This is a genomic window from Corynebacterium glyciniphilum AJ 3170 (assembly GCF_000626675.1).
Lineage (GTDB): Bacteria > Actinomycetota > Actinomycetes > Mycobacteriales > Mycobacteriaceae > Corynebacterium > Corynebacterium glyciniphilum.
The window spans coordinates 2,513,858-2,628,600 of sequence record NZ_CP006842.1; the positions used below are offsets into that span (position 1 = coordinate 2,513,858).

Annotated in this window: 104 protein-coding genes, 4 tRNA genes and 5 pseudogenes (2 of these 113 running past the window's edge); 48 read left to right on the plus strand and 65 right to left on the minus strand. The window is 62.7% G+C overall.

What is annotated here, in order from left to right:
• The 13 genes from CGLY_RS11675 to CGLY_RS11735 form a co-directional block, all read right to left on the minus strand.
• Window positions 1-688, minus strand: partial view of a shikimate dehydrogenase gene (locus CGLY_RS11675; protein ID WP_038549610.1) — the 5' portion only. Its footprint begins 176 nt before the window's first position; the window shows 688 of its 864 coding nt (coding positions 1-688); the start codon lies at window positions 686-688; its stop codon lies beyond the left edge, outside the window.
• Between the two features lie 51 nt (window positions 689-739).
• Window positions 740-2,650 carry a sugar phosphate isomerase/epimerase and 4-hydroxyphenylpyruvate domain-containing protein gene (locus CGLY_RS11680; RefSeq protein ID WP_038549613.1) on the minus strand — a complete coding sequence of 637 codons (1,911 nt, stop codon included), beginning with the start codon at window positions 2,648-2,650 and terminating at the stop codon, window positions 740-742.
• Entirely contained in the window at window positions 2,647-4,131 is a 1,485-nt protein-coding gene (locus CGLY_RS11685) for an MFS transporter (RefSeq protein WP_227590260.1), read from the minus strand. The genes CGLY_RS11680 and CGLY_RS11685 overlap by 4 nt, the downstream gene beginning before the upstream one ends.
• 96 nt (window positions 4,132-4,227) lie before the next feature.
• Entirely contained in the window at window positions 4,228-5,565 is a 1,338-nt protein-coding gene (locus CGLY_RS11690) for an MFS transporter (protein WP_052540125.1), read from the minus strand.
• A 3-nt stretch (window positions 5,566-5,568) separates the two neighbouring features.
• A complete protein-coding gene (locus CGLY_RS11695) occupies window positions 5,569-6,753 on the minus strand; it encodes a 4-hydroxybenzoate 3-monooxygenase (protein ID WP_038549615.1) in 1,185 nt (394 codons plus the stop codon).
• Complete coding sequence (gene pcaC, locus CGLY_RS11700) at window positions 6,750-7,151, minus strand: 4-carboxymuconolactone decarboxylase (protein ID WP_038549619.1); 402 nt, start codon at window positions 7,149-7,151, stop codon at window positions 6,750-6,752. The genes CGLY_RS11695 and pcaC overlap by 4 nt, the downstream gene beginning before the upstream one ends.
• Window positions 7,144-8,469 carry a lyase family protein gene (locus tag CGLY_RS11705; RefSeq protein ID WP_227590261.1) on the minus strand — a complete coding sequence of 442 codons (1,326 nt, stop codon included), beginning with the start codon at window positions 8,467-8,469 and terminating at the stop codon, window positions 7,144-7,146. Before CGLY_RS11705 ends, pcaC begins: the two co-directional genes overlap by 8 nt.
• A gap of 1 nt (window position 8,470) precedes the next feature.
• Window positions 8,471-9,148 (minus strand): protocatechuate 3,4-dioxygenase subunit alpha, encoded by a 678-nt coding sequence (gene pcaG / locus CGLY_RS11710; RefSeq protein WP_038549622.1) that lies wholly within the window; start codon window positions 9,146-9,148, stop codon window positions 8,471-8,473.
• A gap of 34 nt (window positions 9,149-9,182) precedes the next feature.
• Complete coding sequence (pcaH, locus tag CGLY_RS11715; protein WP_038549626.1) at window positions 9,183-9,875, minus strand: protocatechuate 3,4-dioxygenase subunit beta; 693 nt, start codon at window positions 9,873-9,875, stop codon at window positions 9,183-9,185.
• 301 nt (window positions 9,876-10,176) lie between these two features.
• Entirely contained in the window at window positions 10,177-10,842 is a 666-nt protein-coding gene (locus CGLY_RS11720) for an ATP-dependent Clp protease proteolytic subunit (protein ID WP_052540903.1), read from the minus strand.
• Between the two features lie 21 nt (window positions 10,843-10,863).
• A complete protein-coding gene (locus tag CGLY_RS11725; RefSeq protein ID WP_038549629.1) occupies window positions 10,864-11,466 on the minus strand; it encodes an ATP-dependent Clp protease proteolytic subunit in 603 nt (200 codons plus the stop codon).
• Between the two features lie 343 nt (window positions 11,467-11,809).
• Complete coding sequence (gene tig, locus CGLY_RS11730; RefSeq protein ID WP_038549631.1) at window positions 11,810-13,210, minus strand: trigger factor; 1,401 nt, start codon at window positions 13,208-13,210, stop codon at window positions 11,810-11,812.
• A 299-nt stretch (window positions 13,211-13,509) separates the two neighbouring features.
• A tRNA-Pro gene (locus CGLY_RS11735) sits at window positions 13,510-13,583 on the minus strand.
• A gap of 222 nt (window positions 13,584-13,805) precedes the next feature.
• Between CGLY_RS11735 and CGLY_RS11740 the strand changes: the two genes are divergently transcribed.
• Window positions 13,806-13,880 (plus strand) — tRNA-Gly (locus tag CGLY_RS11740).
• Between the two features lie 154 nt (window positions 13,881-14,034).
• On the opposite strand, the gene CGLY_RS11745 is transcribed toward CGLY_RS11740, so the two are convergent.
• On the minus strand, window positions 14,035-15,795 hold the full coding sequence (locus tag CGLY_RS11745) for a pyruvate dehydrogenase (protein ID WP_038549635.1): 1,761 nt from the start codon (window positions 15,793-15,795) through the stop codon (window positions 14,035-14,037).
• A gap of 267 nt (window positions 15,796-16,062) precedes the next feature.
• On the opposite strand from CGLY_RS11745, the gene CGLY_RS11750 reads away from it, so the two are divergent.
• Window positions 16,063-16,281 carry a helix-turn-helix transcriptional regulator gene (locus CGLY_RS11750; protein ID WP_038549638.1) on the plus strand — a complete coding sequence of 73 codons (219 nt, stop codon included), beginning with the start codon at window positions 16,063-16,065 and terminating at the stop codon, window positions 16,279-16,281.
• A 6-nt stretch (window positions 16,282-16,287) separates the two neighbouring features.
• On the opposite strand, the gene CGLY_RS11755 is transcribed toward CGLY_RS11750, so the two are convergent.
• The 4 genes from CGLY_RS11755 to CGLY_RS11770 form a co-directional block, all read right to left on the minus strand.
• On the minus strand, window positions 16,288-16,764 hold the full coding sequence (locus CGLY_RS11755) for a ribose-5-phosphate isomerase (protein WP_038549641.1): 477 nt from the start codon (window positions 16,762-16,764) through the stop codon (window positions 16,288-16,290).
• 167 nt (window positions 16,765-16,931) lie between these two features.
• Window positions 16,932-17,174, minus strand: a complete 243-nt coding sequence (locus CGLY_RS11760) for a hypothetical protein (RefSeq protein ID WP_052540127.1) — start codon at window positions 17,172-17,174, stop codon at window positions 16,932-16,934.
• A gap of 8 nt (window positions 17,175-17,182) precedes the next feature.
• Complete coding sequence (locus tag CGLY_RS11765; protein ID WP_038549644.1) at window positions 17,183-17,389, minus strand: hypothetical protein; 207 nt, start codon at window positions 17,387-17,389, stop codon at window positions 17,183-17,185.
• A 197-nt stretch (window positions 17,390-17,586) separates the two neighbouring features.
• Window positions 17,587-18,222 (minus strand): mycothiol-dependent nitroreductase Rv2466c family protein, encoded by a 636-nt coding sequence (locus CGLY_RS11770; RefSeq protein ID WP_038549647.1) that lies wholly within the window; start codon window positions 18,220-18,222, stop codon window positions 17,587-17,589.
• Window positions 18,223-18,363: 141 nt separating this feature from the next.
• On the opposite strand from CGLY_RS11770, the gene pepN reads away from it, so the two are divergent.
• Entirely contained in the window at window positions 18,364-21,033 is a 2,670-nt protein-coding gene (gene pepN, locus CGLY_RS11775; RefSeq protein ID WP_038549652.1) for an aminopeptidase N, read from the plus strand.
• Window positions 21,033-21,422 (plus strand): globin, encoded by a 390-nt coding sequence (locus tag CGLY_RS11780; protein WP_038549655.1) that lies wholly within the window; start codon window positions 21,033-21,035, stop codon window positions 21,420-21,422. Before pepN ends, CGLY_RS11780 begins: the two co-directional genes overlap by 1 nt.
• Here the strand turns inward: CGLY_RS11780 and CGLY_RS11785 are convergent.
• The 5 genes from CGLY_RS11785 to CGLY_RS11805 form a co-directional block, all read right to left on the minus strand.
• A complete protein-coding gene (locus CGLY_RS11785; protein WP_052540128.1) occupies window positions 21,419-22,144 on the minus strand; it encodes a hypothetical protein in 726 nt (241 codons plus the stop codon). The two genes, CGLY_RS11780 and CGLY_RS11785, sit on opposite strands and share 4 nt — an antisense overlap.
• A 56-nt stretch (window positions 22,145-22,200) precedes the next feature.
• Complete coding sequence (locus CGLY_RS11790; protein ID WP_052540130.1) at window positions 22,201-22,704, minus strand: acyl-CoA thioesterase; 504 nt, start codon at window positions 22,702-22,704, stop codon at window positions 22,201-22,203.
• Window positions 22,705-22,805: 101 nt separating this feature from the next.
• A complete protein-coding gene (ettA, locus tag CGLY_RS11795) occupies window positions 22,806-24,476 on the minus strand; it encodes an energy-dependent translational throttle protein EttA (protein ID WP_038549659.1) in 1,671 nt (556 codons plus the stop codon).
• 218 nt (window positions 24,477-24,694) lie between these two features.
• On the minus strand, window positions 24,695-25,285 hold the full coding sequence (locus CGLY_RS17170; protein ID WP_081803905.1) for a single-stranded DNA-binding protein: 591 nt from the start codon (window positions 25,283-25,285) through the stop codon (window positions 24,695-24,697).
• 281 nt (window positions 25,286-25,566) lie between these two features.
• Entirely contained in the window at window positions 25,567-26,547 is a 981-nt protein-coding gene (locus CGLY_RS11805; RefSeq protein ID WP_144313679.1) for a LacI family DNA-binding transcriptional regulator, read from the minus strand.
• A 176-nt stretch (window positions 26,548-26,723) separates the two neighbouring features.
• Between CGLY_RS11805 and CGLY_RS11810 the strand changes: the two genes are divergently transcribed.
• Both CGLY_RS11810 and CGLY_RS11815 read left to right on the plus strand, forming a co-directional pair.
• Window positions 26,724-28,097 (plus strand): class-II fumarase/aspartase family protein, encoded by a 1,374-nt coding sequence (locus CGLY_RS11810; RefSeq protein WP_052540132.1) that lies wholly within the window; start codon window positions 26,724-26,726, stop codon window positions 28,095-28,097.
• A gap of 71 nt (window positions 28,098-28,168) precedes the next feature.
• Window positions 28,169-29,647 (plus strand): SLC13 family permease, encoded by a 1,479-nt coding sequence (locus tag CGLY_RS11815; protein ID WP_227590262.1) that lies wholly within the window; start codon window positions 28,169-28,171, stop codon window positions 29,645-29,647.
• Here the strand turns inward: CGLY_RS11815 and CGLY_RS11820 are convergent.
• The gene (locus tag CGLY_RS11820) at window positions 29,644-31,833 is read right to left on the minus strand and encodes a cytochrome c oxidase assembly protein (RefSeq protein WP_038549664.1); all 2,190 of its coding nucleotides are present in this window, start codon (window positions 31,831-31,833) and stop codon (window positions 29,644-29,646) included. The genes CGLY_RS11815 and CGLY_RS11820 overlap by 4 nt on opposite strands.
• Before the next feature lie 80 nt (window positions 31,834-31,913).
• Between CGLY_RS11820 and CGLY_RS11825 the strand changes: the two genes are divergently transcribed.
• Window positions 31,914-31,990: transfer RNA gene (locus CGLY_RS11825), tRNA-Arg, on the plus strand.
• 97 nt (window positions 31,991-32,087) lie between these two features.
• Here CGLY_RS11825 and CGLY_RS11830 read toward each other — a convergent pair.
• On the minus strand, window positions 32,088-33,488 hold the full coding sequence (locus CGLY_RS11830) for a site-specific integrase (protein WP_038549666.1): 1,401 nt from the start codon (window positions 33,486-33,488) through the stop codon (window positions 32,088-32,090).
• Between the two features lie 408 nt (window positions 33,489-33,896).
• On the opposite strand from CGLY_RS11830, the gene CGLY_RS18105 reads away from it, so the two are divergent.
• The 5 genes from CGLY_RS18105 to CGLY_RS11855 all read left to right on the plus strand — a co-directional run bounded on the left by CGLY_RS18105 (window position 33,897) and on the right by CGLY_RS11855 (window position 36,634).
• On the plus strand, window positions 33,897-34,037 hold the full coding sequence (locus CGLY_RS18105; protein WP_407080795.1) for a helix-turn-helix transcriptional regulator: 141 nt from the start codon (window positions 33,897-33,899) through the stop codon (window positions 34,035-34,037).
• A 410-nt stretch (window positions 34,038-34,447) separates the two neighbouring features.
• Window positions 34,448-35,155: a hypothetical protein gene (locus CGLY_RS11840; protein WP_144313680.1), complete on the plus strand. Its 708-nt coding sequence runs from the start codon at window positions 34,448-34,450 to the stop codon at window positions 35,153-35,155.
• A gap of 53 nt (window positions 35,156-35,208) precedes the next feature.
• Window positions 35,209-35,577: a hypothetical protein gene (locus tag CGLY_RS11845; RefSeq protein WP_144313681.1), complete on the plus strand. Its 369-nt coding sequence runs from the start codon at window positions 35,209-35,211 to the stop codon at window positions 35,575-35,577.
• 51 nt (window positions 35,578-35,628) lie between these two features.
• A complete protein-coding gene (locus CGLY_RS11850; protein WP_144313682.1) occupies window positions 35,629-36,171 on the plus strand; it encodes a hypothetical protein in 543 nt (180 codons plus the stop codon).
• Window positions 36,172-36,265: 94 nt separating this feature from the next.
• Window positions 36,266-36,634, plus strand: coding sequence for a hypothetical protein (locus tag CGLY_RS11855; protein WP_144313683.1), 369 nt, complete (start codon window positions 36,266-36,268; stop codon window positions 36,632-36,634).
• A 9-nt stretch (window positions 36,635-36,643) separates the two neighbouring features.
• Here the strand turns inward: CGLY_RS11855 and CGLY_RS11860 are convergent, their stop codons facing one another.
• The 3 genes from CGLY_RS11860 to CGLY_RS11870 form a co-directional block, all read right to left on the minus strand.
• On the minus strand, window positions 36,644-37,378 hold the full coding sequence (locus CGLY_RS11860; protein WP_038549677.1) for a TraM recognition domain-containing protein: 735 nt from the start codon (window positions 37,376-37,378) through the stop codon (window positions 36,644-36,646).
• On the minus strand, window positions 37,375-37,680 hold the full coding sequence (locus CGLY_RS11865) for a hypothetical protein (RefSeq protein WP_038549679.1): 306 nt from the start codon (window positions 37,678-37,680) through the stop codon (window positions 37,375-37,377). The genes CGLY_RS11860 and CGLY_RS11865 overlap by 4 nt, the downstream gene beginning before the upstream one ends.
• A gap of 92 nt (window positions 37,681-37,772) precedes the next feature.
• The gene (locus CGLY_RS11870; protein WP_081803908.1) at window positions 37,773-38,771 is read right to left on the minus strand and encodes an IS481 family transposase; all 999 of its coding nucleotides are present in this window, start codon (window positions 38,769-38,771) and stop codon (window positions 37,773-37,775) included.
• Window positions 38,772-38,996: 225 nt separating this feature from the next.
• Here CGLY_RS11870 and CGLY_RS11875 point away from each other — a divergent pair, with 225 nt between their 5' ends.
• The 3 genes from CGLY_RS11875 (at window position 38,997) to CGLY_RS11885 (ending at window position 42,492) form a co-directional block, all read left to right on the plus strand.
• Window positions 38,997-39,431, plus strand: coding sequence for a hypothetical protein (locus CGLY_RS11875; RefSeq protein ID WP_038549681.1), 435 nt, complete (start codon window positions 38,997-38,999; stop codon window positions 39,429-39,431).
• Between the two features lie 614 nt (window positions 39,432-40,045).
• Window positions 40,046-40,465 carry a plasmid mobilization relaxosome protein MobC gene (mobC, locus tag CGLY_RS17570; protein ID WP_158407391.1) on the plus strand — a complete coding sequence of 140 codons (420 nt, stop codon included), beginning with the start codon at window positions 40,046-40,048 and terminating at the stop codon, window positions 40,463-40,465.
• Window positions 40,462-42,492 carry a relaxase family protein gene (locus tag CGLY_RS11885; protein WP_144313684.1) on the plus strand — a complete coding sequence of 677 codons (2,031 nt, stop codon included), beginning with the start codon at window positions 40,462-40,464 and terminating at the stop codon, window positions 42,490-42,492. Before mobC ends, CGLY_RS11885 begins: the two co-directional genes overlap by 4 nt.
• Window positions 42,493-42,676: 184 nt before the next feature.
• On the opposite strand, the gene CGLY_RS11890 is transcribed toward CGLY_RS11885, so the two are convergent.
• Genes CGLY_RS11890 through CGLY_RS16810 form a run of 3 tightly spaced genes read right to left on the minus strand, consistent with a single transcriptional unit; the run spans window position 42,677 to window position 44,825 of the window.
• Complete coding sequence (locus CGLY_RS11890) at window positions 42,677-43,426, minus strand: hypothetical protein (RefSeq protein WP_038549687.1); 750 nt, start codon at window positions 43,424-43,426, stop codon at window positions 42,677-42,679.
• 59 nt (window positions 43,427-43,485) lie between these two features.
• Window positions 43,486-43,773 (minus strand): hypothetical protein, encoded by a 288-nt coding sequence (locus tag CGLY_RS11895; protein ID WP_038549697.1) that lies wholly within the window; start codon window positions 43,771-43,773, stop codon window positions 43,486-43,488.
• 26 nt (window positions 43,774-43,799) lie between these two features.
• Complete coding sequence (locus CGLY_RS16810; RefSeq protein WP_052540133.1) at window positions 43,800-44,825, minus strand: hypothetical protein; 1,026 nt, start codon at window positions 44,823-44,825, stop codon at window positions 43,800-43,802.
• A gap of 333 nt (window positions 44,826-45,158) precedes the next feature.
• Here CGLY_RS16810 and CGLY_RS11905 point away from each other — a divergent pair, with 333 nt between their 5' ends.
• Entirely contained in the window at window positions 45,159-45,368 is a 210-nt protein-coding gene (locus CGLY_RS11905; protein ID WP_038549700.1) for a hypothetical protein, read from the plus strand.
• A 19-nt stretch (window positions 45,369-45,387) separates the two neighbouring features.
• On the opposite strand, the gene CGLY_RS11910 is transcribed toward CGLY_RS11905, so the two are convergent.
• Complete coding sequence (locus CGLY_RS11910) at window positions 45,388-45,936, minus strand: antirestriction protein ArdA (protein ID WP_052540134.1); 549 nt, start codon at window positions 45,934-45,936, stop codon at window positions 45,388-45,390.
• Window positions 45,937-46,442: 506 nt separating this feature from the next.
• Between CGLY_RS11910 and CGLY_RS17180 the strand changes: the two are divergent.
• Window positions 46,443-47,679, plus strand: a pseudogene (locus CGLY_RS17180) (IS110 family RNA-guided transposase).
• Window positions 47,680-47,881: 202 nt separating this feature from the next.
• Here the strand turns inward: CGLY_RS17180 and CGLY_RS11925 are convergent.
• The 3 genes and pseudogenes from CGLY_RS11925 to CGLY_RS17185 form a co-directional block, all read right to left on the minus strand.
• Entirely contained in the window at window positions 47,882-48,748 is an 867-nt protein-coding gene (locus CGLY_RS11925) for a TauD/TfdA family dioxygenase (protein WP_052540135.1), read from the minus strand.
• A 165-nt stretch (window positions 48,749-48,913) separates the two neighbouring features.
• Window positions 48,914-49,696 (minus strand): TSUP family transporter, encoded by a 783-nt coding sequence (locus tag CGLY_RS11930; RefSeq protein WP_038549704.1) that lies wholly within the window; start codon window positions 49,694-49,696, stop codon window positions 48,914-48,916.
• Window positions 49,697-49,982: 286 nt separating this feature from the next.
• Window positions 49,983-50,729: pseudogene (locus CGLY_RS17185) on the minus strand (IS6 family transposase); the annotation flags it as partial.
• A 178-nt stretch (window positions 50,730-50,907) separates the two neighbouring features.
• On the opposite strand from CGLY_RS17185, the gene CGLY_RS11940 reads away from it, so the two are divergent.
• From CGLY_RS11940 to CGLY_RS11975, 8 genes are all read left to right on the plus strand, one after another.
• Window positions 50,908-51,105: a CsbD family protein gene (locus CGLY_RS11940; protein WP_038549706.1), complete on the plus strand. Its 198-nt coding sequence runs from the start codon at window positions 50,908-50,910 to the stop codon at window positions 51,103-51,105.
• A gap of 18 nt (window positions 51,106-51,123) precedes the next feature.
• Window positions 51,124-51,387: a lipopolysaccharide assembly protein LapA domain-containing protein gene (locus tag CGLY_RS11945; protein WP_038549708.1), complete on the plus strand. Its 264-nt coding sequence runs from the start codon at window positions 51,124-51,126 to the stop codon at window positions 51,385-51,387.
• Window positions 51,388-51,423: 36 nt separating this feature from the next.
• Entirely contained in the window at window positions 51,424-51,723 is a 300-nt protein-coding gene (locus tag CGLY_RS11950; protein ID WP_075813009.1) for a GlsB/YeaQ/YmgE family stress response membrane protein, read from the plus strand.
• Window positions 51,724-51,801: 78 nt separating this feature from the next.
• Complete coding sequence (locus tag CGLY_RS11955) at window positions 51,802-52,293, plus strand: Asp23/Gls24 family envelope stress response protein (protein WP_038549710.1); 492 nt, start codon at window positions 51,802-51,804, stop codon at window positions 52,291-52,293.
• Between the two features lie 92 nt (window positions 52,294-52,385).
• Entirely contained in the window at window positions 52,386-52,574 is a 189-nt protein-coding gene (locus tag CGLY_RS11960; RefSeq protein WP_052540913.1) for a hypothetical protein, read from the plus strand.
• 6 nt (window positions 52,575-52,580) lie between these two features.
• Window positions 52,581-53,693: an Asp23/Gls24 family envelope stress response protein gene (locus CGLY_RS11965; protein WP_038549715.1), complete on the plus strand. Its 1,113-nt coding sequence runs from the start codon at window positions 52,581-52,583 to the stop codon at window positions 53,691-53,693.
• Window positions 53,690-54,337 carry an Asp23/Gls24 family envelope stress response protein gene (locus CGLY_RS11970; RefSeq protein ID WP_227590263.1) on the plus strand — a complete coding sequence of 216 codons (648 nt, stop codon included), beginning with the start codon at window positions 53,690-53,692 and terminating at the stop codon, window positions 54,335-54,337. Before CGLY_RS11965 ends, CGLY_RS11970 begins: the two co-directional genes overlap by 4 nt.
• Window positions 54,334-54,897 (plus strand): hypothetical protein, encoded by a 564-nt coding sequence (locus tag CGLY_RS11975; RefSeq protein WP_038549717.1) that lies wholly within the window; start codon window positions 54,334-54,336, stop codon window positions 54,895-54,897. Before CGLY_RS11970 ends, CGLY_RS11975 begins: the two co-directional genes overlap by 4 nt.
• 351 nt (window positions 54,898-55,248) lie before the next feature.
• Here the strand turns inward: CGLY_RS11975 and CGLY_RS17190 are convergent.
• A pseudogene (locus tag CGLY_RS17190) lies at window positions 55,249-56,347 on the minus strand (transposase).
• 51 nt (window positions 56,348-56,398) lie between these two features.
• Between CGLY_RS17190 and CGLY_RS17575 the strand changes: the two are divergent.
• Window positions 56,399-56,590 (plus strand): annotated as a pseudogene (locus CGLY_RS17575) (IS3 family transposase); the annotation flags it as partial.
• Window positions 56,591-56,791: 201 nt separating this feature from the next.
• Here CGLY_RS17575 and CGLY_RS11990 read toward each other — a convergent pair.
• Both CGLY_RS11990 and CGLY_RS11995 read right to left on the minus strand, forming a co-directional pair.
• The gene (locus CGLY_RS11990; RefSeq protein WP_052540140.1) at window positions 56,792-58,426 is read right to left on the minus strand and encodes an AMP-binding protein; all 1,635 of its coding nucleotides are present in this window, start codon (window positions 58,424-58,426) and stop codon (window positions 56,792-56,794) included.
• A gap of 426 nt (window positions 58,427-58,852) precedes the next feature.
• Entirely contained in the window at window positions 58,853-59,722 is an 870-nt protein-coding gene (locus CGLY_RS11995) for a GDSL-type esterase/lipase family protein (protein WP_038549721.1), read from the minus strand.
• 445 nt (window positions 59,723-60,167) lie between these two features.
• Here CGLY_RS11995 and CGLY_RS12005 point away from each other — a divergent pair.
• Window positions 60,168-61,366, plus strand: a protein-coding gene (locus CGLY_RS12005) for an IS3 family transposase (protein ID WP_144313685.1) whose coding sequence is annotated in 2 segments (ribosomal slippage) — window positions 60,168-60,450 and window positions 60,450-61,366 — 1,200 coding nt in all. Because the reading frame shifts where the segments join, the coding sequence is not laid out codon by codon here.
• Between the two features lie 204 nt (window positions 61,367-61,570).
• Here the strand turns inward: CGLY_RS12005 and CGLY_RS12010 are convergent.
• Together CGLY_RS12010 and arsB are read right to left on the minus strand one after the other, a co-directional pair.
• Entirely contained in the window at window positions 61,571-61,981 is a 411-nt protein-coding gene (locus CGLY_RS12010) for an arsenate-mycothiol transferase ArsC (protein ID WP_038549727.1), read from the minus strand.
• Window positions 61,978-63,111 (minus strand): ACR3 family arsenite efflux transporter, encoded by a 1,134-nt coding sequence (gene arsB, locus CGLY_RS12015; protein WP_038549730.1) that lies wholly within the window; start codon window positions 63,109-63,111, stop codon window positions 61,978-61,980. Before arsB ends, CGLY_RS12010 begins: the two co-directional genes overlap by 4 nt.
• A gap of 85 nt (window positions 63,112-63,196) precedes the next feature.
• Between arsB and CGLY_RS12020 the strand changes: the two genes are divergently transcribed.
• The 6 genes and pseudogenes from CGLY_RS12020 (at window position 63,197) to chrA (ending at window position 67,791) form a co-directional block, all read left to right on the plus strand.
• Complete coding sequence (locus CGLY_RS12020) at window positions 63,197-63,553, plus strand: ArsR/SmtB family transcription factor (protein WP_038549732.1); 357 nt, start codon at window positions 63,197-63,199, stop codon at window positions 63,551-63,553.
• A 55-nt stretch (window positions 63,554-63,608) separates the two neighbouring features.
• Window positions 63,609-64,681, plus strand: a pseudogene (locus CGLY_RS12025) (FAD-dependent oxidoreductase).
• A 78-nt stretch (window positions 64,682-64,759) separates the two neighbouring features.
• Window positions 64,760-65,170 carry an ArsR/SmtB family transcription factor gene (locus tag CGLY_RS12030; RefSeq protein WP_052540916.1) on the plus strand — a complete coding sequence of 137 codons (411 nt, stop codon included), beginning with the start codon at window positions 64,760-64,762 and terminating at the stop codon, window positions 65,168-65,170.
• A gap of 10 nt (window positions 65,171-65,180) precedes the next feature.
• Window positions 65,181-66,059, plus strand: a complete 879-nt coding sequence (locus tag CGLY_RS12035) for a permease (protein WP_038549734.1) — start codon at window positions 65,181-65,183, stop codon at window positions 66,057-66,059.
• A 69-nt stretch (window positions 66,060-66,128) separates the two neighbouring features.
• Complete coding sequence (locus CGLY_RS17580; RefSeq protein WP_158407393.1) at window positions 66,129-66,299, plus strand: hypothetical protein; 171 nt, start codon at window positions 66,129-66,131, stop codon at window positions 66,297-66,299.
• 268 nt (window positions 66,300-66,567) lie between these two features.
• The gene (gene chrA, locus CGLY_RS12045) at window positions 66,568-67,791 is read left to right on the plus strand and encodes a chromate efflux transporter (protein ID WP_227590265.1); all 1,224 of its coding nucleotides are present in this window, start codon (window positions 66,568-66,570) and stop codon (window positions 67,789-67,791) included.
• Between the two features lie 22 nt (window positions 67,792-67,813).
• Here chrA and CGLY_RS12050 read toward each other — a convergent pair whose 3' ends face one another.
• A complete protein-coding gene (locus tag CGLY_RS12050) occupies window positions 67,814-69,328 on the minus strand; it encodes a SulP family inorganic anion transporter (RefSeq protein ID WP_038549738.1) in 1,515 nt (504 codons plus the stop codon).
• Between the two features lie 203 nt (window positions 69,329-69,531).
• On the opposite strand from CGLY_RS12050, the gene CGLY_RS12055 reads away from it, so the two are divergent.
• On the plus strand, window positions 69,532-69,918 hold the full coding sequence (locus CGLY_RS12055) for a MerR family transcriptional regulator (RefSeq protein ID WP_038549740.1): 387 nt from the start codon (window positions 69,532-69,534) through the stop codon (window positions 69,916-69,918).
• 425 nt (window positions 69,919-70,343) lie between these two features.
• On the opposite strand, the gene CGLY_RS12060 is transcribed toward CGLY_RS12055, so the two are convergent.
• Window positions 70,344-71,027, minus strand: a complete 684-nt coding sequence (locus tag CGLY_RS12060) for a potassium channel family protein (protein WP_038549742.1) — start codon at window positions 71,025-71,027, stop codon at window positions 70,344-70,346.
• Window positions 71,020-72,375, minus strand: a complete 1,356-nt coding sequence (locus CGLY_RS12065; protein WP_038552879.1) for a TrkH family potassium uptake protein — start codon at window positions 72,373-72,375, stop codon at window positions 71,020-71,022. Before CGLY_RS12065 ends, CGLY_RS12060 begins: the two co-directional genes overlap by 8 nt.
• A gap of 311 nt (window positions 72,376-72,686) precedes the next feature.
• Here CGLY_RS12065 and CGLY_RS12070 point away from each other — a divergent pair, with 311 nt between their 5' ends.
• Entirely contained in the window at window positions 72,687-73,091 is a 405-nt protein-coding gene (locus tag CGLY_RS12070; protein WP_038549744.1) for a hypothetical protein, read from the plus strand.
• A 1,195-nt stretch (window positions 73,092-74,286) separates the two neighbouring features.
• Here the strand turns inward: CGLY_RS12070 and CGLY_RS18110 are convergent.
• The 5 genes from CGLY_RS18110 to CGLY_RS16830 all read right to left on the minus strand — a co-directional run bounded on the left by CGLY_RS18110 (window position 74,287) and on the right by CGLY_RS16830 (window position 79,180).
• On the minus strand, window positions 74,287-74,865 hold the full coding sequence (locus CGLY_RS18110; protein WP_407080796.1) for a GNAT family N-acetyltransferase: 579 nt from the start codon (window positions 74,863-74,865) through the stop codon (window positions 74,287-74,289).
• Between the two features lie 13 nt (window positions 74,866-74,878).
• Window positions 74,879-75,895 carry a tryptophan--tRNA ligase gene (gene trpS, locus CGLY_RS12085; protein ID WP_038549747.1) on the minus strand — a complete coding sequence of 339 codons (1,017 nt, stop codon included), beginning with the start codon at window positions 75,893-75,895 and terminating at the stop codon, window positions 74,879-74,881.
• Window positions 75,896-76,048: 153 nt separating this feature from the next.
• Window positions 76,049-77,268 (minus strand): IS3 family transposase gene (locus CGLY_RS12090; RefSeq protein WP_144313686.1). Its coding sequence is split into 2 segments (ribosomal slippage): window positions 76,049-76,989 and window positions 76,989-77,268, totalling 1,221 coding nucleotides; the frame shifts between segments, so codons are not numbered across the junction.
• Between the two features lie 125 nt (window positions 77,269-77,393).
• Window positions 77,394-78,200, minus strand: a complete 807-nt coding sequence (locus CGLY_RS12100; protein ID WP_038549752.1) for a hypothetical protein — start codon at window positions 78,198-78,200, stop codon at window positions 77,394-77,396.
• 50 nt (window positions 78,201-78,250) lie between these two features.
• Window positions 78,251-79,180, minus strand: a complete 930-nt coding sequence (locus CGLY_RS16830; RefSeq protein WP_052540146.1) for a hypothetical protein — start codon at window positions 79,178-79,180, stop codon at window positions 78,251-78,253.
• 352 nt (window positions 79,181-79,532) lie between these two features.
• On the opposite strand from CGLY_RS16830, the gene CGLY_RS12110 reads away from it, so the two are divergent.
• Window positions 79,533-79,814 (plus strand): helix-turn-helix domain-containing protein, encoded by a 282-nt coding sequence (locus CGLY_RS12110; protein ID WP_227590266.1) that lies wholly within the window; start codon window positions 79,533-79,535, stop codon window positions 79,812-79,814.
• A gap of 300 nt (window positions 79,815-80,114) precedes the next feature.
• Here the strand turns inward: CGLY_RS12110 and CGLY_RS12115 are convergent, their stop codons facing one another.
• The 5 genes from CGLY_RS12115 to CGLY_RS12145 form a co-directional block, all read right to left on the minus strand.
• The gene (locus CGLY_RS12115) at window positions 80,115-80,663 is read right to left on the minus strand and encodes an antirestriction protein ArdA (protein ID WP_038549756.1); all 549 of its coding nucleotides are present in this window, start codon (window positions 80,661-80,663) and stop codon (window positions 80,115-80,117) included.
• A 329-nt stretch (window positions 80,664-80,992) separates the two neighbouring features.
• Complete coding sequence (locus CGLY_RS12120) at window positions 80,993-84,181, minus strand: type I restriction endonuclease subunit R (protein ID WP_038549758.1); 3,189 nt, start codon at window positions 84,179-84,181, stop codon at window positions 80,993-80,995.
• Window positions 84,178-85,323 carry a restriction endonuclease subunit S gene (locus tag CGLY_RS17195; protein ID WP_158407394.1) on the minus strand — a complete coding sequence of 382 codons (1,146 nt, stop codon included), beginning with the start codon at window positions 85,321-85,323 and terminating at the stop codon, window positions 84,178-84,180. The genes CGLY_RS12120 and CGLY_RS17195 overlap by 4 nt, the downstream gene beginning before the upstream one ends.
• On the minus strand, window positions 85,320-87,053 hold the full coding sequence (locus CGLY_RS12140; protein ID WP_038549767.1) for a type I restriction-modification system subunit M: 1,734 nt from the start codon (window positions 87,051-87,053) through the stop codon (window positions 85,320-85,322). The genes CGLY_RS17195 and CGLY_RS12140 overlap by 4 nt, the downstream gene beginning before the upstream one ends.
• A 655-nt stretch (window positions 87,054-87,708) precedes the next feature.
• Window positions 87,709-88,557 (minus strand): helix-turn-helix transcriptional regulator, encoded by an 849-nt coding sequence (locus CGLY_RS12145; RefSeq protein ID WP_038549769.1) that lies wholly within the window; start codon window positions 88,555-88,557, stop codon window positions 87,709-87,711.
• Window positions 88,558-88,659: 102 nt separating this feature from the next.
• Between CGLY_RS12145 and CGLY_RS12150 the strand changes: the two genes are divergently transcribed.
• The gene (locus tag CGLY_RS12150) at window positions 88,660-89,427 is read left to right on the plus strand and encodes an SDR family oxidoreductase (protein WP_038549772.1); all 768 of its coding nucleotides are present in this window, start codon (window positions 88,660-88,662) and stop codon (window positions 89,425-89,427) included.
• Between the two features lie 233 nt (window positions 89,428-89,660).
• Here CGLY_RS12150 and CGLY_RS12155 read toward each other — a convergent pair whose 3' ends face one another.
• The 3 genes from CGLY_RS12155 to CGLY_RS12165 form a co-directional block, all read right to left on the minus strand.
• A complete protein-coding gene (locus CGLY_RS12155; protein ID WP_052540147.1) occupies window positions 89,661-90,713 on the minus strand; it encodes an acyltransferase family protein in 1,053 nt (350 codons plus the stop codon).
• 73 nt (window positions 90,714-90,786) lie between these two features.
• Window positions 90,787-91,923: an acyltransferase family protein gene (locus CGLY_RS12160; protein ID WP_081803910.1), complete on the minus strand. Its 1,137-nt coding sequence runs from the start codon at window positions 91,921-91,923 to the stop codon at window positions 90,787-90,789.
• A 122-nt stretch (window positions 91,924-92,045) separates the two neighbouring features.
• Window positions 92,046-93,707: an SLC13 family permease gene (locus CGLY_RS12165; protein ID WP_038549775.1), complete on the minus strand. Its 1,662-nt coding sequence runs from the start codon at window positions 93,705-93,707 to the stop codon at window positions 92,046-92,048.
• Window positions 93,708-94,029: 322 nt separating this feature from the next.
• On the opposite strand from CGLY_RS12165, the gene cmrA reads away from it, so the two are divergent.
• The 3 genes from cmrA (at window position 94,030) to CGLY_RS12180 (ending at window position 95,677) form a co-directional block, all read left to right on the plus strand.
• Window positions 94,030-94,863: a mycolate reductase gene (cmrA, locus tag CGLY_RS12170; protein ID WP_038549777.1), complete on the plus strand. Its 834-nt coding sequence runs from the start codon at window positions 94,030-94,032 to the stop codon at window positions 94,861-94,863.
• Window positions 94,864-94,929: 66 nt separating this feature from the next.
• The gene (orn, locus tag CGLY_RS12175) at window positions 94,930-95,505 is read left to right on the plus strand and encodes an oligoribonuclease (protein WP_052540919.1); all 576 of its coding nucleotides are present in this window, start codon (window positions 94,930-94,932) and stop codon (window positions 95,503-95,505) included.
• Between the two features lie 96 nt (window positions 95,506-95,601).
• Window positions 95,602-95,677 (plus strand) — tRNA-His (locus tag CGLY_RS12180).
• Window positions 95,678-95,740: 63 nt separating this feature from the next.
• On the opposite strand, the gene CGLY_RS12185 is transcribed toward CGLY_RS12180, so the two are convergent.
• From CGLY_RS12185 to CGLY_RS12210, 6 genes are all read right to left on the minus strand, one after another.
• Window positions 95,741-96,136 (minus strand): VOC family protein, encoded by a 396-nt coding sequence (locus tag CGLY_RS12185; RefSeq protein WP_038552890.1) that lies wholly within the window; start codon window positions 96,134-96,136, stop codon window positions 95,741-95,743.
• A 60-nt stretch (window positions 96,137-96,196) separates the two neighbouring features.
• Window positions 96,197-97,411: a saccharopine dehydrogenase family protein gene (locus tag CGLY_RS12190; protein ID WP_038549782.1), complete on the minus strand. Its 1,215-nt coding sequence runs from the start codon at window positions 97,409-97,411 to the stop codon at window positions 96,197-96,199.
• A gap of 182 nt (window positions 97,412-97,593) precedes the next feature.
• Entirely contained in the window at window positions 97,594-98,823 is a 1,230-nt protein-coding gene (locus CGLY_RS12195; protein ID WP_227590267.1) for an NADH:flavin oxidoreductase/NADH oxidase family protein, read from the minus strand.
• A 137-nt stretch (window positions 98,824-98,960) separates the two neighbouring features.
• Window positions 98,961-99,278: a CHY zinc finger protein gene (locus CGLY_RS12200; RefSeq protein ID WP_038549784.1), complete on the minus strand. Its 318-nt coding sequence runs from the start codon at window positions 99,276-99,278 to the stop codon at window positions 98,961-98,963.
• Window positions 99,275-101,935, minus strand: coding sequence for a cation-translocating P-type ATPase (locus CGLY_RS12205; protein WP_052540149.1), 2,661 nt, complete (start codon window positions 101,933-101,935; stop codon window positions 99,275-99,277). The genes CGLY_RS12200 and CGLY_RS12205 overlap by 4 nt, the downstream gene beginning before the upstream one ends.
• Before the next feature lie 96 nt (window positions 101,936-102,031).
• Window positions 102,032-103,297 (minus strand): dicarboxylate/amino acid:cation symporter, encoded by a 1,266-nt coding sequence (locus CGLY_RS12210; protein WP_038549786.1) that lies wholly within the window; start codon window positions 103,295-103,297, stop codon window positions 102,032-102,034.
• Between the two features lie 69 nt (window positions 103,298-103,366).
• Here CGLY_RS12210 and CGLY_RS12215 point away from each other — a divergent pair, with 69 nt between their 5' ends.
• The 4 genes from CGLY_RS12215 (at window position 103,367) to CGLY_RS12230 (ending at window position 107,757) form a co-directional block, all read left to right on the plus strand.
• Entirely contained in the window at window positions 103,367-103,912 is a 546-nt protein-coding gene (locus CGLY_RS12215; RefSeq protein WP_038549788.1) for a hypothetical protein, read from the plus strand.
• A complete protein-coding gene (locus tag CGLY_RS16835; protein WP_052540150.1) occupies window positions 103,909-104,418 on the plus strand; it encodes a hypothetical protein in 510 nt (169 codons plus the stop codon). Before CGLY_RS12215 ends, CGLY_RS16835 begins: the two co-directional genes overlap by 4 nt.
• A gap of 58 nt (window positions 104,419-104,476) precedes the next feature.
• Entirely contained in the window at window positions 104,477-106,606 is a 2,130-nt protein-coding gene (locus CGLY_RS12225; protein WP_038549790.1) for a RecQ family ATP-dependent DNA helicase, read from the plus strand.
• Between the two features lie 83 nt (window positions 106,607-106,689).
• Complete coding sequence (locus tag CGLY_RS12230) at window positions 106,690-107,757, plus strand: lipoate--protein ligase family protein (RefSeq protein WP_038549792.1); 1,068 nt, start codon at window positions 106,690-106,692, stop codon at window positions 107,755-107,757.
• A gap of 142 nt (window positions 107,758-107,899) precedes the next feature.
• On the opposite strand, the gene CGLY_RS17810 is transcribed toward CGLY_RS12230, so the two are convergent.
• A complete protein-coding gene (locus CGLY_RS17810) occupies window positions 107,900-108,799 on the minus strand; it encodes a cytochrome b/b6 domain-containing protein (RefSeq protein ID WP_038549794.1) in 900 nt (299 codons plus the stop codon).
• On the opposite strand from CGLY_RS17810, the gene CGLY_RS17815 reads away from it, so the two are divergent.
• The gene (locus CGLY_RS17815) at window positions 108,798-109,577 is read left to right on the plus strand and encodes a hypothetical protein (RefSeq protein WP_052540152.1); all 780 of its coding nucleotides are present in this window, start codon (window positions 108,798-108,800) and stop codon (window positions 109,575-109,577) included. The genes CGLY_RS17810 and CGLY_RS17815 overlap by 2 nt on opposite strands.
• A 4-nt stretch (window positions 109,578-109,581) precedes the next feature.
• Here the strand turns inward: CGLY_RS17815 and CGLY_RS12245 are convergent, their stop codons facing one another.
• Window positions 109,582-109,794, minus strand: a complete 213-nt coding sequence (locus CGLY_RS12245; protein ID WP_038549796.1) for a hypothetical protein — start codon at window positions 109,792-109,794, stop codon at window positions 109,582-109,584.
• A 296-nt stretch (window positions 109,795-110,090) separates the two neighbouring features.
• On the opposite strand from CGLY_RS12245, the gene CGLY_RS12250 reads away from it, so the two are divergent.
• The gene (locus CGLY_RS12250; protein ID WP_052540153.1) at window positions 110,091-110,885 is read left to right on the plus strand and encodes a VOC family protein; all 795 of its coding nucleotides are present in this window, start codon (window positions 110,091-110,093) and stop codon (window positions 110,883-110,885) included.
• Here the strand turns inward: CGLY_RS12250 and CGLY_RS12255 are convergent, their stop codons facing one another.
• Window positions 110,886-111,695, minus strand: coding sequence for a MurR/RpiR family transcriptional regulator (locus tag CGLY_RS12255; protein WP_038549798.1), 810 nt, complete (start codon window positions 111,693-111,695; stop codon window positions 110,886-110,888).
• Between the two features lie 154 nt (window positions 111,696-111,849).
• Here CGLY_RS12255 and CGLY_RS12260 point away from each other — a divergent pair, with 154 nt between their 5' ends.
• Window positions 111,850-113,586 (plus strand): ABC transporter ATP-binding protein, encoded by a 1,737-nt coding sequence (locus CGLY_RS12260; RefSeq protein WP_052540154.1) that lies wholly within the window; start codon window positions 111,850-111,852, stop codon window positions 113,584-113,586.
• A protein-coding gene (locus CGLY_RS12265; protein WP_038549800.1) for an ABC transporter ATP-binding protein crosses the window boundary here: on the plus strand, window positions 113,583-114,743 show its 5' portion. 585 nt of this gene lie beyond the right edge of the window; the window shows 1,161 of its 1,746 coding nt (coding positions 1-1,161); the start codon lies at window positions 113,583-113,585; its stop codon lies beyond the right edge, outside the window. The genes CGLY_RS12260 and CGLY_RS12265 overlap by 4 nt, the downstream gene beginning before the upstream one ends.

Sequence of the window (114,743 nt, forward strand, 5' to 3'; positions counted from 1 at the left end):
CACTGACCCAGTGGACCGGTGTCAGACAGGAGGTGTCGAACGAGGTTCCTGGGTGGCTCAACATGCCCAGCGGCGTCGCATTGACGACACCGTCGGCCGCAGCGATGGCATCCTCCACACCGTCTGGTCCTGATCCAGTGGCCACGGAGGTACCGGTAGCCGTGTTGAGGTTCTCGGCGAGTTCTGCGGCACGTCCGGCGTCGACGTCACGGATCTGCAACTCCTCGACACCCGCCTCTGCCAGGGCAAAGGCGATGGCATTACCCACTCCTCCGGCACCGACCTGGACCACGGAACGCTTGGAGACGTCCGGCAGCTGCTCCGCCAGGCCGCGGGCGTAACCGGTCACGTCGGTGTTGTAGCCGAACGTCCTGCCGTCACGGATGGCCACGGTGTTGACCGAACCCAGGCGGGTGGCGACCGGGTCGACCTCGTCCAGCATCGCCACAACCTCACGCTTGAAGGGGTGGGTGATGTTCAGACCATCGAAACCCATGTCCAGGGCACTCGACAGCATCTCGCTCAGGGTCCGGTCCTTCAGCCTCTCGGTGAGGACGTCAAGGCGGCGATACACGGTGGGGTGCCCCTGGGCCAACCCCTCAGCCTCGTGCAGCGGCGGGGTGCGGGACAGTGACAGGTCTGTGCCGATCAGTCCCAGCAGAAAACTACGGGCGGGTGTGGCGTTCATCTCGATACCTTCTCTCAGTGGCTATCTCGGTGGTTGTCTCGGTGTGACGGGTCAGCTGGGGATTCCGCGGGCAGCGTCGCGCAGTACCCGGTACTGGGCGGCAAGGCGCACCGGGGTGTTGTCCACGCCGTGGCCGGCATAATCTCCGCGCCGTTCAACGAGTTCGAAGAACATCGTCCCCAGGGTGCCGGTGTAGAACCGCAGGTACTCGCCGTGCTCGTCGCGGTCGTAGAGCACATTGCACTCGCGGAGTTCCGCGACGGTCTCGTCGTCGAGGTTGAACCGGGAGACCAGGTCGTCGTAGTAGTTCTCCGGGACGGGCAGCATCTCCAGACCCCGCCGGCGGGCCCGGCGCGCCAGTTCGATGATGCCGGTGACCTCCAGGGTCACGTGCTCAGGATAGGACGCGGCGAGGAAGTCCCCCTGCTCACTGCCCTCGGGTGCCACGTTGAGAGTCAGCGAGAAGTCGCCGTCCGGTGCCGACATCACCCGGGAGTGCACATACCCCGCCGGGCTCGGTACCGCATCGGGAGCATGAGCCTGCAGACCCAGCACCGAGGTGAAGTACAGGGCGGCCTCGTCGTGGCGGTGCCATCGCTGCGCCAGTCCCACGTGATCCACGCCGGTGATCCTGGAGTGGGCATCCGTGACCGCGTCAATGGTCCGGACGTCCTCGCCGATCAAGCCGAACTCCTCTGCCCAGACCGGGACTCCGTCCTCAGTGGCTTCGCAGAAGTAGATGCCGGTGCCGTCGGGGGTGTACACGCCGTGGAGTTCCGCTTCGTCATCCTGGCGTTGCCGCACGAGTGGCTCCGCAGAAAGCTTCTCTGCCCGAGCTGCCGACCGTTCCGCGCCCTTGACGTCCACGCCGAAACTGTCGATGGCGGTATCGCTGCCGGTGGGACCGAGGTCCCGGACCACGATACGGGCATCTCCCTGCACCCACACCTGGAAGTCCTCCTTGGTGCGGTGGTAGCCGCCCAGGACGAACCCGAGCTGGTGGAGCAGCTTGGTGATCTCACCCAACCGCCCGGTGTGCAGTTCAACGAAACTGTAGGAACTCGGGGTCGTCGCCTCCGGGAGCGCTGCCAGCCCCACCGGATACGAGCCGGGGTCGGTACCGGACCCAGCACCGGTACCGGTATCAAGGGCCCGGTAGGCCTGGTCTTCCAGCCACCGCAGCGAGCGCAGCCCGTCCACGGCGGTGCGGGAGACGTCGGCCTGCCGGAACGAGTCGTTGAAGATCTCCAGTGACACCGGACCGTCGTACCCTGCGACGGCGAGCAACCGCAGGAACTCCACCAGATCGAAGTCACCCTCGCCAGGGAAGACGCGGTGGTGGCGCGACCAGGACAGCAGATCCATGTCCCGGCGCGGAGCATCGGCGAGCTGGACGAAGAAGATCTTCTCCGCGGGAATGTCGACGATCCCCGACGGGTCGTCGGCGCGGGACAGGATGTGGAAGCTGTCCAGGCAGGTGCCCACATTGGGATGATCGGCCAGCTCCACGATGCGGTAGGCGTGCCGGTAGGTGTTGACGTACTTTCCCCACGCCAGTGCCTCATACGCCAGCCGGATGCCGTAGCCTGCGGCGAGCTCGCCGGCACGGCGCAGCTGGGAGGCGCACACCTCGTCGTCGTCGATCGTGGCGGTGCCGACGTTCGTGCAGATCAGGATCATGTCGACGTTGAGCCGTTGCATGATCCGGAACTTGGACTCCAGGCGGCGCAGGTTGTCGAGGAACTGCTCCTCGCCCACCCCGTCCAGGTCGCGGAAAGGCTGGTAGAGGTCGAAACTCAACCCCAGCTGCTCCCCTCTGGCCCGGATCTGTTCCGGGGAGTGCGGGGAAACGACAAGATCCTGCTCGAAGATCTCGACCCCGTCATACCCTGCGTCGGAGGCGGCGCGGAGTTTCTCGGCGAGTGTGCCGGACAGACACACTGTTGCTACGGATGTTCTCATTGGTTCTGCTTCACTTTCTGTACGAACGTGTCGCCGGCGTCGATCTCGTCAAGGGTCATGAACGCAGTCTCCCGGGCGGTGGCGATGGCGATCGACACCAGCACGGCGACCACGGAAGAGAAGACCGCGACACCGAGGTAGTTGTCCCCTTCACTCCCCGCCACGAGTGAGGCGAGAATCGGCGCGAAACCGCCGGACAGGGCGAACCCGATCTGCGTTCCCAGGGCGATGCCGGTGACCCGCACGGACGTCGGGAACATCTCCGCGTAGAGTGCCGGCCATGTCGCGTTCGACATGGAGTAGAACAACCCGAACATGACGGCACCGAGGACGAAGATCAGCGGCCAGTTCCCGGCGTTGACCGCCATCAGGTATGGGTACATCACCACGGCAGCGCCCAGGGCACCGGTAATGAACACCTTCTTGCGCCCGAAGCGGTCGGCGGCTGACCCCGCCAGTGGGATCGAGACCAGGGCACAGATATTGCCTGTCACCGTCACCCACAGCATGGTGGACCGGTCCAGCCCGACGATCGAGGTCGCGAAGGACAGGGACCAGACGGTGAAGACGATGTTGACGGTGTTGATCATGGCGGCGAAGGCCACCCGGATCACCGCGGCGCGATGGTACTTCAGCACCAGCTGCAGCGGGTTGTGGCGGGCCGCTGCTGCACGTGCGGCGACACGCTCCATCGTCTTCGGGTCAAGGCTCTCGTTTTCGGCCTCTTTCTCGGTCTCCTTGGCATCCTCGACCTCCGCAGCGGTCTCCTGGAACGCCGGTGGCTCCTCAAGGCGGCGGCGGATCACCCAGGCGATCAACACGACAAAGGCGGAGAGCCAGAACGGGACACGCCAACCCCAACTCATCAGCGCTTCCTCGGGAAGGAACGCAGTGAAGGGGATGAACACAGCGGTCGCCAGCAGGGTACCGAACTGCGTACCGTGCAGAGTCCAGGCGGTGGTCCACGACCGGTGCTGCTCATCGGCGTGTTCCAGCGACACTGCAATGGCACTGCCCTGCTCACCGGAGGCTGAGATGCCCTGCACGATACGACACAGGGCGAGGAGCAACGGGGCCAGCAGTCCGACCTGACCGTAGGTCGGCAGACACCCCACGACGAACGTCGATGCGCCGATCATGAACAGGGACAGCATCAGGACGAACTTGCGGCCGAACCGGTCGGCCAGCGGGCCCATGATCAGTGCACCGAGTGGACGCACGACGTAAGCGATACCGACCGTCGCCATGGAGGCGAGCACGGCCACTCCCGGGGACGTGTCCTCGGGGAAGAACAGGACGTTGATGACCAACGCCGCCGCCGTGCCGTAGACGGCGAAGTCGTAGTACTCCAGAGCTGACCCGACCCAGCTGGACAAGGCCGCCCGCTTCGGGGTCTTCTTCGGCGCATCGTCATGGCTGGTCTCCGGCAGGACTGTCGTGCGTGGCGTCGTGCCTTCAGGGATGGATGGTGACGTACTCACGGGAATCTCCTCGTGCTCGGTCCCAGGGCAGTCGTTCTGTCGGGGGACGGTGGTGCGCCCGGTCACGGTTGTGGCGACGGACGGTCAAACAAGTGATCAGGAATGTGCTTTCTCTCCTTCCACCGCTGCGATCGTGGACGGACGAAGCGTCCGGGAGAAGGAGAAGATCGCGAAGCCCAGCACCCCGACGACCGCGAAGGCGAAGAAGCCCCACGGGTAGGCGATTCCGGCGGTGACCATGATGCCACCGAGCAGGGGCCCCGAGATCGCGCCGAGACGTCCGATCCCCGCGGAGAAGCCCATGGCTGTGGCCCGCGCGGACGACGGGTGGTTCTCACCCACGAAGGCGTAGATCAGCACCTGGGAGCTGAAGACGAAGACACCGGTGAGGAAGACGATGACGTAGAGCCCCACCAAGGGGAGTCGGATCGCCAGCAGCGCAAGGAACACAGCCGAGGCGAGGAACCAGATCAGTGCGGTCTTACGCGGCGACTGGATGTCTGCCACCCGGCCCGCGATGAACAAGCCGACCACAGCGCCTACGTTGAGGACCATGAGGAAGGCCAGGGAGTTACCCAGATCGTAGTCCGCCTCCCGCATGATCTGCGGTAGCCAGGTGTTCAGCCCGTAGACCAGCAGCAGGCCCATGAATGACGTGCCCCAGATGGCGATGGTGTTGATCCGGAAGGTGGGCTGCAGCAAGGCGCGGATCCCCTCGGTGTTCTCGCCCTCCTTCTGTTCCTGCAGCGTGTCCATCTCGGTGTCGACCTGCAGGCCGTACATCCGCTCGATCTCCTCGGCCTCCTCTATGCGTCCCTTGATCCTCAGGTAGGCCGGTGACTCCGGCAGCATGAAGAACAGGGCTGGGGCGAGAATCAGTCCCGGAATCGCACCCGCGATGAACATCGCATGCCAGCCCGCGGCGTCGATGAGGAACATGCCCAGCAGGGCGGTGAGCACCGCACCGACGTGGTAGCCGGTCATCAGGGTGGTGGACGCCGAGCCGGCCTTCCGTCCGGAGCGGAATTCGGTGACCAGGGAGATCGCCGTCGGCAGAGCACCGCCGAGGCCCGCCCCGGCAAGGAACCGCCAGAGCGAGAACCAGGCGACGTTCGTGGTGAACGCCAGGAAGAGGGTGAACACCGAGAACAGGAACACCGCGGTGATCAACACGCGTCGGCGTCCCAGCTTGTCGGTGAGGAATCCGATGACCAGGGCGCCGATGGTCATGCCGACCAGGCCGATTGTCGTGATCTGGGTGGCCTGCGCACCGGTGAGGTCCCAGGCCGGGTCATCCAGCATCGAAGGGATCGTCGTGCCGAGGACAACCAGGTCGAATCCGTCGAGCAGGACGGCGATCCAGCACAGGACGGTGACGTACGCGGTGGACCGGGTGGCCGTGGCGGCTGCCGGTCGGGCGGAGGTAGTGGACATGACTCAGACCTCGAATTCCGGGAGATCGCGGCCGACGTACTGTTCGGCCAGGTAACGGCGTCCCGCCTCAGAGGACAGGACGGAGGACAATTCCGCGAGACGACGACGTGACTCGAAGGTCGTCGCATCGGGAGCCTGGTGCAGCATGGACGACATCCACCAGGAGAAATGCTGTGCCCGCCAGACACGCGGCAGGACGATGTCGGAGTAGTCGCTGAGCAGTTCGGGGCGTCCCCGCAATGCCCGGACGAGTGCCGGGGCGAGCACGGCGACGTCGGCTATCGCGAGGTTCATGCCCTTCGCTCCCGTCGGCGGGACCGTGTGGGCGGCGTCGCCGGCGAGGAAGAGCCTGCCCCGCTGCATGGGTTCGGTCACCGCCGAACGGAACCGCAGCACCGCCTTGTCGAAGATCTCTCCTTCCGAGATGCGCAGGTCCGGTGAATCGGCGCGGGTGTGCAGTGCCTCCCAGATCCGGTCGTCTGACCAGTCATCCACGGTGTCGGACGGTTCGCACTGCAGGTAGTAGCGCTGCACGGAGTCCGACCGGGTGGAGATCAGCGCGAAGCCCTCGGGGTGGGTGGCGTAGATCAGTTCTTTCTGGGTTTTCGGCGCATTGACCAGCACACCGAACCACGCGTACGGGTACTCGTGACGGTGACGTCCCGCACCCGTCGGATCGACCGTACTGCGGTGGGGCGAGCGAGATCCGTCCGCGGCGACGACGTAATCGGCCCGGAGGCGGCAGGAACGGCCGGCAGCATCGGTGTAGTCGATGACCGGAGCATCCTCCGTACCGCCCACGGCGTCGACGGTGGTCTCGAACAGGAGGGCGCCGCCGTCGGCCTGGCGCCGGGCGATCAGGTCGATGAGGTACTCGTGCTGCGGGTACACCGCCACGGTGTGCCCGGTGAGCTCGGTCAGCGGGATGCGGGTGCGCTCCCCCTGCACCGAAATCTCGATACCCTCGTCGATGTCGGCCTCGCGCTCCATGCGTTCGCCCACGCCTGTCCGGCGCATCAGGTCCAGTGTGCCCTGTTCCAGAATGCCGGCGCGCACGGTGGTCTCAACCTCGTGCCGTGACCGCGACTCCAGGACGACCGACTCCACACCATGCTGGTGCAGCAGGTGCGACAGGGTGAGTCCCGCCGGTCCCGCGCCGATGATGGCCACCGGGGTCTGCTCGGTCATGACAGGTCCTGGACTGCGGCATTCAACAGCGAGAAGCCGTGATTTGAGTTCGGGACGCCGGCATAGACGGCGGTGTGCAGCAGCACCTCACCGATAGTGTCTGCGTCGACACCGGCACGCAGGGCGGCGCGGATGTGCATGTCGAGTTCGCCGTCATTGCCCACCCCGGTGAGGACCGCGATGGTCAGCAGGCGGCGCTGGGTGTGGTCAAGGCCGGGACGTTCCCAGACATCCCCCCAGGCGGTGCGGGTGATGAAGTCCTGGAACTTCTCGGTGACCGGAGTCTTCTTCGCTATGGACCGATCGACGTGCTCGTCACCGAGGACGGCACGCCGGTTGCGCATGCCACGCTCGTGCGCGGCATCGCGACCGGCGGAATAGGCGTCAGGGTCACTCATGAGGGGTTCCTTTCAGGTCGTTCAGCACGGCGTCGACGATGTCGGCCGCGTGCCCGGTGTGGTCGGCGGGGTCGGTACTGAAGCCATGGTCGCGGTGCGCCTGCTCCATCAGTTCGCCGAGGGTGCCGTCAGCGACCGCACGGTCGATATCCCCACGGGGGACATAACGTCCCAACGCCTCCGCGAGGACCGCACCGTCGGTGAGTGCCAGGTTGCGACGCATCGCGTCGGTATCGACGGTGATGCCGTCGATACTGGCGCGGGTACGGTTCACCGCCCCGGCCGTGGCGGCCGCGAGATCACGGACCGTCTGCCATTCGGCGTGCCAGGCACCGGTCGCCCGCTGCATCCGCTGGTCCATGCAGTCCAGCACGGTGGCGGCAAGCGCAGGGGTCCGTCGGGCGTAGCCGTCGGCGGCGATGGCCGCCGCCGGATTCGCCTTGTGCGGCATCGCCGAAGAGCCGCCCGGCGTCGATTCCCGCAGCTCCCCCACCTCGGTGGCGGAGAACACGATCACGTCGCCGGCGATCTTGCGGACCGAGCCTGCCAGAGCAGCCAGGGCCGTCGCGACCTGGACCAGCGGGAGCCGGTCGGTGTGCCACACCACCGGGGAGTCCGCCAGCCCCAGGCGTCGGGCCAGGGCGGCATGCACCGACAGACCCGACGGCGCGGTGGCCGCCAGATTCCCTGCGGCGCCGCCGTACTGCACCGGCAGGTCGGCGAGGACATCGCGAAGACGGGTGGACGCCGCGGCGACCTGTCGCACCCATCCCGCGGCGATGACGCCGAACGTCGTCGGCACCGCCTGCTGCCCCAGTGTGCGGCCGATGACCGGTGTCGCCCGGTACGTCCGGGCCAGACCAGCAAGGTCCGTGATCAGGTCACCCGTCGTGGCGAGAATCGCGTCGCCGGCGTCGCGCAGACACAGCACCAGGGCGGTATCAATGATGTCCTGGCTCGTGGCGCCCCGGTGCACGGCGGACACGCCGAGACCTGAGTCCGTCGCCGCCGCTTTGAGCCGCCGGGCCAGCGGGATAGCGGGGTTGCCGCCGGCGACGGACGCCTCAGCGAGCGCCACCAGGTCCGCGCTGTCGAAGGTAATCTCCGCAATCAGCTGGGCGGTCGCTGAGGCCGTGGTGGTGTCCACGAGGCCCGCGTCGCCCACCGCCAATGCCAGGTTCTCCTCCACATCGACCATGCGTGCGATGAAGGCGGCGTCCGACAGGCCGGTGGCCGCCGTCGTGCCACCGGAGGCGATATCACCGTAGAGGGTGCGCGCCAGTCCCCCGTCCGGGGGCCTTTCCGAATTGTTCACCACGTCAGCCCCGGAAGAAGGGAGTCTCGGCGGACGCGTCATCATGCTGCAGGACGATGTCCATGCGGTAGGAGTTCTCTCCGTCCTCGGTCAGCACGAGACGGCCACGGCGATCCTCGGGCACCACCGCGAGCACCGGATCATCACCCAGCTCGTCGCCCGGGAAGTAGGCACGGGTGTAGAGCCGTTCGAGGATGCCGCGAGCGAAGACCCCGACCTTTAGATGCGGTGCCTCCACATCGACGTCCGCCTCCCCGGTAGACGCCGGTGTGGCGCCGGGACGCCGGGTACGGAAGGTGACCTCCCCGCTATCGTCGACCATGCCGCGCCCGATACCGGCGCCGAGCAGGGGATTCCACCCTTTCAACGAGCCCTCGTCAGACCGCTCGTCGAGAGGTGAGGGGTAGATACCGTTGCCGTCGGCCTGCCAGAGCTCGATCATGGCGTCCTTGACACGGTGTCCTGCACCATCGGTGACCGAGAACGTCACCTCGATGACATCGCCGGCAGCGAAGGACATGGAGTCCTCGTCGATGAGATTCTCCGCACCGGGGGTCGTCAGGCCGATATGAACGTACGGGCCGACGGTCTGGGACGGCATGATGCCCTGCGGCGCTTCATCCTGGTCCTTGATATCGGACACCGGGTAGCGGAACGGGCCTTTGGGGTCACTGTCGATCATCTGTCTTCTCCTGTCAGGGATTGTGGGCTGGTTGTCACTCGAAGTGGGTGGCGTCGCGTCCGCGCAGCACGATGTCGAACTTGTAGCCCAGGGCGAAGTTCTCCCGGGTCTCGTCGTAGTCGAAGACAGAGATCATGCGCTCGCGGGATCCCTCGGGCACCGAGTTGTAGATCGGATCCTGGAAGAACATCGGATCCCCGGGGAAGTACATCTGGGTGACCAGGCGCTCGGCGAACTGGCGTCCGAAGAGGGAGAAGTGGATGTGAGCGGGACGCCAGGCGTTGGTGTGGTTGCCCCACGGGTAGGCACCCGGCATGACGGTGTAGAAGCTGTAGACGCCGTTCTTGTCGGTCAACGTACGGGCCACACCGTTGAAGTGCGGGTCCAGGGGTGCCGGCCAGGAGTCGTTCTTGTGGCGGTAACGTCCGGCCGAGTTGGCCTGCCACGCTTCGATGAGGGTGTCGGGAACCGGCTTTCCGTCGGCGCCGAGGACCCGACCGTGGACGAAGATGCGCTGGCCGATGGCTTCGCCGCCGTTGGCCTTGGTCATGTCATTGTCCTCGTCACCGATCGCGCCTTCGCCGAAGACGGGGCCGCTGGTTTCTCCGAGACGCTCGGGTACCATCAGCAGATCGTTGTTCGGGTTACGGAGCACTGTCGTCCTGTACTCCGGGAAGTGCAACGGAGCGAAGCTTCCGTCGACGGTGACGTTACTGATGGGAACCATGGGCGTGACCCCTTCTGCGGGATTGCGGGAACGTGATGTGGATCTCACCGTAATAGCCTGTGCGCTATGCGCAAAGCCGTTCACACAGCGAACTACTTTTCCCTGCCGACATGTCTCTGCGCTGCAGTTTCTACGCGCCAACCTCCATATCGGGGGCCACCTAGGGGGGTAACTAAGGGTTATCAAGAACACGTATCAACAGCAGCACTGTCTTTATCCTCCAGATACGACGGAGCCGCACGGGGAACGGATGATGTCCGTTCTCTCGTGCGGCTCAGCGGTAGTCGGGAACCTGCTCCAGCTACTGGGACGAGAGCTTGCGGTACTCGAAGACCTGGTCGATGATGCCGTACTCCTTGGCGCCTTCGGCCGTGAGGAACTTGTCACGGTCGGTGTCTTTTCGAACCTGTTCCTCGGTCTGACCGGTGTGACGAGCCAGCGTCGTCTCCATCAGACGCCGCATACGCTCGATCTCGTCGGCCTGAATCTGGAGATCCGAGACCTGGCCCTGGGTCCCCTGCGTGGCAGGCTGGTGGATGAGCACGCGGGAATTCGGCAGCGCTGCTCGCTTGCCCTTCGTGCCGGCCGCCAACAGCACGGCCGCTGCGGAAGCAGCCTGGCCGAGGCAGACGGTGACAATGTCGGGACGAACGTACTGCATCGTGTCGTAAATGGCCATCAGGGCCGTGAAGGAGCCGCCCGGCGAGTTGATGTACATCGTAATGTCCCGGTCGGGGTCAAGCCCCTCGAGCACCAGCAGCTGGGCCATGATGTCATTCGCCGAGGCGTCGTCTACCTGGGTACCCAGGAAGATGATGCGCTCCTCGAAGAGCTTGTTGTACGGGTTGGATTCCTTGGCACCCCAGGAGGAATGCTCAACGAACGACGGCAGGATGTACCGCGAGGTGGGCATCTGGGCGCCCGAAACCTGGCCGGTGAGTTCGCTGGCGTGGGTGAAACCGTTCATGTTGTTGCTTTCCATCTCTACTTACTGCTCCTTCGCCGAGCTGATCACGCGGTCGACGAACCCGTACTCGAGCGCCTGCTGGGCGGTGAACCAGCGATCACGGTCGGAGTCCTTCTGGATCTGGTCCAGCGACTGACCGGTGTGCTCGGCAATCAACTCAGCCATCTCACGCTTGGTTTGTGCGAACTGCTCCGCCTGAATAGCGATGTCGGCGGCAGTACCACCGACGCCCGCCGACGGCTGGTGCATCATAATGCGCGCGTGGGGCAGGGCGAAACGCTTGCCCTTCGCGCCTGCCGACAGCAGGAACTGCCCCATCGAGGCAGCCAGGCCCATGCCGTAGGTGGCGACGTCGCAAGGCGCGAACTGCATCGTGTCGAAAATCGCCATGCCGGCGGTGACCGAACCACCCGGCGAGTTGATGTACAGCGAAATGTCCCTCTCGGGATCCTCCGCACTGAGCAGCAGGATCTGTGCGCAGAGCTTGTTCGCGATCTCATCATCGACCTGGGTCCCCAGGAAGATGATGCGCTCGCGCAACAGACGCTCGAACACCGAGTCGTTGAGGTTCATCCCCGCGGTAGAGGCCATCTGCGCCGGGCGCAGCGCCTGACCGGCAGACATGTCGTTAGTGCTCACTTATGCTCCTCGCTCACGTTCACGTGTTGGACTGTGCACCAGACTAGTCAACCCAGTGCGCCCATGCCCCTCCCTGGGGCCATGTTCGCTGTCAGCGCACGGTCGCCCGGAGACCTGAGCGCTTTCTCCGCTACCGATTACGCCGGCACATCCGCGGGCACACGGATGATCAGGCATTTTTCCTACTCATCCGGGGCGGCGGCGTAATCGGTGACCTGTCATGTACTTCGACGCGTCTGGGGCCTGTACAAAACCGAAAACGCCGCCGCGGCCCCTGGATGGTTTCCGGGGGCCGCGGCGGCGACCAGTCGGTCTGATCAGACGCGACCTAGTTGTCGGCCTTCTCCTCGTCGGAGGACTCGACGGTCTCGACAGCATCAGCGTCGGCGTCGGTCTCGGTGAGGTCGGCTTCCTCACCGAAGAAGTCCTTCGGGTCGATGGAGGTGCCCTTGTCGTCGGCTACCGTGACCTTGCAGATGTTGATGGCCAGAGCCTTGCCGCGGCGGACATCGGCGAACAGGTTCGCGATCTGGCCGGACTGCTGCAGCTGCATGACGAACTGGTTCGGGTCCATGCCGTAGCGCTGGGCGGTGAACAGGATGTGGTCGGTGAGCTCCTGCTGGGAGACCTCCGGCTTCTCGATGTCGGCCAGTGCGTCAAGGAACAGCTGGGTACGCACGGAGTCCTCGGCGCCCTCGCGGGCATCCTCCTCGAACTTCTCGCGGGTGATGTCCTGGGCCGCGAGCATCTGCTCGAACACAGCCTCATCGCCGCCAAACTGGCTGACCAGTTGCTGGATCTGGCCGTCGACCTGCTCCTTCACGACGGACTCCGGCAGTGCCACCTCGGTCTTTTCGAGGGCGGCAGCCAGAACCTTGTCGCGGATGTCAGCGGCCTGCTGGCCCTTGAGCTGCTCTTCGACCTGGGACTTCAGGGAATCCTTCAGCTCATCCAGGGTATCGAACTCGGAGGCCAGCTGAGCGAAGTCGTCGTCCAGCTCGGGCAACTCCCGCTCCTTGACCGACTTGACGGTCACGGTGGCCTGTGCCTCGCTGTCGGCGTGCTCACCGGCAACCAGCGTGGTGGAGAACTCCTTGGATTCACCCTCCGACAGGCCGGTGAGAGCCTCGTCCAGCCCCTCGACGAGAGAAGCAGTGCCAACCTCGTAGGAGAGCCCTTCGGAGGAAGCCTCGTCAACGGTCTCACCGTCAACGGTGGCTGTCAGGTCGATGGAGACGAAGTCGCCGTCCTGGACGGCGCGCTCGACCGGCTTCAGGGTGCCGAAGCGGGCACGCAGGTTGGTCAGTTCGGACTCGACGGACTCTTCGTCCGCCTCGAGTGCGTCCACCTCGACGGAGAGGTCGGAGAAGTCCGGGACGTCGATTTCGGGGCGGACGTCCACCTCAGCGGTGAAGGTGACGTGGTCGTTGTCCTCGAGCTCGGCGATGTCGATCTCGGGCTGCCCGAGAGCCTTGACGTCGTTCTCCTCGACGGCCTGGCTGTAGCGGCTCGGCAGCATCTCGTTGAGAACTTCATTGAGGATCGATCCGCGACCCAGGCGGGCCTCGAGGATCTTCGCCGGAACCTTGCCCTTGCGGAAGCCGGGCAGGCTGACCTGCTGGGCGAGGGACTTGTAGGCATTATCGAACTCAGGCTTCAGTTCCTCGAAGGGAACCTCGACGGTGAGCTTGGCGCGGGTGGCGCTCAGCTGTTCAACGGAGCTCTTCACGGATGCACACTCCTGTGTGTTCTTGGTCTGTGTACTTGCGGCCGGTGGAGCCACGGGATCGTCCGTCCGCGTCACCTCCGGGTCTCACTACCCCACCTACTGCGGGCTCACCGGACGGTGAATCACAGGGCGGGCGAGGACGGCCGGAGGCTGCCACCGGTAATGGTCGCTGTCGATTTTATCGTGCTGCCGACGACGGTAGACACGGGGGTCGACTCTCCGGCGACTTTATCTGTCTCGTCCCCGGGGCTACTGCCTTGGCCGAGCACCCTGCCTGACCGACATCCGGTCGATACCCGTCGGGATAGCGGGATTTGAACCCACGACCCCTCGCTCCCAAAGCGAGTGCGCTACCAAACTGCGCCATATCCCGGTCGCAGAGCTACTGTCTCCAGAAGTTCTGCTGGCGACGATGTTACGGGGTGCTGCAAATCCACGGCAACAGCGGGTCCCCGTAACGAGCTATCGCATTCTCCCGGCGGTGCCATGGCCCCCGGTTCTTCACCACAACGTCCGTCTTCCACCGTCGGCAAGTGGCCCTGCCTGCCGGTTTTCATGCGTCCGGATCGTGGTGTATCGTCGTCCTCGCACCAACGGGAGTGTCGTATAGTGGCTAATACCTCAGCCTTCCAAGCTGAAGACGCGGGTTCGATTCCCGTCACTCCCTCCATATGAAAGCCCCGACCATCATGGTCGGGGCTTTCTGGCGCTGGCTCCTCCCCGTCAGCTCACGGGAGCGTACGGGATGCTGTGGCAGCGCGGCATCCGCACGCCGGATGGGGTATATCCCATCCATTGTGCGGCGGGCCTGGGTCTACCGCGTCCTACAGTCCCTTGAACCCGGACGGACGTGGAACATTGCGGAGGTTCGACTTCGCCATCGTGAACATCTTGCCGACACCGCCTTCCAGGACAGTCCGGGTGGCGGCACGCGCGAACCCGGCGACCTGTTCCAGCGAGATCTCCGGCGGAATAGACAGGGCATTCGGATCCGTCACCACGTCGATCACAGCCGGCCCGTCATAGGCGAGCGCTTCCTTGAGCGTCGACTCAACGTCCTTGGGGTCCTCGATGCGGAAGGCCTTGATTCCGCAGGCTTCGGCGATGTCGGCATAATTGACCTTCGCGTGGTCGGTACCGAAGTCGGGCATCCCTGCAACGAGCATCTCGAGCTTGACCATGCCCAGCGTCGAGTTGTTGTAGACGACAGCCTTGACGGGGACCTCATGCAGCTTCATCGTGAGAAGTTCGCCCATCAGCATGCCGAGCCCGCCGTCGCCGCACATGGCGATGACCTGACGACGCCCCTCCACGGCTTCGGCCGCCCCGATAGCCTGCGGTAACGCATTGGCCATCGTCCCGTGACGGAACGACGCCAGCAGGGTGCGGTCCGCCGTCGGGGTGATGTAGCGTGCGTGCCACACATTGCACATGCCCGTGTCTGCAGTGAATACAGCGTCATCATCTGCCAAGTCATCGAGCACGTAGGACACATATTCAGGGTGAATCGGCGTGTGACGCTCGATGTTCTTCGTGTAGGCGTCGATGACGTGCCGCAGGTTCTTCTCCTGCACCTTCAGCATCGACTCCAGGAACGAAGCGTCTGCCTTCTCCTCGATCAACGGGAGCAGATCGGTGATCGTCGCGGCAACGTCCCCGGTCACCGGGTAGCTCACCGTCGTACGTCGTCCGATGTTGCCGCCCTTGATGTCGACTTGTGCGGTAGCGGTATCGCGCGGCAGGAATTCGGTGTACGGGAAGTCCGTGCCGAGCAAAATCAGCAGATCTGCTTCATCAAACGCCTCGGAGCAAGCACCATAGCCGAGCAGGCCCGACATACCGACGTCATAGGGGTTGTCGTAGTGCAGGAACTCCTTGCCCCCGTAGGCGTGCCCGACCGGCGCCTTGATCTTCTCTGCCAGTGCGAAGACCTCGTCCCTAGCGTCGCGGCATCCCGCGCCACCGAAGATCGTGACTTTCCTCGACCCGTTGATCGCGTCGGCCAGCGCATCGAGTTCACTCTGCGCGGGATGCATGACCGGACGTTCCGACGCGATGGCGGAATTGAGCTGCGGGGATTCCACTGCTTCGTCGCTGGCAATATCGCCGGGAACGACGAGAACCGACACACCGTTACCCGCCATCGTGGACTGGATCGCGTGGTGCAGGATGGTCGCACCTTGGGCAGCTGAGTTCACCATCTCGCAGTACCCCGAGCATTCGGCAAAGAGGGATTCCGGATGGGTCTCCTGGAAGTAGTGGGAGCCGATGAACTGGGACGGAATATGGCTGGCGATGGCGAGCACCTTCGCGCCGTTGCGGTGGGAGTCATACAAACCCTGGACAAGGTGAGTATTTCCGGGCCCGCAGGATCCTGCACAGACGGCAAGGTTCCCGGTCACCTGTGACTCTGCACCGGCGGCGAACGCCGCTGCTTCCTCGTTGCGCACGTGGAACCACTCGATACTGCTGCGTTTCACTGCATCGACCACGGGGTTCAGACTGTCACCGACAAGGCCGAAGATCCTTCGCACGCCTTGTGCTTCCAGGGCTGCGACGAGCTGTTCTGCATAGTTTCGCGCCATGTAGCTACTCCTGAGTAAGGGGTTTTCTCTGTAAGTACTCCTCCGACACTATTCCGATGTCGAGGTCCCTGCACGGAGAGCTTCATCACCTCGCCACCGGTACCTTCACAGCCACTGTGAAGATAAATATAGTTTTGAGTTTTTCTTACCCCCGTTGTGCCCGCTCACTGTCGCCACCAACCATCCGAGCTGCATGTTTATAACCGCCGCCAGCCTCACCAGGCTGAAAATCACTCACAGAGCAGAAGAAACGTAGCGTAAGTTCTCATGAAGCCCACCATCATCGACGCGGACAGCGGCCGCGAACTGTGGACTGCGACGGAATGCGCGACGTACGCTGGCACGTCACGCGGAACCTTCACCAGCTATGCAGGACGGAACCGGGCCCCTAAACCGGTCACGAAACACCACGGCTTGACCCTGTGGGACACCCAGGAGGTCAAGGACTGGAACGCTTCCCGGAACCGCAGGGATCCGGGAGACTGAGAAAACCTACTTCGCGTCGGGAATCTCCGGCGTCTGACCGGTCTGCTCGTAGGTGTCGAGAATCTCGATACGACGCTGGTGACGGTCGACGCCCGACCACGGTTCCGCGATGAAAGCGTCGACAATATCGAGGATCTCCGACTCGGAGTGCATCCGGCCGCCAATGCCGATCAGTTGAGCGTTGTTGTGCTCACGGGCGAGCTTGGCGGTCTCCACAGACCACGCCAGCGCACAGCGGGCACCGACAACCTTGTTCGCCGCAATCTGCTCACCGTTCCCCGATCCGCCGAGGACGATGCCGAGGGACCCCTCGTCGTCGACGGTCTTGCGGGCAGCTTCGATACAGAAGGCTGGGTAGTCGTCCTCAGGATCAAAGGTGTGGGCACCACAGTCGACGACGGTGTGCCCCTTCTCCTTGAGGTGGTTCGCGATGACATTCTTCATCTCGAATCCGGCATGGTCAGCACCGAGGTAGATACGCATGTCCCTGAGTTTATCGGACAGACCGTATCTACAGTGGCCGGAGGTGAAGATTTGGGGCTGAAAAACGCTAGCCGCGCTCACTCTGCTTTCGTACCTACACAGCGGGACGGGCCCACGTATCGATCACGTGAGCCCGCGGGTTGTTCCGACTGCGCAGGTACGCCAGGCTAACCTGCGTTGGCGATTGAGCCGAGGGCCTCGCCGAGATCACCAGGAATCATGTCGACCAGGTCCTCCCCGCCAAGCGAACCAATGACCGAGCCGACGATGCTGCCACCTGCGTCAGCGGCAGAACCGTCGCCCGCAAGAGACCCTTCGGTACTCAGCATGTCGAAATCTCCGCCCAGAACACCGGCGAGAATCTCCTTCAACTCCCCCAGCAGCGGCAACAGCTCTATGATGGCGCCCATTTTACCGCTTACCCTTCAGCCCCGTCGTTCGACAACGATCCGGTGACCGACTCGATCGACCCGGTCAGGTCCCAATCACTGCTGCCCTCGAAGATCCCTTCCAGGGAGCCTTCGGTGCTGAGCACAGTCAGGTCGCCCTTGAGCAGACCGACGAAGATGTTAAGCAGGTCGCCGAGAATATCCGCGATGCCGGTGATTCCTTCAAGTGAACCCATGGTCTACATACCCCTTGTACGTGTGTGGTGATAAGGAAGAGGAGAGAGATTCGACACCATGTGACGCCGGAGCGTTCACTGACCTGCCGATACGACAGATAGTATCCTCAGGGAACGCTGATCGGGCGGGAACAGTGAACTTGATCCACCCCCGGGGGTATCGGGATATGAGACCGTCACGAAGCAGGTCAGCGCCACTATTCCGCGCTGGGATCCTCGGTTCGACTCTTCTTGAGCTCGAAGAAGTGCTCGTAGCTGCCTAGCGTGACCGCGGCATCGAAGATCTTCCCGGCCTCCTCGCCGCGAGGGACCCGCGTCAACACCGGGCCAAAGAATGCCCGGCCGTCCAGTTCGACCACTGGAGTGCCCACATCGTCGCCGACCTTGGCGATCGCCGTCGACTGGTAGCTACGCAGCGTCGGTTCCCATGCCTCCGGATCATCGCCACGCGAATGCGCTGCAGCGGCGTAGTCAGTGGAGAGCCCGACCTCCTCCAGAACCTCCGTAATGAGGTCATCGTAAGCCCCTTCGCCTTCTCGTCCACCCTCCCCGTGGTCGTGAATCCGCGTGCCCAACGCAGTGTAAAATGCGTCGACCTTCTCAGGCTCCTTCGTGTAGACCGCGGCTGCTACGAGAGCTGGTCCCCAGGCCGCCTCCATCTTCGTGGCGTACTCGGCGGGAATGTCCTTACCCTCATTCAGCACCGCCAGGCTCATCGGTGCGAAGGTCACGTCGATGTCGCGGACGGCTTCGACCTCCTTGATCCAGCGGCTCGTGACCCAGGCGAACGGGCACGTCGCGTCGAAGTACAGGGTGACCGGAGTGGTGCTCATGGTGATGCTCCTTCTGGCGTATGTCTCATTGATTTTCAGTGGCTCGACCCCCGAGGGTACGCGCACCTGAGTCCTGCGTGAGCCGCCCCTGACCGACCCATATCCGGACAGGACGCTCCATGCCGACTATCGTGGTCACCTATGAGTTCAACCAATCTGACCCGATCCGAGGCTGCCGCGCGGTCGGACCTGGTCACGGATGTCCACTATGCTGTCGACCTCGACCTCACCGAGGGCGGCAGCCTGGACCACAAGACGTTCTCGTCAGTGACCACCGTGACCTTCACTGCCACACAGGCAGGGTCCACATTCATAGACCTGCGCGCCGAGGAAATCTCCACGGTCGAACTGGATGGCGAGGACATCCTGCCGCTGGCTCTGCCCGGTGACGGCGAAGGTCGTTACGACGAGTCCCGGGGTCTGCAGCTCGACGATCTGACCCCGGGACGTCACGAACTGACGATCGTGGCGGAGTCCTTCTACTCCACCACGGGCGAGGGTCTTCACCGGTTCCAGGATCCGGCAGATAACCAGGTGTACATGTACACCCAGTTCGAAGCCGCCGATGCCAAGCGTGTCTTCGCCTGCTTCGATCAGCCCGACATCAAGGCGACCTACGAGGTTACCGTCCACACCCCCACCACCTGGACCGTCGTCACCAACAACACCGTGTCCACCACGACCACCGGTGGGGACAAGACCGGGGAGACGACGCACCGCGCCGTCGTCGACTACCAGTTGTCCACATACCTCATCGCGTTCTGTGTCGGCCCGTGGTACCACGTCACCGACTCGTGGACCGGGTCATTGACCCCCACCGACGAGGTCAAGGGTGTCACCGACACACGTCTGGTGCCGGAAGGGGAGATCACCGTTCCGCTGGGTCTGTACGTCCGTCAGTCCCTGGCTGAGTACCTCGACGCCGACGTGCTCTTCGACGTCACGAAGTCCGGTTTCGACTACTACGCAAAGAACTTCGGCGTGGCTTACCCGTTCCACAAGTACGACCAGATCTTCTGCCCCGAGTACAACATGGGCGCAATGGAGAACGCCGGGTGCGTGACGATCCGCGACGAGTACGTCTTCCGTTCCGCGGCCAGCCACTACGAGTACGAGCGTCGCGCGGACACGATTCTGCATGAACTGGCCCACATGTGGTTCGGCGACCTGGTGACCATGCGCTGGTGGGACGATCTCTGGCTCAACGAGTCCTTCGCCACCTGGTCCTCCGCCATGGCCCAGACCCACGCCACCGAGTACGACACCGCCTGGGTCACCTTCGCCAACAAGGAGAAGTCCTGGGCCTACGCACAGGACCAGCTGCCCAGCACCCACCCGGTGTTCTCCGGGGCCAATGACCTGGTGGAGGTCGACGCCAACTTCGACGGGATCACCTACGCCAAGGGGGCCTCGCTGCTCAAGCAGCTCGCCGCCTACGTCGGCCTGGAACCGTTCTTCGCCGGCATCCGCGCGCACTTCGTCAACCACGCCTGGGGCAACGCCACCTTCGACGACCTGCTCGGTGCCCTGGAAAAGGCGTCAGGCCGCGACCTGTCCGACTGGGCCGACCAGTGGCTCAAGACCACCGGTATCAACACCCTCAGCGCCGAGACACAGGTGAAGGACGGTGCCTACACGTCCTTCGCCGTCGCCCAGTCTGGTGCCGCGCCCGGCGCGGGCGAGACACGCACCCACCGACTCGCCGTCGGCCTGTACGACATCGAGGACCATTCGGTCGTCCTGCGCCGTCGCGTCGAAACAGACGTCGAGGGACCGTCCACCGACGTCCCCGACCTTGTCGGGGAAAAGAAGGCCGACCTCGTTCTCGTCAATGACGACGACCTCGCCTACGGGTTCATCGCCCTCGACGATGACTCACTCTCCACCGCCGTCAACAACATCGCCGGCATCACCGACCCGATGGCCCGTTCACTGATCTGGTCGGCGGCATGGCAGATGACCCGCAACGCTCAGATGCGTGCCCGCGACTTCGTGGCCCTGGTGGTCCGCGGCGCCTGGGCCGAGACGCAGCTCGGCGTGTTGGAACAGATCCTTGCCCAGGCCATCGGCGCCGTCGAAAACTATTCGGCACCGTCCTGGCGTACCGAAGGACGAGCCCTGCTGCTCGACGGCCTCCGCGCCGGTGCGGAGCGCACTGAGGGGCAGGCACGGTTGGCCTTCGTCCGCGCCTATGCCAACGCCGCACAGGATGCGCATTCCAGCGCATGGGTGCGTGGTCTGCTGGGCATCGGCGATGCGACCGCCGAGAACCTCCTACCCGGCTTCACCGTGGACCAGGACCTGCGCTGGCGACTGCTCACTGCGCTGGTCGGCGCGGTCGACGTGCTCACCGACGAGGAGGCCGACGCCCTGATCACCGCCGAGGAGCAGGCTGACCGGTCGTCCTCTGGACGTATGAACGCCGTCAAGGCCCGCACCGCCCGTCCCGATATCGAAGTAAAACGCTCCGCCTGGAACACCATCACGCTGGAGGGCAAGGAGCTCGGCAACCTGGAGCTGCGTTATATGATCGCCGGCCTGACCCACGTCGGTCAGGACGAGCTGCTGTCCCCGTTCGGCCCGGAGTACGTCCAGCGTGCCGTGGACATGTGGGAGGAACTCTCCTCCGAAATGGCACTGCGCACCCTCGACGGACTGTTCCCGTCCTGGGCCGGCTACGAGGACGTCGCCGACGACCTGCGTGCCACCGCCGCTGACGAATCCACCCCCGCCGGACTGCGCCGCGTGCTGTCCGAAGGCCTGTCGCGCGCCGACCGCGCCGCGACAGCCAGGAAGTTCGACGCACGCTGATGACACAACCGCAGAGCTTCTACGATGCTGTCGGCGGCGAGGATATCTTCCGCCACATCGTCCACGAGTTCTACCGCCAGATCCCGGATGACGACATCCTCGGCCCCATGTATCCCGCCGACGATCTCGACGGCGCCGAGGACCGGCTCCGCTGGTTCCTGGTGCAGTACTGGGGTGGCCCGCAGACCTTCACTGAACAGCGCGGACACCCGCGCCTGCGGATGCGTCACATGCACTTCCCCATCGACCCCGCCGCCCGCGACCGGTGGCTCGTGCTGATGGGCAATGCACTGGAGACCGTCAGTGACGACGACCTCCCCGAGGCTCCGCGCCAGGCGATGTGGGACCACATGATCCGCGTCGCAGACATGCTGGTCAACAAGTTCTAGTTCGGTGAGGGGATTCGCGCCAGGCCACCGGGACGGGGGACGTAGGCCGTACCGAACAGTGCATCAACCCGGATCCACGACCCCGTGGCGCTGACCCGGATCAGGTCGTGGGCACGCAGATCCTGCCGCTTCGGCTCCACCACGAGCCCGAGCGCACCGAGAGCGGCAACCACCCGCCCGGTGAGCTCAACGGTGCCGGCCTCAACCGGCCCGGTCAACTGCAGCAGCGGCTGATCCAGCAGGGAGGGCGGTAGCCCGGCAGGACCGGAGTGCTCATCGGCCTCCCGCTGCATCTCGGCGAACAACGTCCGCACGTCACCGGCGGGGACAGTGTCGACCAGCGTGTAGCCACTCGCCGGTGGAGCGGTCCCGGTCCACAGCAACGAGACCACTCCCCCGAGACTCACCCTCTCCGTCCCCGAGGCGTCGACAGCGCCTACGAGCAGTCGGGGCAGCGGTTCTGCCAGAACCACCGCGTCATCGACCGACGGCACCGCGTGGATGCGTTCGGCAACGATGCATCCCAACGGTGTAGAGAAGATGATGTCTGCCATGTCATCCCCGACACGGACGACGCGGGCCATGGCGCCGGTGTCCATACGCAGTACACGGGTTGCCACGGCCGCGGTCCGGCGCAGAGCGGACGCCTGGGCTTCCGCAGGGCGCGTCAGCGTCAGTGACAGTTCGTCAGCGGGGCCGGACCCCTGCAGGTTGAGCATCATGACTCCCAGGGTATCGGTCGCCCGCAGGGCTGCACAGAGTGCCCGGACGGTAGCTGCTAGCGCTTCCGTCCACCGATGACGGTGCTGCCCCCGGACACACCGTCGACCGCGGCCTCTTCATCGTCGAGGGGGATGAGGAACTTGTTGATGACTTCAAGGTCGCTCTCCGACCAGTCCCGTGTCTTCCCCGAGATCGGATCGACACCGACGTTGACCGTGTCCACGACAGCGACGAGGCGATGCTGACCGTTCCTGATGTACTGCCGCATCTTGAAAGACTTCACCCCCACCTGGAAGATGAACGACTCCACGACCACGGCGACCTCACTGGACGACACCGACTTCTGGTAGTCGACCGACGCCCACCGGACGACGAACGCCGGAACTGACATGTCGATCTCGGTGACCACGTCCCGGACGAAATCAATCCGGGCATCCTGGGAGAACTCCAGGTACGCCGCATTGTTGACGTGCTGGAACTGGTCGAAGTCCGACCAGCGGAGGTTCACCCGTGTGCTGTGGTAGCGGGTACCGGTGGCCTCGTGGTCAACAAAAGGCATCGAAGTCTCTCCTTACACAGGCCAAGGACCCCAGCGTGTGACGCTGAGGCCCTGCCTGGACGGCTACGCCGCAGTAGTCCTGTTTTGTCTCGTAGAGGATTCTATCGGGAAAGCCGACGATGTGTTACCCGGGTGGGACGGGCAGCATCCGCACCGAGTCGTTCCACCTTGTTCTTCTCGTAGTCCTCGAAGTTCCCCTCGAACCAGAACCACTGGCCCTCAGCCACGTTGCCCTCCCAGGCGAGGATGTGGGTACAGGTACGGTCCAGGAACCAACGGTCGTGCGAGATGACCACGGCGCACCCCGGGAACTTCTGCAGGGCGTTCTCCAGCGAGCTGAGGGTCTCGACATCGAGGTCGTTGGTCGGCTCGTCCAACAGGATCAGGTTACCGCCGAGTTTCAGCGTCAACGCAAGGTTCAGACGGTTGCGCTCACCACCGGAGAGGACCTTCGCGGGCTTCTGCTGGTCGCCGCCCTTGAATCCGAAGGCGGACAGGTACGCACGCGAGGGCATCTCGTTCTGCCCGACGATGATGTAGTCCAGCCCGTCCGAGACGATCTGCCAGACTGTCTTCTCCGGATCGATGTTCTCACGGTTCTGGTCGACGTAGCTGAGCTGCACCGTCTTACCGACGACAACCTCGCCGGCGTCCGGCTCCTCGAGACCGACGATGGTCTTGAACAGTGTGGACTTACCGACACCGTTCGGGCCGATCACGCCGACGATGCCGTTACGCGGCAGGGTGAATGAGAGGTCCTTGATCAGCGTGCGTCCATCGAACCCCTTGGTGAGGTTCTTGACGTCGACAACCTGGTTGCCCAGACGCGGCGGCGTCGGGATCTGGATCTCCTCGAAGTCGAGCTTCTTGTACTGCTCGGCTTCGGCAGCCATCTCCTCGTAGCGCTGGAGGCGCGCCTTGTTCTTGGCCTGACGTGCCTTGGCGCCAGAACGAACCCAGGCGAGTTCCTCCTTGAGCCGCTTCTGCAGCTTCTGGTCCTTCTTGCCGGCGACCTCGAGACGCTCGGCCTTGGTCTCCAGGTACTTGGAGTAGTTGCCCTCGTAGGCGAAGAGCTTGCCGCGGTCGACCTCGCAGATCCATTCGGCAACGTGGTCGAGGAAGTAGCGGTCGTGAGTGACTGCCAGGACAGCACCCTTGTAGTTGGCGAGGTGATTCTCCAGCCACAACACGCTCTCCGCGTCCAGGTGGTTGGTCGGCTCATCGAGCAGCAGGAGGTCCGGCTCACTGAGCAGCAGCTTCGCCATGGCGACACGACGGCGCTCGCCACCGGAGAGATGGGTCACCATCTCCTCCGGCGGCGGGCAGCGCAGGGCGTCCATCGCCTGCTCGATCTTGGAGTCGAGCTCCCAGGCGTCGGCAGCGTCGATCTTCTCCTGGAGTTCGGTCATCTCCTCCATGAGCTCATCGGTGTAGTTCGTGGCCATCTCCTCGGCGATGGCTTCATAACGGGTCTTGATCTCGAAGATCTCTCCGAGCCCCTCTTCCACGTTCCCGCGAACCGTCTTCTCCTCGTTCAGCGGCGGCTCCTGCAGCAGAATGCCGACGGTCGCTCCGGGGTCAAGGAAAGCGTCACCGTTGGAGGGCTGGTCGATGCCAGCCATGATCTTCAGGAGCGAGGACTTGCCGGCACCGTTCGGCCCGACGACACCGATCTTCGCACCCGGGTAGAAGCTCATGGTGACGTTGTCCAGGACAACCTTCTCACCATGCGCCTTGCGTACGTTCCTCATCGTGTAGATGAACTCGGCCAATGTGTTCCCTCCGGTTGGCGCGGCTGCGTGCACCTCTGCATCCAGCCCTGTCGTATACGGTTGACGAGCCTACCCCACGACACGCACTGGGCCGCACTTCCCCGAGACTGGGCATCCTTCACATCCGACCGGGCGGTTTGCGCGTCAAGCGGCGCTGAGTTGGTGCAACTCAACCCTCCAGACGCGCAAACCGCCGTATCTGCACCGGTGCCGCAGAGTCAGAACGGCACCGTAGTCTCACCGTTGGCCGCGAGCTCCCGGTCGGGCTCGTCGGAGGCCTCAGAAGGCTCCGACGGCTCAGGTTCTTCAGACCTCGCGACCGCGGAGTACCCACCGTAGGATGCGGTCTCCCCGTGCCCCGGGGCGTACACGTCCCGTTCACTGTCTCTGGTGTCACTAGCCTTGCGGTCCTTGTCTTTGTCCCGGTCTTTGTCCCGCAGCGACCACGTGGAGGTCGAGTGGCTCAAGTCCAGGCCGACGTTCGTGGCGGTCAAACGCCAGATGGTCTCAAAGAGGTTCTGGCCGTCCTTGCTCTTGCGGGCGTTGTCGGGCATGTAGGTGTAGGACGTCATACGCCCAACGATGACCAGCGGCGCGCCCTTGACCACGCTATGCATCACGTGGTCGCCCAGCTTGCCCCAACACTGGACGTCGATGAACAGCGTGCCGGCATCCTTCCACTGCCCGTTGTCGTTCCAGCTCGGTGTCGATGCCATCCGGAAAGTGACGAGTTTCGGCGTCGTCGAGTGGCGCTGGGGATGTGTCGCGGCGAACCCTGTCATTGTCACGGACATCTGTTGTGTGGCCATCTGTGGCACACTCCTCCCCCCGGATCGTCCCCGGGATCCACGGCGCCCGCCGTCGTTCAGCCGTCGGGCGACACCCGGTGGCCGGCGGAGCGGTCCCCCACCTCAGTGCCCCGGTTGGATCCATCTTCACGTCGGACGCATCCCTCGGTCAACGCCCGCTCACCACCTGTGAACAACCTCGTGGGAACTCGACGGGAGTTATCCACAGGCCCGGCGCGTCACAAACCAGTTCAGCGCCCAGTTAACGTAGGCGACCATCTCCTGACGCAGTGAGGAGCGACTCACGTCAGGCTCTTCACGGAGCCCCTCTCCAGGATGCGCCCCTCGACGACCAGGTCCACTGGTTCCTGCTGTCGTGAGGCTTCTTTCAACCGGGAAAGCACACGTTGCGCCGTCACCTCGCCGATGGTCCCGAGATCGGGGGCATAGGTTGTGATTCCCTGCCGCCAGAAGCCGAACCAGGGGGGATCGCCTACCGAGACGACCGATATGTCATCGGGCACGCTGACTCCAGCGGCACCACAGTAGGTCACGAACCCCTCCATGATCGCACTGCTCGCGACAACGACCCCCGTTACCCGGTCATTGATGACACTGGGAGCGGTGTCGTGCCCCCATTTCGCCGAAAAATCTCCCGAGAAGACGCGCCCCTCTGCTCCCGGAACTTCGTCAACTGCGCGCTGAAAACCCAACGTCCGATCAGCTGCGGTAGACCATTTCGCCGGACCCACCATCAGTGCTATCTCCCGGTGGCCAGCATCCAACAATAGTCTCGTGAGCTGGTGTAACCCCACTACTTCATCCGATACGACAGAGTCACGGTATCGGTGCCCTGTACGTCGATTCATCTCGATGACCGGGACACCCTGCTCTTCAGGAAGATTTTCCCCGACCGGGATGCTCACCACAGCATCCACACGTTGATCATGAAATGCCGCGAAACATCGCTTCTCCACCGAAGGGTCATCACGGCTGACACCAACAAGAAGCTGATATCCGGCTTCCTCCAAGCCCGCCTGGAGCATCGCCGAGCCTTCAGCGTAGAACTGATTACGAAGATCCGGCACGATGAACCCCACCGTCCCGGTCCTGCTTGAGCGAAGTGCCCGGGCGACAGCATTCGGCCTATAACCGAGTTCGTCGACCGCACTGAGGACCCTCTTCCTAGTCCCAGGATCGACGTATCCACTCTCGTTGAGCGTCCGCGAGACCGTACTTACGCCTACTCCCGCGCGTTGAGCCACATCGCGGATCTTTACCACCGCACCGCTCTCCTCATCGACAACGACTGTGCCACCCGTCCAAGCATTTGACTGTACCGCAAACAAACCGGGGGTTGACTGATGCGATTCTGATGTCCATACTATGGAAACGATTTCATATGACGCAGGTCACCTTCCGCTGATCGGTATGGAATCGATTTCATAGGAAGGCCACTATGCCCCAGGACACCTTTACCCTCCTCAGTCACCTCTACACAGACAGCTCCCAACAGGAAGTGTTCTCCGAAGAAGCCACCATCGACAGCTGGCTACGCGTCGAGGCCGCACTTGCCCAGGGGCAAGCTTCAGTCGGCGTCCTCTCGCAGAACGACGCCGACGCGATCACAGCGGCAGCCACACTCGACAACGTTGATCCGCACCGCCTCTGGGCAAGCGCGAAGAACGTCGGCTATCCGATCCTCGGGATAGTCAGGGAAATCTCCCGTGTTCTTCCCTCCGGACCGGACGGACGTGTCCACTACGGTGCCACCACCCAGGACATCATGGATACCGGCCTCGTGCTACAACTCGTAGCCTCCCTCGATCTCCTCCGGAACCAGGTGGAGGATTGTGGAAATGCCATCGCCTCGGTCGTCTCAAAACACAGAAAGACCATCATGCCGGCGAGAACCCACGCCCAGCATGCCGTGCCTACCACCCTGGGTGCGTCACTCGCCACTGTTCTCGACGAGTTCACCCGTCATCTGCAGCGGCTGGCAGAGACGCGGACGAGGCTCGCCACCGTGTCACTTTCAGGAGCTGGTGGCACGAGTGCTGCGTACGGCACGAAGGCAACCCAGGTTCGCGAAGCAGTCGCACGATCCCTTAATCTCTCTCATTCTGTTGTTCCGTGGCACACCTCTCGAGACCGTCTCGCAGAGTTCGGGCATCTCTACGCTGAAATCTCGGCCACGTGCGCCCGCTTGGCCCGCAATATCGTGGATCTCTCCCGGACCGAGATTGGCGAGGTCTACGAGAAGTTCGACAGTCACCGCGGCGCCTCCTCCACCATGCCGCAGAAAGTTAACCCAATTTCGTCGGAAGCGATCATCGGCCTCTCTCAGACGGTCTCCGGGCTCGCGTCAACCATGAGCAGAATTCAGGAGGCAGGCCACGAGCGTGCCGCCGGTGAATGGCAACTGGAATGGGAGGTACTCCCCCGCATCGCCGTCCTAACTGGCAGTGCAGTTGTCGAAACGACCGACCTCGCCACCGGGTTACGGGTCGACCCGGAAAGAATGAAGGCCAATCTCGCCCTTGACCACGGCCTGATCATGGCCGAAGCACACATGATCTCACTCGCCGAACCTCTGGGACGAGAACGCGCACACGACCTCGTCTACGAAGCGTCACAGCGTGCGCGCCGCGACAATGAGACACTCACCACAGCCCTCCTTGCGGAGGCACGTGCAGCAGATCTCGATGATTCCGTAACTTCCGTCATCACCGGCGCGGAGGGCTACCTCGGAGAGGCTGCGACGATTGCTGCAAAAGCCATCGAGCACTGGACCACGGTCCGCCAATCTCCTGGCGTCGGGAGTGACCGATGATTCCCGCCAGTGCACCAGAGACAGCGTCAGCGACCACATCCGCGGTACCCTTGACGTCGCGAGAAACCAAAGTGGACAGGATCAGAAGGCTGCTGGGGACATGGCTGGCCCTTCCACTCCTAGTGGTAGTGCTCTTGGTCCCGACCAACTTATCGACGGAGCAGCAGAGCCTACTCGCGGTACTCGCCCTGGTCATCCTGCTATGGCTCACCGAAGCCCTTCCTATTCCAGTGACCGCACTCCTGGGAGTTTCGCTCTTGGTGGTCCTCGGAGTCGCTCCGGCAGCCGAGGTCTTCGGAGCGTTCGGTTCGACGACAGTATTTCTCGTGATCGGGGCATTCCTGATTGCTCGGGCGATGACCGTTCACGGCCTTGATCGCAGGTTCGCGCTGAGCGTCCTGTCGTTACCCGGAGTGGGGTACAGCACCTACCGGACCGCGCTCGCCTTCGGTGCAGTCGCGCTCGTGATCTCCGGGTTTATCTCCAGCTCCGCAACCGCCGCGATGTTACTACCGATCGGTATCGGAATTGCGAACACAGTCGGCAAAATCATCCAGGAAGCACATCCGGAAAAGACCATCAGTGAACTACGTTTCTCCTGCTTGGTCATGCTCAGCATCGCTTACGGGGCCTCCGTCGGAGGGCTTCTCACCCCGGTGAGCGGCCCTGCCAACCTCATTGGACGAGGCTTGATCGAGCAGCAGACCGGAACCACCATCAACTTCGTCGACTGGATGCTCATCTCTGTGCCCTACATAGTCGTTATGGGGGCAATCATGGCAGTGGTTCTCTGTCTCATGAATCGGCCCGAGGTACGCCATATCCCCGGAGGACAGGAGCTCTTTCGCGAGCAGCGTAGAAGTCTTGGGCGTATGAGTTTCGCCGAAGGAGTAGTCATAACCATCTTCGGCACAGTCGTCCTCCTCTGGATCGCGCCAAGTTTGGTCGATTTTCTGCCCTCACCACCGGAATGGGTCACTCAACTCAGCGACCATCTGAATGAAGGCGCACTCCCTGTGATCGGCGCGGCGCTCCTGTTCTGTATACCCGCCCGTCGAGGGGGACGGGAACCGGTCCTCTCCTGGCCAGACGCAGTGAAGATCGACTGGGGAACGGTACTGCTTGTAGGAGCAGGTCTCACCCTCGGATCGATGATGACCGAGACCGAGCTAGCCACGACGCTGGGAACCGGGCTGGCAAACGCAACCGGCGTGAGCACCACGTTTGCGCTCACGACACTTGCTGTCGTGTTCGGCCTCATTGTCTCGGAGACGGTCAGCAACACGGCGAGTGTGGGGATCCTCCTCCCCATCATCATTCCAATCGCAGCAGCAGCAAACATTGACCCGATGGTGCCTGCGATGGCTGGCATTATCGCAGCATCCTCCGGCGCCATGCTACCGATATCTACTCCACCGAACGCGATCGTCTACGGTTCCGGCATGGTTCCGATCAGCAGAATGGTGCGAACTGGTGTGATCTGCGACCTGATAAGTATCGTCCTGATTATCGGCGTTGCCATGACCATCATGTCAATGGTGTTCAGCTAGACATCGCTCTCACCCCGGTGCCCGCGCTTCGCATCCCGCTTCGTTTTCTCCGAGTGCACGTAACCCTGCACCTCGTCCCCGCGGTACTCGGTGCGGTAGTAGGCCTCGGCGGCGGCGTCCCGTCCCTCCCCGAGACCTGAGAGCATGGCGTTGTAGGCATCCAGGTCAGCTTCATTGTCCCGGTCAGCCTTACGGTCATAGCGGGCAGCCTCTTTTCTATCCTGCCGGAGCCACTGCACCGCATGAGCAGTACTGACCACCAACAACGGCAGTTCGCTAAGGCCCCACGCGATCGCGCCACCGGTGTGCTGCTGCTCCATCAGGTCCACGTCGAACGGCAGCTGCAGCGACAGGTAGTACGACTCCGCCAGCGGCTGCGCCATCTGCATCATCGCGATACCGAACCAGGCATGGAACGCCATCGAGGCCAGTGTCATCAGCAGTTTCATGAACGGACTGAGTTGGCGCGGTGCGGCATCCACACCGATGACCACCCAGTAGAAGAGGTAGCCGGAGATCAGGAAGTGGACCATCATGAACAGGTGGCCGGCATGCTCGGATGCAAGGTCGCTGTACAGGTCGGACAGGTACAGCGCGTAGAACCCGACGACGAACTGGAAGGATGCGACGATCGGGTTGGTGAGGAACCGTGACACCGGGTTGTTGATGAAGACCACCAGCCACTCGCGGGGCCCCTGCAGGCCATCCCGCCCAGCCGGGCGCAGGGCGCGCAGGAGCAGCGTCATCGGACCGCCCAACACCCAGAACACCGGGATGAGCATGGTCAGCGCCATGTGCTGCAGCATGTGCGGGGCAAACATTGCCATCGAGTACATACCGAGCCCCGAACAGGTGACAAAGATCAGCAACAGATTCCCCAGTGTCCACCACACCAAGCGGCTGGTCTTCCACTCCACGTTACGGCGGCGCAGGGTGATCCACGCCCACATGTACACCCCCTGGAGCAGCAACGCGATCGTGCCGAAGACCAGGTCGAACCGCCAGTTGATCAGCACCGCGGCGAGGCTGAAGGGCTCGGAAACGTCGAATCCCATGATCAGCTCGGCCGGGGTGATGTCCGCGAACACCTCCGCGGGCGGCGGGATGCGGGTCAGGGACAGGGCCACGCCCACCGTCGCCGCCATGACGAAGATCTCCACCAGGGCCAGCCGGACGAAGGGGCGTCGCCACCACGCCACGGTTGCACCGGTAACGGGGGCACCGAGCTTGGGGATCGTCGTCCGGCGGTGGGCGAAACCGATGGCCGCGAGAATAAGGGTCAAAACGGCCTTGGCGACGATCACACGGCCGTAGTCCGTGGTGAACCACTCGGCGAACGACAGTCGGATCCCCGCATTGATCAGACCGGACAGTGCAATCCCCACGATGGAGAAGAGCGCCACCACGCTGTACCGGCGGGTGATCTCCACCAGGAAGGGGCCACGGCGGGCCGCATGGGCGACCAACGCCATGAGGCCACCGATCCAGACCGCCGACAAGATGATGTGCCACAGCAGTGAGTTCACCCCGTAGTCGTGGTTTCCACCGGAGGCGGAATGCCCCTCCAACGCGACAGGGATCAAGGATGCGACTGCGATGACGAAGAACACCGGTTGCCAGATCCACCGTCGGGTCAGCAGGGACAGGACGGTGGCCGCCGCGGCGATTCCTGCAATCCACACCATCGCCTTCGCGGTCGAGACCTGGGCGATGGCGACGCCCCACATCGACGGCTGCAACGTGTCCTGCAGCGGCTGACTCGAGGCATCGGAGAGGTAGAGCGGCACCAGCAGCAGTGCGCACACGGCCCACCCCGCCATCGCCCACGTGCCGGTGCGGGACGCACGGAAACCGTCGAGGTCGAGGTAGCCGTCTTTGCGCGGTTGCGCACCGAAAGCACTCATCAGGAACGAACCGACGCCGAGGCAGGCCAGCACCGTGCCGGTCCCCCGGACCAGTGGCACGCCCCAGGACGTCACGGGGCCGGGATCCGGGATGCCGAGAGCAGCGAGCGACTGCCCGAGAAACGCATCGCCGATCACGGCGGCGACGAGGCCGGCCATCACCGCCGCGATGGCGTAAAGGGCGACCGGTGAACCGAGCCTCCCGGTCGATCGGGCGGAGGACTGGAAGTTCTCGTCTGGAGAGTCGGTGGCTGATTCGGTGGCTACGGCCGCGTCGGACATGCCCTGAACGTTACTAGCTGGAACCCCTCTACCCCGATTCCACGTCCCGGTGCCCGTGTGCATTACGATGACTACCGCAAGCCTCCGTAGCTCAGTGGATGAGAGCAACCGGTTTCTACCCGGTCGGTCGCGGGTTCGAATCCTGCCGGGGGCACCAAGAAAGGCCATTACCAGGCGTTGCACTGCCGGAGTGAACCTTCACCACTCTCAAATACAGTCGTCTTGTACTTGAACTTGTATTTGGCGTTCGGGAATCACTTGACTGCGCGGGGCTGGGGGCGCTCGATGCGGGCACTTGCGGCCATAGCCGTCAGTTGCGTGTAATCGGTGTAGTGCTTCGCCGCGACTGCCGCGCCGTGGCCGAGTTGCGCGGTGCGAGTCTCGACATCCATCCCCGCAAGGATCATCATCGTCTCCCGGGTGCGCCGCCACAGATGCAACCCGTGTTCCTCCAACTTGCGGATGCCGGTGGCTGTCGCGGCTCGGTCATAGAGATCGCGGAGAACCTTGGCAGAGTTGGACGCGTCCCAGATTCGAGACGGGTCAGCCGGTGCCCCAATCACATAGTCGTTCGGGGCGGGATCGCGCTCACTGCGGAGATCCGCGAGGTAGTCCTCGACACGGTAGTCGCTCACGAGGACGTCACGCGGGATCATCTGCCCAGCCACGCGCTTCGTGTGGGCCAGATGCACCACCGTGCCGTCCTCAGTGTCGGCGATGTCCGCCCACCGGACGTGCTGCAATTCAGTTTTACGGGCACCCGTGCCAGCGGCGAAGATGGTGAGGGTGATGGCGTTGCGTATCTTGGCGATACGGTCGGCAGCCCGGTACGGGCCACGCTTCGGCTCCGTGACCCCCTTCTTGGGGTCGAGGGCCAGGAACCAGGCCAGCGCCGTTTCGTACTCGTCGCGAGTCAGAGCCTCCTGGGTCTTGCCCCGGTCGATGCGCTTGTACCCGGCGATCTTGAGCTGTCGAGTGAAGGTCTTCGAGTCCATCGGATTCGGGTACCCACGCAATTCGAGAGGTCCGTAGACATGGTTCATCAGCGCGTTCTTGGTCTGGCGGGCACGCTCCGAACCGTGGAGCCGAGCAACCTCTTCGAGGCAGTCCTTCAGAGTGACACGAGCTCCGATTTCCGGCGAGACATCGGTGATGTCGCGGATGTTGAGGCCATTGAGACTGTTCGGGTGTCCCGGACAGGCCCTGTCATTGCAGATGCCGAGGGCGAGGTTCAGGACGTCCGAGTAGGTGCGCACCGTGCTGGGTGCATAGTCCTCGGCTTCAACCTTCGGGATCGAGACCGACTCGATGAAATCAGCGACCGGGTCGTCAGGCTTCCAGCGTCCCGTGACCTTACCGGGGCGTGTGGCCTGCCGCTTCGCCGCCGTGATCGCTTCACGAGCGTCGGCGATACGCCGCTCTGCCTCTTTGGCGGCGTTGAAGTGCGCCTCCGACTTCGTGCGGCCCGTCTTGACGATTCGAACGGCCTCTCCTTGGTCCTTGGGCAGCTTCTCGTCGTCGTCAGCCAGTGGAATCTTTGCCTTACAGGCAACCTGCCAGGTGCCGGACGCGGTGCGAGTCTCTCCCACCCGGTAGGCGGTGTGTTCTCCGACGGGGATCGGTGCTCGGGATGCGGTCTTCTTGATCTCTGCCATACCTAAATACTAGTTGGTATCAGGTTTGAATACCGCCGAACAGCAGGATTGAGCTGCCGCAGGGCTTGACGGGCTTCAATGAGCTGCTATAGTGACATGTAGATGGCCTCCCGTTACGGTGCGAGTCCCGTTTGTCGGCAACCCCGTTGTCGGCGATGATCCCGCATCGGCAGCCACCATCGCATAGGGAAATGCGCTGGGTGGCGAAAGCGAATCCCGGGGGATACACCGGCGGTACAGATTACCGTGCGGACGAAGGTTACGCGCCATGATGAACATCCCTTCCCAGGGAGATTTATCGTGCGCAATTCACGTTTCTCTGTGCGGGCACCCCGCACTACCATCATATCTTCCGATGGACTCGAGCGACTGTCGCTGAGACCCAGCGAGGCAGCACGCGTGATCGGGGTGACGCCCAAAACCCTGAGCAACTGGCGCGGACGAGGTAAAGGCCCCTCCTACGTCAGAGTCGGTCAACGCGGGATTTTCTACCGCATTGAAGACCTCGACGCATGGCTGTCATCTCAGGTCGTCGGCGGTGCGGCATGAGTCGCCGTCGCTGGCCGTTCACGGCCCAGATCGACCAGCCTGCACCGGAAGCGGAGGAGCACCCCGGGTGGACTCGTCGGCTTGTCAACGACAACCCTCGCGGTACCGAACGTGCTGAGTTCGTGGTCCTCGACGGGAGGGTCCTCAGGAGCACCAAAACGGCCTCACAGGCCCCGAAATCTGGGACGCTAGGAAATAGCGTCCCAACAACAGGCGACGTTTCCGCAGGTCAGGATACGGGGTCGAGTTCCACCTGGGGAACCCCAGAATGCGATCTTGACCCCGACCCCGCGGAGACGGGCGCGTCAGCGTTTGTCGGGGGTGGGTCGGGTGCTTCCGGTGTCGATGCTGTCGAGTTCTCCGAACTGCCCTCGGTCGCGGCGATGGTGTCGGGTCGTCGGGTCCCAATGGTGGGGTTCGACACGGAGTTCGCCACCGTCGACGGTGAGCGCGTCATCGCCAGCTACCAGTTCTGTGTGGTCGACCCCGACAACCCGGACCTCATGGTGCAGGTTGTGATACTGCCACTGTCAGGTCGACGGATCAGGATGAGCACTGCTCTCCACCAGGTGTGGCTGTCGGCGCGGCTGTGGGAGCATCCGACGGTGAAGGCCAAAGGTATCGGTCCTGATGGCGTGCCGGTCCCAACCGTCAGTGGTCCGAGCGCGACCGGGAACCAGACCCTCCTGGACGTGATCTACTCTCACGGCGGCGCGCCTTTCGTGCTGATCAGTCACTGCGGCAGCGCTGACATGACGACGTTCTGGGACGGTCGTGGTGAGCAGGACATCTTGACGCGCCTGACCAGCGCTGCAGACGGCCTGGTGACTTTACAGCCCGTGCGGGTCCCCCGCTACGACGTCAAGCGTCGACAGTGCACCCCTTTCACCCTCTCAGTCATCGACACCATGGCGCCGGCTCCCGCAGGTCAGAAGCCCCTGGCAGTGTTGGGTATGAACTGCGGTGTGCCGAAGTTGGCGGTGCCCCGTAGCCGCTTGAAGTGTTCTTCCTGCGGTGGGCGTCCGACGCACCTGGTGGTGAGCCGTTGGTCTGAAAACACTGCATGTGCACCACACGTCGACAATGTCGAGATGTCCTTGTTGCGGGCTGGGCTGTAGGTCGAGGAAATCATGAAGTTCAATCCGGAATACTACAACAATTGGAGGATCTGATGTACGAACCAAGGAAGACTCAACTGGATTTTTCTAGAGTCCCTCTGGGCTCCGAGGAATCGGACCTGGACGAGCGCGTGGAACTGGGAGCTGTCGAGGTGCAGTTCGACGAGCTGATGCAGCTCTACCGTGCCAACGGTGTGAGTCGAAATGACTATCTGGTGGCCCTGGCACAGGTGTACGCGTACCTCATGCCGGTTTTCGATGACGATGAGGCGTTGTCCCGCGATGCGATGAGGCAGATCGAGAACGGCCGCCAAGGGGTTCCGTCGCCCCCAGGCTTTGAGCTCGTGCTCCTCAACTTTGCGACCCCCCGCTACATGGTCGCACGGTTGGTCCTGTCCCGGGCCGAGTATCCGGATCAGTAGTGGTCAAAGCTCAAGCCAGTTCAGGTTAATTAGTGAAGGGATGTTATGACGATGGATAACGAGAAGCGGGTCGATGACGAGAAGGTCGCCGAGATGCAGCGTCTGCTGCGTGAAGGCGGAGAAGATGCTGTGACCCGGCGTTATGCTGCCGCTTCAGTTGCTTCCGATGAGTTCCGTGAGGCTCAGTGTCGTCGTGAGATTGTGCGTAAGAATATGGCCGAACGTCGTCAGATGGCGATGGAGGAAGAAGAGAAGCGTCAGGCCCGTTTGGCCGAAGAGCGTGCCAGTGCCGACAAGAAGGCTCACCACAACGCAGTGAACAGTGCTGAGGTCCAGGACAAGGGTGCCGAGGCCGAACAGGCCACGGTGAACAAGGCTGAGAAGGCCGGTAAGTCCGCAGATGGTTCTGACGTGACCAACACGGGTACCTCTGCGGAGACTGCTCAACTCGACAACCAGCGGCAGGCTGACCGTCCTGTCAAGGAGGTGGATCAGACACAGCGGTCGCAGTTCGACCGGCTCAAGGAGGAGTCGGAGCGCGAGGCGCAGCGTAAGCCGTTGTCTCAAGAACAATCGTCGAGCCTGCCTCACTGACCCCTGCGGCCTCCTTGCCATGGATAAGGCTCCGTACTTCTTTCGGTGGCGGGGCCTTTGTCGTGTTTGGATTGTCTGCAGTATTATCGAGGGCATGACAGATTCACCAGGTGCGGACAGAGGCAGCTTTAGGGACGACGCTCGATGGGCGAGGTCGGACGGATCCGGGTGGATACCCCTGGGTCGCTTCGGGGAGATCAACCCGGTTAGCGACAACGAGGGTGATGCAGGCAGGTTCTTCTTCTATGCGAAGACGCCTAATGGGGAGTACGCACGGGCGAAGGGGCCGGAGGTCACTGGCGGGGATGAATGCTGGCAATATGAAGTCGACCAGCCTTTCCATCTCAAAGACACATCTGGGAACTGTATTGAGGTGATCATCAGCCGACTGATTGGTGGACGGTACTCGGTTCAGTACAGGGACAGTGTCTGGCCCACCGATGAGGGCAGTGGAGCTTGGTAGCTTCCACCACTAGGCGGTGATGAAGTTCATGCTTGCGATGTAGGTCAACCGGACCATGACACCGGACTGCTTCATCGGCTCACCGACAGCAGTACCGCGCAACAGACGACCGTGGTCGATGTCGGTCGGCAGGAGCTCCTGTGGCCGGGTGCGGCGTGCCTTCTCGTAGCTCTGCGACTTGTTGCTCCGGTGGTCGATGGTGATGCGGGGTTCATCATGTTCACCGTCCCACCAGGCGGCGTCTTCGACCATCTGCTTCTCGGGCGCACCGCGCAGCAGAAGCACGGAGGGGAAGACCTCGCGCAGCTCAGTCATGCCGTCCGTGCCGTAGCGACGTGCGAGCTGGCTAGTGGACTGCACAGCAACCAGCAGGTTGACACCCACGGCACGTGCCTCGGTGACCACAGTGGGCAGCTTGGCCCAGGGCAGCGTGTTACACAGCTCATCGACCACCAGCAGCACGCGGGGGAGCTTGACGTCCTCGGTCTGGTTGGCACGCCAGCGCTTCGAGATGAAGTCGACGACACCGACAGCGGCACCGGCGGCCACGCCGGTGGCCGGTGCGACCATGAACAGGGACGCATGGGTGTGTTCGAGCAGCGCCGCGATGAAGGGACGTGAGCCGTTGCCGAACACCGTTGACTTCATCCAGGGCGACAGTGCGGACTCCATGGTGATGCCGATGGAGTCGCGCATCTTCTCATCACGCTCGATCGCCGCCTGCAGCTTGCTGGCCAGGGTCATCTCCTGGTTGTCCTCGAGCGTGACAACAGCACCCTTCCAGCTCGGCCGGAACTCGACGCTGGCGTCCGTGTTGTCGGGGTCGAACTCCTGGGAGAGACGAGACTCACGGCGTCACGGACCCACTGGATGCCTTCGCTACGGATGGATGCAGCCATGATCAGTGCGGCCAGTGGACCGGTGGACACACTCTCCCAGAACGAGTCACAGCCGGAGGTGGAGCCACCACCTGCACCGGCGGCACCTGCCTCCATGAGGATCGTCGCCATTTCCAGGGCGTCGTCTGCGGTGTTGACCAGGCTCACCGGGTCAACGTAGACCTTCTCGGCACCCTCGGGAACCTGATTATCGGGGATCTCACCGGAGAGGTCGATGATGTAGGTGCGACCAGCGCCGCCTAGTTGTGATATCCAGGCAGGTTGTTGTCGATCCTGCTGATGGGTGGGGCTCCGATTGCGGAGTGATGCCTGTGATGATTATAGAAGCGCAGCCAGCCGGGGAGGGCTTCTCGCCGTGCGGTCTCTGAGGGATAGAGCTTCGCGTAGGCCCAGCCGTCGGCGAGAGTGCGGTGGAACCGCTCGATCTTTCCCTTGGTCTGTGGGCGGTAGGGGCGGGTCTTCTTCGCCGTGATTCCAAGTTCTGTGCAGGCATCCCGCCAGGCGTGCGACTTGTAGGCCGAGCCGTTGTCCGACAGGACACGCTCGACGCTGACGCCACGGTCGGCGAACCAGGGTACAGCACGGCGCAGGACGCCGATCGCGGTCTGCGCTTTCTCGTCGGCATGGATTTCGGCGTAGGCGACGCGCGAGTGGTCATCGATGACGGTGTGGACGAACGCGGTGCCCAGCCGTGGCTCGTAACGGTGGTTCCTGCTCTTCATGCGGGTGGCGGTGGCCTCCCGGTTGCGCTCACCCTGAACACGACTGACGAACCGCCAGCCGCCGCCATCGGGGATGTTGCCGAACTTCGTGACATCGACGTGGATCAGCGACCCAGGGTGGTCGTACTCGTAGCGGCGGATCGGCTCGCACGTGACCCGGTCAATCGCGGAGAGCCGGTTGAGGCGGCAGCGCACCAACACGGCGTGGACGGTCGAGGCGGGAAGCCCGAGCTCACCGGCAATCTGCACCGGTCCCAGTCGGCATCGCCACCTTGCCTTCACGATTCGTTTGACCTGCGGAAGTGGTGTCTTCGTTGGTATCGACCGTGGGCGGCTGGATCGATCGGCCATCCCTCCCGTGCCTTCGGCGCGGAACCTTGCCGCCCATTTGCGGGCGGTGACGGGCAAGACCATGAACATCTTCGCCGCGGCCGACGGCGGCCAGCCATCCTCGACGATCAAACGCGCCAGTCGACGTCGAGCGCGCGGGGTCAGGGCAGCGTTAGCGTGGGACACGAGGGCCCCCTGGTTCGTGAAGCGGTTGAACTCGACAGCTCCACTTCACAACCGGAGGCCCTCACCTCTTAGCTCTTCACGACCGTGTCGCCGAAACAACGTCCCTGGACATCACAAACTGTGCCTTCGAGTGGTTTCACACCACCGGGACCGTACACATGGATATAAGCTGGACACCAATCAATGAAGAACGACACGACAGGGAGACAGACGATGACAATGCAAATGAGTGAGATCGAGATCGAGAAGGAACTCGCTGAGATCGACAAGCGCAGGGAAGAACTCACACGCGCTGTTGAGGAAGCGATGAAGCGGGAGATCGCTACGTTCTACGGCGCGGTGGTCAACGAAGTGCTTGCGCAGAACGCGGGCGACACCACAACAGTCACGGAGGTCGTCGAGGTCGCTAAACAACGGTACGAGGACGCGAAGCGACAACGTGAGGAAGAGGAAGCAGAGGCAGAACGCAAGCGTGCTGCGAAGGCCGAGAAGTCGCGTCTGACGCGTCAGCGCAACAAGGAGAAGAAGGAGCAGGAGAAGGCCGCTGCAGAGGCGGAACGCTCGGGCCACGACAGTGGAACGCAAGTGCCACAGCAGGGGAACGCTAGTGGGTACGGTAGCGGAACGCAGACCCACGACAGTGGCTACCAGAACCGATAACACTCTATTCTCTGACCCCCTCGATGATTGAAAGTTGATCATCCTGGGGGTTTTTCTATGCCTGTCTCTGGTGGGTGCACTTCCCACCAGAGGGTGCACAGCAGACGAGCGATGACCGTCAGGTCATTGTTCGTCGGAGGTGCCTGGGAGAAGCCTCGGACAGGGCGTACCCGGTCGGCTCCGGGACCGGGTACGGATCAGGCTTCTGTCGTCTCAGAGAGGCTGCCTGATGCTAGCGGTAGCGACGGAACGCGCAGCCTCGATGGCTCGTAACGACCCCGAGACATGGCTATGGATCGGGGTCGTTACGGCATTGCTTTTCCGGGTTCCTAGGGGGCGGAGACAGCCACAACGAGCGCTAGCGAGGGGTGGTTGTCGTGAGCCCCGTAGACGGCTGCCGAAGAACGAGCGCTAGCGAGAGATGAGGGTACCTAGTTCGTATGCGCACGGAGTGTGCATACAACTAGGCAGCTGGCCCTTCTGTTACCGAATCTGATACGATAAAGACACAGCATCCGATGCGAAGCGAGGAGACGGTGTCGGATCAGAGGAGGTGGCGGACGATGACTGAAGCGAAGCGGAAGTCACGGGTCCCAGCGGGTAAGGAAACGGACGTGCGAAGCACAACGGTTCCGTCCCGCTGGGACCCGTCGGAACTGGCCCAGTTGGACCGCGTAGCGGGCCGACTGGGCCTGGGCCGATCGGCCGTATTGCGATCGGCAGTTGACGCGCTCGACGCGGCAACTGACGGTCGCCGCAGCAGCCGTGACGAAGGAACGGTTGCTGCCGACGACGGGTACGTTCCGACACCGGAGGAACTCATTGCGAACTCTCCCGTCGCTCCCATCGAGCGTGAGCGAGTGGAGAAGATCAGTGATCTGGAAGATCAACTTCGACGCATCGGCGTGAACCTGAACCAGCTGACACGCAACTCCAACTCGAAGGCAAACGTCGATGCCGAAGCTCTTGACGAAGTACGTGACGAGTTCGCCAATCTCCGCAACATGATCAGCTTCTGGGTGCACGTAGCGTGAGTGTCCTTGTTGGCTCGCACGTGAAGCGCGGCAACATCCGGGGCTGGGTGAAGTACTGCGCACGCCTGGATCTCGATGATGAGGCACGGGCAGAGGCTGTACCGGTCGTTGTCTCCAACATCGGTGAAGGCATGGACATCGCCGACAACATGGAGACACTTCTTCGTGGGACCACACGCACCAACGGCGGAGAGTCGTTGGTGCTGAGCTTCCCCGCACACGAGATGGACGTCAACAACCCCGAGCACCAACAACAGGTTGGTGATCTCGCCTACGAGGCGGCCCATCGTTTCGCGCCGAACTGTCCTATTGCTGCGTTTGTACACACCGACAGTGACGGCGGGAAACTGCACGCACACATCTTCATTGGCAACCACGACAAGCAAACGCATCTGTCGAATCAGCGCAACATGAAGATCACGCATCTGCGTAAGATCAACGATCGTCTGATGATCGAGAACGGTCTCGAGGTCTGCACACCCGGCAAGCGGACACGCTCTAAGACCTGGGCTGATATTCGTGTCGAGCGTGAGCAAGCGGCGCAACGCGACGCGTCGAACGCCGAGCTTCTCGCGGCTAATCCGAACGCGAAGCTTGAGAAGGCTCCTGTACGTTCCGTGAACACCCCAGAAGACATCAAGTCGAGGGCGGATGTTTTCGAGTACTTGTCCGGGGTTATTGCGACGGAGACATCTATTCAGACCACTGCCCGTGAAGAGGGCCGGTCCTCCACCCCAGTCATACCAGAGTCACTCAAGAAGCGGCTACGGCTGTACGGGGTCTCTATGGACATCAAGCCGGACAACGGTCACGGACACACGATCACCTACGCGGCAGTGGACAGCAACGGTAAGCCGATCAAGGTCGATCCCCCGGCGGGATCCAAGCGCAAGTCTCAGATCCGTGTCGTGGCGAAAGACTCGAAGATGGGTACGGACTTCACCTACGACGGTCTTGTCCAACAGATCGAGAAGGAGCATCGTGAGTTCCGTCTCGACATCCACAAACTCGGTGACTCGGAACAGGACTTCCTCGAGACGCACTACGGCGTGGAGACGGCGGATGATCTGAACGAGGATCAGCTCGAAGAGTTCAAGCGTCAGTTCGATCGGGGTATGTACTACGCACCAGCTACCTCTGCCCCCGTGGGTACGCAACACCATAAGGCCGTGCCTGCTGCCAAACCGGTGCAGGCACCTGCGGTCGATGTGGACCTGGAACCGGTTGTGGACGATGACGAGGGCCTCATCATCGAAGAGGATGACGACAACCTGATCATCGACGATGATCGGGAACCGACTCCACAGCCCGTCCGGGCTGAGGAGAAGGACGAGAAGAAGGTCAGCACACCGGAGGTCAGCAAGGAAACTGTGGAGACGCAGGAGGCTGCACAGCAGCCGAATGAGTCGCTCAAGGAGCAGCAGCGACGCCACCGTGATGACGACGAGGGCACCACCCAGGAGCGTCAGAAGGAGCAGGACAAGCAACCGGAGCAGGTCGCACAGGCTGCAACACAGCCAGAAATGTCGGACTGGATGAAGGAGCGCGTTGCTCAGGGTCAGCGGCACGAGCAGAACTTCGAGAAGCCGGTGGAGCCTGCGGTCCAGTGGAAGGATCTGCACAACGGTCCTCTCAAGGGCAAGGGATACCCGCCGCGTGGACACCGTTTCGTGGAGACGAAGACGGGCTTCATCAAGACGGAGAAGCTCACTGAGGTAGAGCAGGCACAGGAGTTGGTCGAGGCCCAGGACACGTACGCCGAGGTCAGATGGTCAGGGAATCAAGGTGCTGCACGCTTCACCAAGCAACGTCTTGAGAAGGCGTACACGAAGAGTGAGTTGATGATCGGCGAAAAGGCGAAGACGATGACCCGCGAGCAGCGGGCGCTGGCGATCCTGGATAGCAACGACGGGCGATTCGGTGGAGGCGGGCACCCGAAGGGCGGCGGTCGCTCGATGATCGACCGGACGAGCAAGAACACCGGACGCAGCACCAGCCGGTCCACGTCCAGGGACATCACCGACTGACACCTCGGCACCGAAGGTCCAGGCACACGCAAAAACCCCGTCAGGAGCAATCCTGGCGGGGTTTCGTGGTGCTGTGGGTGTCGGTGTCAGTCTTCGAGCTTGAGTGACCAGTACGCCTGGTCCGGTTCCATAGAACGGGGCAGGTACGACACACTGACACCGGTGAGGTCATCGGGGACAGACTTCACCTTCTCCTTGCCGCTGGCGTCCGGCACGAAGCAACTTGTTCGAGTCTGAATTCGCTTCTGTTCCTCCCGCTCGGCAGCAGTTGGCATGCCCCCCCCCCCCGCATTTCGAGATACTCCTCTTCGGTACGAGGGAGGATCTCCGGGTGGTCCTCACCTGGATTTACCCGTACAGCGCCGGACTCGAGCATATCGAAGTCGTTGACGTAACCGTTCCACTGGGGCTGCGTCGTTGGCTCTGAAGGGATGGAGTCGAGAGCATAAAGCTCATCATCAGTACCCTTATTCGGGTCGTCTATGATTCGAGCAGTGATGTCGTAGCAGAGGTAGACAGCATCAAGCTGGGCTTTTGAGTCAGGATGATCCTCCGGGGCATCCGGGTCAGGTTCAGTCATGGTCTCGACCTTGCGCAGGTTATCGATCGTGATCCCGTACTTGAAGGCGTTCTTGCCGAACTCTGTGCGCCCGTCGTCGTACTCATACTTCTCGCCACCCGTGAACTCGACCTCGTCACCGGCATAGTGCAACGGAGCATCGAGTTCCTTGACCCGGTCTTCGGGCTTCGAGCCACCGTGACCGCCGTTGTCCTTGCTGTCTTCGCCACTCTCAGCACGGGCGTCGTCGCCGGTCAGAGCACCGACACCACCGTCACCGGTGGAGTCGTCGGAGCCACAGGCAACAACTGCGGTGGTCGCACACAGTGCAATGGCGGTAGCCGCGACGGTGCGGCGGATGGTTCGGGTCTTCATGATTTCTCTCCTTGGTGGTGAATGTCGGACGTTTAAAATGCAGGGAAACCAGGGGCTGCCTATCCCACATAGCAGCCGTACGAAAACATTGCGATTGCGGCCAGGGTGATCAACATGCCGACGTTCTTGTCTCGACGCAGCTTGTAGACCTGCGGGAGCGTCTTGACGGTGATGGGCACTGCCTTGGTACTGACGAATCCATCACGTACCTCGACATGGGTGAACCCAGCGTCCCATCGGTTGTACTCAGCGACAGCCTGGTGGTACTTGCGACTTTTCTTATTCCATTCGGCGATACCAAGGAGGAACAGGAATGTGCCTCCGAGAATCCATTCTGACGGGGACATAAATGTCCTCCCTTCCTTCTATGTGGCTAACCCCACTGCACGCCGCCAGGCAGCGTCGAGGGGTCGGATGCGGGCGGATAGATCTGCACACTGGCGTTGTTGCCACCTGTGCAGATGACGTTCGGCCCCATCGCAGAGCACGTCATGTCGTAGGTCTCACCGGTCGCCTCAGAGGTTGCCGTGACCACGGCATCGAGGTTGCCGGTGGCGATGTACTGGTCGATCCAGGCGTTGTAGACAGCACGGGCGAACTGGTCCGAGGTGGTCTGGGTCTGCCCACTGTTGGTCGTCCCGGCACCGAAGTTCGGGTAGTCCGCCTTGGAACGTCCAGAGGTCGCGGGACCGGTACCACCAGAGGTGTCGCCAGTAGCGGCTCCTGTGGCACCGGGAAGTGGCTTCCAGTCGATGTCGACCGACTTGGCAACCAGGTCGGCAGGAGCATTTGCGTCCGCCGGTGCCGGAGGTGCTGCAACCGGGTAGGTCCAGGACTGCCCTGTCTTGCGGACCGCTCCGTTGTCGATGGTCCACAGGTCCATCGTCATCTCGGTGTCCATGGACTGCCTCAGCGAGAACAGGATGCCGTCGTCGTCTTTGCTGGCGGCGAGCTCGTAGCGTCGCCCTCCTGCACCTGGCAGACCGTCGGCGAACTTCCCGGTCGTGACACCGTCTACAGGAACTTCGGTGCCGCTGGTGTCGTAGACCGACACGTCATACAGCGACTCTTGCCCTTCTGCCGGTGTCTTCAGCAGCAACTCCGGATCGCCGTCTGAGGTGATGTCCACCAGGACGTACTGCGAGCCTGCAGGGGCCGCGTCAAGGACATCGGCGTAGGCGTCAGACAGCTCACCGGAGTCACCGTCCTGCGTGTCACCGGGCGAACCCGCCCCGGTGGGCTGTGGCTGCGCTTCATCCTGGGTGGCTGTTGCCGATGCGGTCGATGCCAGTGCGTCGGGTTCATCGTCGGAACCACCGGAACCGCACGCGGTAACCGTGGTCAGAACCAACGTCAGAGAACCGACAACCGACATACGAGCAAGGTTGTTTCGGAGCATGGGAGTTCCTCTTGGAATATGGATGCCGAAGGCTTTGAGTATGCTGCCGTGAAACTAACAGCTCGACAGCATAATAGCTGGTCAGTTCCGTAAAACTACCCCCAAATTTCACCCCGTATGGTAGGTTAACCTGTGCATATGGGACGGCTCTTTTCACTGTGAGGTTAAAGCCCACGAGGCAGTGGCGTATATCACACAGGAAACCGGGGGAATTGTTCTCGCCAGGGGTCAGCGTAGAACAGGTCAGACGGCGGTAGATGGTCAGTGGGGAGTGTTCCCCGTTGCCGTGCATGAACGGCCTTCAGGACCAGTGTTCAGGGGTAGAATCACCCCATGAGCTACCTGAACCCAGAAGAGAATCCATCACCCTTCTTCGTCAATGACGAGCACAACGGCAATGTGTCGATCATCAGCAGCACGGGGGACGTGATCACGAAGATTTTCCCGGCCTCCGGTCTGCCGTATGTGCTGCACTATCTCAACGGCGGGACGGACCCGAAGGCGGTCAGCGAGTTCGAGAACGTCTCTCTGGCAGAGGGATAGTGCCTCGCTGCCAGTTCATCTAGTGGTTGGCGAAGACCCACACGTTGTAGTCGGGAGTGTCGATCACGGTGTAGCCCTGGGCCAGGTCAGCGGCGTAGCGCTCAAGGTCGAAGTACTGTGCCACGTCGTCTGGCACACCGATGAACATTCCGGTATCGCACACGATCCCATCGGCGTAATCGGTGAAGTTGGCGTACTCACCGGCAAAGAAGCCGAAGAACTCGTCACGGCCAGGAGCCTCGACAGGGGTGCTGATCCACTGGTCCTCGATCCAGGCGAGGTAGGCGCCACGCCACTGCGGAGTGATCGCCTCGATGACTTCTGCCCAGGCTGTTGCTGTCAGCGGGTCCATTTCCGGGCTACCGGGGATGGTGGGTATGTTCTCGTGGTCCATCACCCACAGTTCCTCGTGGTCGGTGGGGACACCGTGGATGTCCTGGGGCAGAACGTTGGCGGCGTCGATGGCGTCGTACCAGTGGCCGACAAGCTCACCGTCGTTGTAGCAGGAGAGGCAGCCGACCCAAGCGCGGGGCGTGATGGTGTCGGTAGCAGGGTTGAACGTCTTCATGGGGTGGACCTCCCGGGGTCACTAGACAATCATTCAATTGTCTTCCCGGGATCGGCACCGACGATCCTTGATGAAAGGGGGCGGGGAAACAGTGTGCTCTTTGAAGGACAGGTGGTAGGACGCACACACCGCGATAGCCGAGGGGATGCCCCGGACAGCCGATGGTGATGACCGTTCAGTCTGCGAAGCGCCAGCAGGTTACAGCCAGACCGTACCCTGCTAACAGCAACTGCATCCCCGTTACCTTGATGGTGTCCCCCGTAAGCTCGGGGGCAGGTCACTGGCCTTGGTATGGCTGATTCGCCCTGTTGTTCTACACAATGATCCGGGGGGTGTTGCCGCCGAGGTACCAGGACGCACGCTGACGGCTAATAGGGACGCGGCTCACCGGCTTTCGGGTGCGGTGAAGTCTCTTCGTAACGTGGGTGCCCGCACCGAGTGTCCGACCACCACCAGTGATCTTCCACCACAACCACATACCAACCTCCCCCGAGGAGGGGATGACCATGGAAGACACCACCATCTACGGCGTCTACCTCGGACTCGACGTCGGCAAAACCGCCCACCACGGCTGCGCCCTGACCAGCAGCGGCACCAAGATCTACGACAAAGCTCTACCCCAGGACGAAACCAGCCTGCGCACCGTCTTCGACGAGCTCACTGCCCATGGCAGTGTGCTGTTGATCGTGGACCAGCCCAATACCATCGGTGCCCTGCCGATCGCCGTAGCGAGGGCCTGCGACTGCGCGGTTGCCTACCTGCCCGGCCTGGCGATGCGTAAGGCAGCTGATCTGTACCCCGGACAAGCCAAGACCGATCCGCGGGATGCGTTCATCATCGCTTGCCACCGCCCGTACGATGCCGCATACCCTGCGTGCGGTGGACCGCAATGCTGAGGTATTTTCCGCGCTGAAGATGCTGTCCGGACTCGATGACGACATCGCCCGGGACGCCACCCGCACGATCAACCGGCTGCGCAGCATCCTGGTGCAGATCTACCCGTCGTTGGAGCGGGTCTTCGCCGGTGAGATCATCCAGCGAACATTCGTCCTGGACCTGCTGATCCACTACGCCGGGCCCACGAAACTGAAGAAAATGGGCAGGAAGCGGGTGCTAACCTGGGCCCGAAACCACGCCAAGAAAGACCCCGAGGCCCTGGTCGACGCCATCTTCCAAGCCCTGAACGCCCAGACCGTCACCGTGCCCGGCACCGCCGCAGCAGAAGTGGCGATCGAAGATGCTGGCGACCAACATCAAGGCGCTGAAAACCCAGCGTGACAGCATCGCCGGGCAGCTCGAGGAGATGCTTGATGACTTCCCTCTTTCCTGGAGCCAGTTGCAGTCTTGATGTCGATGCCCTGGGTCGGCATCAAGACCGCCGCCAACATCCTGCTGTCTGTCGGCGACTGTTCCGACTTCCCCGATGCCGCCCACCTGGACCCCTCAGCCGGCATCGCCCCGGTGACCAGACGGTCCGGCACATCAATCCGTGGGGAGTTTTCCGCCCGATCCGGCAACAAACGGTTGAAGAATGCCCTGTTCAGATCCGCCTGGATCGCATCGAACTGCCACGACGCTTCCCGGTCGTACTACGCCAAGAAACGGGCCGAGGGTAAGCGTCACAACGCGGCCGTGATGTGTCTGGCCCGCCGGCGGTGCAACGTCATCTTCGCGATGCTCACCCGCGGGGAGTTCTTCCGGGAGTTGCCACCACGGGCCACCGCGGAGGCCACTGCAGCCTAGATCGCTGAACTGAGCCCCTGCTGTCCGTCCCACAGGCGTCGCAGGCCCGGAAGCAACCGGGCCCAACACCTACGCCACCATGTTCGAAATCAAGCTACAGCTGGTGATCACGAAGGACCGAAGAGCCTACGGTCCAGGGGTTGACAAAGTACATAGGGACACCCCCCTCAGCGCGTGTTCACAACCTCACGGGAAACTACATCTAGAGACTGTCGATCAGTTCGCTGCAGCGGGGAAATACCGTCTCGTTGTCCCAGCGTGCCCACGCCGGGGCTCCCGAAATGCCGAAGCTGCGTTTGAGCCACCGGTCGGCACCGTCATAGCGAGGGTTGAAAGGTGTCCGACCATGAGCGGCACAGTGGTTGTCGACCACGACGACGTCGCCGGGGGTGAGTTCGATGTCCTCGGATACCGACTCAAGCGCTGTGATGAGGTTTTCAGCTGCCCGCTGAGCGTCGTCGTCGATGCCCTTCGTGGTGTGGGAGTTGAATCGCAGGTACCACCGATCGGCGGTGCGTCGCAGTACCTGGTGCGGATGGGTGTTTCTTGCAACCCCGTCGCCGCGGGTGAAGGAACTCGGAAACCCGCTAATGAACTTCGGTTGCTGCAGGATCTCCAGGTCCTCTGGGGTGAGCAGGTCGACAGCGTGGGATGCTTCGGCGACACGGGTCCGTGCCTGACGGTCGTGGTCGACCCGCAGTCCAATCAGGATGAGGTAGTCGGGGCGAAACGGGTGGTGGACGTTCTCGGTGTGAAACTCGAACTTCACCGAGCCCGTGTTCTCAGCACGAGATTCCTCGCCCTGCACCGGTCGTATGTTGTGGAAAAGACGACCGTCTTGTTCATCGGCGTACCCGCAGGGCTGACCGAGGGCAGAAACGATGGTTTCCAAGGTCTGATCGGTTACCGGGGTCTCCGGAAAATCCTGTGGTCCGGTGGGAGTCGCTGGCAGCTCGTCGTCGATTGGTGCTCCCGTGAGGAAGGTGAAGGCTGGGCCGTGCCCAGCTTCCCGGCGGGCTCGGAAATCCGAGACTGTCTTGAACAACGTGTCGGTCTGTGTGGTGGTCATGCTGTGTCCTTACCTGTGGTGTGGGGTGGGGTCTTCGCAGAGCATGATTGACAGATCAGGCGGTGGAAATCTGTCTGAAATGATGCTGCACCAGCAGGCTAACGTAGTAGGCGCTACAGCGACACCGTTAGAATTCGTTGTAAGCAGAAGTTCACTAAGTGTTGATCATCCGCCGGTGCCGAGGAACTGGTCGTAGGCCAGCTTCGCCGACATCGCCACGACCACCACGAGAATGACGATGCGCACGAACCCGGAACCCCGACCGATCACCATGCGTGCACCGATCTGCGCGCCTATGACGTTGGTGACGGCCAACCCCAGGCCCAACAGCCACAACACTTCACCCTGTATCGCGAAGGTGACGAGAGCGCCGAGATTGGTGAAAACGTTGATCACCTTTGCCCAGGCGGCACTGGTGATGAAGTCGCCACCCAGAAGGCCGGTGAAGCTCAGGATGAGGAACAGCCCCGTGCCAGGACCGAAGGTCCCGTCGTAGACACTGATCGCGGCAACGAGGGCGATCAGGCCCAGTAGCGTTCTCGAGCTGGCACGGTTCGTCGCTGATGATGCTCCCCCCTGACCGAAGGAAGGGCGGAATAGGATAATCAGGCCGACAGCAATCAGAAGCACGATGATGACCGGACGCATGATCTGCTTGTCGACAGACGAGGCGATCAGAGCACCGACAGCAGAACCCACGAGCGCCAGAGGCGCATAACGCAGCGCCCTGGTTGCAGACGGCACTTTCCTGACCAGGATCGCAGCGGAGCTTGCTGTGCCGAAGATTGCTGCGACCTTGTTGATCCCGAGAGCCTGCGCATTGGACATACCCGGATTGAGGATCATTACCAGGGGGATCAGAATCAATCCGCCGCCGCCGACGACTGCGTCGACCCAGCCAGCAGCGAGGGACCCAATGAGCAGGATAGAGATGACTGTGGCAGACAATACGCAAGATTCCTGACTGTGAGAAGGATTGACCAGCGAGTACAGAACCTGAACCGCTTCCGTAGGTAAGGGTAGAGGGGAACCGGTGGATCTGCTCAGCGAATCGGGTCACTACGAAACCAAATCTTGCCTAGCCCACTCTCATCACGCCGCTCGACACCAGTTGGCCGATCCGCGGCGGCGAGGCTGTCAACAGGGCCGCGACGGTGCTGTTGCAAAGTGGGGCGCGCGGTGCCCGGAAGCTAATCGATGCTGGGAGTCCCAACCCCGTTGCCAGCCCATCGCAGGCGCCGGCGAAGGCCTTGGCCACGCTCACCGCATCCGCGTTCAGGCACCCGACGGCGAACACCCTGCCCTGACCTTTGCGCAGCGCGTGCATCGCCTCCATGCCCCGTAGCGTCCGGTAGGCCGACACCTTCTTCTTAAACCCTCCGCCCTTCGGCCCCAGGATCCGCTTGAGTCGGCCGTGATCTCCCTCAATCACAGTCGGCCGTGATCTCCCTCAATCACATTGTCAAGGTACTTCACCTACCAGTGTTCCACTGTCTCCGACAGTTTCTTCTTGTCGATCAACTCTGTGATCGCCGCCGTGTAGGTGGGTGCCTTGTCGGTGCAGATCACCCGGGGACCACTACCAGGGCCGCGGTGACTAGCACTGCGCAGTGCTTTACGCCGGAACCGCGTTGCTGCTGCCGTGTTACGGCGGGTGAACATGTGAAAGTCCATAGTCCGACCATCCTTGGCCACGACCCGGTAGAGATAGCACCACCTGCCACCGACCCTGATCTAGGTTTCATCCACCCGCCAGGAGTCGGCGAAGACGGGCGAGGTTTGGCGGTACCACCGGATCCGTTTGTCCAGCTCGGGACCGTACTTCTGAACCGACCGGTAGATGGTGGTGTGATCCGCCAGAACACCACGCTCACTCAGCATCTTTTCCAGGTCACGGTAGGACGCTCCGTCGCGGCTTCTACCATCGCACAGCCCACAGGATCACGTCTTTCGGGTAGTGGCGACCGGAGAAGATGCCCATGAGCACTGATCCTCACGTGCGATCTCCCAGCTTTGCAATAGCACCATCCTAGGTAGTACCGCCTCTGCTCTGCCTTGGGTAACAGATTGATAACAATCATCCAGCCTCACGGCATCGGACGTTCCCGCTCCATATACTCAGTGAGGTATCCATGCTTCCAACATGAAAGGTCAACACCATGGGTCTCGATGACAAGATTAAGAACGCTGCCGAAGATGCCACCGGAAAGGCCAAGGAGGCCGCCGGCGATGTGACCGACAACGACAAGCTCAAGGGTGAAGGCAAGGTCGACCAGGCCAAGTCCAGCGTCAAGGACGCCGCCGAGAACGCCAAGGACAAGATTTCCGAGGGCATCAACAAGATCACCGGAAACTAACCAACACGGAGGGCTTCGATGTCGAAGACTAGTAGCGCCACCCAGGCCACGACACGGCAACGCTCGTCTGTCGGACTTGTAGTCACTACAGTAATCGTCGTCATCGTGTCCATCGCCCTGATCATCCTCATCGGGCAAAACACCGATCAGGTCGACATCGGCTTCCTCGGCTGGGAGTTCGCCTTTCCCTTGTCCGTAGGACTCGTCGTAGCCACGATCGGTGGAGCTATCTTCGCTTTCGCACTATCCGGTCTCATCGCCATCCGGCGCAAGAAGCACTAGCACGGCAAAATAGACATCACGAAGAAAGGGTGTCACGTGGATTCGAACACTGTAATCCTCGCTGCCGAGTCCGCCCCACCACTGGGGTTCATCGGCTGGATCATCGTCGGCGGCCTCGCCGGCTGGATCGGTTCAAAGATCATGAAGACCGATGCCTCGATGGGCATCATCCTCAACATCGTCGTTGGCGTGATCGGCGGCTTCCTTGGAGGCTGGCTGCTCACGCTGTTCGGCGTGGATGTTGCCGGTGGCGGCATCATCTTCAGCTTCATCACCTGCCTCATCGGCGCGGTAATCCTACTGTGGATCGTCGGGCTCGTAACCCGACGGAAATAGTAGCGTTGCCAGGAGAAGGACTCTTCTCCTAGCCATCGCAAGGACGTTGTCAACAACCAGATAAGTGAGGGAAACGCTATGTCAAACAACGACTCCACATCCAACGCCAATGCCGCGAACACTCCGGCTGTCCGGGACGACAATGCTGCCGACTCTGAGCTGTTCACCGACCAGGGGCGGACATCGGTGGCTGACGTTGTTGTGTCGAAGATCGCTGGCATGGCCGCCCGCGAGGTCTCCGGTGTCCATGACCTTGGTGGCGGTGCTTCCCGGGCCATCGGCGCTCTGCGCGAGCGCATTCCCGGCGGCCGGGTGAACGTTCAGCAGGGCATCTCGGTAGAGGTCGGTGAGCGTCAGGCTGCTGTCGATATTTCCATCGTCGCCGAGTACGGCGTGGCGATCCACGAGCTGGCCGAGGCCATCCGCCGCAATATCATCCTATCCGTCGAGGAGATGACCGGCCTAGAGGTCACAGAGGTCAACGTCGTTGTGCACGACGTCCATCTTCCCGAGGACGACGATGACGACGATGATAACGATGAACCCCAGCAGTCTGCCCGCGTCCAGTAGCTCTCCTGCCAGGTCTTCCCTAATACCCCCGCAGCGTGCGGACAACGGTACAGACGACGAGCCCGACCGATAGTTTTGATAGTGAGGTCATGATGAAGTACGCGACAATCATTGGCGTGCTGCTGGGATTCCTCCTGGCAGTCGGTGCCCTCTGGGGTGGTGTGGTCGGTTTCCTCGTTGTGCTGGTGCTCTGCGGGGTCGGCGGCGCCGTCGGCGCCCACATCGAGGGGGTCATCGACCTCCGTCGTGCGTTCAACAGCAGCGGTCGGGGACGGGGCTGATTCCCCGTGTCCCCGTCCCCGTCCGACACCACCGCGGCCGCTGAAAGTACCGCACTCCTCGCCGGCAGCGGCACTGCCGAAGATCTTCCCCGCAGCGAGTCCTACCGACTGCAGCGGGAACACACCTCCATTGACCTGAAGGTCCTGGAGAAAATCGCCACCCGGGCCGCGCTCTCCGTGCCCGGTGTCATTCGCCATTCCTCCGGTATCGGCCAGTTCACTGGCCGTCGGTTGCCCCGGGTGACCGTACAGGTGGACCCCGGCGGTAGTGCAGCTGTAGCAGACGTCCAGATCGCCACGTCGTGGCCAGCCCCCACCGTTGCCGTCGCCCAGGTCACCAGGGAAGCCGTCGGAGAGTGGATCGAGCACTCGACCGGCGTACCGGTACTGGCAGTCAACGTCGATGTCGCAGCCGTCGTCCCGGGGTCCGACGAGACAGTCACCGTCACCGATCTGGCTGCAGCCCCCCGGACGCCGGAGTACACACGCGTCTCTGCGGCACCCCTGCAGACGTCCTCCCCGACCGTTAGCCGTCAGATCTCCGAGGTCTCCGTACCTGCTGCCCCCGAACCGCATACGCCGATCCGCCCCCAGGCCGCGACGTCGGTCCAGCTCGCGCCGATCACCGCAGGTCGGCCGGTACCCGCACGGCACGTCTCTGCTCCCATACCCCGGCCGGTGCAGCATCCGGCGATGCCGGTAGCAATCCGTGCAACGACGGTCCGGCTCCTGCCACCGCCCGAGGTGAAGCACCCGGAGACTCCGCCGGCCACACCGGTCATGCACCCGCGTCCACCACACACCGCGGATCAGCCGCGCCTTCTGGAGCCGGTTATCGCCGATCACGTGACGGTCACAGTTCCACCCCTACCGCGGGGGCTCCGTATCCTCTACGACGTGCCTACGCCCCGCGGTCCGCTACTACGCGACATCCCGACCCCGCGCGGACTGCCGACCCGGACCGTCCCCACCCCCCAGGGAGTCGGTGTGACTATTTTCCCGACCGTCCGGCGCCATCGCCGGATTCCGGTAACCGTCGACACCTCCCGTCGCTGGCGTTCCACCGACACCGGCGATGACAGGAAGCACAGCGGCGATCATGACAGGAGTCCGCGATGACAACAGCACAGCATCCGGAGCGTTACCGCCCCGAACCGTCAGGCAGGTTCGCCGCCGATCTGAGTCTGTCCGACAACACGACGTCCGTGGATCCCGGAGACGAGCCACGGGCTCCTCAGCCGAAAGCCTCTCCCCTGGCACGCGGGTGGACGATTGTCCTGGGCCTGGTACTGCTCGGCGTCACGGCGGTCATCATTCGAGACGTACTCATCCTCAACGACTCCGTGTCGGGGCGCCAGCTGCTCCCACCGGTATTCGCCTGGTTCGCCACGGTCCAGAATGAATCCTGGATGCTGTGGGCCGGTATCGGATGTGCCCTTGTCGCCGCGTTCTTCCTCCTTGTGTCTGTGCGGCCTCGCCGGCGCACCCACATGGCTTTCGGCGACGGATCAGAACTCTATGCACGCCCGGTCGATGTTGCACGTCTCTCGACGGCCACCGCCCGGCGTGTCCCCGGCGTGCTCTCAGCCCACACCGTGGCGACACGGAAGAAGATCTCGGTCAAGGTCGTCACGGCGGTCACGCCGGAATCCACCGAGACGATACGTGCACGCGTGTCCACCCACGTCTCAGAACTCTCCGCACTCCTTGACCCCGCCCCGAATGTCCAGGTGACGGTTACCCCGGGAGGTGAAGGACGATGAACCGCGGAAAAGCCTCATTCGACCGCATCGTGACGTTCCTGCTCTTCCTCGTCTTCGGCGGCATCGCTTTCTGGATGATCGGTCTCCGCCTCGACTTCGCACCCGCGCAACGGATCGGAGACTACGTAAACAGGGACTTCTGGGCGGATCTGAGCGCGCGCGACAACTACGACACCATTCTCGTCATCGCAGCCGTGGTGACCGGTCTCCTCGGCCTCCTGCTCATCGGAATCAACATCGAGCGCAAACGACTCGGCCGCAGCGCATCCCCGACCTCCGCGCCGACCGGCACTATCCGTACATCGCCAGCCGACGTCGCCTCCGCCGTAGCGCAGACATTCGACAGACGTGACGACGTCCGCTCTGCCACCTACCGGGCAAGTGAAGACAGGGGGACCGACATCATCGAGATCCGGTTGCGGATCCCCGCAGAGGTCGATGTCACCGACATCAACACTGCGTGCCGCCGCGCCGCTGCGGACATCACCGCCGCGCTACCCGGGCAGGACGTTCTCCCCCGGTTCCTTCTCCAGGTGGAGCAACCGGCACATCTCGAGTAGGTCAGCCGTCCCGTCGAGACAATCCCCGCTCCCATGCTCCTCTAGACGGAGCGGACGACTTTCGATACCTTCGCTCAACGAGACCGGGTTCGGTTAACGGCTCCTCGAAGACGATCCAGCGCTCGAGGGACTGCCCAGGATTCGGTTGACCGATACCACGATGCACTAACGGCGAGGGGAAGCTCTACCACTGCGCTATCGAGGACGTATCCTCCGGCCGGATCGTGGGCTACTAGATCATCGACCGAATGAAGGATCGACTCGTGGTGATTGCCCGGGACAACGCGATGTGCAGACGCCGCGACGCTGATGGTTGGATCGTGCATTCGGACTGCGGGAGCCAGGGCATATTCAACCGGTCGTCGCAACAGTTGACCGTTGGACCGAGCGTAGCTGATCTGCGAAGGCTTCGGCAGATGTCCGCTATCCCAGGATCCCGTAGGGCCGGTTGTTTATAGCGCTGGCTATCACAGCAATCTCCGTGCTGCTCCACCGCGACAGATCGGCACCTGTCGGGGGGGGTACTGTCGCAGCAGCCAGTCAAGGTGCTCGTTGCTGCCGCGCTGCGACGGGCTTTTCGCGTCCGCGAAGTACACCGGGGTTTTGGTGTCCTTGGTGAAGAGAGAATGGGCTGAGAGCTCTTTGCCCCGGTACCATGTCAAAGACCGGCGCATCCTTCATCGTCAGTGCCCCGTAGCTGGCCAGGGCGGGACCGTTCTTCGATTGTTTACGCTCTAAACCGCCGCGGGACTCGACGTAGAGGGCCTGATAGAGCGCCTCATGGGAAGTCCCCACGGTCGGATCACCAGGGAAGTCCAGCGGTAATCGTTTCGCGATCTGCTGCGAGCTTCAGGCGTTGACCCCCTCACGGTCCCCACAGTGGGGCTTGTTCTTCCCATCCCAGACTCGGCCATCCGGGCCGGCGACCTCACCGTCGGCGGTGAGGATCACACCGCTGAGCTTGTCATGAATGTACTGACGCAACCGTTGATTGGTGACCATCTTCGCGACCCTGGTGTAGCGGGAACGCCGTTCTACATGCCGTTTAGCAGTCAGCCCTTGTAGTCCAGCTGGTGGGTCCTGGTCGAAGCGTTACGCCGCAACTCCTGTGAAACCTTCGAGGGACTGCGGCCCAGTCGCCGGGCTATTTCTCGGACTCCGATGCCTTGTGCTCGCTAGAAGGCGATGTCCTCCTGTTCTGACGAGGAGATGTACCGTCCCGAAACAATCGGGTTCAATTGCAGATTCACTCCACCAGCATGCTTAAACTAACGGTGAACTACAGGCTCGGAGACACCAGCGTCCTCGCCGGCTTCCTCATCGTGGCCCCTGCTCCGATGGCCTGCCAGAATCGCACGCGGTCCTCGCCCCAGGCCGCTGTAGGACGCCCAGGAGAAATGACCTGACCGCGATACTCTCTTGCTCTTTTCTGCCTCGGGCCGATGCCCATCAAACACCTCCATCAGATAAGTGTTGCGACCACCGGTTGAATACGCCATGCCGGGCCGGGTCCAGTGGTGACAACACCGCAATGGAGTCGTTCTTCGCACTGCTGCAGAAGAACGAGCTCAACGTCCGCCGCATGAACAGCCGCGAGGAACCACGACGCGCGATCGTCACCTCGATTGAGACCAAGTACAGCCGCCGTCGTCAAAGGGGCCTGGGCAAGCTCACCCCCTCGAGTTCAATATGATCTACGCAGCCGCAGACACGGCCTGACCAATGCAAACCCCGAGAGTCAATCAAACCGGGAGGGCAGCCCACTTCGCCGTGTCAGCGGTCACAGAGTTGTGCTCGCACCCACGTTGCGGCCATCCGGGCTGTCCGCGGTCGACCACAGCACTACCCCACGCTCGGCGTCACTTGCGCACCATTCAGCATCAGGCAGGGCCACTCAGCCAAACGCCTCCAGCTCCCGCTTGACGACCTTACCGATCGGGTTACGCGGCAACGGCCGGTCCGTCAGCACCACGTCCCGAGGAATCGCCGGAGCCATGAAGTTCTCCCGCACATGGGTGCGGATGTCGTCCTCACTCAGGTCGGCGGACCCGTCAGTGACGACATAGGCCTTAACGCGCTGGAACTTCTCGTCGTCTTCCACCCCGACACAGTAGGACTCCGCGACACCGTCTACCCGGTCAATGATGTCGGACACAGAGGTCGGCCAGATGTTCTCTCCACCGACGATGATCATGTCGTTATTGCGCCCCAGCACCCGCAGGCGGCCGGTCTCCGGATCAATGACGCCCTTGTCACCGAGGCTGAGCAGTCCACGGGTCGCATCCTCGCGATCCCTGGTACCCAGATAGCCCTTCATCGACATGGCGTTGCGGGCGTGCACCACACCCACCTGACCTGCCCCGACCTCTCTCCCACTGTCGGTATCGAGCAGCTCCAGGCGTCCGTTCCACACAGGGTGCCCGGCCGTCAACGGATCCTCCCTGAGATCCGACGGACTGGAATAGGACACGAGCAACCCCTCGGTGGACCCGTAACCGGAACCGAGGATGTACCCGTAGCGCTCCTGCAGGCCACGGACCAGGTCCTCGCTCATGGCGTTACCAGCGTTGAGGATGAACGTGAGTGACGAGGTGTCGTAGCTGCCGGGGTCAGACTCATGGACCGCGAGCTGGTCCTTGAGGAACACAGCGGAACTGATCAGACCGTCACACCGGTACCGGTCGAGCTGGTGCAGCACGTTCTCCGCATTGAAGTTTCGCTGCGTCACAATCGTGCAACCGGCGAACAGCGCAATGCACGACGCACCCCACCCGAGGACGTGAAACATGCTCGCAGTCATCTGCAGGGTGCATCCAGCCTGCAGCCCGCAGGTCTCGACGGGGGGACCGAGAACGCCCAGCGGCACATGCGGTTCACCATGTCCCACCGCTTTCGGGGTGCCGCTTGTCCCTGAGGACATCAGGACAACTCCTCCCTGACGGGGACGGCGTCCGAAAGTCACGTCAGTCGTCGCCGGCGTGGCCCACAAATCACGGAAAGAGGGGAAAGCGATGTCCTTCCGCGCACCGTCTCCGATCCACGAATGGCAGATACTGACCGCTGAACTCTCGTCGGGAACCCTGTCGTCGAACTCTGAGTCCACGAAAAGGAAGCTGATGTCGTGGTCGTCGACGATACTGGCGATCTGCGTCCTGCTGGCCCCCACGTTCAGCAGGAAGACGGTGAAACCCACGTACCCTTTGGCCGCCAGGGGAATGAGGAATCCCCTGCCGTTGCGCGCCATGATTCCCACCTTGCTGTCAGCGCCGACCCCGTTGGCGACAAGCGCCTGTGCGGTGAGTACAGCCTGGTCACGTAGTTCTGCGTAGGTGAGCTCACCGTCATCGTCCACGAGTGCGACCCGGTCGGGAAATCGTGCCGCTGCGACCTCAAGCAGCCCTGACAGGGACGCTCCATAGCGGATGAGACTCCTGGCCGTCGTAATACCGTCCTTGACCTGAAATCCATTGAAAAATCCCGCAGAGACTGCAGCCCGCGCACCTCGGAGAAGCCCCTTGGTGTCGAACATAAACTGCTGTGCCCTATTTCTCACTTTACAAATCACCTTTCCTCGCACCTTTTCGGATGCAGGAAACCCTACTGCGTGGCGCACCCGACTGCAGACCAGAACCGCGAGTCCGGCACATGACGGTCGGTACCCGGTGGCACTGCGGCATCTTCTCTCCACAGGGCAGGGATCAGTGTCGGGACGCTGTGCACATATACTGTATCCCTACGTCGGCGCCTGTTTTCGAAGGCAGCCCACATTCAATCTGCACTATTTACGACAAAGAGTATGTATGGAACCGACGGGGCGCCCGATGTTTTACAGCACTAACCACGCGGCGCAGACCCCATCACCCTTACGATGCAGGCCTCAACCACCTTCATGAAATACGATTCATAGCGAACGGGCCAGAAGAGACCATGTGTCCGTAGCGTCGAGACATCGTCCCTACGCCTCGCGTGCGAGCTGTGAAGCCATGAATTGCGATCCCGCATAGGAGGGATGGAAAATCATGTTGTAGTTCGGGGTCGTGGTATCGATCACACCAGCGACATACCGCTGCCGATCAGGCGCACACGTGTCATGGCCCCGCGCCCCGTCGATCATCTCCACATAGTGCCCACCGATCTGGCGGGCAGCGTCGCGCTGATTAGCCCGGTTCCAGTTCTCCACATCCCGCAACACCGGCACAGGCACACCCGCCGGCAGATTCGGTACGACATTGAGCGCACAGAAGACCATCGAGTCACGGTCAACCGTGGGAAGCGCCCCAGACACGACAATCTTCGCTCCCGGAGCCACCGCCCGGATCTTCGACGCTGCCGCACGCATATCCGACAGGTACGCGTTGCGCACAGCGCCCGGATCAAGAATGTTCACCCCATCGAGCACACCGAAGCCACCGTAGTTGTTCATCCCGGCTGCCAAGACCACACTGCGGGTACCCCGGTGCACATCACCGGCAGCAATCGCCCGGTCGATTCGCCCCAGCATGGACCGTGACGTATTGCCCGCACACGACCAGTCCGCCAACGGCGCACCAGTACGTGCGCCCAGTTGACGCGGCCAGTTGTTCGGAGCCTGCAGACATCCACCGGTCTGCGGGTAACCGTCCGTCATGGCCGGCACCATGCGCAAAGTGTTTCGAAGCTGATCGGGATTCGCCGTGAAAGAGTCACCGAAGGTGACGATGTTGCCACTCGGCGCCGCCGCAGCAGCAGGCGCTACCGCCACTGCCCCACCTGTAACCGCAATAGTTGCTGTGGCAGCGGCAGTGATGGTGACAAGCAAGCTGTGTGCTCGTGCTCGGATACTCATGTTGTTCTCCTCTAGCCCTCTGGGCTCTGTTTGGACCGGTCGCGGGTCAGCGCAAGGTCGCCAGGTGAGACCTGGTCAGGTTTCACCGGTTGTTACTGACGTAGGTTGTCAACCTCTGCCTCCCCATCGGGCACTGAGCGCACGGCGTTACCGGGACCTGCCAGCACTTTCGTGTCCGCGGCAGCACCCAGGCTCACTACCCCACCGGGTGCCCACCCCCGAAAGGAGTTACGTGGACAAATACATCGGCGCATCGATGTACCACCACCTCACGCCACGGCGGGGGTGATCGTGACCTGAGCGTGACCATCGCCGACGTGGCAGCAGATCGCCCCGCCCGTGAGCCGCGCTATCCACGAGGGGGCGATACTCAGGGGCCTGACCCCCCCCTTGTGGTGGACACTTTGAAACCAGCACGCCGCTGGAGAGAAGATAGTGTTCCACAATGCCCCGCAAGACCTACTCCGAGCAGTTCAAACTAGACGCCGTCGAGCTTCACCACAGCTCACCGGAGCTGACGATCACAGCCCTCGCCGCCGAGCTGGGAATCAACCGCAACACCCTGAAAACCTGGATCAGGACCTACACCCCCGACACCCACACAGGCGCCAGCCCCGCGAGTATCCCGGATGCCCAGCAGGCCAAGCGCATCGCCGAGCTGAAGACAACACTGGCCCGCGTGCAACAGGAACGAGACATCCTACGCCGGGCAACACAGTATTTCGCGGGAGAGATGACCTGGTGAGCCGCTTCCAGTTCATTGACGACACCCGCACCGAGTTCCCGGTCAAGCGGCTCTGCCAGGTGTTGGGGATCAACCGTTCCTCGTACTACAAGTACCAGGCCACCCGCCCCCGGCGCACTGCCCGGCTGATCGAGGATGCGCTGCTGGCAGCACGGGTCATCACCGTGTTCACCGCAGCTGGGGGATGCTACGGCGCCCGGCGGGTCACCGTCGAACTCAACGACACCGCCGCCGGTGGTGGTGCCGCTGCCGCCCCGGTGAATCGTAAACGCGTCGCCAGGCTCATGGCCGCTCACCGGCTGGCAGGGCTCACCACCAAACGCTGTGTCACAACCACCGTCGCCGAGAAGTCCCGACGAGTGTTCGCTGATCTGGTCCACCGTGATTTCACCGCAGAAGCCCCCAATCAGCTCTACGTCGGGGATATCACCTACCTGCCGATCGCCGATGGGTCGAACATGTACCTGGCCACGGTGATTGACTGCTTCTCGAGGCAGTTGGTCGGATTCGCCATCGCCGATCACATGCGCACGTCCCCGGTTCAGGAAGCGATCAGTCAGGCTGCCGGGCGCCGGGGTAACTGCGGTGGTCTGGGCGGGGCGGTGTTCCACAGCGACCACGGGTCGGTCTACACCAGCGGGGCGTTCCAGAAAACCTGTCGGGACCTGAAAATCACCCAGTCGATGGGCACGGCCGGCTCGAGTGCCGACAACGCGTTGGCGGAGTCCTTCAACGCCGCGCTCAAGCGCGAGGTCCTGCGGGGTCGTAGGAACTTCGCCACCCAGCTGGTGTGCCGTCGGGAGGTCTTCGCCTGGTGTGTTCGCTACAACACCGTGCGGCGGCATTCCTGGTGCGGGTATCTCACTCCGCAGGGGTTTGAGGAGGCCAGGGCTGTGTAGACTCGTGGCCTGTACGATGCCGTATTCCCCGTGTCCACCAAACAGGGGTCAGGCCCGGGGTCGGTGAGAGCATAGTTTTGTCCACACCCCACATGTCGCATTAGATACATCATTGTTGCAACTGCATCTGCTCGATATATTTCGTCAGATCAATGCTCCCTTCGGTGTGTCGCTCCGGCTCCCACCTTGGCATAGGGAAACCGGTCACAGGTCGTCGATCAGGGACGCCACCCGGGCGGCGATGTCGTCCCGGATCAGCCGCATACGCTCCGCACCGTCGATCCCCCGGTCGGACGGTTCATCGGTGAGCCAGCGTTCGAGCGTCCCGACAGCGTCGGCCGGGAGCTCCAGCTGAGCCTGGGAGCCGACAACGATGACCCGGTCCGCCCGCCGCAGTAGCGCCGGATCAACCCCCTTGGGGTGATCAGTGCCCATGTCAGCCCCGACCTCCGCAACCGCCACCTCCGACTGCCCGTTGATCCGGGCGCCGGGATGGGTACCTGCCGAGTGCACCTCGACAGCCTCCCCGGCGTAGTGCCGGGCCAGGGCAGCGGCCATCTGGGATTTACCGGCGTTGCTGACACAGACGAACAGGACACAGGGACGAGTGGTCATGAGGTAACACGGTCCTTTCGATTATTGGTAGGCCGGTCATCGTCCGCCGGTGTGTGCGGCAAGGTCGGGTCCCCGGCGAACAGCACCGGCCCAAGGCGCAGCATGACATAGACAAGCCCGACGAGTACCGGTACTTCAATCAGCGGGCCGATCGTGCCCGCCAACGCCTGGCCGGAGGCCGCACCGAAGGTCCCGATGGCCACCGCGATGGCCAGCTCGAAGTTGTTGCCCGCAGCGGTGAACGACACCGACGCCGACTGGGCGTAGCTCAGGCCGGCCGACTTAGCGGCGATCAGTGCGAGGGCGAACATGCCAAGGAAGTAGACCACCAACGGCACCGCCAGCCGTGCCACCGCCCACGGGTTCGCCGCGATCTGGTCGCCCTGCAACGAGAACAGCAGCACGATCGTGTACAGCAGCCCGATCAGCGCCAGCGGCGAGATTCTCGGCAGGTAGGTGTTCTCGTACCAGTCGCGGGCCTTGATCTTCTCGCCCAACAGCCGAGAAACCACACCGGCCAGCAGCGGAATGCCCAGGAACACCAGCACCGAGGTGACGATCGTCCATAAGGAGAACTCCGCCGAGGTTGTCTCGAGTCCCAGCAAGGACGGCAGAACCTGCAGGTAGAACCAGCCCAGCACGGCGAACATGAGCACCTGGAACACCGAGTTGATCGCCACCAGCACGGCGGTGGCCTCCCGGTCGGCACACGACAGGTCCGACCAGACCAGCACCATCGCGATACAACGGGCCAGTCCCACGATGATCAGCCCGGTGCGTAGCTCGGGCTGGTCGGGCAGGAAGATCCAGGCCAGGGCGAACATGAACAACGGGCCGACAATCCAGTTGAGTACCAGCGACACCCCCATCAACCGTGTGTCGGCGGCGATCTTGCCGGCCTTGTCGTAGCGGACCTTGGCCAGCGGCGGGTACATCATCACCAGCAGGCCCACGGCTATGGGAATGGAGATCCCGCCGACCTCCACCGCGCTCAGGGCGTCACCGATGCCGGGGAGAAGGTGGCTGACGATAAGACCGGAAGCCATCGCCAGGATGATCCAGACCGGCAGGAACCGGTCCAGAAACGACATCCGGGCTGGTCCGGCAGTCGGGGTCGAAAGTGGGGTCATGGAGTTGCATCCTGGTTCATATAGACAGTCGTCGATGCTTGACGGTAGTTCCGATATCGACGCCCGTCAATGTAGCGTGGTGGGCATGAGCACCACACAGCCGCTACCCGACACCGACGTCCTGGATGTCCGGCAGTGCTGTTCCCTGGGCACCGGGCCGCTGACGCAGGATGAGTCGGTACGCTATGCCGGGCTGTTCAAGGTACTGGCCGAGCCGGTGCGGTTGCGCATCCTGTCGCAGTTGGCCGCCGTCGGGTGTGGCCCGGTCAGCGTCGGTGAACTCACCGCGATGATGGGTCTGAGTCAGCCGACGGTCTCGCACCACTTGAAGATGATGACCGAAGCCGGGTTGCTGGAACGCTACCGTGACGGGCGCAGTGTGATCCACCAGGTCCGACCCGACGTCTTCGCTCAGCTGCGCACCGTGCTGCAGATTGGCTGAGCCCACATCTCATGTGGGGAAACCGGGCGGACGACAGAGGAACGATCGAAACAGCATGGACAGCGAAGCCAGTACGGAGCCGACCCCAGCGCGGGCACACATCGAGCAGGACCACTACGAGGCAGTCGTCATCGGCGGCGGCCAGGCCGGTCTGGCGACCGCGTTCTACCTGTTGCGGGCCGGAGTGGACACCCTGGTCCTCGACGATCAACCGGCAGCCGGCGGGGCATGGCGGCACGTGTGGCCGTCCCTGCACCTGTTCTCCACTGCCGGGTTCTCCAACCTGCCGGGCATGCCGATGCCTTCCTATCGGGGGTTTCCTCCGGCCTCGCATGTGGTGGACTATTTCACCGCCTATGAACGCCGCTACCGGCTTCCCGTCGAACGGCCGGTACGGGTCGCCCGCGTCGGGCACCACGACGGGATCTTCCGCATCGACGCCGAGCACTGTCCCGGCCCGGGGCAGGCACGCGGTCCTGGACGGCGACGACCGTCATCGCGGCAACCGGCACCTGGACGGCCCCGTTCGTCCCCTCCTATCCGGGCACCTTCACCGGCACACAGTGGCATTCGGCGAACTACCCCGGCCCCGAGCCATTCCGGGGCAGCACGGTCGCGGTGGTGGGTGCGGCGAACTCCGGGGCGCAGATCGCCGCGGAGCTGACCGAGGACCCGGACGTCGGCGACGTGCACTGGTACACCACCCACCCGCCGCGCTGGATGCCCGACGACGTCGACGGGCGGGTGTTGTTCCGCCGCAACCGCGAACGCGCTGCCGCCATTAACCGCGGTGATCCCGATCCGGGTGCCGACTCCGACCTGGGCGACATCGTCGTCCTGCCGCAGGTGCGCACCGCCCGGGACGCCGGAGACCTTCAGGCCACCCCCATGTTCTCCTCCCTAGATGAGGTGGACGCTGATCAACTGATCTGGTGCACCGGATTCCGCCCGGCACTGGGACCGGTACGACATCTCGTCACCGACGGCGCACCACAGGTCCCCGGACTGCTGCTCGTGGGCTACGGCGACTGGACCGGTCCCGGTTCAGCGACGATCACCGGCGTCGGCCCTTTCGCCAAGGCTGCCGCCCGGCAGGCTGCGGAGCGGGTCGGCAAGACCGTGAAGTAGCTCGACGGCCCTCCTTTCAACCAGCCATAACAAACCATCGCTTGTGTTATAAGTGAGAGTTTGTGTATGTTGGGCGGCATGGCACCGAACATTGCGTTACCCAATCCTGTCAGTGACCTGTCACCGAGAGAGCAGGCCGAGTTTCTGGCCCCGACGTTGGCGGCGTTGGCAGATGTCAACCGCTTGACCATCGCCCTGGCCCTGTCCGAGAAGTCGATGACCAACCGACAGCTGCACGAGGCCACCGGGTTGAGCCCGGCCCTGGTCAGTCATCACCTGGTCGCGCTGCGCCGGGCCGGTGTCGTCGACACCGTGGCGAAAGGTCGGGCGAGTGTGAACAGCATCTGCTGTGAACAGCTCGCCGATCCGGTGCGCTGGCTGGCCCGCCTGGCCACACTGACCCCGGAGGGCCAGAAAGCCTGCTGCAGAGACGACAGCGACACACCTGCCGACCACAACCACGACGGCCAGGTCGAACAGGGGCAGTGAGCACGACATTATGCTGATAGACACACTGCAGACCTTCGCCCTGCTGCTAGGCGAGCTGCTGGCGTTGTTTCTCTTCGTCTCGGCCGCCGTGGCCCTGATCAACCGACGCTTCGGCCCGGAGAAGATGCGCGACTGGATGGCCAGCGGTATTGTCCCCGGACCGGTCAAGGGCCTGCTGCTGGGTGCGGTGACACCGTTTTGCTCCTGTTCGACACTGCCCATGCTCGTCGGGATGCTCAACGCCGGGGTCGGCTTCCAGACTGCCATGACGTACCTGATTTCCTCGCCACTGCTCAACCCGATCATCGTCGGTGGGATCGGGATCATCTTCGGCTGGAAGATCGCGATCATCTACACGGTGTTCACTCTGGCGGTGTCCCTGATCACGCCGATGATCTGGACGATGCTGGGCATGCAGACCGCGGTGAAACGCGTCCGCGTGCAGGGCGAGACCACCCCGGAGCCATGGAAAGGCCTTGTCGGCGAACTCCCCGGAGCACTACGACAAGCCTGGGCTGATCTGCGCCCATTGCTGATCCCCATGCTGTTGGGCCTGGCCGTGGGCGCGGCGATCTACGGGTTCGTACCCGAAGACCAGCTCACCGGCTTCGCCGGAGCGAACATCTGGTGGGCGGTGCCCCTGGCAGCGGTCATCGGCATCCCGATGTACATCCGGTTGGAGACCATGCTGCCGGTCGGCCTGGCACTGCAATCCGCCGGTGTCGCCATCGGCCCGATCTTCGCCCTGATGATCGGCGGGGCCGGGGCCTCGCCGCCGGAGGTGTCGATGCTGGCAGCGGTGTTCAAACCCCGACTGTTGATCACCTTCGTGGCCACCATCCTTGCCGTGGCGATCATCGGCGGCTACCTGATCTCCCTGACCAGCTAGAACTGCCTGGGGAGCACGCCCAGGTAACCCTCAAACAATCAATCACTCACGACAATGAAGGAGTCCACCGTGGCTTTCAAGGACCTGTTCACCAAGAAGAACACCGCCAACAATCCCGCCAGCTCGTGCTGCAACGTCGAGATCGTCCCCGATGATCGGCCCGAGAAGTCAGATGCACGACCCCAGACATCGAGTACGGCGAGTCGTGACACCCCTGAAGCCAGCGACAACAGCACGTAGTCCCCCACCTCACCCCCGCAGGGTGTCCGACCGCGGGGAGAATGCACGGCATACCTTCTGCCACCCGCCCCTCGCCGACGCCGTCGGTGCGGACGTGCACCAGTACCGCCCGCCGGGCACCGGCCCACCGGCGCAGGAGGAGTGGCTGCGATTCTCCGCACCGGTCACATCACCGGCCGGGAAGTCGGGGGCCTCGCCGTCTCCTATTCACCTGATGTTCACCCACCCCGTATTGACCGGTGCGTCCCGAGGTTGCCAAGATCGTCACGTGCCCCGAACCCCGCCCCACGGCCCCGGCCGCAACGTACAGCCGGGCGACACCTGGCAGGTGTTCCTGGCGTTCCTCCGCCTGGGACTCACCAGCTTCGGCGGCCCGGTCGCCCATCTGGCCTTCTTCCGCGAGGCCTTCGTCGAGCGCCGCGGATGGTTGTCCGAGAAGGCCTACGCTGACCTCGTCGCACTGTGCCAGTTCCTCCCCGGACCCGCGTCATCACAGGTGGGAATGGCCATCGGACTCCAGAGAGCCGGGTACACCGGAATGCTCGCCGCGTGGTTCGCGTTCACGATGCCCTCGGTGGCGCTTCTCGTCGCTTGCGCCTACGTCCTGGCCGCCGTCGGTGACCTCTCCGACGCCGGCTGGATCGACGGGCTGAAAGCGGCCGCCGTCGCCGTCGTCGCTCACGCGGTCCTGGGCATGGCCCGGTCTCTGACGCCCGACGCACCCCGGGCCACAATCGCCGCGGCAGCGATGATCGTAGTCCTGCTATTCCCCAGCCCTGCCACCCTGGCGGTCGCTGTCGCGGTGGCCGGCCTCGTCGGTTTCCTCTGGCTCACCCCGCAGGAGCAGGCCCCGCGGGCGGAGGACGCCTTCTCCGTCCGAGTGTCCAAGCGGACCGCTGTCGCGTGCCTGGGAGCCTTCGCACTGCTGCTCGTGGGGCTTCTCCTGGTTGCCATGTGGACGTCGAATGCGTATGTATCACTGATCGACATCTTCTACCGTGCAGGATCACTCGTCTTCGGAGGCGGCCATGTGGTCCTGCCGCTCCTGCAAGCGGAGACCGCCAGCCTTGTCGAGCCCGAGGTCTTTCTCGCCGGGTACGGTGCCGCCCAGGCCGTTCCGGGGCCGTTGTTCACCGTCGCCGGGTTCCTCGGCGCGTCCAGCTTCGGAACGGTGACCGGCATTGTCGGCGCCCTGGCCGCCACCGTGGCGATCTTCCTGCCGGCCGCGCTGCTGGTGGTCGGCACCCTGCACTTATGGGAGGCACTGCGGGGCAACGCCGCCACCCGCAGGGTGCTGACGGGTGTCAACCCCGGAGTGGTGGGTATCCTCACCGCCGCGCTGTACGACCCGCTGTTCACCGCCGGGATCCTCGGCAACGGCGTCAACGCCCTGGTACTGGCCGTCGCGGCGTTCGTGGCGCTCCACAGCTGGAAGGTCCCGGCCTGGGCCGTGGTGATCGCCGCGGGTGTCCTGGGGTGGTTCATTCTCTAGGCGTCGCGTACGTCACGGGTTTTCAGTGTCCTCCGCCGAGCCGCCCCGAGAAGCGGTCGAGGCGTTCCTGGCTGGCGCCGTCGAGACCGATGATCGTCACGTCTTTGCCTCTCGCCCGGAACTTCGTGGTGATGCTGTCAAACGTTGCGACCGTCGAGGCGTCCCACACGTCGGCCTCCGTCAGGTCGATGACGATGTGATCGGCCAGGTCGGTGTAGTCGAAGCTGTAGACGAGGTCATTACTGGAGGCGAAGAACAACTGCCCGTGCACCCGGTAGGTACGGGTGTCGATCGTGCCGTCGTGGTCGGTGTCGAGTTCCGCGACTTTCTCGACGCTCACCAGGTGGGCGACCCGTCGGGCGAACATGACCATCGCGGTGAGTACACCGAGCACCACACCGACCGCCAGGTTGTGCGTGGCCAGGGTGGCGACCACGGTCACCACCATCACGGCGGTCTCACTCAGCGGCATCATCGGCAGGGTCCGTAGGGAGTGCCAGTCCATGGTGCCCACCGACACCATGACCATCACCGCGACGAGAGCCGCCATCGGGATCAGCCCGACGATGTCGCCGAGGGTGACGACCAGGATCAGCAGGAAGATTCCCGCCAACAGCGTCGACAGGCGGGTACGGGCGCCGGAGGAACGCACGTTGATCATGGTCTGCCCGATCATGGCGCACCCTCCCATCCCGCCGAACAGGGAGCTGACGATGTTGGCCACACCCTGTCCCCACCCCTCCCTGGTCTTGTCGGAGTGCACGTCGGTGATGTCGTCGACGAACTTCGCGGTCATCAGTGACTCCATCAGCCCCACCAGCGCCATAGCCAGGGCGTAGGGCCCGATGATGGTCAGGGTGTCCAGGTTCAGCGGAACGTCGGGGATGAACAGGCCGGGCAGACTGTCGGGGAGCTCCCCTTGGTCCTTGACGTCGGGCACGTCCCACCCGCTGACCACGACCACGATGGTGATCAGGACAATAGCGACCAGTGGGGCGGGGATCACGGTAGTCAGCCTCGGGAAACCGATCATGATGACCAGGCCGGCAGCCACCAGTGGGTAGACCAGCCAGGGCACGCCGAGCAGGTGGGGCAGCTGGGCGGTGAAGATCAGGATCGCCAGGGCGTTGACGAAGCCGATCATCACCGAGCGTGGGATAAAGCGCATCAGCTTGGCGACGCCGAGCACGCTGAGGACGACCTGGAAGACACCCGCGAGCAAGACGGTCGCGATGAAGTAGTCCATGCCGTGGTCGTGGGCCACCGGGGCGATCACCACGGCGACCGCACCTGTGGCCGCCGAGATCATCGCCGGCCGCCCACCGGTGAAGGCGATGGTCACCGCCATCGTGAAGGAGGCGAACAACCCGACCCTGGGATCCACACCGGCCAGGATGGAGAACGAGATGGCTTCCGGGATCAACGCGAGCGCGACGACTAGCCCGGCGAGCACTTCGGTGCGCAGGCGCGGAAGGGAACTGAACGCGTAGCGGAACGAGGCGACGACCGCAGTCGGGGCGGGTGGGGCGGATTGCATGGCCTGGTCGGGGCCAGGCCCAGTGGTAGATTGGGTCACGAAGAACCTCCGAAAATAGTGGATCCAGGCCCGCCGAGACAGACGACCTGGCGATACATAGTGAAATCAGCACTAGAGCAAACCCTACCGTAACGGTAGGGTTTCGCGGAGGCAATTCCGGTGCGCTGACAGCGCTCCGTGGCAGGACGGCAGAGGGAGCGGACATGGCGGTACACGGCAGCAAGATCGGCCAGGTCGCAGACGACACAGGCATGTCGATCCGCACCTTGCGCCACTACGACGAACTTGGGATCGTCAGCCCGTCCGGTCGTAGCGCAGGCGGCTTCCGCCTCTACAGCGACGAGGACATGCAGCGGATCCTGCTGATCCGCCGAATGAAGCCGCTGGACTTCACGTTGGAGGAGATCGGTGTCTTCCTCCGCGCCGTGGACACCCTCGCCTCGATGGCTGCCACCCCAGCCGACAAGGAACACGCCGGCCAGCTCATCGCGGACGTTCGCTCACAGACCGGTGAGCGCCTCGACAAGCTGCGCAAGCGAGTATCGTACGCCGAGGAATTCTTGGCGCAACTTGAAACCATCAATCTATGAGCGCGAACAGGCCAGCGACAGTCCCTGCCGCTCCGAACTAAACCGACATAGGGACCGATAGAAATCTGGCGCATCCAGACCAGCGCAAGGTCACCGTATGTCTTTCCCTCGCCCCGCGCCGGTCGACGCCCGCGGCAGATAGAAGTTACCCACTAAGGACTTTCCAACACTTGACCGACACGCCAATAAATAACGAGCGTCGGACCAATGTACATCAATAGACTTTCCTAAATATTTCCACTTTTAACCGTTCCCTATTCTTAGGGTGTGCAAACTTGTCCATTTCTCACTGAAACCCTATCGGTATGCTCTACCGACAACTATAGGATAATTCTGCGCGTTAAATTCGTCCCATTTAAGCAAGGACTAGCCGCAGTCACGATCCCGATATAGGTTTGCCATATCCCCGGTCGCCTACCGAAGCCTCACCTTCGGACGAATCTTTCCAGTTTCTCGGGATCGCCTGCGACGATGACCTGATCAGTACGGCACAGGACACGATCGGGATGAAAAGGTGCCCACGTTCCGTCAGATCGCCGTACTGAGACCACTCTCACGCCGAACCTATACCACAACTTTTCAACGTCCACGGAAACTCCGACGATGACGTCCGGCGGTGCAAGTTTGATCATCCCATAGTCCTCATCAAACTGGGCGAAATCCTTGAACCGCCCACCCAAAAGGTGAGCGACACGACGTCCGGTGTCACGTTCTGGGCGCACAACCTGATGGACACCGACCTGGGTGAGAATCTTAGCGTGTGCATCAGAGTCCGCTTTCGCCCAGATACTGGGCACACCCAGATCCACCAGGTTCGAGGCGGTGAGTACAGACGATTCCAGATCAGAGCCGATGCCGAGAACGACCCGCTCGACTTCGTGGACACCGAACTGCACCAGCGTCTCACGATCAGTAGTGTCACCGATGGCGGCATCGGTAAGAAAGCTGGAGCATTCCTGAACAAGGCGAGCGTCAGCGTCCATGCCGAGTACTTCCACGCCGTGGCAGGTCAGCTCTTCGGCAAGCGAGGCGCCGAAACGGCCCAGGCCCAGAACAACAACAGGGGGAATGTCGATGCGGCCGCGGACGCGGCGAGGTGTGTTAGCCAATGAAGGGCCTCTCTTCTGGATAGTGGAATCGTCGGGCACTGTGCTTTGCGGCCAGGGCGACAACGAGGGTGACCGGTCCGATACGCCCCAGATACATCAGGGCGCACAACACCAGTTGGCACGGGGAGCTCAGATCAGCGGTGATACCGGTGGATAACCCGACGGTGGCGAACGCGGAGATGACCTCAAAGGTGATCTGATCGCCGGTGAACACCGGGTCCAGGAGTCGTAGCGTGCCGACCGCGACAACGACCAGCACAACGCTGAGCACAGCGACTGTCAGCGCCTGACGCACCACAGGCTGACTTATTGTGCGGTGTCCAATGGTCGTGGCGTGATGTCCCCGGACTTCTGCGATGATCGCAGCAAGGAGAACTGCCGCGGTGGTGATCTTGATCCCCCCGGCCGTGCCGGCCGAACCCCCACCAATGAACATCAGCAGGTCAGTTCCCATCAATGTGACCGGGTGGAATTCGCCGTAGTCCAGGGAGTTGAAGCCGGCGGTGCGCGGGCTCACCCCTTGGAAGAATGCGGCGAGGACCCGGGTGCCTGCAGGCAGGGCAGCCAGGGTGTTGTTCCACTCCAGAACGCCGACCATTGCCACACCGGCCACGATGAGTATCACTGTGCCGGTCACGGTGATGCGGGTGGTAACCGACAACTTCCGGGCCCCACGGTGGCCCCGACGCTGCATGCTGAGGCGTGCTCGGTCCCATAGCTCGGATACCACCGGATAACCCAGGCCACCAATAATCAGGGCACAGGCTAGTGGCAGGATGATCCAGCCGTCCCCGACATAGGGCACCAGACTGTCGCTGCGTAGACCGAATCCGGCGTTGTTGAATGCGGAGACGGCATGGAACATGCCCTCCCAGCTGGCCTGCGGCAGCGACATCCCGTATGTCGTTGCGAACCGGACAGTGGTGATGACCGCGACTATTGCCTCGCAGATCACGGTGATCAGCAGGGTCGCCAGGACAGTTCGGCCGATGTCACCGGTGTCCAAGGACCTGTTCTCTGCGCGGGTGTAGAGACGTGATCGTAGTCCGATTCGCCCGGTGAGCAGCATTCCGGCTAGGGAGGTCACGCTCATGATGCCGAAGCCGCCGACCTGGATCAGTACCAGCACGATCACTTGTCCCAGCCCACTCCAGTGAGAGCCGGTGTCGAGGACGACTAACCCGGTCATCGTCACCGCGGAGGTGACCGTGAACAAGGACGACAACAGATCAGTGCCAACACCAGAAGCCGAGGCTGCTGGCATGCTCAACACCAGTGTCCCGATCACGATGAGTGCCAGGAATCCTAGGGCGACTGCCTGGGCCGGTGAGAGTGTGATCTGCGGCATGCGCAGGTGGCGGGGGTAGCGGTGAGGACGACTGAGTTCCACCGGCATGAGCGTAGTCCTCCCCGTCCCGGTTTGCCTAGAGGGTGACTGAAGAGACATCCCCGGCCAGTACAACTAGGCAGGCGACGCTGCATCCCGAGGGATGCTGCGCTCAGTGACGACGTGCCGTGGCGCCAGATCGTTGCGGCTGGCTGCGGCCTCTGCGCGCTGCGCGAGGGGGGCAGGATTCGTCCTTGTTCCAGGTACTGCGGGTATAGTGTTCTGGGCCACATCAGTTATCTAGGGTCGAGTGTGCACGTGAAAGGGTAATCATGACGGGTGCGTTCTCTGTCGAGGACATATCCATCGCCGTTCATCGTCGATCAGGGTTGGACACTGCTCTGGGCGAGGAGCTTGTGCGCGAGCAGATTGGCACGATTGAGCAGTCAGAGAACCGGGTTATTGACCCAGAGCAGATCGGTGCGGATGATACCGAGCGATTGGTCCGGTTGGTCGAGAAGGTCCAGCCTGAAGTGGCCGCACGGTCACTAGATGACCTCTACGACGCGCAGGTTCGGTGTCGTGACGCCGTAGAGCACCTCGAGGAGGCCCGCGCGCATCGCGATGCAGCTGTGTGTGCCGCGCTGGCCACGGGCGTGTCATGGGATGAGGTGACCACCACGACGGGATTGTCGCGAGGCCAAATCGCCGACATCCGAAAAGTCCAACCCCGCTAAGATACTTAGGATAACATTTCCAATGTGCCGAAGTTGCACGCACTTGTCTGATTCGTCGCGGACTATAGGTCGTGCTGTGATTCTACTAACTGCATTGCCTTGGGAGGTCATGACCACCGCAACGCATGGTACTCAGGAAAAACGCCGGCAACCGTACTGAGTGAATCACCACTCACTACGAGGAACCCAGGATTCCCTTCCTGACGCGGGTGTAACGCAACATTGACCCAGTCCGGTAACTCGTATAGCTAGTCATCGGCCACTGCTGGTCCCGACACCCAGCGGCTGAACGGTTCAACGTCTCACCGGCCACTCGGCTCCCACCTCGGTGCCGCCCGCGCCACCGTCGGCCGGGTGCGGACTCGCCACACCACACCCGCACTGGACCGCGTCGGCAGTGGGGATCAAACCATTGTCCTGCCAGCACGCAAGATCCCGCCGATACGCTACGAGAGAACCTGCCCGGCGAGTTGGTGCATGTCGGCCTCAGAAACTCGGGCGGGTTCTCCCCGCAGGGCCTGATGGCGAATGCTCAGCAGAGGCTCCACCCAGCAACGGGCATCAAGCATTGCCAGTGGGGCGGCGGCACGCCCCGGAGTGTTCCGATCTCCAGGCTACCAGTGCTTGCATCACGGGCATCGACGACTACTCGAGAGCGTCTACTCGGAGATCCTGAATGACGAGTGTAAAGACACCGCTACGGGGTTCTGGACCCAGGCTACAACCTTCTTCGAGTCATTGGAGGTCACCGTGGAGGCGGTGATGACCCACAACGGGCCTTGCTACCGCTCACAGGTGTTCAAAATGCCCTAAGCGCGAAGGTCACCCACCGGTTCACCTGGGCATATCCGACGCAGACCAACAGCAAGGACGAACGGCCCAACAACACGCTGATGACCGAGTGGGCCTACGGCATGGCCGCATCTGAGTGAGACGGATCGTGAGGCGGCGTGCAAGCAGTTCCTGCATCACTCAAGATCACCGAGCCCGCACACCTATCGAAGGGGCGCTTCCTTCATCGCGTGTTCATGACCTCACGGGGATTATAGCTAACGCGCACCTACCGACACACGCCTCAACCGCCGAGCATGGACCGGAGAGGTCCGAAAGCCGACGGTCGGCCGCCGAATAGTGCCTGCTTTAGTTCCTGCTTAAGCATCCAGGCCATATAGCTCTCACATTCACAGCCTGAGATCTACGGCGTCCGCCATATACTCTCGCCATCGTCGGTTATCAAGCCTGATCTGCGCAGCCCCAGCCGGGTTGCGATAGCGGCAGAAGCCGCATGGTCTGGGTGGATCGAGGCCGTGGAGTGGCTAACCCCATGGTCTCGCAGCCACGTGCACATCAATTGTGCACTGCGTGTGGCCAGGCCCCGACCCTGGAACCGAACCCCGATGACCCACGCTAGTTCCGCAACCATCTGGTCGTCCTGGGAAACGACTGTTGCCTGCACGTACCCAGCCGGTTCTCCCGACACGCGAACGATCCAGTTCAACCACAACTGCGCCCCATCAGGCGATACTCCGTCCGCCCGGCGAGCGTACGTGCGGCGTAACTCGTCAATACTCGGTGGCTCACCACCGGTGAAAACATACAGCTCACGATCCTGCAACACCGTAAGCATCGTGTCAGCATCATCACCGCGCACCGGTGTCAGCAGCACATCGCCCTGCGTAATCGGCGTTGCCTTCAAAGAACATTGTTGGTCCGGATTCTCGCCCATATCCCCCAGTAAAGCCGGACCATCACAATGACCCGCAACATGACTCATACTTGAGGCCCCCTTAGCGCAGCAGCCCCATCTTCTCGTACACGTCGGCGACCACAGACTCTGCAACGACCGACGCTTTCTCGGCACCGCGGTCCAGGATCCGCTTCAGCTCCGCCGGATCGGCCATGTACTCGTCGTACCGGGCCTTCAGCGGGGTGGTGAAGGCCTGCAGTGCGTCGGCGGTGTCCACCTTGAGCGCGCCGTACTGCGCCCCGGCCGCCTGGTAGTCGGCCACGATCTCATCGACGCTGCGTCCGGTCAGAGCAGACTGGATCACCAGCAGGTTCGACACACCCGGCTTCTCCTCCCGGTCGTACCGGATCTCACCGTCGTTGTCCGTCACCGCCGACTTGATGCGCTTCGCCGACGTCTTCGGCTCGTCCAACAGGTTCACGATCCCCTTCGGGTTGTCCCCGGACTTGCTCATCTTCGACGTCGGATCCTGCAGGTCGTAGATTTTCGCCGCACCCTGCGGGATGAACCCGTCGGGCACCACGAACGTCTCACCGAAGCGGGCGTTGAAGCGTTCGGCCAAGTTGCGGGTCAGCTCCAGGTGCTGGCGCTGGTCCTCCCCCACCGGCACCAGCTGCGGACGGTAGAGCAGGATGTCCGCCGCCATGAGCATCGGGTACATGAACAGGCCCGCAGAGGTCCGTTCGGCACCGCGCTTGGCGGACTTGTCCTTGAACTGCGTCATCCGTGACGCCTCACCGAAGCCGGTGAGGCAGGTCAGCACCCACGCCAGCTCGGCATGCTGCGGTACCTGGGACTGAACGAAGATCGTGGACTTCTCCGGGTCGATGCCCAACGCCAACAGCTGCGCCACACCAACCAAAATCCGCTCACGCAACTGGCCAGGATCCTGGTCCACGGTGATGGCGTGCAGGTTGGGGATGAAGTAGAAAGCGTCGTACCCGTCCTGCAGGTCAATCCACTGCTTGACCGCACCCAGGTAGTTCCCGAGCTGGTAGGAGTCCGCCGTGGGCTGAATGCCGGACAGGACGCGCTTGATCTGTGCTCCATCACTCATGCGCAACAACTGTAGCTGACCAGCCACGAAGCATTGTCAATTACCCAGTACCGGTGCAAAGCCCTGCCTGACATGTAGAACGCGCCGGATAGTCGGCGCAAGCTCACAAACTACGGTACGGATTGGACTTGCCCGCATATCGTGGACAGGTAGCTAAGCTGCTGTAGGTGTCTCAACAGCAGGTATGTTGAGCAGATTCATTTCGAACTTCACCGGCGGCAGGTAGCCCAGCGCGGAATGAAGCCGCCGATGGTTGTACCTCGACTCGATCCAGTCACCGAACTTCAACCTCGCCTCAGCCCGGGTGGGCCATTTCCTCCGGTCGTAGAACTCGATCTTCATTGTCGCCCACACACTCTCGGCCATCGCATTGTCCCAGCACACTCCGGTCCGCCCCACCGACTGCAGCATCTCCAGTCCTCGGTAGACCTTGAACATGTCGTCACTGCTGAACTCAGAACCCCGGTCAGCATGGAACACCACACCGTCAGGAACCTCTCCGCGCAGCGTGTGAGCCCTGCGCAGGGCCTTTTCCACCAGGAAGGTGCCCATCCGCGAGTCCATCACCCAGCCCAGAATCCGGCGGGAGTGCGCGTCAGTGACCGCTGCGAGGTACAGCCAGCCCTCACCGGTGCGCAGGTAGGTGATGTCCGAAATCCAGACGCGGTTGATCCCGCCCCAATCCCAGCATCGTTTGACCAGGTCAGGGATCGTATAGGTAGTCACTCCGGGGATCGTCGTCACCGGAGTGAACTTCTTCGGACTGATACCCTTCAGCCCCTGCCGGCACATGGATCTCGCCACAGTCTTGCGGTCAACCTCAAAACCCTCACGGGCCAGCTGGGCATGGACCCTGGGCGAACCGTAGACCTCATCGGAATCGTCGAAGACCTTACGGACCTTCGCGTCAAGGTGATCGCGTGCACGGCGCTGTGAGCCTGGCTGACCTGCGTGCCGTGCCACCCAGGCGTAGAAACCGGACCGGGACACTACCAGAAGTCGAACCATGCGTGTGACCTGGAAGTTCGCCTTCTGCGCCGCCATCAGTCCGTACCGTTCGTCGGTCGTTGCTTGGTGGCGAAGAAGGCGGCTGCTTTGCCCAGGAACTCGTTGTCCTTGTGCAGCTCGACGACCTGGCGGCGCAGGGCCTTGAGCTCGGCGCGTTCGTCCAGGGACAACTCTCCGGTCGATTCGCCGGCCTGCTCGGCGCGTCCGACGGCAACCCACTTTCCCAACGATTGGGAACCGACGCCCCACTCTCGGGCGACTTCGGCGATACTGCGTCCGGTGTCGATGACCAGGCGCGCGGCCTCGTGCTTGTACTCGGGGGTGAAGGTTCTCCGTGGTCGTTTGCCGGGGGTCTTCTCGGTCATGGTGGCATCCTCTCGTGCGGGACGGGTCCCGCTAAAACGGGTGTCCACTCAACGAGGGTAGGGCCAAACTCAACCCCGTCAGAAGCAATCCTAGCGGGGTTACGTGGTGCTGCGGGGTGTCAAGGTCACATGCTGAGTCGCCAGCCCGAGATCTCACCGTCGTCAGCGAGGATGGTGTTGGTCTTGGACTTCCGCGTCGGGGAGATCTGGACATACATGTCACGCATCCAGTCCTCCGAGTCCTCCTGCTCAGACTTCGGTGCGTAGCACTTCGTGAGGGTGGCTTCGAGGCCTGCTTCGTCAATCTTCATGGGCCCGTAATAGGTGGAGCCCTCAGCTTCCTCGGCGTAGTGGTCATCGCCTGCTGCTACCCAGGCCTGGGTACCACCGAGCATGCCCCGGTAGTCCTGGTCAACCGGCTGCACGCTCATCCGATCAGCCACACCTGCTGCCCTGCTTGCGATGCTGTCGTGCGACGGCATACCTGCACCGTTCACCTCTCCGCCCTCCCACGGCTCGAACGTCATGGAAGCGTCGTAGCAGAGCACGAAGCTCTTCTTGTCCCCGTCAGGGTGGCCGTCCGGGGCGTTCTGGTCGCCCGTGATCACTCGGTCGATCTGACGCAGGTTGTCCAGTGACACGGTGAACCCAGTGGCATCCTTGCCGAACTCTTCCTTGCCGTCGCTTTCGTAGATGGTGCCGGTGGTGAAGTCCATCTTCTCCCCGGCCCTCAAGAACGTGCTGTCATCAGGCATTCCACTGGTCGCTGCCCCGGTGCCACCCTCGGGTGTGGACTGAGTCGTGGTGCCGAACAGAGCACCGACACCACCGTCACCGGTGGAGTCGTCGGAGCCACAGGCAACGACTGTGGTGGTCGCACACAGTGCGATAGCGGTGACCGCGATGGTGCGGCGGATGGTTCGGGTCTTCATGGTCTCTCCTTATCGGTAGGTGTCGTGGGTGCAGTTAGTCAGGGCCTCACCTAGCCCCACTGCACGCCGCCAGGCAGCGTCGAGGGGTCGGATGCGGGCGGATAGATCTGCACACTGGCGTTGTTGCCACCTGTGCAGATGACGTTCGGCCCCATCGCAGAGCACGTCATGTCGTAGGTCTCACCGGTCGCCTCAGAGGTTGCCGTGACCACGGCATCGAGGTTGCCGGTGGCGATGTACTGGTCGATCCAGGCGTTGTAGACAGCACGGGCGAACTGGTCCGAGGTGGTCTGGGTCTGCCCACTGTTGGTCGTCCCGGCACCGAAGTTCGGGTAGTCCGCCTTGGAACGTCCAGAGGTCGCGGGACCGGTACCACCAGAGGTGTCGCCAGTAGCGGCTCCTGTGGCACCGGGAAGTGGCTTCCAGTCGATGTCGACCGACTTGGCAACCAGGTCGGCAGGAGCATTTGCGTCCGCCGGTGCCGGAGGTGCTGCAACCGGGTAGGTCCAGGACTGCCCTGTCTTGCGGACCGCTCCGTTGTCGATGGTCCACAGGTCCATCGTCATCTCGGTGTCCATGGACTGCCTCAGCGAGAACAGGATGCCGTCGTCGTCTTTGCTGGCGGCGAGCTCGTAGCGTCGCCCTCCTGCACCTGGCAGACCGTCGGCGAACTTCCCGGTCGTGACACCGTCTACAGGAACTTCGGTGCCGCTGGTGTCGTAGACCGACACGTCATACAGCGACTCTTGCCCTTCTGCCGGTGTCTTCAGCAGCAACTCCGGATCGCCGTCTGAGGTGATATCGACAAGTGCGTATTGCGAGTCAGCCGGTGCGGATTCAAGTACACGATCGTAGGCTTCGGACAGGTCATCGTCACCGGCAGTGCTCCTGTTGGTCGTCTCGTTGCTTTCTGTGGGCCGGGGCCCGGAGCTACCACCGGTGGTGGTGGCATTCGTTGATTCGAGTGTCGTGTCGGACAACTCAGCGTTGGCGCCTGTTTGACAGGCGCTGATGGTCGCAGCTGTGCATACCGCTACTGCTGCGATAGATAGCGCACGGGGAAAGTGTGCTCGTGACATGGAGTTCTCTCTTAACAATGGATGATCGTGAAGGATCTTTATTTTTTCGTGGCACTGACCGCCAGGGCTAGCAGGGGAACGTATCCAGGGGGTTCGCGGCCGGGATCTTGAAGCTCTGTCGGTCAGGGGACCTCGGTTGCCATGCCCCAAATGTGACAGTACTGTCACTCTATATGGCACGCAACGCGAACGAGGAGCTCTCCCCACATCAGGTGTGTTTGATCGCCGCAGGCCGTAGGGCACAATGGTTGACATGCCCCAGTCGCCCGCACACCTCAGCGCAGCACAGCTGCAGCGCCAAGAGGATCGACGCATGAACCTGGGCCAGAGCATCTCCGCGCTACGGCGCGAGCAGGGAATGACCCAAGGCGCACTGGCCGACGAGGTCGGCATCAGTACCCGGGGGGTTATCCGCGTCGAACAGGGGCAGACAAGCTTGACGGTCGATGTGCTCGGCAGGTTCGCCGATGCACTTGGGGTGCGACCATCTCGACTACTGGCGCTTGCCGAAGAGCGCGAACAACAAGATGTCTGACACTGTTGCAGCCAGCGAGCCGGTCGCGATGTGAACCCGCAGTGGCCCGGTGAAGATTCGACTAGAACGTAGAAGCCTTCCTAGAAGGCCGGGAGTAGGCATACGAGTTATATTCGTGGCTTTCTCGGTCAGCCACGCCGCCTCGAAGCTACTCGACAGACGTTCCATTACCCCTGATCTACACACCCGTAGCCGGTTAACCTCTGCTCGATAAGATGATCGAGGCCGATGTGGGATTAGCACTGTCACCCAACGAGGAAGATGACGTAAACGGTGGCGCTGCTCGCACCATGGGGTGGATCAGTGATTGGCGAAGACCCACACGTTGTAGTCGGCGGTGTCGATCACGGTGTAGTCGAGGGCGAGGTCGGCGGCGTAGCGCTCAAGGTCGAAGTACTGGATGAACTCCTCTGGCACACCGATGAGCATTCCGGTGTCGCACACGATCCCATCGGCGTAGTCGGTGAAGTTAGCGTACTCACCGGCAAAGAAGCCGAAGAACTCGTCACGGCCAGGAGCCTCGGAAGGGGTGCTGATCCACTGGTCCTCGATCCAGGCGAGATACGCTGCCCTCCAGTGCGGGGAGATTGCCTCGATGGCCTCAGCCCAGGCTGTTGCTGTCAGTGGGTCCATCTCTGGGTTACCGGGGATTGTGGGTAGGAACTCATGATCCATCACCCACAGTTCCTCGTGGTCGGTGGGGACACCGTGCAGATCGACGGGAAGCACGTTGGCGGCGTCAATGGCGTCGTACCAGTGGCCGACAAGCTCACCGTCATTGTAGCAGGCAAGGCAGCCGACCCAAGCGCGGGGCGTGATGGTGTCGGTAGCGGGGTTGAACGTCTTCATGGGGTGGACCTCCCGGGGTCACTAGACAATCATTCAATTGTCTTCCCGGGATCGGCACCGACGATCCTTGATGCGAGGAAAAAAAGGGGCAACGGTGTGTTCTTTGAAGAACAGGTGGTGGGAGGCACACACCGAGATAGCCGAGGGTGATGCCCCTTCAGTCTGCGAAGCGACAGCAGGTTACAGCCAGACCGTGCCCTGCTAACAGAAACTGCATCCCCTGCGGCCAGGCCCTTGCTGAGTTGCGCACCTCTTCACCGTGATCCTGTCCCTGTAAGCTCAGCGCAGGATCAAGCTAACAGAAGGTCTAGCGAATAGTACCGTTGAGACTATGTCGGTTCGTCTGGAAGCGACATCCCATCGGCCTGTGAACGATAGAAAGCGCGTGCGATGAGCTGCCGCGCTCGTTCTGCGTTGGCATCGCCTGCGAAGATGATCTCGCTGACCCGACTCATGACGTCGCCGGCACCGAGTACAGCCTCATCGGTACTTGCCTGGAGGTCTGGGCTCTCTTCGAACTGCGACTCACTGTTCGACTTCGCCTGCTGCACCAGAGTCTCGTCCTCGCTGAGCTTGGAGAGGATCGTCGACACCGCACCGTGGGTGGTTTCCTCGGATTCGCCGAGCATCGTCGAGAGCTCTCGGACGACCTCAAGAAGCGCAACCATCTTCGGATCACGTGGCTCACCACTTGCCACAGCGGTTGTCCCCGTGACGACTCCCCCGGCGGAGATGTCGATGTCAACAGGCTGCTCCCCAACGAGCTGAAGGCGGGTGAGCTCGACATCGGTGAGGTCGATGGTCTCGGAGATCTCCGTATCCCGCAGATGCGGCGCGAGTAGGCGCAGGTAGATCGCCTTCTTCGCTAGGTCCGTGTTCCCGTAGTCGACGACCTGGGTCATGAAATCGTAGAAGTTCAGGAACGAGGTCGTGTTCTTGCGGAAGAGTTCGAGCTCATTGAGCTCGATGCGGTCCTCGGTCAGCTGCGCATGCTTCCACTGCTCCCGGAACCGCTTTTTCGCCGGCCCCAGGCCTTTGGCGATCTTACCGTTGACCTTCGATCCCGTCCCGGTTCCCTCTGTCACGAACACGGTCGCGACGTCCTGGACCTCGTCGGCTTCGTAAATATCAGCACCGTCGAGCTTGGACACGATGTCCCAGATGAGATTCGGGTCCGTTACCTCGTCGATGTGGGCGTCATTGAAGTAAGGCTCGAACGATTCCTGGATCTCTGCAGGCTCGTTGACGAAGTCAACGACCTGCGTCATCGCTGCGGTCTTCTTCGTCCCGCTCGAGGTTGTGTGGGTCCGATTCAGTCGGGAGAGGGTCTGCACGGCGGTGATGCCGGAGAGCTTCTTGTCGACATACATCGCGCACAGCAGCGGCTGATCGAAGCCGGTCTGGAACTTGTTGGCCACGATCATCACCCGGTATTGATCACTCTTGAACTCCTGGCGCAGATCACGGGTGCCAGGGTTCATCGTCGCTTCAGTCAGGCTCTCCAGCCCGAGCTCAGCACTGGTGTCCGCGTCCTCGACCGTCCCGGAGAAGGCGACGAGGGTTCCATAGCCGAGTCCCCTCGACTTGATGTACCGGTCGATTTCGCGTTTGTAGCGCACGGCACCGAGGCGGTTGGGAGAGACAACCATGGCTTTGGCCGCCCCGTCGAGCAGGTGGGCGACATTCTCGCGGAAGTGCTCGACGATGATCGCTGCCTTCTGAGCGATCGTTTTCGGATTGACCTTCACCCACTGCATCACCTCCTTCTTCGCCTTGGTCTCATCGACCTCGGTGTTCAGTGAGCCTTCGATCTTCTCGCCCAGGTCGAAGTACATCTTGTACGTGCGGTACCCGCGCAGCACGTCGAGGATGAACCCCTCCTCGATCGCCTGCTTCATCGAGTACAGGTGGAATGGCCTGGGTTCGCCGTCGTCGCTGTCACGGTGCCCGAACAGTTCAAGGGTCTTCTTCTTCGGAGTCGCAGTGAAGGCGAAGAATGAGATGCCCTCGTGGGAGGCCCTGGCGGCCATCTCGTGGCTGAGCATCCTGTTGATCATCATCTGCTCGGCATCGACCTCAACCTCACCGGTATCGTCGAGCTCTTCTTGCTGCTCTGCCGTGAGTACGCTCTTGAGCTGTGCTGCGGTGTTACCCGACTGCGAGGAGTGCGCCTCATCGGCAATGATGGCGAACTTCTTCGCCTTGAGCTCGGAGGCGTTCTGGATCTTGTCGAGGATGAACGGGAACGTCTGGATGGTGACGACCACGATGAGCTTGCCCGACTCGATGGCGTGACCGAGCGCTCCGGATTTCGACGCGGTGTTCCCCTCGTTGAGGTTGGCGTACTCTCGGATCGCCATGTCGTCGATGGTAGCGACGATCGATTGGTTGTCCGTGTCGATCTGCTTGATCGCCTCCTGCAGCTGCGCATCCAGCACGTTGCGGTCGGTGACGACGATGACGGTGTCGAAGATCTTCTCGTTGTTGACCTGTAGGCGTGCCAGGCGGTGGGCCAGCCAGGCGATCGAGTTGGTCTTGCCCGACCCGGCCGAGTGTTGGATGAGGAAGCGCTTGTCGGGCTCAGGGGCGGTGACTGCTCGTTCGAGCTTCTCGACGACGTCCCACTGGTGGAAACGGGGAAAGATCAGCGTGTACGAGCGCTTCTGTCGACCGGTCTTGTCAAGAGTCCGGGACTCAGAGATCCAGATGAAGCGCGAGAGAATTGCCAGCCACGCATCACGCTGAAGTACCTGTTCCCAGAAGTATGCGGTCCTCTGCCCGTTCGGGTTCAGCGGGTTGCCTTCCCCACCGTCTTCTGTGCCACGGTTGAATGGCAGGAAGCGGGTCTTGGCCCCGTCGAGCTTCGTGGTCATCCAGACCTGGTCTTCGGACACGGCGAAGTGCACCAGGGCCCTGGTGCCGTTGCCTAGTAGGGCGAAGGGCTTCTTGCCCTTGAGCTGGATGATGCGTTCGCGGTACTGCTGCTTGGCATTCTCAACAGTCTGGGTGTTCTCGGTCTTGACCTCTGCTGTCGCGACGGGGACTCCGTTGAGGAAGAACACCAGGTCGATGGACTTGTTGCCATCGCCGTAATGCACCTGGCGCATGACACGCAGACGGTTAGCTTCGTACTTCGCCTGCGTGGTCGGGTTGAGCGAGGTCTCGGGCTTTGCCTGCATCATGTCGAACTTCGCCGACCCTGCACCGAGGCCGGCGACGTTGAAGCCCTTACGTAATGTGCGTAGAGCGCCCTCGCGATCGGTCATCGGCTTGTCCAGGCTCGTGACGAGGCGGTCGAGCAGCATGCGACGACGCTTGTCCTCATCGGCGGTGCCTGGCTTGACGAACTTCTCGAATGCCTGGGGCTGTGTTTCTTGGAGCCACGGGAAGACGTCCGTGGGAACCAGAGCGCGTTCGACGTCGTAGAGGTCATCATTGTCCGAGTACAGCCATCCGTGGGCTTCGAGGTACTCGGCGAGCTCGCGCTCGAACTCGATCTCCTTGTGCTGACCACTCATGCTGCCTCCCTTACGTCGATCTGACCGGTCACCGCTGCAGTGATCAGCGCTGCGCGGCGCTCTTTCGAGAGCGTGATGAGATCCTGGGACTCGGAGATGAGCTCATCAATGCGGGAGATCTGCTCGCTTACGAACGATACGATTTCCTGCTGCTTTCGAATGGGCGGGACTGGTATCGCTATATCGCCCATCTGTTTCCAGTACAGACGCCATTGCGACGGGCGAATTCCTGTCGAACGGACAACATATTGTCCAACCATTCGAGCACTTCTCAAATATAGGTGAGCGAACATAGGGTGCAACCGCTCCGTTGTCGGCCGTAGAACCTCATAATCGCCGCTGACAATTCCTCGATGCTGGGATATTCCGAGTGAGCCCTGCCAAGCCTTCATACGGTTGACAACAAGGTCACCTGGACGAACAAGGAGGTACCGTGAGACGTCCTCAGGAGTAACATTGTAATTACCATCACGCGAACCCTTCGGGATTACACCATAGTCCCGATAGACAGAAAGCACCTGCTCGCCATGTTGATTTCGAACTTCCGCTGGCAAAAACAGATAACGCAGCCGGATTCTTTCGGCAACAGACTCCTCGGCACCCTGATCTATCACGGATTTCCGTCGTTCCCTCAGCGTTTCAATGAGATCGCGCTGCTCGGTGATCAGCTCGTCGATCTTCTGCGTCTCACGGTCCAGATAATCAGCAATAGCCCGCTGCCCATCGGGAAGAGTATTTGGCAATGCAATTGACATCATTGCACTTTGCGTCAATTTATCCCGAGTTGATCCGTTGATCACCCGCGAGTAGTCTACACTATTTAAGGCGTATGCCAGCCAACGGCCATCTGTTGCTTCGCTCGGCACAAGAACATGAATGTGATTATTGGGCCAAATGGGTTCGTTGCGATAAAAGGAAACATCCCGAGAACGGTCGAAAAACGGAGCACCATCCTCACCCAACAGAACCACTGGAAAATCCAGTTTTGCCTTATCGACGTACCCTTGAATGCTGTTTGCACCCCAATACGGCACGTCTCCCGGACGCTCAGATCGCTCGACAGCATTCAAAGGCTCTCGGAGGTCATCGCGACAAGTTGCCAAGCGTCTCAACTGTACTTCTGCACTTAATGGTGCACTCACACTTCCACCGCCTTCAGCAGCGTCAGGATTTTGGAGACCTTGGCCTTGAGATCCTTGTCGATCTCCTCGAGTGGGCGCGGTGGTACGTACTTGTAGAATATTCGGGTGAAGGGGATCTCGTAGCCAACCTTGGTCTTCTTGTGATCGATCCAAGCGTCCGGCACGTGCGGGGCCACCTCAGCGTCGAAGTACGCCTCGATGGTCGCGTCTTTGCCGTCGGAACCTTCGGTGTTGCAGCCGTAGGTGAACGGCACGTTCTCAGTGTCGCGCTTCTTGCTGTCCGGCTTCGGATTGCCCTTGCGGTCGCGGACGACCTCACCGTCGTCATCCAGCAGTGGGCGCTCGACGGTGATCGTCCAGTAGCCGAACTCGCTGGTGGGCAGGATCTTGGAGTGCTCGCCGTCCTCATGGGCGTCGTAGATGCCGACTATCTCGTCGCGTTGGGCAATGGAGATCTCGCGGCGCTTGGACCCCATACCCTTGCGCATCTTCGTCCACATGCCGCTGGCGTCGATGAGCTGGACGGTGCCGCGACGCTCAGGCTGCTTGTCGTTGTCGAGGATCCAGACGTAGGTGGCGATGCCGGTGTTGAAGAACATGTCGGTCGGTAACGCAATGATGGTATCCACGAGGTCTTCCTCGAGCAGCCACTGCCGGATCTTGCTGGGCCCAGATTCAGCACCACCGGTGAACAGCGGTGAACCATTCAAGACGATGCCGGCACGGCCACCGCCCTCATGTGCCGGTCGCATCTTTGACACCAGGTGCTGCAGGAACAGCATCTGCCCGTCGCTAACAGGCGGTAATCCAGCGTTGAACCGACCAAGCCGCCCCTCCCGGTGCTCCTGCTTCACCGACTCCGCAGCGGCCTTCCAGTCGACTCCGTAAGGCGGGTTGGACAGGCAGAAGTCGAAGGTGCGGCGGGAGAACTCATCCCTGATGAGAGTGTCGCCCTTGCGAATGTTTCCGATGTCCTGGCCCTTGGAAATCATGTCCGACTTGCAGATCGCGTAAGACTGGCCATTGATCTCCTGACCGTAGAGCGTCAGTCGAGCACTGGGATTGCGCTGATGCAGTCGCTCCTCCGCGACCGAAAGCATGCCGCCGGTGCCGGCTGTGGGGTCGTAGACGGTGCGAACGACGCCCTCACTGGTCAGTGGCTCCTGCTCCTCGGCGAAGAGCAGGTCGACCATCAGGCGTATCGCGTCACGAGGTGTGTAGTGCTCCCCGGCCTCCTCGTTGGATGCTTCAGCGAACTTGTAGATGAGGTGCTCATACAGCTCGCCCATCTCAGCGTTGGAGATCGCATTAGGATGCAGGTTGACACCGGCGAACTTCTCGACGACGAGGTAGAGGCGGTTGTTGTCATCGAGGGTGCTGATGACCTGCTCGAAACCGAACTGCTCGAAGACGTCAATGTTAGACGAGAAGCTCGTGACGTACTCGATGAGATTCTCACGAAGCTGGTCCGGGTCATCGAGCAGCCGATTGAAGTCGTACTGGCTTGTGTTATAGAAAGACAGGCCCGTCGCCCGACGCATCTGCGCGTCGAGGACCCCACCAGTGTGAAGAGACGCCGTTGACCGCATCAGGTCGCGCCTCGATGCCATGAGCGCATCGAGGCGGCGCAGGATGGTGAACGGCAGGACGATGCTGCCGTACTGATGCGGCTTGTACACACCACGGAGTTGATCGGCGATCGACCAGACGAAGGGCCCGAGATTACTCATTCACATTCCTGCCTCAGTTGAGCGATACGACATAGATGATCGTACTTGCCCTACCAGCGACCGGTGGGCAGGTGGCCGAGCCGTGTCACGTGTGGTCGTAGCGTCGGACATGTACGTTCAGCAGGACTTCAAGGAGGCGATGCTGGCGAAACAGCAAGCCACCGCTCCATGACCACATTCCGGCCGCCCACTCTCGGCCGTCGACCGAGACGGAATCTCCTGGGAAGGTGCATAACGCAATCTCGTCTCCCTCACCACGACATGGCAGGCCCTCCCCGACTCTCGGTACCGGAGAGTCGGGGAAGCTGTTGGGCGTTGGAAGGGTGACCGTCAACCACTACCCCGCCCTACTCACTAGATAGTCGCCATTTTGCTTAGCAACTGGAAATGACGGCGGGACAAGGCCGTCCGACTCCGTCAGGTGTCGGAGCGGAACCCGACGGGAACCAATCTTGTATTTGAACTTGTATTTGAGTGCGGGAACTAGCGGGAATATCCGGGCGCTAGCGGGAACCAATGATGAGCGAAAAACACGTTCTAACAGCCAGGTTATTGACTACGACCTGCAGTAGAAGGCATCTACCAACTAGACCCGGTCGGTCGCGGGTTCGAATCCTGCCGGGGGCACAAAAACATCTGCCTGGTCGCCCGGAGGTCACCCGTCGACGGCACTTCGGCACGTTCCGCGCGCTGCCAGTAATTCGAGCTTGTGTGCCGCTTCCGAGCGAGGCTCCGCGGTGAGCACCAGCAGAGCATGGTGCTGGTCTTCGGTGAACAGGGACTGGCAGTCGACGTCGATCTCTCCCAGTTCGGGGTGGATCAGCGTCTTGTGATCCGCGAATCGTTGGTGCACCTCATGCTCCTCCCAAAGGGCCGCGAACTCCTCGCTCCGCCGCCTGAGTTCGTCGGCCAGTTCGCCGGCGCGGGAGCCCGCCCCCATCGCGCCGAGAGCTGCACGGAGCGACGCGACCTGAGCACGGCTCTGTCGCTCATGGTCGTGAGCCGGATAGCGGAGACGTTCGCTCGCCGGGTGGACGAACCAACGGTAGATCTCACTTCGTTCCAGGCCGATGAAGCGACTACGGTCCCCCAGGAGTTCCGTCGCTGGTCCATTCTGTACCAGAGTCTCTCCCAGGACAGAGATGACGAGCGCAGGCGTGTCCGACAATCGGTCGAGCACCCGCAGCAGCGCCGGCGGGACGTAGTCGTCACTGTCGTGGCGGTCCGGCGCATTGAGACCCGCGACCCGGAACAAGTAGTCACATTCGTCAGGGGTCAGCCGGAGCGCACGGGCCAGGGAACCGAGGATCTGGGCGCTCGGTCGTGCACTACGCCCCTGTTCAATCCTCGTGAAGTAATCCGTCGACATCCCCGCCAGCAGGGCGACCTCCTCCCGGCGCAGGCCGGCTGCGCGGCGTCGACGCCCAGTCGTGAGTCCGACGTCGGAGGGCTGCAACGCCGCACGGCGACGAGAGAGAAAGGCACCAAGTGCATCACGATCCATGACCACCAGTATCGGTGACCCCGCCACACTCAGCCAGGGACCGGCCGTCCCCCGATAAACAGACTCTGGAAGCCACCCCGCCGGGGCCTAATACTTGGACGCATGGACATCAAGGGCAACACCATCTTCATTCCGGGCGCGACGAGCGGCATCGGTCTGGCGCTAGCCGTGGAGCTGCAGGCGAAGGGCAACGAGATCATCGTCGGCGGACGCCGCACCGGGCGCCTCACGCAAATCAGCGACGACCATCCCGGCATCCACACCATCGAGATCGACACGACTGACCTTGAGAGTGTCCGGCAAGCAACGAACCGGGTCCTCACCGAATACCCGGAGGTCAATGTCCTCGTCGCCATGGCGGGGATCATGCAGGTCGAGGACTGGACCAGTCCGGACGATGCCCTCACGAGCGCGGAGAACACGGTCACAACCAATCTGCTCGGCCCGATACGGCTTATCGCCGGGTTTATCGGACACCTTCAGACCCGTCCGGACGCCACGATCATGACCGTCTCCTCGGGACTGGCATTCACCCCCCTGAAGGCCACCCCGAGTTACAACGCGACGAAGGCGGCGATCCACATGTTCAGTGAGACACTGCGCCTTCAGCTTGCCGGAACCTCGGTGAAGGTCATGGAACTGCAGCCTCCCTCGGTGGCTACCGACCTTCTTCCCGGGCAGCGTGAGAGTTCGTTCGCCATGCCGTTGGAGGAGTTCATCGAGGAAGTCATCTCCCTCATCGAGTCGCAGCCTGCGGCCACCGAGATCCAGGTCGAACGCGTGAAGTTCCTGCGTTACGCCGAGGCCCGCGGGAACTACAAGGAGACCGTCGCAGCGCTGAACTCCACCGACCCTCACGGGAACCGATGACAGTCGTGTGCATCGCCTACCCGTGCCTCCAGTCGTGATGCCTGACGGGTAGCGATCAAACACGTGACCGTCAAGACCTGACAGGACCGGGAGTGCCTAAACGCCTCACATGATCTGACGCGAAGACCAACACGACGCAGTGACGACAACCAGAATCATCCTGGTTCCGCTGGCAGACGGCCTCGATCGCGGGCTACGGGTCTGGCGGACGCGGGTTCGAATCTGCCGGGGCACTAACGAGGAGCGTCCCCCGTGTTCCGGGCTCCGTGCCCCGGCGATACACCCTTCGTCGGACGCACAGGCGCGAACGGCCTGAGCAGAAGCTCGGTGACCGTCCTGGCGTACCACCGCAGGGCGCGGTCGAACGGCCCCCACGCCAGCAGCCACGTCGCCAGTACCGCCAGAACCACACAGATGCCGAGAATCACGAGCGGGCCGTACACTTCAAGGCTGCCCGCAAGCACGGGCTCGAGAGCACGCACGACGAAGCCGTGGAGCACGTAGACCGAGAGGCTGTGTCGACCGACGGTGGCGAGCAACGATTCCCGGTTTCCGACCCATGCCAGCAGCGCCAGGGTCATGAGTGAAGCGCCGAGGTCGAGGATCAGGCGAATTCCCACCCCTTCCGGAACACTGACGTCGAAATGAACGAACTTGTGGTTGCCGTAGAACCAGTCATTGTCGAGCTTGATGACGTAGAAGTATCCGGTCACCGACACTGCTGCGACGGTGAGAATGATCCTCCGCCAGACGGTGAGTCCGCCCGCCCAGTCAAGTAGCCGCTGGCCGTAGAGCTTTCCGATCACGAAGAACGGCCAGAAAACCAATGTTCGAACGGCGGAGAGTTCATTGTCGAACGCTGGGAGGAGGGCGCCGAAGATGCCGGTCATCACCGAGGTGACGAGCGCTGCGCGGGGGAAACGTTCGATGAACGGCACAGTGACCATCCACCACGCCATCGCGAGAAGGAACCATGAGTACCAGAAAGGCGTGAGGAAAGCGAAGTCCGGGGAAAGATCGAAGACCCACAACCATCCCCACATGAGTGGCAGCACCGTGGCCAGCAACACGAGGAAGCTGAGGATACGTTCCGGGAGTCGGTTGGACTTCGCCGTGATGCCCGCCAGAAAGATGAAGGCGGGCATGTGGAACGAGTAGATGAGGTACATCGGGGCCCGCAGTACGTCAGAGTCCCAGGGCGCGGCCCTCGCCAGCAGGTGTCCCAGGACGACGGTGAAGATGAGGATCCCTTTGGCACGGTCGAGGCGGTGGTTACGGGTGGACACGCGGCCACGATAACGCGAGGAGACCGTCAGATGTCCACTTCCCGTCCTCCGTCGACGGCGGAGAAGGAGCCCGTTATGGTTCCTGCCTCCTCCGTTCACTGTCAAGGTAGCGCCGCCGCATCCACTGTGGTCGCCGGAACAGCCACGAAAAGCCACACGCCATGAGTACCTTGTGCAATCCCAGGCAGAGCACAGCAGCGATGCCCGCGAGGATCAGTGGTTGCAGCGGCAGGCCCGGATCAGCCGGTAGGACGAGGTCGAGGAGGAAGGCCACCGTCGCCAGCACCATGATGTGCATCAGGAACACGGGAAGTGTCCGTGCTCCGACCTTGCTGAACGGCACGGTGATACGCCAGGACTCCATGTAGGAGAACGCACTGACCACAGCGATGATCCCCACCAGGGCCAGAAACAGCCGTACCGGACCGTTGAGCCCGAAGTTGAAGTGGTCATGGGTGGCGTCGATCCATAACGCAACCACTGCGTAGACGGACACGGAACCGGCGATGATCCACAGTGAGCGGCGTTGTGCCAGCCGGTGGATCCATGGTGCTCCGTACATGCCCAGCAGGTAGAAAAAATAAGTTCGCAGAATGTCATTCCACGGCCAGTCGAATTCCGCCAAGGGGCTCAGCACACTGAGCGCCATGGCCGCCAGAAGCTGAATCACCGGTGGCACCCGCCGTGTCAGTTTCGACACGACGGCGAACAACGCCAGCGCGTACACGAACCACAGGTAGGATTCCGGTCCCAGTACCGACAGTCCGATGCGCTCAGCCATCGGCCCCCAGTTCTCCGGATCGAGGCCCTGTGGTGCGGGGATACCGTCACTGTTTCCCACGGAGGTGAGCGGCACCATCGACAACCAGATCTCGCGGATCGGCACCCACAGTACGAACAGCCACACCATGATCCAGACGCGGCGGTCGGCGAACGACCGCCAGCGCTCAGAGAGGGCTCTCGCCGCGAACAGGCCCGTCAACAGAAAGAACAGCGGCATGCGGAACGGCCCGAGCATCAGGCTCATCTTCTCCCAGATGCCGGTGTCATAGCCGTTGTTGTTCAAGGTGATGTTCGCGTGCCCGGCGACGACCAGCAGGATACAGAGACCTTTGGCCGCATCCACCCAACCGACGCGGCCGATGCGGCCACGGTGGCCGCTACGCGAGGACGGAGTGCCCGACGACACCGGGGTCACTTCGGGTGGCACTGAATCCGCTCACTCTCTGCATAGCCTGAAGACATCTTAGGTTGACGCTACTATGCCGGAACCTTCCCTCCGGGAAACGGGGTGGAAGCGGAGCCTCTTGTCCCCGGGGATGGTTGTCGTCGCTATCCGAACGTCAGCCCGAACACCGGCACTGCGAGGCCGAAAACGGTGAGGGTGATCAAGAAGATGGCGATCACATTCAGCCAGAACCCGCCCTTGAGCATGTCGCCGGCCTTCACATACCCCGAACCGTAGGCGATGGCGTTCGGAGGCGTCGCTACCGGCAGCATGAATGCGCAGGTCGCCGCCAATGCCGTGGGAATGACCAGGAACATGATGTTCATTTCATTGTCCGCTGTCAGACCGATACCAACCGCGACACCACCCATGATCGGCAAGAAAGTCGCGGCCGTTGCGGTATTGGAGGTGAACTCGGTCAGAATGAGCACAACACCGGCAATCGCGAACACCAGCAGTACCAGTGGCAGCGCATCCATCCCCTTGGCCATCTCACCGATCCAGAGTGACAGGCCGGAGGCTGACACCATTGAAGACAGGGCGAGACCGCCACCGAAGAGGATCAGGACGTCCCACGGAACCTCCTTGGTGTGCTCCCAGTCCATCACCCGCGTCCCACGCTTGTTGACCGGGACGATATACATCAGCACCGCGGCGGTCATGGCGATCGCAGCATCTGCGATCGTGATCGACCACCAGTCGACGTACTCAGCGAGCAGCGGGAACGAAATCCAGGCGACTGCCGTACAGACGAAAATGATGCCGGCGGTGACTTCAGCGCGGGTGATCTTCCCCATGTCGTCGATCTCTTTGCGGATCAGCTCCTTGCCACCCGGGATCTCGTCCATCTCAGGTTTGAAAACTGTGACGAGGACAAGCCAGGCGAGGACGGTGAAGACGATGGCCAACGGCAGGCCGACCATCATCCACTTACCGAATCCGATCTCGATGCCATGGCTGGACGACATGTACGCCGCCATAAGGGCGTTCGGTGGGGTTCCGATCAGGGTTCCGAGGGAACCGATGGAGGCGGAGTATGCGATCGCCAGCATCAGAGCAGTAGCGAACTTCTTCTGGTTCTGGTGTCCGCCGACCCGCTCTGCGGTCAGTGCCAGTACGGAGACTCCGATCGGCAGCATCACAACGGCGGTCGCGGTGTTCGACACCCACATCGACATGAAGCCGGTGGCGATCATGAACCCCAGGACCAGCTGTTTCGGCTTCGTTCCCACCCAGAGGACCACAAGCAGCGCCACGCGTCGATGAAGTCCCCACCGTTGGATACCGAGGGCGAGGATGAATCCGCCCATGAACAGGAAGATGGTGGGCTCTGCGTAGGCGACGGAGACGTCACCGAACCCTGCTACCTGGAGAACGGGGAAGGCTACCAACGGGATCATCGCCGTCGCTGCGAGAGGCAACGCGCCGGTCATCCACAACGCCCCCATGAGGACTGCCACAGCAGCAGTCACCCGGATCGTATCGATGTCGAAGGGACCATTGTCGTCGTCCGGATAGGCCTCATTGATCAGGTCCGCGCCGTTGGACGGGAAAAGGAAGTAGATGATGACGGCAAGGACCACGGCGATACCGAGGCTACGAAAACGCTTGATGTTGTTGGAGCGTTCTACATCTCCTTCCTGGCGCTCCTCGCCAGCCGGAGCGTTGTCCTCAGCTGGGGATTCGGTGACGGCGCCAGGGTCATCGGTCGCCGTGGAAGTATCAGGGTCGGACGGGTTTCCGCCCGCTCCGGCTTTGGCAGACATGGTGTGTGTCCTCTCGTGGATAGTAAACGTCAGTCACAAGGGTAGGACGATTACTATTCCGAGGCTAATGTTGTTCCGGACGGGGTTGTTTTCCGAAGGACATCTACCCCCATAAACCACGCCCGGCCCCGAAGATCCCGCAACTGACGTCACGAAGAGTCAGGTTTTAGGGATCTACCACCCCCATTTGCCCCATCGTGCCCGCGCCCGTTGCGACCGGTGCCGGCATGTTCCGGACCACTCCGTCTCACCGACGGCGCCCTACCGCCCGTGTAACCTGAAGAGGCACTTCACGCCGTCCACACCGAGGAGTCCCACCATCGTGTTCCGCCGTTCCCGCTACCCGTCCGCCCTCCCCACGCCCGGCCCGAACCGCGTCGCCGTCGTCACCGGTGCATCATCGGGAATCGGGCAGGCGATCGCGCTGGAACTCGGCCGCCGCGGACACAATCTACTGCTCGTCGCCCGCACGACTGGGCCAATGGAACAGATCCGCGAGGAGCTCGCCACCAGCCGTCCGGACATCAGCACCGAAATCCGCGCCTGCGACCTCGCCGACGCTTCGGCCCGCGCCACCCTGATCGATGAAATCACGACACGGGACGTGCACATCATCATCAACTCCGCCGGCGTTGCCACCTTCGGCGAGTTCCGCACACTCGACCCGTCCTACGAACGGCTCCAGTTCGAGCTCAATGCCACCGCAGTCTTCGAGCTCACCTCTGCGGTTCTTCCGGGCATGGTGGCCAGCGGGGACGCCGGGATCGTCAACGTGGGCTCGGTCGCCGGCAACGCCGCCATCCCGAACAACGCCACGTATGTCGGGACGAAGGCGATGGTGAACACTTTCACCGAAGCCCTCCACTACGAGCTGAAGAACACCGGCGTTCGCTGTACTCTCCTTGCACCGGGGCCGGTGCGTGAGGAAGTAAAAGACGATGCAGAGCGTACGATCGTCGACCGGGCCACCCCCGACTTCGTGTGGACCACCTACCCTGACTGCGCGAGGGAAACCCTCGATGCGCTCGCGGCAAACACGCTGCGCGTCGTCCCCGGCGGGCTGTCGAAGGTCGCGAACGTGATCTCCACCTATGTACCCCGCCGCCTCACCGCGCCCCTGTTCGGCGCAGCATACTCGCGCATGGCCGAAAACTAGAAGGAAACCGCATTGACACCGAACCAGATCGCCAAGAACGACCGGATCGTCTGGGCCGACTGCGAAATGACCGGGCTCGACCCGGACAAGCACGTCCTCGTCGAGATAGCCGTCGTCGTCACCGATGCCGACCTGACACCGCTGGACGACGGCATCGACATCGTGATCCACGCCTCCGAGGACGAGCTCGCCGGCATGGATGATTTCGTCACAAAGATGCACGCGGACTCCGGCCTCACCGAGCAGATCCGTGAGAGCCCGGTGAGCCTCGCCGACGCCGAAGCACAGGTCGTGGAGTATCTCAAGAAGTACGTACCGGTCGCCGGCGCCGCCCCTCTGGCGGGAAACTCCATCGCCAGTGACCGCAAGTTCATCTCCCGGTACATGCCCGACCTGGACACGTTCCTGCACTACCGCATGATCGATGTCTCTTCCATCAAGGAACTCGCACGTCGCTGGTACCCGCGCGCCTACAGCAATCAGCCGGACAAGGGGATGCAGCACCGCGCGCTGGCGGATATCCGCGAATCCATCCGTGAGCTGGACTACTACCGCCGAGCCCTCTTCGTCTCTGCCCCCGGCCCCACCAACGGTGAGGCGAAAGAGTTCGCCGACGCAGCCTCCGAAGCCAACCCGATCTGACGGTGAGCGGCCCGTTTGGTGTGGTCGCCGGGCGTGGTCTAGTATGAATCCCGCTGCAGCAACGACGCCGGGCCTGGTTGCCGTTATGCATGCATGGTGGCTGTAGTTCAGCTGGTAGAGCACCAGGTTGTGATCCTGGGTGTCGCGGGTTCGAGTCCCGTCAGCCACCCCAAAGCCTGAACCCGGGTCCACCTCCTCACGGACGGTGGACCCGGGTTCAGCTGCGTCCGATCGGCTACCCCTGATGAATCAGCTGGATCAGGTTGCCACACGTGTCATCCAGCACGGCGGTGGTGACACCACCCATCTCGACCGGCTTCTGGGTGAACCGGACACCGAGCTCAACGAGACGCTCGTACTCCACCTGAACATCATCGACGGAGAACTGCGTGTACGGCACTCCGTCCGAGAACAACGCGTGTTTGAACCGCCCTGCTGCCGGATGCCCGGACGGTTCGAGAAGCAGTTCAGTTCCGGTCGGATCTTTCGGGGAGACCACAGTGAGCCACCGGTCGTCAGGCCCGTCACCGAGTGGCACATCGTGCTTCTTCCGAAAGCCAAGGACGTCGATATAGAAAGCCTCCGCCTTACGTGTGTCATCGACGATCACACTGGTCAACGTGATGCGGATGGTGGACGGAGTCATGACTCTCCCCTCTTCCCAGGTGTGCAATGCGCGGAGAACTGTTGTTTAAGCGGTGTAGCTGAGAACCTCGAATGTCATTCCTGCCGCCGTCAGCCGGTCGATGAGGTTCTCCCCCATCGCCGTTGCGGTGGTGAGCTGTCCAGCGAGGTGCGGATTGTCGTCGAACGCCAGCGACAGCGCCGACTCCGCCAGCATCTTTGCAGTCTCAGTGTAGCCCGGGTCTCCCCCGCTCACACGGGTATGCACGGTCTTCCCCGCCGCGGCCCCTACGAATTCCACGGTGAACCAGGTCTTGTCCCGACGCTCCTGCGATGGCCCCTCACCGGCAGCGGTCCGTCGGGCGATCGCCCGACGGACCGGGGGAATCTGCACCGCCGCGATGCCCAGGACGAATCCGAGGAGTGAGGCAGGAACCGTGCGGAACTTCTTTGCTCCGGCATTGTGTGAGTAAGTGAAGTCCGGGCCGTATCGGTCGGCTGATGGCGCAGTGAGGGCCGACCGGGTGACGATCTGACCGTCGATCGTCGGCAACGGGATCAACCAGGTTCCTGTCACGCGGTCGCGCCGTGGGACGCCCAATGACAACCGCGCCCGACGGTCGGACGGCCGCGACTCGGACCGTCGTCGTTGCGATGCTGCCTGCCACATTGGTCGCAGGCGTGACAACTGCTTCAGTCCGGAGTGCAGAGTGCCACCGGAGAAAGACGCATTCGTCCGCACGACGCCACGGACGTCCATCGGTGCGTCTCCAGGGAGGTGCATAGCCGTGTACAGTGCACCGAGGTCATGGGGAATCGAGTCGAATCCGCACGCGTGGACGAGCCTGGCGCCGCTCTTCCGCGCTGTGGCATCGTGCTCCAGGAACATCCGGTCGACGAACTCCGGCTCCCCGGTCAGATCCACGTAATCGGTTCCCTCCTCAGCACATGCGGCAACGAGAGCAGCTCCGTACTCCAGGTACGGTCCCACCGTGGTGATGACAACCTTCGCTGAGCTCGCGACCTCGCTCAGAGACGCCAGATCTGTGGAATCGGCGTGCAGCAGCCCGATCTCGGCCAAGGCCGGGTTAATACCGGCCAGGCGGTCCCTCACCGCCTCGAGCTTGTCGCGGTTACGTCCAGCCAACGCCATCCTGCCCGATGCGGGCAGGTGTTCGGCCAGGTAGTCGGCGGTGAGCCCGCCGGCGAAACCGGTGGCACCGAAAAGTACGACATCAAACGGCCGTTCCGGACGTGTGGGGTGGTCGTGTGCCTCTGTCATCGCGCCTTCCAATCCATCGGAGATACCCGTAAATGTTTACAGCGCTCACAAGTGTAGGTGCGTCTGCCGGAGGCGTCAATGACATCTGAGCCACCGCATAGGCCACGTCCGCGCTGGACCGTGACCTGTGCGGTGGCTCAGATGTGCGGAGCCCGCTGCGGTCGGGAGAACCCGCGTACCGCTCAGCGCCGTGGGAACATCGCCCTCACGCCGTGTCGCTTCGCCGCGAACCACAGGGCCGCCAGCCCGTCTCCACCAATGGCGCGGCCGTCGGTGATCCGGTCCATCTGCATCTCGTACCAGGAAATCCCCACCAGCGACTCGGAGTGCTCGTCGAGCGACTCGATATGGGTGGTCAACCGCGGCAGACGCACACGCTCCCGGTCGCCGTGAACGATGATGTCATTGGCAAGCTCGGGGATGAGGACCATGGGCCGCGCCATTCCGATCAGATCGCCCAGCCCGTCTTCCAGACCCTTCTCAACATCGGAGGCGCACCGGAACCCTCCGGTGACCAGCACCGGAACGTCCACAGCCTCACGAACGCGGCGAGCCTGGTCACCGAAGAAGATCTCCCCCGTGTCCCCGGTGGCATCGACCTCGTCCCCGAGCATCAGGGGGGTGGCGTACGTGCCGCCGGAAACTTCGATGACATCGACGCCCAGCTCAGCGAGTTTCTGCGCAACCTGGAGCGACTCTTCCTCACCGAAGCCGCCGGGCACCCCGTCCGATGCGTTGATGCGTACAGAGACCGGGAAGTCGTCGCCGACCTTCTTACGCACCGCCCGATAGACCTCGACCAGTAGACGCATGCGTCCTTCGAGGTCACCGCCGTACTCGTCGGTGCGCAGGTTGTCCGCCGGAGAGAGGAACTGGTTGATGAGGTACCCGTGCCCCGCCTGGATCTGCACGCCGGTGAAACCAGTCTCCCGGGCAATCAACGCAGTGTAGGCGAAGCGCCACACGATCAGGTCGATGTCGGAGATCGTGAGTTCGCGCGGATCAGCGAAGTAACGGCCGATGCGTCCTGCCATCGGAACGGCGCTGGGCGCGACAGGGTACTTGTTCATGCTCCGCGGCGACTGCTTGCCGGGATGATTGAGCTGCATCCACAGGTGGGTGTCGTTCACTGTTCCGGCCGTCGCCCAGCTGCGGAGCATGTCGAGGTGACGGTCGTCGGTGACAACGACAGAACCCGGCTCGCCCCGGTGTTCAGAGTCCACCATGACTCCGCCGGTCACGACCAGACCGGACCCGCCATGAGCCCACCGGCGGTACAGGTCGAGGTGCTGGTTGGACGGCCCACCCGACGGGGTCGCCAGGCCCTCACTCGTCGAGGACTTCACGAGTCGGTTCTTCAATGTGGTGCCGCACGGCAGCTCCAGGGGTGCGGCAACCGGTGTAGGGGTCACGGTGACTCTCCAAAAGTTCAGGTATCCGGTAAATGTTCTCAGTGACGGACCGCCCAACGGCCCGTCACCCGCAGACTGTACCTACTGCTCCTTGCCTACATATCATGCCGCAGCGCACAGACTCAAGAAACGCCATATCACACTCTGTCGATGTCGAAGTACAGGTGTGCATGCAGCGAGCACCCCGGGTTGAACGACGCGCCGCACGCAGGACAGGCCGAACCGCTGTCGAGGTAAGCGTGCACCGTCATCCAGTGCCCGCACGCCCGACACAGGACGGCGTCCCCGGTGTCGAAAAGCTCACGGGGCCAGGGGACGATGCGGTGATCCTCTGCCTCATCGTGGCAGTGCAGGCACGGGTATGTCCGACCACAGCAATGGAACGTGATCGCGACAACGTCCCGTGGCGATCTCCAGTGCACGCATCCGACACCTCCGACAAGATTGTCGTTCATCTCAGGCTCCTCCGTCTCATCCGACGCCCCTGGGCGACCCAACGGGACGCGACCGGCCAGACGAGTTTTTCGAGTTCCACGATGACCAGCACGCTGAACCCGATCGCCGTGCAGATCAACCACTGCTGCCACGTCAACGGCACGAGGCCGATAAGTTCCGCAGCGGCCGGCCAGGCGGTCACACCCCATTGCATGACCAGTGCGGCCAGAGCGGAGACGAGTAGCAGCGGATTGCCGACGGGATTGATGGTGAACACGGAACGACGCAGCGCCCGGGCGCTGAACACCTGGAAGAAATTGAACATCACCATGGTGATCAACGCCAGGGTTCGGCACTCCTCGACGGACAGCCCCGCCTCATGCGCGAGCCGGTACACCACCAGTGTCCCGATGCCCATCCACATACCGGTGATGACGGTTCTCAGCCACATCCGGGTATCCAGCACCCCCTCCCGGCGCGACCGTGGTCTCTGTTCCAGTTCATCTCCCTCTCCCTTTTCAAAGGACAGGGCGATGTCCTGGATGCCGTTGGTGACAACGTTCATGAAGAGCAGCATGACCGGCAGGAAAATCAACGGCAGTTCCGTGAAAGTATTCACGATCACCGCCACCATCAGGGCTAACCCGTTGGATAGCAGGAAGAACGTGGCTTTGCGGATCGACGAGAAGGTCACCCTGCCGAGTCTGACGGCATCGACGATGGTGACGAAGTTGTCGTCGGTGAGCACCACGTCGGCGGAATCGCGCGCAACGTCGGTACCGGACCGCCCCATCGCCACGCCGATCGACGCCGACTTCAACGCCGGCGCGTCATTCACCCCGTCCCCGGTGACCGCCACAGTCTCCCCGTCAATCTTCAGGAGCCTGACGATACGCAGTTTGTCCTTCGGACTCATCCTCGCCGCGACAGCGGTCGTCTTCAGCCTCTCCTTCAGTTGAGCGTCGTCAAGACTGGACATCTCACGTCCGGTCAGGGGCTCACTACCGTTTCGAAGTCCCAGCCGGGATGCGATGGCCGATGCGGTGACGGGGTGGTCACCGGTGATCATCATGACCTGGATCCCGGCATCGCGGCACTGTGCCACCGATTCGCGTACACCCTCGCGCGGCGGGTCCATCATGCCTTGGAGGCCGGTGAACCGCAGCCCGGAGGGTGCCGTGAGAACACCGCCGACGGGTTTCTCGTCGAGGATCCCCGTCGCAGTGGCGATGACTCGGAGGCCGTCTTTGCCCATGTCCTCGTTGGCATCCAGAATGCTGTCGATATCCGAATCGTTGAGGTCGCAGAAGGAGGTGACCACCTCCGGGGCACCTTTCACATGCAGGACGAGCTGACCGTCCTCGCGCCGTAACGTCTGTGAGTAGGCCAGGTCGGGCTCGTAGGGCATGTCGGCGACGGGGACGGCACGTCGCTCCTCAGTGTCCACGACCCCTGCACGCAGCGCCGCCTCGGCCATCGCCACATCGACGGCGTCACCGATCAGCGTCCCGTCCTGTTCAGCGGCGTCGTTGGTCAGCGCACCGGTGCGCAGCGAGGCGTGTTCGTCGCCGTCCTGTCCGTGCGGCGTCCAGACGTTCTCCACCGTCATCCGGTTGACGGTCAGGGTACCGGTCTTGTCTGAGCCAATGACGGTGGTCGATCCCAACGTCTCGACGCTGGGCAACCTGCGGACCACCGCATTGCGTGCCGCCATGCGTGACACACCGACCCCCATCGCGACCGACAGCACGACAGGGAGCGCCTCAGGCATCGCCGAAACGATTAGCGCCACCGTCGTCCGGAACGCCTCACCCAGATCATTGCCGAGCACGACGTTCGTCCCGAACACCCCGAGTCCTGCGATGACGAGTACGATTCCGATGATCCGTTCCAGCCGGTCGGTGAGTACCTGCAGTGGTGTCTTCTCTGAGCCGGTCTGGACCAGTTCGGCGATCGACCCGAGTTCGGTGTCGTAGGCGGTAGCGACGACGAGGCCACTTGCGCGCCCGGAGACAACCAGGGTTCCTGAATACGCCATCGTGACACGGTCACCGACAGGAGAGTCGGCCTCCACCCCCACCGACCCATCGCCGTCTGGGACGGGGTCAACCGACTTCGTGGTCGGCAGCGCCTCGCCGGTCAACATCGACTCATCGATCCGCAGGCCACGAGACTCGGCCAGTCGCAGGTCAGCAGGGACCCTGTCGCCCGACTCCAGTCGCACGGTGTCCCCGGGTACAAGCGCAGCCGCCTCCACTCTGCTGACCAGACCGTCCCTGACCACCGTGGCCTCCGGCGTCGACAGTTTCGCCAACGCTGCGACGTCCTTCTCCGCCTTACGCGCCTGCCAGTAACCGATCGACGAGTTCAACACAACCACGACGAAGATCGCGGCCGACTCGAACCACTCCTGCTGGAACAACGTCACCATGCCGGCGATGAACAGGAAAACGACCATCGGCGAGGTGAGTTGTCGTCCCAGAACCAGGTACCAGGGATCGCCGGCGATCTGGTCGAGTTCATTCCGACCACACTGCTGCAGCCGCCCCTCCGCATCCTCAGTCCGTAGCCCCAGGTCGGCGTCATCGGAATTCACCCCCAACCGTGCACGGACGTCTGATACATCAAGAATGTGCCAGGGGCTGTCGGTCAGCTGCTCTCGCGTGGTCTCCGTCATGGGGAACCGTCTCCTGCCCGGGGTGTCTGCCGTTCACGTCGGTACACGCCCCAGGGTAGCTACGGGCCAGACGCAGCAATCTCCCGTCGACCCCGGTCAGGGGTGTTCAGGTGATGGCGTTTCCTTCCCGGCGTACACGTCCCGGTTGATCTCGTCTTCTGGGGCGGCGACAAGCATGGCCACGAAGGTGTCACCGTTGACGTTGAGGAAGGTCCGCAGGATTCCGGTGAACCAGTCCACCGCAATCAACAAGCCGACCGCCTCCACCGGCAGATCCAATGACGCCGCCAGGAACATGGCGACCACGGGAAAGCCGCCAGGTACAGTGATCGTCCCCATGTTCAGCATGATCGACAGCGCCACGCCGAGGACGATCTGCCCGAAAGTCAGCTCCACTCCTCCGGCCTGGGCGAGGAACAGGATGACGATCATGTAGTTGAGGACGGCGCCGTAGGACCCCATAGTCAGCCCGATGGACAGCGTGAAATTCGCGACCCTCGGGCTGACCCCGACCTTCTCCACCGTATTGCGCAGCACCGTCGGGAAGGTGACCGCCGAGCTCGTCGTCGTCACGGCGACGACGGTCTGCTCAACCAGTTTGCCCGGAAGTCTCCACACATTGAGTCGGGTGCGTACCCAGATGACGAGCACGAAGATCACCATGAGGATCAGCACGCCGATCAACGTAGCCACGAGATACTTGACCGCAGAGGTGATCACAGCGACCCCCTGTTCACCGGTCAGCGCCGCCAGCAGGCAAAACACACCCACTGGGGCGATGTACATCACGTACTGGATCATGGTGAGCACCACGGCCTGGATGCCCTCGAAAAGTCCGATTAGTGTGCGGTTGCCGGTCTGCGCCATATAGCGGTTCAGAGCGATTCCGAAGATCAGGGAGAACACGATGATCGGCAACATGTCTGCGCTCGCCATCGCCTCGACGACATTGGTGGACACGAACCCCAGCAGGGTGTCCTGCCAGCTCCCTGCCTGCTGCGCCCCCTCCTCCAGCGACGGATCCAACTCACCGGTGAAAACCATGCCATCACCAGGACGAATCACACTCGCCAGGCCCCACGCAAGGATGGCGGCGAGGAAAGAGAACACGAGCATCCAACCGAACGTCCGTGCTGCCATCCGCCCGGTGCCTTTACCGGTCATCGAGCCGGTAGCGACGATCACCGAGGCCATAACCAGCGGCACAATCGACATCTGGATCAACCGGATGAACATGTCTCCGATGAACTGCAGGTTCGCCGCCCACTCTCCGACGATCAGCCCGAAGATCATGCCGGCGACCGCCCCCACCCCGATCATCAGAGCAGGACTGCGCAGTAGTTTACGTGTTCTCAATGACATGACCGAGACACTATTCAGCCCATGTTTCACCGTGATGCCAGCACGGTTAACGTTCACTAGGCTAAGAACATGAGTACCGCACAGACACTGCTGGGAGTTCTGGAGGTTATTCTGCTGTTCGGCGGGATACCCATGGGCGTGTCGGCTCTCGTGCTGGTGTTTATGCACCTGTCCGAGCGGGACAACGCAGACGAACTCCGGACGGACAGTAGATCCCTCGGCAACCTCGGCGCCGCAGTGTGCGGTATCGCGGTCGGAGTCTCCCTGTGGCTGCTCTGGTTCAGTTGGGGTGATCCCGCCGGCTATGCATCCTGGGCGATCGTCGGAGCTGTCGTCACGGCCCTCACTGCCGTTATCGGGATCAGCGCCGTGACCCGGTGGCGGCAGACAGGCCCGTTTGTCGTGTCGCTCGGAGGCTTGTTCGGGTTTTCCTCGGCTTTCGCTGTCGATGCCAGCTTCTACGACATCACGGGCTTGTGGGGTGTGGGCTATCTGATGATCATCTTCATCGCCGGATTCATCCTGGCTGCCATTGCCACCGGCGTCGTACTCGCCAGAGGCCGCGGCACCCGAGGCTACCGGGACACAGGTGGATCAGGGAGCGTGGGATCATGACTACCGTAGAGAAACTCGTCGCCATCGGGCGCGCGATGCTGTCGTTCGGCGGTCCCGTACTGGTGGCCTGCGCACTCTTACTTTTCACCGTCCACCTCATCGAAAAGCAGAAGTCATGTCCCTCACCTGACCCGAAGGCACGCATGGGCAATACGCGTGCGGGGATCACCGCCAGTGTTGTCGGTGTCCTGCTCTGGCTTATCTGGTTCAGCTGGGGTCCGCCTATGAACCTCGAGGTCGTTATGGCCGCCGGTGCCGTTGTCTCGGCGTTCGGTGCCTTGGTGTGGCTGAGCATCCGAACCAGGTGGAGGTGGACGGGGCCGTTCACCGTGGCGCTGGGCGGGTTGTTCGGTTTCACGACTGCTTTCGCAGTGACCGCTGGATACACCGACATCACCGGCCTGTGGGCGGTGGGTTACCTCATGACGACGATCGGCGGGGTCGTTGTCCTGTCGCTCATCGCCGCGGGAATCATGGCGGTCAGGTCGGACGACGGGACTGTCTGACGAGGAGTTCCGTCGACGAAGGGATTTCATGTCCGGACCGTGCTCTAGGGTGGACCACATGCCCAGTGAAAACCCCTTCGACGACCGACTCCGCGTCCGCGCGACCGAGATTCTGCGTGAACTGACGGGGCACCCGGAGGCTTCCTTCCGCGACGGTCAGTTCGACGCCATCGCCGCACTCGTCAATGACGACAAGCGGGTACTCGTCGTCCAGCGGACCGGGTGGGGAAAATCAGCCGTCTACTTCGTCGCTGCCCGTCTCATACGGGAGGGGTACGGTGCCGAACGCGGGCCGACGTTGATCATCTCTCCCCTGCTGGCCCTGATGCGTGACCAGGTCGCCGCTGCCGAGCGTGCCGGAGTTCACGCCGCGACGATCAACTCATCGAATGCGACGGAGTGGGATTCGGTTCTCGACAGCCTCACGGGAGGCGACCTGGATGTGCTGTTGATCTCCCCGGAGCGGCTGACGAACCCGAAGTTCCGTACCAATGTCCTCGACGTCCTCCTCGACCCGTCCCGCGCGGGCGTGGGGATGATCGTCGTCGATGAAGCGCACTGTATCTCAGACTGGGGGCACGACTTCCGGCCCGACTACCGGCGGATCGGCGCACTCCTCGACGGCCTCCCCGCGGATCTTCCGGTGTTGGCGACGACGGCGACGGCGAATACCCGCGTGGTCACCGATGTCGCCGCACAGCTTGGTGACAACACCATGGTCGTCCGGGGTGCGCTCTCCCGGGACTCGCTCCGCCTGGGTGTGGCGCCGACTGCCTCGGCCGAGCACCGCATCGGGTGGCTCACCCAGCATCTCGGTGACTTCCAGGGCTCCGGCATCGTCTACGCCCTCACCGTGTCCGCTGCTGAGGACACCACGCGTGCATTGTCCGAGGCAGGCTGGAACGTGGCGTCCTACACCGGACGCACCGACGCCGAGGACAGGGCGCGCCTGGAGCAGTCACTGAAGGATAATGACATCAAAGCGTTGGTCGCCACCAGCGCCCTGGGTATGGGGTTCGACAAACCCGACCTCGGCTTTGTGGTCCATCTCGGGGCGCCGAGTTCCGCAGTGGCGTACTACCAGCAGGTGGGACGTGCCGGACGTGCTACGGACAATGCGGACGTCCTGCTCCTCCCCGGCACCGAGGACGCGAATATCTGGGAGTACTTCGCCACGGCCTCGATGCCGGACGAGGACGAGGCACAGGCGGTGCTGTCCGCATTGTCTGAGGCCGATGCACCCCTGTCGGTACCGGCACTGGAGCCCTTGGTCGGTGTGAAGCGTTCCCGACTGGAGTTGTTGCTGAAGACCCTCCAGGTCGACGGTGCGGTCGACCGCGTGCAGGGCGGATTCATCTCCACGGGCGTCCCCTGGTCCTATGACGCGGAGAGGTATGCGGCCGTCGCCGAGGCCCGCCGCAGGGAGGCCGACGCCATGCTGGAGTACGAGGCGGGTCACCGGTGCCGCATGCGGTTCCTGGCAGAGACCCTCGACGATCCGCATGCGCACGACTGTGGCCGGTGCGATGTCTGTGCTGGCCAGTGGTGGGAGTCCGGTGTCGACGACAGCAGCACCTCCGGGGCTCGCCGGATCCTGTCCGGAATCGGCGTCCCCGTCGAACCACGCGGGCAATGGCCGTCCGGCATGGCCACGATCGGTGTCCCGTTGAAAGGGAAGATACCGGTGGACGAACGCGTGTCCGCAGGACGCGCCGTCGCCCGGTTCACCGACCTCGGCCCCGGTCAGGTGCTGAGGAGCTTCCTGGCGGACGGTGCCCAGGATGCTCCCGTGCCGAAGAATATCGCCGACTGGTGCATCACCGTGCTCAAGGAATGGGAGTGGGAGGAGCGCCCGACGGTGGTTGTCGGCATGCCGAATACGACACGTCCGGTGACCTGTGCCGACCTGTCCCGCGGCCTGGCACAGATCGGAAGAATGACGGACGCCGGCCCACTCTCCTACACCCGGGATCCGGGTTCCCCGGACGTAAACAGCGCCTACCGCGTGCAGAATCTTCACGGCGCATTCAATGTAGATCCGGCGACAGCTGAGGCCGTCGACGGGCAGGTCGTGTTACTGGTGGATACCGAGATCGGTTCCCGCTGGGCGATGACACTCGCCGGCCGGGAACTGCGCAAGGCCGGTGCCCGTGCCGTCCTTCCCTTCGCCTTGGCACTGCGGGGCTGAGCCTGGAGAACGCGCGTAGGCTGGTCCGCGGAAAAACCAGGGTGGCGCCACCTCCTGCCCCTCACCGTAAGAAAGGCCAGCCGATGCACGGAGAATACAAAGTCCCCGGTGGAAAACTGATCGTCGTCGATCTCGAAGTTACCGGGGCCGACGGCACGTCAGCGGGCACGCTGTCCGGTGTCCGCATCGCCGGTGACTTCTTCCTGGAGCCCGATGAGACGCTCGGTCGGATGACCCGTTCACTGGAAGGTGCGCCCGCTGATCTCAGCGCCGCTGACGTCTCCGCCAGGATCTCCCAGGCACTTAATCCTGATGACGTCCTGTTCGGCATCACCCCGGAGGGAGTAGGTGTCGCAGTCCGTCGGGCGCTTGGCCACGCAGTGGGCTGGGACGACCTCGATCTTGAGGTGATCCACGGTCCGAGCGTCGACCCGATGGTCAACGTCGCCCTCGATGAAACACTCACCGAGGACGTCGCCGCTGGTCGGCGGAAGCCGTTCATGCGGTTGTGGGAGTGGAATGCACCTCAGGTGGTGATCGGATCGTTCCAGTCATACTCCAATGAGATCAACCAGGACGGGGCCGACCGCCACGGAATCACCGTCTCCCGCCGGGTCACCGGGGGTGGTGCCATGTTCATGGAGCCGGGCAACTGCGTGACCTATTCACTGGTTGTCCCGCAATCCCTGGTGGACGGGTTGAGCTTCGCACAGTCCTACCCGTTCCTGGACGAATGGGCGATGGAGGCATTGGAGAAGGTCGGGATCCGGGCACGCTACGTACCTCTGAACGACATCGCCTCGGAACAGGGAAAGATCGGCGGAGCTGCGCAGAAGCGGTTCAGCAACGGATGGATGGTCCACCATGTCACCATGTCCTACGACATCGACGCCGAGAAGATGATGGAAGTTCTGCGTATCGGCAAGGAGAAGATGCGGGACAAGGGTCAGCGCTCCGCGGTGAAGCGTGTCGACCCGATGAGGTCTCAGACACAGATGCCCCGTTCGGAGATCCTGGAAGTGTTCTTCGATCACTTCCGGGACAAGTACGCCGCCTCCGAGGGGACGATCACCGAGGACGATCTCACCGCCGCACGGGCGAGGTGCGACGAGAAGTTCTCCACCGAAGAGTGGACACATCGACTGCCGTGACGGGGTGACGAGCCGCCGCCGGCGCGTCGCCTGCACCGACGCCAGGCACCGCGCCCATGAAAACGGCGGGGGACGGTTTCCATGACCGGAAACCGTCCCCCGCCTTCATTGTGCCGAGCCCCTCGACACGGACGCGCCTCAGCTACCGGGCGCTGACCTGGCCGAACCGTGAGGCGATCGGCGCGAGCACCAGCGGGCGCGTCGCGAAGAGCACTCCCACGGTCACGATCACCGCACCGAGCATCCAGAAGAACCCGCCCCAGCCTTCGGCAGGGGTGCCGGCGAACATGTGGTTCAGGTTCTTCGTCATACCGGTTGCGAACACGAGGAACACGTGGACGACGATGAACATCACGAAGAACAGCATCGTCGGGAAGTGGATCTTACGTGCCACCGGTGCCGGGTAGATCTTGTTCAACTTCGTGGCGTTCTTCGGCCACCACTCGCTCATCCGCAGACCGGAGATGATCGCCAGCGGTGCGGCGATGAAGACGATGACGAAGTACATGATCTGCTGCAGGCTGTTGTAGTTGACCCAGCCGTTCTCTTCCGGCCACTGCAGCGAGGCGTACTGCAGCATGTTGGTGAGCATATTGGGGAAGACTTCCCAGCTGGTGGGCACGATGCGGGCCCAGTGGCCGGAGATGAACAGCAGGACGATGAAGATCACGCCGTTGAGGATCCACAGCAGGTCCAGTGAGGTGTGCAGCCACAGGTGGATGCTGATCTTCTTGCCGCCCTTCTTCGGCTGCCAGACCGCCGGGGGCTTCTGCTGCTGGCGAACCCGCAGACCGGACTGGATGATCATCGCCATGAAGAAGAAGTTCAAGAAGTGGGTCCAGCGGGCCCAGGCCGGGAATCCGTCCTCGACGAAGTCCGGAAGGTGGTATTCGCCGGGGTAGGTGGCCATGAAGTTCTGTACACCGGAGAGGTCGTAGATCCACCGGGCGACGAAGATGACCACGGCAACTGCGACGGCGGCGATGACCAGTCCGATGCCGGCGAGCTTGCCCCACTGTCCCAGGGACTTCTCGCCGATCATGATCGGCTCGCGCTTCTTCTTCGGCTTCTCCTTGGACGCCGAGCTTCCCGTCTTCGGGGCCGCCGTGGTAGCGGCAGCTGCCGGAGCGCCCGGAGCCGACGGGGCAGCCGCACCCGGCGAAGCGGGAGCGCCCGGAGCACCCGGAGCCGAGGGAGCACCGGGGGCTGACACCGCGCCCGGAGCGCCCGGCGCCGCCGGCGCAGAGGGTGCACCCGGAGCACCAGGGGCCGACGGGGCGCCGGGGGCTGCCGGAGCCGAAGGTGCAGAGGGAGCGCCCGGCGCCGCAGGAGCGCCCGGCGCCGCGGGAGCTGCCGGCGCCGCAGGAGCGGCAGGTGCACCAGGTGCAGAGGGAGCGCCCGGGGCACTAGGCGCACCAGGGGCAGCCGGAGCGCTCGGGGCCGACGGGGCCGACGGGGCCGACGGGGCCGACGGGGCCGACGGGGCCGACGGGGCCGACGGGGCCGACGGGGCAGCAGAGGCCGCCGGGGCCGCCGGGGCAGAAGGCGCGGAGAGTTTCATAGGAGTACCCGGAGCAGCAGGCTCGGACGCCGGTTCCGAAGAATTCTCCTTCGCCGCAACCGCGTTGTCAGCAGGTGCCGCCGGAGTCTCCGGAGTCTCCGTCGCAGTCGAGTCAGCGGCCGACTCCGGTTCAGCGGGAGTGGCAGGGGCGGCAGGCGTCGCCGGAGCCGACGGCGCGGCAGGCGCACCCGGTGCCTGGGCGACAGGCGGCTCCAGCTTCATCGGCTGGGCCTGTTTGTCGTCGTTGGACATTGTGTAGTCTCCTACTGCTTTCGCTCGTCAATAGCGCTGGTGAGTTGTGGAACAGATGCGGGCAGGCCATCCCTGCCGCCACCGTCGTCCGTCACGAGGATCATAGCGTCCGGCGCTTCCGCGACCACCACAACAACCGGTGTGCCCGGGTGCTTCGGGCCGACGGATCGTCCGGGAATCATTGCCTCGACCGAGTCGCGGCCAAGGTTGAGGTGAGGGTCCATGCAGAACCTGCCGCCCCTACAGACATGACGTCGCACGAACGTACGGCGCGCCCGTGGGGACAACGACACCGGGGAAACATGCCCGGCACCGACGGCGGATTTCATGTGACCTGAACCTCTTCTGAAACGATAACTACCTCACAAGACAGGATAGCGGACATGTGCCCCATGTCACGAATAAACCGGGAATTCACTCGCCTGAACTTGTCCCTCATCCCTCCCGGTTCCCTCGGCCATCGGAAATTATAGGTAGCCTGTCCTTACTACATCACCACATACGAAGGAGTGTGCCTGAGATGCCGGGCCATCACGAACACCCGTATTCATTCGACCACCTCATCCACATTGTCGACGACCTCGAGGCCGCCATGACGTCCTACGACAACCTCGGCCTCCCCACCCATGCCGCATTGTCGATGCCAGGATTCCGCAACGCTGCGTGGGGGATCGACGATGCGCGCTACATCGAACTCGCCGTGATCGACGACTGGGACGCAGCATCGGGTTCGATATACGGCGAAACCCTCTCGGTAATGCGCCCGACCATCGAAGCTTCGACGACGCCGGGACTGGCCAGCTTCGCTGTCCATGTCCCCGACGCCCCTGCAACGGCTGCGTTATTTCGTGATGCCGGCTACCAGGTCACGGTCTGCGACATTCGGTTCGATGACCAGGTCGACGGACAGGACGCCGGTTTCACCGAGGTCTTCGTCACTGATGCACCGGCCTGGTTCCCCTTCTTCATCAGTTACAGCCCTCCGCGAGAGGTGATCGCTCAGTTGCGCACCGACCATCGGGTCACACAAGGGGGCGACAGTGAGCCTCCCAGCGAGCGCGGACCGGACCTGGTGTCACTCCTGGCCTACAGCCACACACCGTCGCATGATGCCCGAGTTCTCTCCGAACTTCTCAGGTGCGAGCTCCGGGGCACCACAGTGGCGTTGCCGGGCGCACAGGTCCACTTCGAACACTCGCCGTCGCCTGACACCACCCCGGGGCTCTACGGATTCAGCGTGCGGCGCGCAGGGCTCACGGAATCCCCTGCCTTCGTCGCAGGTGCCATGGCGACCTCCGCCATCACTCAGGAGTAATCATCCTCCGAGTTCGCCTTGAAAGCGATCAACGACGTCCCCGGCACGCTGGCTGCGTTCCGGGTCTTTCGCGGCGGTCGCCACGATCAGCGCCTCCAACACGGCAACGGTCGGAACGTAGCTGGGACTGAAGTCAGGGTTGCCCCGTCCGATAGCCAATGCCACCGCACTGCGCGGATCTGAGGTCAGCACCCCCTCGGTCAACTGGACAACGGGAACGCCGAGCTCCGTAGCACGGATGAAAAGCACGTCCGCCTCCATGGATGTACCGTCATAAGCCAACAAAAGGATAACGTCATCGTCGCGGAGAATCGCGATGTCATCGGCAAACCCCAGTCCGGTTGTACCGATCGCCACGGCGATCAGTCCTGTACGGACACTTCGCGCTGCGGCATACTCGGCGATGTGACGTGACGGACCGAAACCGACCAGAACGATCCGGTTCGCCTGCGCCATGAGTTCCACCACGTTGAGCAGGTCGTCCTCATTCACCCTCTCCACAAGTGACTCAGCCCCACCGACGTGCTCACGAATAGTGCGGGACACTGCGCCGTCCCGCAAGGAAGCGCCCATTCGACCGCCGCGCGACAAGTCGTCGGCGAGTCTCTCCCTGAGATCATCGAGCCCTTCGAAGCCCAGTTTCCGAACGGTACGCACCACTGTCGCATCGCTGACACCAACAGCTTCTGCGAGACGGAGTGCTGAATGATGCCCCACGCTGTGAGGATTCTTCGCCATGAAATCCGCCACCCGGGTCTCCGCGGGAGTAAGGCTCCTGCGGCGCGCCTCGATTCTCTCCACCAACTCCATGTCGTGAACACTACTAGGGCCTCGTCAGGAAGAGAGTTATGTTCACCTCATATGAGGTGAACCTCACTTGCTTCATGCTAGCGTACGTGCTGTCCCGCTCAGCACCCTACGGAACCTCGTCGACATCACGACGGGCAGAACAGGAAATCGTTTCATGGCCCTGACCTCCCCCGTCGCCGCCGACGGCGAATCACTGCGTAGCCACGCCTTCGGAGTCCGCTGGCCGCTACTGCTGCAGGCACCGGAGCGACCACGTATCGCAGACCCGGTTGTCGTCGATGATGCCCCCACCCCGGCACAGTTCACCTGGCGGGTAATCCTGGGCGCGAAGAAGTTCACCCTGCCCGGCGGTGGTCTGCTGATCCTCTCGAATATCGCCGCCGCGGCGCTGCCGGTGATCGCCGGCACAGCCGTGGACCGCGGTATCGCGGCCGGCGACCTGGGCCAACTGCTGCTCTGGACCATCGTACTGGCACTCGACGTAGGGGTGATGTCCCTCACCTTCCGCTTCGGCTCACGTATGGGCTTTTTCGGTATGCAGACCGTGCAACACCGGCTACGCATGCAGGTCACCGAACGACTACTGCACCCGGCAGGAATGAAGGACCGCCGGCTCGGCGGTGCGCTGCTGTCCATAGCCACGGGCGACGTCTTCCGTCTGGCAGCGACGATGCAGTTGGGGATCTACCCCGTCGGCGAGATTGCGGCCATCCTCGCGTCTGCGGTGATCCTGCTGACCATCTCCTGGCCGCTCGGACTCGCCGTACTGATCGGCGGGCCACTGATGCTGTGGCTGATGACGTCAGCCGGACGCCCCCTGCAACGCCGGAGCAGGGAACAGCAGGCCCTCGCCGCCGGTGCGACGGGGCGGGCAACGGACCTGATCACCGGATACCGGGTGATCAAAGGACTGCGTGCAGAAACCGAGGCTTCGGCACGGTACTTCGGTGTGAGTCAACTGGCCATGGACGGCGCCCTGCGTGCCAGGTCGTCCCGGGCGCTCTTCCTCGTGTCGATGAACACCGTCACCGGCGTGTTCATCGCCGCACTGACCGTTTGTGCCGCCTGGTTCGCGTTGACTGGACGTTTGAGCGTCGGAGAACTGGTAGCCGTCGTCGGAGTGACTCAGTTTCTCGTCGGACCTTTGACGATGCTTCCGGCGAACGCAGGCGCCATCTGGGCCACGGGTGTCGCCTCGGCGGAACGTGTGCTGGATCTTCTCCGCGCCCCCGTTGAACACGACGGAGCTTCCGGACCGTCCGTCCAGGCACCGGCGTCTCCGGGAGTGCGGGTCGTGTATGACGGTGCCGACGTCCTCACTGCTGCCCCCGGCGAGTTCGTAGGGGTGCGCACCGGAGGAAGAACAAGTCGCGATCTCATCACACTTCTGGCGGACGGTCGTTCCACCGGCGGCTCCGGGCAGGTTGTCCTGACGGCGTCCCGTTCGGACGACACCGACGCCGCCTCACTGCCGATCGAGGCCTATCGAGCGAGCGTGCTCACTGCTCCGCACGCCGCGGACCTCTTTGACGGCACGATCCGGGAGAACCTCACGCCGGGCCGGACTGACACCGATGTCCTCCTCTACTCGGCGTTGCATGCCGCCGCCTGCGACGACATCGTCGAGTCGCTGCCGGAAGGGGTGGAGACCCGGGTAGGCGAGGGTGGTACGAGTCTGTCCGGCGGGCAGCGTCAACGAGTCGCGTTAGCCCGGGCACTGACGGCAGACCCACCGGTTCTCGTCCTTCACGAGCCCACCACCGCCGTCGACGCGGTCACAGAGAACGCTGTGGCATCCCGTCTCGGAGCCTTCCGCAGTGGGCGCACCACGTTGGTACTCACCGAGTCACCGACCATGCTGGCGAACTGTGACAGGGTGGTGGAACTGTGAGCGGCCCCGAGCGTCTTCCTGTGGCTACAGGGCGTCGGTCCACCGCGGCCGTCTGGCAGGCCCTCTCAGGGCGGCGTGCGTTACTGATCTTCGCTGCCGCCATCTCCGCTGGCGCGGCGGCACTGGAGCTGGTGACCCCTGCGCTGCTCGGCACCATTGTCGACGATATTTCCGACGGCGGTGAGAACCGACCGATATGGCTCTACGGGGGATTGATCGCCGCCGCCGTCATCGCTGCTTCTGCACTGAGCGTCCTCGGGGTGCTCCTGGCGTCGCGCGTGCTGGAGCGACTTCTGGCCACACTGCGTGAACGCCTGGTGACGACTGCTCTGCGCATGCCCCAGGAGAGGGTCGAACGGTCCGGCACCGGCGACCTGGTGTCCCGGGCCAGCGATGACGTGGCCCAGGTCTCCGAGGCGCTGTCCCAGGTCCTGCCGTCCCTGTCTCGGACCGTGTTCACCATCATTCTGACCTTGGGCGGTCTGTTCCTGCTGGACTGGCGTTTCGGACTGACGTTTCTCGCCGCGGTCCCGTTGTACTGGTTTGCTCTGCGGTGGTACGTCAGGCTGGCGCCACCGCTGTACGCCGCCGAACGGGCCGCATTCGGTACCCGCGCCCACCACCTGTTGTCAGCGTTGAAAGGACTGGACACGGTACTGGCCTACCGGCTGTCCGGGTGGCACTCCGTGCGCATCGCACTGTCATCGTGGGCCGTCGCCACCTGGGCATTGCGGGCCCGTACGGTACAGACGATGTTCGCCTGGCGCATCGACCTCGCCTTCGTCGCTGTCCTGAGCACCGTCCTGTTTGTCGGCTACGGACTGGTCGGGGCGGATCTGGTCACCGTTGGTGCGGCCACGACCGCAGTGCTGTACTTCCTGCGGCTCCAAGGCCCACTGCGGGGCCTGATGATCGAGATCGACACGCTGCAGGCGGCTGCGGCCTCGTTGGCCCGCATCATCGGGGTCACCGACCTCGGTTCCACCCGAGACGCCGCGGAAGCTACTGACGCCGCGGAATCGGCTGACGGCCAGCCCGGAGGTCATGTCCGTGTCAACTCCGTGCGGTTCGCCTATCAGGGCGGCACCGATGTCCTCCACGACGTCTCCCTCACCATTCCGGCCGGGCAACGCGTCGCCGTGGTCGGTACGTCCGGT

What these genes read in the sequence shown, in the direction of transcription:
- CGLY_RS11680 (WP_038549613.1), bottom strand. Translation starts at nt 2,650, where the DNA reads ATGAGAACATCCGTAGCAACAGTGTGTCTGTCCGGCACACTCGCCGAG.
- CGLY_RS11690 (WP_052540125.1), bottom strand. Translation starts at nt 5,565, where the DNA reads ATGTCCACTACCTCCGCCCGACCGGCAGCCGCCACGGCCACCCGGTCC.
- CGLY_RS11695 (WP_038549615.1), bottom strand. Translation starts at nt 6,753, where the DNA reads ATGACCGAGCAGACCCCGGTGGCCATCATCGGCGCGGGACCGGCGGGA.
- pcaC (WP_038549619.1), bottom strand. Translation starts at nt 7,151, where the DNA reads ATGAGTGACCCTGACGCCTATTCCGCCGGTCGCGATGCCGCGCACGAG.
- pcaG (WP_038549622.1), bottom strand. Translation starts at nt 9,148, where the DNA reads ATGATCGACAGTGACCCCAAAGGCCCGTTCCGCTACCCGGTGTCCGAT.
- pcaH (WP_038549626.1), bottom strand. Translation starts at nt 9,875, where the DNA reads ATGGTTCCCATCAGTAACGTCACCGTCGACGGAAGCTTCGCTCCGTTG.
- CGLY_RS11720 (WP_052540903.1), bottom strand. Translation starts at nt 10,842, where the DNA reads ATGAACGGTTTCACCCACGCCAGCGAACTCACCGGCCAGGTTTCGGGC.
- CGLY_RS11725 (WP_038549629.1), bottom strand. Translation starts at nt 11,466, where the DNA reads ATGTCTGCCGGTCAGGCGCTGCGCCCGGCGCAGATGGCCTCTACCGCG.
- CGLY_RS11745 (WP_038549635.1), bottom strand. Translation starts at nt 15,795, where the DNA reads ATGGCGCGAAACTATGCAGAACAGCTCGTCGCAGCCCTGGAAGCACAA.
- CGLY_RS11750 (WP_038549638.1), top strand. Translation starts at nt 16,063, where the DNA reads ATGAAGCCCACCATCATCGACGCGGACAGCGGCCGCGAACTGTGGACT.
- CGLY_RS11755 (WP_038549641.1), bottom strand. Translation starts at nt 16,764, where the DNA reads ATGCGTATCTACCTCGGTGCTGACCATGCCGGATTCGAGATGAAGAAT.
- CGLY_RS11760 (WP_052540127.1), bottom strand. Translation starts at nt 17,174, where the DNA reads ATGGGCGCCATCATAGAGCTGTTGCCGCTGCTGGGGGAGTTGAAGGAG.
- CGLY_RS11765 (WP_038549644.1), bottom strand. Translation starts at nt 17,389, where the DNA reads ATGGGTTCACTTGAAGGAATCACCGGCATCGCGGATATTCTCGGCGAC.
- CGLY_RS11770 (WP_038549647.1), bottom strand. Translation starts at nt 18,222, where the DNA reads ATGAGCACCACTCCGGTCACCCTGTACTTCGACGCGACGTGCCCGTTC.
- pepN (WP_038549652.1), top strand. Translation starts at nt 18,364, where the DNA reads ATGAGTTCAACCAATCTGACCCGATCCGAGGCTGCCGCGCGGTCGGAC.
- CGLY_RS11780 (WP_038549655.1), top strand. Translation starts at nt 21,033, where the DNA reads ATGACACAACCGCAGAGCTTCTACGATGCTGTCGGCGGCGAGGATATC.
- CGLY_RS11785 (WP_052540128.1), bottom strand. Translation starts at nt 22,144, where the DNA reads ATGATGCTCAACCTGCAGGGGTCCGGCCCCGCTGACGAACTGTCACTG.
- CGLY_RS11790 (WP_052540130.1), bottom strand. Translation starts at nt 22,704, where the DNA reads ATGCCTTTTGTTGACCACGAGGCCACCGGTACCCGCTACCACAGCACA.
- CGLY_RS17170 (WP_081803905.1), bottom strand. Translation starts at nt 25,285, where the DNA reads ATGGCCACACAACAGATGTCCGTGACAATGACAGGGTTCGCCGCGACA.
- CGLY_RS11810 (WP_052540132.1), top strand. Translation starts at nt 26,724, where the DNA reads ATGCCCCAGGACACCTTTACCCTCCTCAGTCACCTCTACACAGACAGC.
- CGLY_RS11820 (WP_038549664.1), bottom strand. Translation starts at nt 31,833, where the DNA reads ATGTCCGACGCGGCCGTAGCCACCGAATCAGCCACCGACTCTCCAGAC.
- CGLY_RS11830 (WP_038549666.1), bottom strand. Translation starts at nt 33,488, where the DNA reads ATGGCAGAGATCAAGAAGACCGCATCCCGAGCACCGATCCCCGTCGGA.
- CGLY_RS11845 (WP_144313681.1), top strand. Translation starts at nt 35,209, where the DNA reads ATGTACGAACCAAGGAAGACTCAACTGGATTTTTCTAGAGTCCCTCTG.
- CGLY_RS11850 (WP_144313682.1), top strand. Translation starts at nt 35,629, where the DNA reads ATGGATAACGAGAAGCGGGTCGATGACGAGAAGGTCGCCGAGATGCAG.
- CGLY_RS11855 (WP_144313683.1), top strand. Translation starts at nt 36,266, where the DNA reads ATGACAGATTCACCAGGTGCGGACAGAGGCAGCTTTAGGGACGACGCT.
- CGLY_RS11860 (WP_038549677.1), bottom strand. Translation starts at nt 37,378, where the DNA reads ATGACCCTGGCCAGCAAGCTGCAGGCGGCGATCGAGCGTGATGAGAAG.
- CGLY_RS11875 (WP_038549681.1), top strand. Translation starts at nt 38,997, where the DNA reads ATGAGTGAGATCGAGATCGAGAAGGAACTCGCTGAGATCGACAAGCGC.
- CGLY_RS11890 (WP_038549687.1), bottom strand. Translation starts at nt 43,426, where the DNA reads ATGAAGACCCGAACCATCCGCCGCACCGTCGCGGCTACCGCCATTGCA.
- CGLY_RS11895 (WP_038549697.1), bottom strand. Translation starts at nt 43,773, where the DNA reads ATGTCCCCGTCAGAATGGATTCTCGGAGGCACATTCCTGTTCCTCCTT.
- CGLY_RS16810 (WP_052540133.1), bottom strand. Translation starts at nt 44,825, where the DNA reads ATGCTCCGAAACAACCTTGCTCGTATGTCGGTTGTCGGTTCTCTGACG.
- CGLY_RS11905 (WP_038549700.1), top strand. Translation starts at nt 45,159, where the DNA reads ATGAGCTACCTGAACCCAGAAGAGAATCCATCACCCTTCTTCGTCAAT.
- CGLY_RS11910 (WP_052540134.1), bottom strand. Translation starts at nt 45,936, where the DNA reads ATGAAGACGTTCAACCCTGCTACCGACACCATCACGCCCCGCGCTTGG.
- CGLY_RS11925 (WP_052540135.1), bottom strand. Translation starts at nt 48,748, where the DNA reads ATGACCACCACACAGACCGACACGTTGTTCAAGACAGTCTCGGATTTC.
- CGLY_RS11940 (WP_038549706.1), top strand. Translation starts at nt 50,908, where the DNA reads ATGGGTCTCGATGACAAGATTAAGAACGCTGCCGAAGATGCCACCGGA.
- CGLY_RS11945 (WP_038549708.1), top strand. Translation starts at nt 51,124, where the DNA reads ATGTCGAAGACTAGTAGCGCCACCCAGGCCACGACACGGCAACGCTCG.
- CGLY_RS11955 (WP_038549710.1), top strand. Translation starts at nt 51,802, where the DNA reads ATGTCAAACAACGACTCCACATCCAACGCCAATGCCGCGAACACTCCG.
- CGLY_RS11960 (WP_052540913.1), top strand. Translation starts at nt 52,386, where the DNA reads ATGAAGTACGCGACAATCATTGGCGTGCTGCTGGGATTCCTCCTGGCA.
- CGLY_RS11970 (WP_227590263.1), top strand. Translation starts at nt 53,690, where the DNA reads ATGACAACAGCACAGCATCCGGAGCGTTACCGCCCCGAACCGTCAGGC.
- CGLY_RS11975 (WP_038549717.1), top strand. Translation starts at nt 54,334, where the DNA reads ATGAACCGCGGAAAAGCCTCATTCGACCGCATCGTGACGTTCCTGCTC.
- CGLY_RS11990 (WP_052540140.1), bottom strand. Translation starts at nt 58,426, where the DNA reads ATGTTCGACACCAAGGGGCTTCTCCGAGGTGCGCGGGCTGCAGTCTCT.
- CGLY_RS11995 (WP_038549721.1), bottom strand. Translation starts at nt 59,722, where the DNA reads ATGAGTATCCGAGCACGAGCACACAGCTTGCTTGTCACCATCACTGCC.
- CGLY_RS12010 (WP_038549727.1), bottom strand. Translation starts at nt 61,981, where the DNA reads ATGACCACTCGTCCCTGTGTCCTGTTCGTCTGTGTCAGCAACGCCGGT.
- arsB (WP_038549730.1), bottom strand. Translation starts at nt 63,111, where the DNA reads ATGACCCCACTTTCGACCCCGACTGCCGGACCAGCCCGGATGTCGTTT.
- CGLY_RS12020 (WP_038549732.1), top strand. Translation starts at nt 63,197, where the DNA reads ATGAGCACCACACAGCCGCTACCCGACACCGACGTCCTGGATGTCCGG.
- CGLY_RS12030 (WP_052540916.1), top strand. Translation starts at nt 64,760, where the DNA reads ATGGCACCGAACATTGCGTTACCCAATCCTGTCAGTGACCTGTCACCG.
- CGLY_RS12035 (WP_038549734.1), top strand. Translation starts at nt 65,181, where the DNA reads ATGCTGATAGACACACTGCAGACCTTCGCCCTGCTGCTAGGCGAGCTG.
- CGLY_RS12050 (WP_038549738.1), bottom strand. Translation starts at nt 69,328, where the DNA reads ATGCAATCCGCCCCACCCGCCCCGACTGCGGTCGTCGCCTCGTTCCGC.
- CGLY_RS12055 (WP_038549740.1), top strand. Translation starts at nt 69,532, where the DNA reads ATGGCGGTACACGGCAGCAAGATCGGCCAGGTCGCAGACGACACAGGC.
- CGLY_RS12065 (WP_038552879.1), bottom strand. Translation starts at nt 72,375, where the DNA reads ATGCCGCAGATCACACTCTCACCGGCCCAGGCAGTCGCCCTAGGATTC.
- CGLY_RS12070 (WP_038549744.1), top strand. Translation starts at nt 72,687, where the DNA reads ATGACGGGTGCGTTCTCTGTCGAGGACATATCCATCGCCGTTCATCGT.
- CGLY_RS18110 (WP_407080796.1), bottom strand. Translation starts at nt 74,865, where the DNA reads ATGAGTCATGTTGCGGGTCATTGTGATGGTCCGGCTTTACTGGGGGAT.
- trpS (WP_038549747.1), bottom strand. Translation starts at nt 75,895, where the DNA reads ATGAGTGATGGAGCACAGATCAAGCGCGTCCTGTCCGGCATTCAGCCC.
- CGLY_RS12100 (WP_038549752.1), bottom strand. Translation starts at nt 78,200, where the DNA reads ATGAAGACCCGAACCATCCGCCGCACCATCGCGGTCACCGCTATCGCA.
- CGLY_RS12110 (WP_227590266.1), top strand. Translation starts at nt 79,533, where the DNA reads ATGCCCCAGTCGCCCGCACACCTCAGCGCAGCACAGCTGCAGCGCCAA.
- CGLY_RS12115 (WP_038549756.1), bottom strand. Translation starts at nt 80,663, where the DNA reads ATGAAGACGTTCAACCCCGCTACCGACACCATCACGCCCCGCGCTTGG.
- CGLY_RS12120 (WP_038549758.1), bottom strand. Translation starts at nt 84,181, where the DNA reads ATGAGTGGTCAGCACAAGGAGATCGAGTTCGAGCGCGAGCTCGCCGAG.
- CGLY_RS12140 (WP_038549767.1), bottom strand. Translation starts at nt 87,053, where the DNA reads ATGAGTAATCTCGGGCCCTTCGTCTGGTCGATCGCCGATCAACTCCGT.
- CGLY_RS12145 (WP_038549769.1), bottom strand. Translation starts at nt 88,557, where the DNA reads ATGGATCGTGATGCACTTGGTGCCTTTCTCTCTCGTCGCCGTGCGGCG.
- CGLY_RS12150 (WP_038549772.1), top strand. Translation starts at nt 88,660, where the DNA reads ATGGACATCAAGGGCAACACCATCTTCATTCCGGGCGCGACGAGCGGC.
- CGLY_RS12165 (WP_038549775.1), bottom strand. Translation starts at nt 93,707, where the DNA reads ATGTCTGCCAAAGCCGGAGCGGGCGGAAACCCGTCCGACCCTGATACT.
- orn (WP_052540919.1), top strand. Translation starts at nt 94,930, where the DNA reads ATGACCGGGCTCGACCCGGACAAGCACGTCCTCGTCGAGATAGCCGTC.
- CGLY_RS12190 (WP_038549782.1), bottom strand. Translation starts at nt 97,411, where the DNA reads ATGACAGAGGCACACGACCACCCCACACGTCCGGAACGGCCGTTTGAT.
- CGLY_RS12200 (WP_038549784.1), bottom strand. Translation starts at nt 99,278, where the DNA reads ATGAACGACAATCTTGTCGGAGGTGTCGGATGCGTGCACTGGAGATCG.
- CGLY_RS12205 (WP_052540149.1), bottom strand. Translation starts at nt 101,935, where the DNA reads ATGACGGAGACCACGCGAGAGCAGCTGACCGACAGCCCCTGGCACATT.
- CGLY_RS12210 (WP_038549786.1), bottom strand. Translation starts at nt 103,297, where the DNA reads ATGTCATTGAGAACACGTAAACTACTGCGCAGTCCTGCTCTGATGATC.
- CGLY_RS12215 (WP_038549788.1), top strand. Translation starts at nt 103,367, where the DNA reads ATGAGTACCGCACAGACACTGCTGGGAGTTCTGGAGGTTATTCTGCTG.
- CGLY_RS16835 (WP_052540150.1), top strand. Translation starts at nt 103,909, where the DNA reads ATGACTACCGTAGAGAAACTCGTCGCCATCGGGCGCGCGATGCTGTCG.
- CGLY_RS12225 (WP_038549790.1), top strand. Translation starts at nt 104,477, where the DNA reads ATGCCCAGTGAAAACCCCTTCGACGACCGACTCCGCGTCCGCGCGACC.
- CGLY_RS12230 (WP_038549792.1), top strand. Translation starts at nt 106,690, where the DNA reads ATGCACGGAGAATACAAAGTCCCCGGTGGAAAACTGATCGTCGTCGAT.
- CGLY_RS17815 (WP_052540152.1), top strand. Translation starts at nt 108,798, where the DNA reads ATGATCGGCTCGCGCTTCTTCTTCGGCTTCTCCTTGGACGCCGAGCTT.
- CGLY_RS17810 (WP_038549794.1), bottom strand. Translation starts at nt 108,799, where the DNA reads ATGATCGGCGAGAAGTCCCTGGGACAGTGGGGCAAGCTCGCCGGCATC.
- CGLY_RS12245 (WP_038549796.1), bottom strand. Translation starts at nt 109,794, where the DNA reads ATGGACCCTCACCTCAACCTTGGCCGCGACTCGGTCGAGGCAATGATT.
- CGLY_RS12250 (WP_052540153.1), top strand. Translation starts at nt 110,091, where the DNA reads ATGCCGGGCCATCACGAACACCCGTATTCATTCGACCACCTCATCCAC.
- CGLY_RS12255 (WP_038549798.1), bottom strand. Translation starts at nt 111,695, where the DNA reads ATGGAGTTGGTGGAGAGAATCGAGGCGCGCCGCAGGAGCCTTACTCCC.
- CGLY_RS12260 (WP_052540154.1), top strand. Translation starts at nt 111,850, where the DNA reads ATGGCCCTGACCTCCCCCGTCGCCGCCGACGGCGAATCACTGCGTAGC.